Raw genomic sequence first — 86,961 nt, 5'->3', positions numbered from 1 at the left:
GGCTTCGGCGGCGGCGGGGCCTCGGGCGGCTGGTAATGACAATAACGATAAAAGAGCATCTATAACCATGGCACTACTGAGTGAACACGAACAACGCCAGGTCGCCGAAGCGATCGCCCGGGTCGAGCAGCAGACCGACGCCGAGCTGGTGACAGTCCTGGCCGCCCGTGCCGATGACTACGCGTACATCCCGTTGTTGTGGGCCAGCCTGATCGCCCTGGTGGTGCCGGGGGTGGTGCATTACCTGTCCGGCTACCTGACCATGTACACCTTGCTGCTGGCGCAGTGGGCGACGTTCATTGTGTTGTGCCTGGTGTTCCGCTTGCCCAAGGTGACGACCCGCCTGATCCCGCGTTCGGTGCGGCATTGGCGCGCATCGAACCTGGCGCGCCGGCAGTTTCTGGAGCAGAACCTGCACCACACTGTGGGCAGCACCGGCGTGCTGATTTTTGTCAGCGAGGCCGAGCGCTATGTGGAAATCCTGGTGGATGAGGGCATCTCCAAACGCCTGGACGACAGCAATTGGGACGCCATTGTCCAGGCCTTCACCCAGCAGGTGAAACAGGGCCAGACACTGGCCGGGTTCATTGCCTGCATCCAAGCCTGTGGCGAGTTGCTCAAGGTGCATGTGCCGCTGACCCAGGCGCGCAATGAACTGCCCAACCGCCTGGTGGTACTTGAGTAACCCGAATACCTCGATCAAACCGTGTGGGAGGGCTTGCTCCCTCCCACATTCAGCCCCGGTCTGTTCAAGCGCCGTACCGTTGATCAAATAACTCCGTGCCCTGAACCCTCATCCCCCCTAAAATGCCCGGCATTCCCTGCCCGAGGCGTTTTTGTTCATGTCCGTCACCGCTCAACCCGCCCGCCCTGCGCCGGATCATCACGCCCAGTTCATCGAACTGCTCGGCGAAAGCCTTGCGCACAGTGCCTTTATCAAGCTGGTGCTGGCCAAGTACGTCGGTGACGAAGCCGAGCTGCAACGGCTGATCATCAAGCCGGTGACCGTCAAGGAGCAGGCGTGCCTGTCCTTCGTGTACCGCTACAAAACCCGCGACATCACCAAGAACCTGCCCGTGGCCGAAGGCGTCGCGGCCATTGCCGCGCTGTTGCCGGCGTCGTTCAAGAACGCGCACTTGCTGGCGCTGACCGACGAAGCCCAGCTGGAATACAGCAAGAAGAACAAGAGCTCGCTGTTCAAGAGCAAGCCGCAGCAACTGCGTGAGGCGCCGTCGGCCGAGCACAACCGCGAAAAGCATCGTTTTCTCGACCTGAGCCGACCGTTCCTTGCCGACCTGGGCGTGACCGACGCCAAGCAGACGCTGATCCCGTCGATGTCGCGCAAGTGGAAACAGATCAACAAATTCATCGAGGTGTTCAGCCATGCGCTGACCTCGTCGCCGCTGAAACTGGACCAGCCGGTGCGGGTCGCCGATTTTGGTTCGGGCAAGGGCTACCTGACCTTCGCCATCCACGATTACCTGCGCAATACCCTCAACGCCGAAGCTGAAGTGACCGGCGTCGAGCTGCGTGAAGACATGGTGACCCTGTGCAACAGCGCCGCCGCGCGTCTGGATCACCCTGGGCTGGTATTCAAATGCGGCGACGTGCGCAGCGTGGCGCCCAGCGAACTGGATGTGATGATCGCGCTGCACGCCTGCGACATCGCCACCGACTATGCGATCCATACTGGCATCCGCTCCGGTGCGTCGATCATCATGTGCTCGCCGTGCTGCCACAAACAGATCCGCCTGCAGATCCAGAGCCCGGCGCTGCTCAAGCCGATGCTGCAATACGGCCTGCACCTGGGCCAGCAGGCGGAAATGGTCACCGACAGCCTGCGTGCGCTGTTCCTGGAAGCCTGCGGCTACGAGACCAAAGTGTTCGAGTTCATTTCACTGGAACACACCAACAAGAACAAAATGATCCTGGCCGTCAAGCGTGCCGAGCCGGTGGATAACGCGTCGTTGCTGGAGAAAATCCAGGCGCTGAAAGCGTATTACCACATCACTGAACACTGCCTGGAAACCCTGCTGCGCGCGGATTTATCCGTACACCTGCTCAGAAAAAACGCGTGACGCTGATCTTCGCATCGCGGCCCTTGGTGTAGGCCCGGTCGCCGCTCAGGGCCGGGCGATAGTTGTTGTTGAACATATTGTCGAGGGTGAAGTTGACCTCGGTGCCCTTCAGGTAAGCCTGCTGCGGCTTCCATTTGGCGAACAGGCCCTGGGTGTTGTAGCGCTTGTTGTTGTATTGGTCGTAAAAGGTGTCGCCGACGCTGCTGCCGGGGCCGCCGGAGTATTTGTCGCTGGGCAGGCGGTCGGTGGCGCCGATGAACTGGCCCATCCATCCCACTTGGGCGTCCCAGGCCGGAATATGAGTGCCGAGCACCAGCACCCACTTGGTCGGTGGAATGTCCCGCGCCGACACATCCGGGCCCCACGGGTTGGTGTACGCGCCTTCGTGCTGGCCGGTGGTATAGGCATACGACACCGAGCCGAACAGGTAGGTGGAGTTATAAAACGATTCCACCTCGAAGCCTTTGATGGTCACGCCGCCGATGTTGCGGTAGTTGGCCATCGGCCCCGGCGGGCAGGCCGTGGAAATCGTGCCGCCATTGATTGCCTGGTTCTGGCAGCCGACGCCGGTGGCCTTGAAGATTTCGTCTTCGACTTTGTTGTGAAACAGCGTCGTACGCACTTGCAGGCTGTCGTCCTGAGCAATCAGGTTGTCGAAGCTGGTGATGTTGCCCACGGTGATCGACGTGATGCGCTCCGGGTCGAGGTCGACGCTGGTGGCGGTGCGACTGCCCACGCCCTGCACTTCATATTGTTCGTCGATCACAGGCGCGCGCCAGGTCTGGCTCCAGTTGGCGAACAGCCCGACCTGCGGGGTGACGGTCCAGAACAGCGCCAGACGGGGCGACCATCCGGTGTAGGTGCGGTCGCTGTAATCATGGCCAACCGCCGGATCGGGATTGCTGTAGTACGGCGCATCGTTGGCCTCGCCACGGTTGCGCACGTGGTCGTAGCGCAGCGACGGAGTGACCGTTACGTCGCCCAGGGTGACCGCATCCTGAATGAAGACACTGTTGGTATCGACCTTGCCGTGGGGCATGAAGCCCGGCTGGAAATGCCCGTAGTTGTAGCGCGGCGTGTTGTAGGTGGCGCCGGGCATCCACATCTCGGTTTCCCGCGTATGCCTGCGGATCTGCGTGCCGACGGTGACCGCGTGCTGCAAAGGCCCGGTGTCGAACAGGCTGACGTTGCGGATATCGAGGTTTTTGTCGGTGTAGGCGGTGTCCATCCGGCGGCCGCCACTGGCCAGTTGGAAAAACGCCGTGTCGGTGCGCTCGTCGGTCTGCTCGGTGTTGGATTGCGAATATTTGACGGTCAGGTCCACCAGCGGGTTATCCAGCGGCTGGTATTCGTACTTGCCGGACCAAGTGGTGTCGACCGTATCGCGGTTGGCCAGGAAACGCTTCAATGCGCCTTCGTAGCCGTAGCGGTCGATATTGGCCTGGGTCGGTGGCGTGGGGTAGCTGGCGGCTGAAAACGGGGTCCAGCGGTCGCTGTGGGAACGCGAGTACGACAGGCCGACGCTGTGCTCATCGGTGAAGTGCGCATTGACCTTGAACAACTGGCCGTCGACGTTCTGGGCGGAGTTGGGCAGGCGCTGAGGGTTGATCGGGTACTGGTTGTTCTCGTTAGGCAACTTGGCGGCGACTTTCATGTCGTCGCCGTCGCGCTTGGTCAGGTAGGCCAGGGCGTCGAAACGGCCGTCGTCGGTGCGACCGAACACGGCACTGCTGTAGACCTGCTCATGGTCGTTGCTGGAGTAGCCATATTTGAGCATCGCGCCGCTGTTGCGGCCCTCTTGCAGCAGGTCGGGGGCGTCCTTGGTGGTCATATTGACCGTGCCGCCAAAGCCACCGTTGCCGGTGAAGGGCGAGTTAGGGCCTTTCTCCACCTCAATGCTCTTGATCAGTTCCGGTTCGATAAACACCGTGCCCTGCTGGTAGCGCTCGAAGCCGCTCTTGGTGGCGCCGTCAACGGTCAGCGGCACGTCTTCGGCATCGCCGAAACCGCGAATGTTAATGGTCTGGCCGCCGGGTTTGAGCGAGCCGCCCTGGCTGACCCCGGGCAGGGTCTGCAGCAGGCTGGGAATATTGTTGGCCTGATAGCGCTCGATGTCGGCCTGGCTCAGCGTGGAGCGGCCGACGGTGCTGGAGTCGACTTCATTGCCGGTGCCGATCACGCTCAGGGCCTCCAGCTGGATCGTGCTGCTGGAAGTGGTCCTGGCCGCTTCGGGTTTGACCACGTAAGTGCTGCCGACCTTGATCAGGATGAACTCGCCGTTGTTCAGCAAGTTGCGAATCGCCGTTTCCGCGCTGTAGTCGCCGTCGAGCGCCGGGGCCTGCAGGTTCTTGAGTTGGGCCTCGTCGAACAACAGCTGGATTTTGGTCTGCTGCGCCACTTGGCTCAGGGACGCGGCCAAAGGTTGGGCGGGCAGGTGCAGCGTGAACGACTCGGCCTGGGCACCCAGGCTGAAGGCCAGGCAGGTAAAGGCAAGGGTCGGTCGAAACATCGGCGAAGCGAGGCAAGGCGCGCGAAACATGAAATCCCCCAGGGTGGCTGAAAGGCCGAAAAGGTGTGCGTATCAAACGCAGACGGGAGGAAGACGGGGCTGGAAAAAAAATCCACACATGCGAATGCAAAATATTCTCATGTGTGGGGCCTGGGGTTATTGGTTCGGTTCGATCCTGATCGCACCGTCGGCCGCGCTTACGGTTTTCACCGGCAGTAACGCAGGCAGGGCGTTGAGCAGGGCGTCGGGGTCGTTCACATCCAGGTTGCCCGATACTTTCAACTGCGCCACGGCTTGACTGACCTGCAACGGTGCCTGAGGCCGGTACAGGCTCAACTCATCCACAAGGCTGGCCAGTTCGCGATTGCGAAAGGCCAAATGCCCGCTGCGCCAATCGGCGACCGCTTCGTCGGAGAGGGTCTGCTGGACCAGCGTGCCCTTGGCGTAGGTGTAACTGGCGCGCTGTTGGGCATGGAGCTGGAGAGTCGGGCCTTGGGGCGTAGGTGCGAACGCGACCTGGCCGTGGGCGACGCTGACTACCAGTTGCCGGGGACCACGACGTACATCAAACCCGGTGCCGACCACGCGCACACTGGCCTCACCGGCGCGCACGAAGAGCGGGCGTTCCTTGTCGGGCGCCACGTCGATATACAACTGGCCTTCCTCCAACTGCACGATGCGCTGCAGGGCGCTGAAATCCACGCGCAGACGAGTGTTGGCGTTCACGTAGAGCGTGCTGCCATCCGGCAGGCTGAGCGTGCGCGCGCCCTTGGCCTGGGCCGACACCTGGAGGTGATACAGCTCGCGGGGCGCGCCGAGTTGCGTGGCCATCAAGGCGCACAGGACCGCCGCCGCTACCGCCAGCGCCGGGCGCCATACCGATGCCTTGCGCGGCGGCAGCGCCACGGGTTTGTTCAGTTGCTGCAACTGCGCGAGATCGGCCCACAACTGCTCGAATTCGGCATAGGCGCGGGCATGGGCCGGTACGGCGTGCCAGGCGGCGAAAGCCTTGCGGTCGGCACGGCCGGTGTCTTCACGGTTGCGTGCAAACCAACTGGCGGCCTGGGCATCGATGGAATCGCTGGCTTCGATATCCAGAATGTCGGTGTCGCTCAGGCGGTTCATTCTGGCTGCTCCGTGCCGGGTTCGTGTTGAAGGCGTCGCTTGCAATGCAGCAAGGCAAAGGCGATGTGTTTTTCCACCATGCTGATCGAAATGCCCATGCGCGCGGCGATCTGCGCCTGGCTCAGGCCTTCGAAGCGGTGCAGCATAAGGGCTTCTCGCCTGCGGGGCGAGAGTTCGGCGAGGACTTCTTTCAATTGTTCCAGACGCTGCAGGCGCAGTGCGGCGGCCATGGGTTCGTTCTGCTCCTCGGTGACTGCTTCGGCGTCCTTGTCGACCTGCTCGCACTGCACGGTCTGGCGCACCTTTTGTTTGCGCCAATGGTCACGCAGCAGGTTGCGCGCTACCTGAAACAGAAACGCCCGAGGCTGCTCGACGTTGGCCCGGTCGCGGTAACCCAGCCATTGGGCGAACACATCCTGGGTCATGTCCGCCGCGTCGCTGACGTTATCCGTGCGCTTGCGCAGAAAATGCAGAATGTCCGCATAGAATCCGCGAAAAGCATCGGCCGACAACGGGTCGGGCTTGGGACGAGACATGGATATCCTTCCTGACGCAGAGGGGGTGTGAAAACGTCGCGGATGATATCGAGAATTATTGTCATTTGTCTCCAGGTAAAGCTGGTTTTCCTTATATCGTTAGGTCTCGACACATGTTCAGCGGAAATAACACCCGAGACCACAACCCGTGTGTGCGCCGCTCCGCCTTGGTGTCTGCCTTTAGATGGGTGTCGTGACCTATGGCTCCACAGGGACCGACAACGCCGGATTGCCCAGCGCATGGGTGCGTGCCGCAAAGAACCTCAGCGCCACTCCGGTGCCGTCGAACAACTGCGAATACCGGCGCTTCTGCTGACGAATGAAGCCATCACTGCGCCCTGAAACCGAGATCGCCAACAGGCTCGGCCTGGCGTGACGAATCGCGTCCACCAAATGACTGTCCTGCGTGCCCAGCTCATGGCCGAAGATGCACAGCGCGCCCTGGTGAGCGAGCAGTTGCGCGTAACAGAACGACAGGTAGTCCGAACCGCGGATGGTCTTGAGCTTCTCCTGCACCGTGCCTTCGCTGACGAACAGCGGCACATCGTCCAGGGTCTTGAGCGTGTTGTTGATCGCGAAGCTGCTGAGCAGCGTGCTGTCGGTGGTCGGCAGTTTGCGTGCGGTGCCGTCCAGGTTGCGCACCAGGTGCAGCCCGCCGTGCAGGTACAGAATGCGCGTGGCCTCGCTGCGGGTGTCGCGCAGGTCGAAGCGGGCGTCGGCGCCGCGGAACAGGTCATCGATGCCGGGGGTGTGCAGGATCGCCCAGTAGTTGAGCAGGTCGTAATTGCTGGTGAACACCGTGGGGTAGCGGGCCAGTTCCGCATTGATTGTCGCCAGCGTCGACGGCTGCACCAGGCGCCAGGGAATATGCACGGCGTGAATCGTATTGATCAGCGCCTCCTTGATCGCGTAGTAGCGATTGCGCGGCGCGGCCGAGCTGACCGCCAGCGCTTTGTTGACCCGGCTGGTGGTTTTCAATGCGCTCAGGGCTTGCTCGAAGCTGCGGGTCTGCAACGCATCGAACACACTCAGTTCGGAGGCGCTTAAGGGTTTTTCTTCAACGGTGCGGGCGTTTTCGAACAGCGAGTCGTAGGCAAAGTCTTCCCAGATCGCCCGGCTGGCGCCGTTGCCGATCAGTATCGCGCTGAAGTCGTGGGTGCTGCGCAGCGCGCTCCAGTCTTCAAGGTGGGCGTCAATATCCTGGAAATCCTTCATTGCGGCGGGTCTACTCGAAATCGGCTGGGCGGTGACTTTATCACGAGCCGGCGTTGATCCTGATCAAGGTGCGCCCTGCGGCTGAGGTTGATGCTGTACGTATAACGTCATCCGAGGATTCGCCATGAGCAGCACTTTCTTCATTCCAGCCGTCAACATCATGGGCACCGATTGCCTCGACGAAGCCATGAACGCCATTCGCAACTACGGCTTTCGCAAGGCCCTGATCGTCACCGACGCGGGGCTTGCCAAGGCCGGCGTGGCCGCGATGATTGCCGAGAAACTGGCGATGCAGGACATCGACTCGGTGATCTACGACGGCGCCAAGCCCAACCCCAATGTGGAAAACGTCGAAAAAGGTCTGGCGCTGTTGCAGCACAGCGCCTGCGACTTCGTGGTGTCCCTGGGCGGCGGCTCGCCCCATGACTGCGCCAAGGGCATCGCGCTGTGCGCCACCAACGGCGGGCATATCAGCGACTACGAAGGGGTCGATCAATCAACCAAGCCGCAGTTGCCGCTGGTGGCCATTAACACCACCGCCGGCACCGCCAGCGAAATGACTCGGTTCTGCATCATCACCGACGACACCCGCCACGTAAAAATGGCCATCGTCGACCGCAACGTCACGCCGCTGCTGTCGGTCAACGATCCGTCGCTGATGGTCGGCATGCCCAAGGGCCTCACCGCCGCCACCGGTATGGACGCGCTGACCCACGCCATCGAAGCCTACGTGTCCACCGCCGCCACGCCGATCACCGACGCCTGCGCGATCAAGGCCATCGAATTGATCAGCGCCAACCTGCGCCTGGCCGTGCGCGACGGCAGCGATAAAGCCGCGCGGGAAAACATGGCCTACGCGCAGTTCCTCGCCGGCATGGCCTTCAACAACGCGTCCCTGGGCTTCGTGCATGCCATGGCACATCAGTTGGGCGGTTTCTACGACCTGCCCCACGGCGTGTGCAACGCAGTCCTGTTGCCTCATGTACAAAGCTTCAACGCCAGCGTCAGCGCCAAACGCTTGAGCGACGTCGGCCGCGCCCTGGGCGCCGATACCCAAGGCATCAGCGATGAAGAGGGCGCCCAGGTCGCCATCGCCGCCATCCGCAGCCTGGCCCACGACGTGGAAATCCCCGCCGGCCTGCGTGAACTGGGCGCCAAGTTGCAGGACATCCCCCTGCTGGCCACCAACGCACTCAAAGACGCCTGCGGGCTGACCAACCCACGCCGGGCCGATCAGCGTCAGATCGAGGAGATCTTTCGCAGCGCGTTCTGACAGGGGCGGGCATCGGCCGCAAGCGGTAAGCTACAGGTTGCCAAAGTGTGGAACTTCCACTGCGATCAACTTGCGGCTTACCGCTTGCGGCTTAATGCTGAGGTCCCTTTTATGAGAGTCTTGTTATTCGGCGCCACTGGCATGGTCGGCCAGGGCGTGTTGCGCGAGTGTCTGCTGGCGGTGGATGTGCAGGAAGTCGTCGCCGTTGGCCGCACCCCGCTGCCGCAGGTGCATGGCAAGCTGCATCAGGTGTTGCACGCCGATATGCTGGATTTCCAGGCGTTGGAAAATCTGTTGCAGGGCTTCGATGCGTGTTTCTTCTGCCTGGGTGTTTCTTCGGCGGGCATGAATGAAGCGCGCTACACCCATCTGACTTACGACTTGACCCTGGTCGCTGCCAGCACCCTGGCGCGGCTCAATCCGCAGATGACGTTTATCTACGTGTCCGGCGCCGGCACCGACAGTACCGAGACGGGCAAGTCGATGTGGGCGCGGGTCAAGGGCAAGACCGAGAACGCTTTGCTGCGCTTGCCGTTCAAGGCGGTGTACCTGTTCCGCCCCGGGGTCATTCAACCGTTGCACGGTTTGCGCTCCAAGACGCCGCTGTATCAAGCGTTCTACAGCGTGTTCGGGCCGCTGCTGTCGCTGGTCCGTCGGGTAAAGCCTGAATGGGTGGTGAGCACCGAGTCGGTTGGTCGTGCGATGTTGGCGGCGGTGCGCCATGGCGCGCCGCAGGCGGTGGTGGAACAGGCCCAAATCCAGCGTCTGGCCGGCGAGCGTGTGTGATGTTGCACAAGAGTCTGGTACGGCGCCTGGACCTGATCACCCTGCAACTGTTCGTCGCGGTGTTCGAAGAAGGCACGCTGACCCGCGCCGCCACCCGTGAAGCCATTGCGGTGTCCGCTGCCAGCAAGCGCCTGATGGAACTGGAACAGGTGCTTGGTGTGAGCCTGTTTGTGCGCCGGGCCAAAGGCATGGAGCTGACTGCCGCCGGTGAGACCCTGCTGCACCATGCGCGCAGGATGCTGTTCAACGTCGAGAAAATGGGCCTTGAGCTGGGCGAGCACAGCCATGGCGTGCGCGGCTATGTGCGGATGCTGGCCAATCTGTCCGCGATCATTCAGTTCCTGCCCGAAGACCTGCGGGATTTTTCCGAGCTGCACCCCGAAGTCAAAACCGATCTGGAAGAGCGCCCCAGCAACGGCGTAGTGCAGGGCGTGCTGGACGGGGTGGCGGACCTGGGAATCTGTTCCTGCGACACCGACACCAAGGGCCTGCCCAGCGTGACCTATCGCCACGACAAACTGGTGGTGCTGATGCCGCCGGACCATCCTCTGGCGGGCCGGCCGAGCCTGGCGTTCGCCGACACCCTGGGCAGCGATCACATCGGCCTGCACGCCGCCAGCTCCATCAACATGCGCACCCATGCCGCCGCGCGCGAGGCGGGCCAGATGCTGCGCCTGCGCATTCATGTGCCGGGCTTCGATGCGATGTGCCGCATGGTTCAGGCCAAGATGGGCATCGGTATCTTGCCGCGCAAGGCCTATGAACTGTTCGGACGTCCCCTGGGCCTGCATGCCGTGGCGCTGACGGATGCCTGGTCGGACCGCAGTCTGATTCTCGTCGTACGGGATGAAGCACAATTGTCGCCGGTCAGCCGTTTATTGTTCGACTACCTGAGCCTCTCAATGCCTTCCCTGGAGCGGCCTGACAGCCTGGTCCTACGGAAAAATTCATGAGCGTTCGCGTTTAGCGAACGCTCCTTGCCCACTGACGGTTGGATTTCCCGCGCGGTGCTCCTCTAGCCTTGGTCACTATTCCAAGAATAAGAGGTGCACCCGATGACAGCTCCCCTGAGCGGAATCAAGGTGATCGAGATCGGCACGCTGATCGCAGCGCCGTTCGCCGCACGCCTGATGGCCGAGTTTGGCGCCGATGTGATCAAGATCGAATCCATGGGCCAGGGCGACCCGCTTCGCAAGTGGCGAAAGCTGCATGAAGGCACGTCGCTGTGGTGGTACCTGCAATCGCGCAACAAAAAGTCCCTGGCGCTGGACCTCAAGTCCCAAGAAGGCCTGGGGCTGATCAAGCAACTGCTCGGCGATGCCGACGTGCTTATTGAAAACCTGCGCCCCGGCGGCCTGGAAAAGCTCGGCCTGGGCTGGGAGGTGCTGCATGCCTTGAACCCCAGGCTCACCCTGGTACGCATCTCCGGCTACGGCCAGACCGGCCCTTATCGGGACCGTCCGGGTTTCGGTGCGATCGGCGAGGCCATGGGCGGCATTCGCTACACCACCGGCAACCCCGATTCGCCCCCGGCGCGGGTCGGAGTGAGCCTGGGCGATTCCCTGGCATCGCTGCATGGCGTGATCGGTGCGTTGATGTCGTTGCTGCGGGTCAAGACCGGCCAGGGCGACGGGCAGGTCGTCGATGTGTCCCTGGCCGAAAGCGTGTTTAACGTGATGGAGAGCCTGGTGCCGGAGTACGACATGCTCGGCCATGTGCGCGAGCGCAGCGGCGGGGCGTTGCCCGGCATTGCGCCGTCCAATACCTACCCGACCGCCGACGGTGCCTACGTGGTGATCGCCGGCAACAGCGACCCGATCTACAAACGGCTGATGCACGCCATCGGCCGCGCCGATCTGGCCGATGCGCCGCAGTTCGCCCACAACGACGGCCGCGCCGCCCAGAGTACTTTGCTGGATGCGGCCATTACGCACTGGACCGCCGGCCAGCCGATCGACCGCGTGCTCAGCGTCCTGGAGGCTGCCGAAGTCCCGGCCGGGCGCATCTATTCGGTGGCGGATATCGTCAATGACCCGCACTACCAGGCGCGCGACATGCTGCTCGATGCCCAGTTGCCCGGCGGTGTGTCGGTGAAGATGCCGGGCATCGTGCCCAAGCTCTCGCAAACCCCCGGCGGCGTGAAGTGGCAGGGCCCTGCGCTGGGCCAGCATACCGACGAAATCCTCGGCAACCTGGGCCTGAGTGGCGCCGATATCCAACGCCTGAAAAACGCGGGGGTGGTGCAATGATCCATAACTATGGCGACCCGCTGATCGTGCAGGAAGTCTCGCCGCGCGACGGCCTGCAGATCGAACCGACCTGGGTCGAGACCGCCGACAAAATTGCCTTGATCGACCAGTTGTCCCTGGCCGGTTTTTCCCGCATCGAAGCCGGCTCGTTCGTGTCGCCCAAAGCTATCCCGGCGCTGCGCGATGGCGAGCAGGTGTTCCAGGGCATCGAACGTCGGCCGGGGGTGATCTACGTGGCGCTGATCCCCAACCTCAAGGGCGCCCAGCGCGCGATCGAGGCCCGCGCCGATGAATTGAACCTGGTGATGTCCGCCAGCCAGACCCACAACCTGGCCAATATGCGCATGCGCTGCGAAGCCTCATTGGCGGCTTTCGCCGATATCGCGCGGTTTGCCGCCGAGCATCCGGTGCGCCTCAACGCCAGTGTCTCTACGGCGTTTGGCTGCCCGTTCGAAGGGCGCATCGACGAAGACCGTGTGCTGCAGATAGTCGAGGCGTACCAGGCCATGGGGATTGAAGGCATCAGCCTGGCCGACACGACCGGCATGGCCAACCCGCGTCAGGTGCAGCGTCTGGTCAAGCGCGTGCTGCAGCGGGTTTGCGCAAGTGACCTGACCCTGCATTTTCATAACACCCGTGGCTTGGGTTTGTGCAACGTGCTGGCGGCTTACGAAGCGGGCGCGCGTCGGTTCGATGCGGCCCTCGGCGGCCTGGGTGGCTGCCCGTTTGCACCGGGGGCGTCGGGCAATATCTGCACCGAAGACCTGGTCAACCTGTGTGACGAAGTGGGGATTCACACCGGCATCGACCTGCCGCACCTGTTGCACCTGTCCCGGCGCTTGCCGGTCTTGCTGGGCCATGAACTGCCAGGGCAGGTGGCCAAGGCCGGGCGTAATTGCGATCTGCATCCGCCACCGGCGCACACCGCCGCGCTGTAACGCCATACCAGACAACAAAAACAATCGGACGCCTTGGAGCGGTCCGCTGGGAGAAAAACAATGAGCACCAACACAGTAGAGACCGGCGCGCGCCCGGTCGGTGAAGTCGATCCGGTCAAGGCGGTGGTCCGCAAGGTTGCCTGGCGCCTGATGCCGTTGATCATGGTCTGCTACCTGTTCGCTTTTTTTGACCGCATCAACATCAGCTTCGCCAAGTTCCAGCTGCAGGCCGACCTGGGCCTGAGCAACACCGCCTACGGCCTGGGCGCGGGATTGTTCGTGATTGGCTATGTGATCTTTGAAGTGCCGAGCAACATGATGCTGTACAGGGTCGGCGCCCGCCGTTGGATCGCACGGATCATGGTGTCCTGGGGCCTGGCCACGGCGGCCATGGTGTTCGTCACGGCCGAATGGCAGTTCTATGCCCTGCGCTTTCTGATCGGGGCCATGGAGGCCGGGTTTGCGCCCGGTGTGCTGTATTACCTGACGTTGTGGTTTCCCCAGGACTTCCGTGGACGCATCACCTCGATGCTGTTCCTCGCCTCGGCGTTTTCCGGGCTGGTGGGCGCGCCGTTCTCCGGCCTGGTGCTGGAACACATGGACGGGGTGCTGCAGATGCGCGGCTGGCACTGGTTATTCCTGCTGGGCGGCCTGCCGTGCGTGGGGCTGGCGTGGATGGTGCTGACGCAATTCAAGGACCGCATCGAAGACGCGCCGTGGCTGAGCGCCGAGGAAAAAGCCCTGCTCGCCAGCCGCATTGCCGTGCACGAGGTGCACAAGAAAGGTTCGCTGCTCCAAGCCCTGCGCATCCCCGGTTTCCTGATGCTGGGATTGATCTACTTCCTGATCCAGGTAGCGTCTTACGGACTGAACTTCTGGGCGCCGCAATTGATCCGCAGCGCGGGCATCGAAAGCGCGGTGGTGATCGGTCTGTTGACCGCCATCCCGTATATCTGCGGCGCGATTACCATGGTCGTGGTAGGACGCTGGTCGGACGCCACCGGTGAGCGGCGTAAGTTCGTCAGTGGGTTGGTGGTCATGGGCGCTGTAGGGTTTTTCTGCGCGGGTATCTTCGATGACCAGCAGGTGTTTCTGATCATTGCCTTGGGCCTTTTGGGCGCCGGCATCATTGCTTCGATCCCGACGTTCTGGACCTTGCCGCCCAAACTGTTGGCGGGCGCCGGAGCAGGGGCGGCGGGCGGGATAGCGCTGATCAACACGCTGGGGCAATTGGGCGGGATCGTCAGCCCGGTGATGGTGGGGCGCATCAAGGACATTACCGGCAGCACCACGCCGGCGTTGTATGTGATTGCCGTGTGCGCCTTGATCGCCGCCGCACTGTTGATGTGGGGCCTGCCGCACAAAATGCGCACGTCCGACAAGCGCTGACGCGGGTTCACGCGGACGCCAGCGCTTTGCCTGGCGCGCCGCCGAACTGAATCAACGCCACGCCCCCCCTCAGCAACAACGCCCCGACCACCCGGGGCGTTGTCAGCTGACGCTCTGCAAGACCGAACAGGCCGACTTACCTGGCACGCCCCCACGTGCTGCTGGAAATGCGCGGCAGCGGCACCCCGGAAATCGAGCGGGCACTGAGGGCGATCCGCCAGCGCCGATATGTGGCGATCAGCGTGCCGCACTGGGGCGTGGCGCCACAGTTGATCCTGAGCACGGACCTGATCCTGACGATGTCCGCCCGTGGCGTGCAGAACGTTGATCATCGGCAATTGCTCACCCTGCCACCTACAAGCGGTGGTGGGTTGACGCCCGCTCGCTTCATAATCTGCGCTCGCACTGTTGGATCTTGCTCACGCTATTGCGCCGAGGAAATATCATGCTTTCTGGTTTCAACCACCTGACTCTGGCCGTCACCGACGTGCCGCGCAGCGTCAATTTCTACCATGATGTGCTGGGGCTTCAGCTCGACGCCACGTGGGATAATGGTGCGTATTTATCATTGCCGGGGTTGTGGTTGTGCCTGTCCCTCGATCGCTCATGCGGGTCGGAGCCGGCTGCGGACTACACGCATTACGCGTTCACGGCTGAGCCGCAGGGGTTCACCGCGCTGGTCGAACGTCTGCGTACCGCCGGTGTGCAGGAATGGCGCGATAACCGCAGCGAGGGCGCCTCGTTCTATTTTCTCGACCCCGACGGCCATAAGCTCGAAGTCCACGTCGGCGATCTGGCTTCGCGCCTGCGAGCCTGTCGCACCCGGCCTTATACCGGCATGACCTTTTACCCGTAACGCCGGAACGTGCAAAATCCTTGCACCGCTCACTTATCAGAGTCGCGCCATGACCCCTTCCTTGCTGCTCGCTGTGCTTGCTTCGGGTTTTATCTACGGGATTACCCCTGGCCCCGGTGTACTGGCCGTGTTCGGCATCGGTGCCGCTCGTGGTCGGCGGGCCGGAGCGGGGTTTTTGTGCGGGCATTTGCTGGGGGACGTGGTGTGGTGCAGCACTGCGTTGATTGCCATCGTCGGTGCGCGAGAGGTGGGCAGCAGCGCGTTCGATGTGCTGGGCGTGCTCAGCGGTGCGTATCTGTTCTGGCTCGGCTGGCGCGCGATTCGCACCCGGCGTCGCAGCAGCGATGCTCCCGAGGGCGCGGCGCGGCATCCGTTCTGGCACGGCATTCTGTTTGGCTTGACCAACCCCAAGGCCTACCCGGTGGCGGTGGCCACCTTTACTGCGTTGTTGTCCAGCCGTGCCGAGCTGCTGACCTGGTCGATGCTGCCGTGGTTGATCGTGTTGAGTTTTATCGGCGGGTTGCTGGCTTATGGGATTCTGATCGGCGTAGTCGGCGCTCATCGGGTGCGCACCCTGTACCAACGGCATGAAATTCTTATCACCCGTCTCTGTGGCCTGATGTTTATCGGTTTCGCCATCAACGCACTGGCCCATGCCTTGCCCGGCTTGTTTGGCAGCAAAGCGGCCTGACGAGCCGATGACCGTTCGTCGCACTGGTAAGTTTTTTCTAAACCTTTACTCCTGTGAAAATTCGAATTCAGGGCGGGGCCTGTGCCCCGCCCTAATTTTTGCTCTGGAGGAACCCATCATGAGCCGCATGGCTATCCGGTTACGCACCGCCAGTTTCGCGATGCTGCTGGGCCTCGGCACCAGCAGTGCTTTCGCCCAGTCGCCCGCTGAGTTCATCGAGCAGGCGTCGGCCAAGGGCATGGCCGATATCGAGACCAGCCGCATGGCCCACTCCAAAACCTCGTCCCAGGAAATCAAGGACTACACCATCGAGGTGATCAACGAGCGCACCCTGGCCAACCAGCATCTGGCGGCCATCGCCAAGAAGCTCGACCTGCCGGTGGCCCCGCGGGAAAAAATCGTCGATAAAGCCGAAACCCTGATGCCTGAACTCAAGGACGGCGACTCCTTCGATGCGGCCTATACAGCGCAGCAGGTCAAGGAAAACGAAGAGGCCATCGCACTGTTCAAAAAAGAAGGCGCCGCTTCCGATGTGCCGGAGATTAAAGCGCTGGTGGATGAAACCTTGCCGCGCTTGGAAGAACGTCTGCAAAAGGCGCGTGCGTTGGCATCGACCTATGGCAAAGGCCACCAAGGCGACGGTTGAACCGGTGGGTTGAATAACGAAACGGCGGTTGGATAAGCTCCAACCGCCGTTTTTTTCAGGCCTGGTTCAAGTCGGTTTTCGTCGGCGCCGCATCGTCGGCGGCATGCCCGCAACTGCTGTTGAGGTTGACCGTCCCGGCCTGGCCAATGCTGCGATATTCCTGACGCAGTTTTTCCAACTCCTTGCGGTCCAGGCCATCAAGGCTCAGGACGGCGTTCTGGGCGTCCTTGGACACGCGCAGCAGCTCATCGATCTTGATATGCAGGATGTCGTTGTCACGGTTCTGCGTGTTCTGGATCAGGAACACCATCAGGAACGTGATGATGGTGGTCGAGGTGTTGATGATCAGTTGCCAAGTGTCGTTGAAGTGAAAATAAGGCCCGCTCAGGCTCCACGCCAGAATCAGCGCCACCGCTGTGTAGAACGTCCGGGGGCTGCCTGCCCAACGGGACAGGGTTTGTGAAACAGCGGAGAATTTCATGACCGTTTTCCTCAAAGAAGTGGGTGATGAATAAACTGACCGCAGCTGAGCTTTGAAATTTCTTTTTACAAATACACAGGCGGACGAGATGAATGTTCAAGTCCGCCGATACCTTCGAAAAAACCAGCCATTAAAAAAGCAGCCCCGCCTGACCAGTGCCTTCCAGCGCCAGCAGATACTGTTTGGCTTGCAGCCCTCCGGCGAACCCGGTCAGCCCGCCGGACGCGCCGATGACGCGATGGCAGGGCGCGATGATTGAGATCGGGTTGCGCCCATTCGCCGCGCCCACGGCGCGCACGGCTTTCGGGTTGCCGATCTGCTGGGCGATCTCACTGTAACTACGGGTTTCGCCGAAGGGGATAGTCAGCAGCGCCTGCCACACCAGCTTCTGGAAATCGGTGCCGGTGAAGTCCAGTTCCAGCTCGAACCTGTTGCGCCTGCCGGCGAAGTACTCGGTCAGTTGACGTTCGGTCTCCAGCAGTACCGGGCTGTCATTGGCCTCATTCAACTGCCCCAGTCGGACGCGGTTGGCGCGCTCGGTTTCCCAGAGGATGGCAGCGAGTTTGTCATCGCGCGCCACCAGGGTGAGCACGCCAACGGGCGAGGGCATAAGCTTGTAGTGGCAGGGCATGAGCGGTGTCCTCGACTGGGTGGGGTTAAAAGCGACAGGCCCATTCTAGTGCCGCCCGTCTCAGTGAAAACTACGTTTCTTGCGGTGCAATTCCCAGCCGTTAGAAGTACCCATAAACCCAGCTGGCGTGGTACTCGTACCAGTAATACCAGGCGATCAGATACGGCACCTTGAGCAAGGATGCAGTCCCCAGCATGAACAACGAAAAGGCATTGAACACGGTGACGATCAGCGCGAACAGGGTCACGCGCCGGCTGGCATGGCGGCTGGCGAACCACACGCCATAGGCCGAGGCAGCGATGCTGCCCAGCCCCAGCAACAGCCCGAATGGGAATGGCAGCCGCAAAAACGACACCAGCAAGGGCAACACCAACACCCAGCCGATGACTTGACGCCGGATGTGGCGGGGAGTGGTTGGGGCGTATCCAGGCATTGCGTCATTCCGCTCTCGGGCTCAAGGGATGGTCATCATCACTATAGTGAACCCTTGCGCGCATTCGGATTTTACTGAGTATCCACCCGCTTCCCGCCGCTGCGTTTCTGGCCGCTCATCGCATTGATCGGCTGAAAGGCCCTCAAAACGTGGCGCCCAGCGAGAACGGCACGCGCAACGCTGCGATGGGCCCATCGCGGACCCCGCACATCTCGTCATGTGCGCACTGTTGCACCAGCACACAGGGGAAGGGCGTCACGCCCAGCAGCAGGTCTCGCAGGTGCGTGGTAGAGCGGATGCGCAGCGGCTGACCATCCTCTCCCAGCAGCGTCGCTTCCCCATGGTCAAAGCGGATGCGCGCCACATAGAAACCGCCTTCCAGCGACAGCAGTTGCAGCTCGCGGACTTCACCTTTTGCAGCCCGATCCGACAGCATTTGCTTATTCATCATTCACCCCAAGCCTGTTGACAGGCACGACAAGCGCTTTATTGGCGACGGAAAAACAACGTGACCTGGCCCCACTCGACACCGAACTTGGACATGCTCGAACGGTTGATCAGTGTGTCTTCGTCCATCAGGTACATCCAGTCGTCGAAGCTGACCTCATACACCGAACCGTCCACCGGCAGGTTGAGGCGGTAGCGCCAGCGCAGCGCATTCCCCGCCACTTCGCCGATGGCCTCGCCGACTACATCTCCGGCGCGCCCGCGCCAATGGCCCGGGCCATCCGGGGTCAGTGTCCACACCCGACGCTGGCGCGTGCCATCGCTGTACACAAAGCGCTCGTCGAGAATCAACTGCTCGCCTTCACGGCGGCTGTCGATCTGCACTTCAAAGCGCTTGACCACTTCCCCCGAACGCTTCTCAAAGATGCCCCAGGCCTTGACCGGTTTACTGAAGAATCGCTTCAGGTCCAGGGTGGGTTGCTGGTCGGCATAGTGATCGACCCCCACGCCGGTGCAACTGCACAGGCTTAGCACCAGCCACAGTGAAACCAACAGACGCGCCATGCTCTCACTCCATGAACGTGCGGGGAAAGAAACCCCGATAGGTCTTGATACTTGTACAGAAATATAAATTTGTACAGGTTTTTGCGGCAAGCAGCGGAGTGACCAAGCGCTGTGATGGCTGAATCGCATGCATAAAAAAACCGGCCACCAAGGACCGGTTTTTCAAGCGTTCCCGTCGGTAACTGCGTGACGGGAAGCACATTTGAGTGGAGCGGGTGAAGGGAATCGAACCCTCGTTATCAGCTTGGGAAGCTGGAGTAATGCCATTATACGACACCCGCTCAGAGCGGCTGACTTTGTACCAGATGTGCGCCGGGATTTGAAGTTTTTCTTTGGGAAATGTACGGGTTGCGCGCAGTGGCCGATCCGGCGAACGCACTCAATGCGCGTGCTGGCTTACGGTGGCGAGCCGGTTCGCTCGTCACCGTAAGCCAGCACTGAGCCTGTGTTTCACAGCGCGAAGGCGTGCTGGGTCTGGCCCTGGTCATAGCGCAAGCGGCTGGGGCGGCGTGTGTGTGTCAAGAAGCCCACCACGGCTTCACGGCTGTCCCTGCATGCCGCCTTGTGCTCCATGTCCAGGAAGTGCCCGGTGGCCTGGATGACGCTGAAGCTGCTGTGGGGCACGTAGTGCCCGAACTGCCTGGCGTCTTCGGCGCTGGTGTACTCGTCCCATTCGCCGTTGACGAACAGCACCGGTATATCGATTTGCCTGGCGGCCTTGAGGTAGCACAGTCGATCGCTGTTCAGTACCTGGCTGATGTGGAAATGCATTTGCCCGTATTCATGCTCGGCCAGGCTGCTCACGTGCTTGTAGTTGAAGCGCTTGAACAACGACGGCAGGTGTTTGCCGATGGTGGTATTGACCAGATGGCCGACGCGATCGCGGTCCAGGTTGCCCAGGTAGTCGACGCCGCGTTCGAGGTAGTCGCGCATGGGCGCGTTGATCACCGGTGAGAACGAGCTGATCACGGCCTTTTCCACCCGGCGCGGGCGCTGGGAGAGGGCCACCAGGGTGGCGGCGCCGCCCCAGGAAAACGACAGCACGTGTTCGGCGGCGAAATGGTCGATCAGCTCCAGCAGGATCTGGCCTTCAACGTCCTTCGTCAGCATATGCTCATGGTGGTTGTGGATCTTGGAGCGGCCGGCGTAGGGCTGGTCGTACAAAACCACATTGAACTGCGGGTGCAGGCTTTTCACGGTTTGGGCGAAGGATGCCGTGGTGGCCATCGAGCCGTTGACCAGGATGATGGTCTTTTCAGCAGCGTCCGCGCGATAGAACTCCGTGTAAACCCGATACTGACCCTGTATATCCAGCACAGCGATTTCTGGCCTCATGTCGTAAGACTCCTGGCAAGCGGGTAGGGCGCGCAGAACACTCTGCACGCGCTTTGTGACAGGCAGGCATACGCCTGGAAAAGGAGGGCCCATGTCGGTCCGATAACGGCTGGCCGGCGGGTGTTGTTATGGCGGGCGGTTTGCCTGGAAGGCCCGTGGATCAAGCGCGGGCGGGGCAAGGTAGGTCTTGGAGGTTATAGGCGACTCATCAGTCATAGTGCGGCTGACGTGGTGATTCAAGCAGCAGACCCGGGATGCCGCAAGGCGCTCGAACCGGTTTTTGCCTGCACCGGCTGAACGGTGGTCAGACCTGGCGGATTTCCGCGTCGGTCAATGCCCGATACTCGCCCGGCGCGAGGGTCGCATCCAGCTCCAGCGGCCCCATGCGCTCGCGGTGCAAATCGATCACTTTATTATCGAAATGCCCGAACATCCGTTTGACCTGATGGTAGCGGCCTTCGACGATGCTCAAGCGTGCAATCCTCGGTCCCAGCAACACCAGCTCGGCGGGCTGGGTGGTGAGGTCTTCGAAAGCAAAGTACAGGCCGGCGGCGAACGTCGCCGCGTACTCAGGGCCGATGTCCTGTTGGGTGTGGACCCGATACACCTTGGGCAACTTGGTCTGCGGTTGCGTCAGGCGGCGCGACCATTGGCCGTCGTTGGTGATCACCAGCAAACCGGTGGTATTGAAGTCCAGCCGCCCGGCGATATGCAGCTCGCCTTTATCCGGCTCGTCCAGCCAGTCGAGCACGGTCGGATGCCGGGCGTCCGCCGTCGCGCTCACGCAGCCCTTGGGCTTGTGCAGCATGAAATAACGCGCCGGTCTGCCCGCCTGCAGCACTTGCCCGTCCACGCACACCCGGCTGAATTCGCGCACGTCATGATGGGGATCGCTGACGGCCACGCCGTCGACGCTGATCCGGCGTTCCACCAGCAGCAGGCGCACTTGCTGGCGATTGAAGCGCGGCAGGTTGCTGAGGAAACGATCGACACGCATCAGGACGGGCCGGCGTCGCGCAGTTGCTGGTCGACCTGGGCGCAGCGCGGGCACAGGCAGGCCTGGTTGCGCAGTGCATCGGGCAAGGCTTGGAGCACTGCCGGATCGATGGTGACGCTGTAACACCAGCAGGGCTGGTCAACGCGGCGTGGGTCGGCCAGGGCGCAGTCGTTGCGGGCACCACAGGCGGGGCAGAGGGTGGGCGTGGTCATCGGTGGGTTCAGACGGTATCGGGCAAGGAGCCGGTCAATTCCGGCGTGCCTTGCACGATACAGGGCCGACCTTGCGTCGGCTACTCAGAGCTTGAACTTGCTCACCAGCACATTGAAGGAGGTGGCCAGGCGCGACAGGTCCTGGCTGGAGGCGTTGGTCTGGTGCGCACCGGCCGCGGTCTGGGTGGACAGGTCCTGGATATTGAGCAGGTTGCGATCCACTTCACGGGCCACCTGGGCCTGTTCCTCGGAGGCCGAAGCGATCACCAGGTTGCGCTCGTTGATCCTCGCCACGCTGGCGGTGATGCGCTGCAGCGCTTCACCGGCACTCTGCGCCAGGGTCTGGGTGTTATTGGCCCAGGTCAGGCTCTTGTTCATTGCCGCCACCGCGCCATCGGCACCGACCTGTACTTCGCCGATCATTTTTTCGATATCGACCGTGGACGTCTGGGTGCGATGGGCCAACGCGCGTACTTCGTCGGCAACCACGGCAAAACCACGGCCTTGCTCGCCAGCGCGCGCCGCTTCGATCGCCGCATTGAGGGCCAGCAGATTGGTCTGGTCGGCGATGCTGCGGATCACGTCGATCACCTTGCCGATTTCGCGCACCTGGTTGGCCAGGTCGGCGACCGATTGCGTCGAATCGTTGATCTCCAGCACCATCGACGACATGCCCGACACCGCCTGTTCCACTTGCTGGCGACCCTCCTCGGCTTCGGTGGTGGCCTGGTGCGAGGCTTGCGAGGTCGATACGGCGTTGCTCGCCACTTCGTCCACTGCGGCGGTCATCTGGTTTACGGCGGTGGCCGCCTGTTGGATCTCATCGTTCTGGCGGGTCAGGCCGCGGCTGCTTTCATCGGTGACCGCGCTCAACTCTTCGGCGGCCGAGGCCAGTTGATCAGCCGCATTGGCAATTTCCACCAGGGTGCTTTTCAGGCCGCCCTGCATGTCGGACAGCGCCATCAACAGTTGCCCGGCTTCGTCGGTGCGCTCGGTGAGAATGGCGTGGGTGAGGTCGCCGTCGGCAATGCGCTGGGCGCTCTGTACCGCCTGTGCGATGGGGCGCGTGATCAGACGGGTGATCAGCACGCCCACGCTGATGGCGATGATAAAGGCCAGGACGATGCCGCTGATCATCCACGTCAACGCGCTGTCGCGCAGTTGCTCGGCAGCGATGGCGCCTTCCTTGATCTGGCGGTTGTTGGAATCGATGATTATGCGGATCAGTTCGCGCGCCTGGCGGAACAGCTCGTTGTTGGTGGTGTTGAGCTCCACGCGGGCCTGGTCGATCTTGCCGCCGTCGAGCAGCGTCATGATGCGTTCGGCACTGCTGATGTAGGTTGGCCAGATCTGATCGAGCTTGTCACCGGCCGCCCGTTCGTCGTCTTCCAGCGGGGTTGCCCGGTAGGTGGCGTAAGCGCTCTGACTGCGCTTGAGTTCGTTGCCGATATCCTGGCGTACGCGGTCGCGGTCCTGCTGCGCCACATCGCCTCGGCTGGCGTCCATCAGGCGGTACAAACCTCGGTTGTGCGCCACCAGCCCATTAAGGGTGGCCGCCGTATTACTCACGGACACCAGGTTGTTGGAAAACGTCAGTTCCAACGCCGTGGCGAGCCGAACGACCCCCTTGATACCCAGCAGGCCGACCCCAAGGGTGACCAGCGCACACAGTAGAAATGAAAGCAGCAGCTTGGTTGAAATTTTCATGGCTCGAATCCGGGGATGTTAGCGAAGGATGCACGCTAGAGCCTCCCTGGCGTTGCGCGACATCATAATGACATCATCGTAAGCCGAAGAGTTTCGGTGTTTCAAAATTAACTGAAACGTTAAAGCTGAAGCCGCCGTGGGAGCCGCTGGCGACGTGGCTTCGGCGGCCTTGCCGCCGGTCGACATAGATGTATCAATGTGTTGCCGGAACGCACCAGATTCCGTTTTTGATGTCAGATATTTCGTCATTCGGTGAAAGCTGAATGCCGCCCTTCAGCGTCGCTGAAGGTGCTCCCTCGCGGTCCAGGAGGCCGCCATGTATCGACGAATGCTGCTCAGCGCTTTACTCGGTCTGACCCTTACCGCTTGCGTGCCTTATTACGATGGAGGCCAGAGCTATTACCGTTCCGAGGTCTACACCTCACCTGCACCGGCGTACTACTACGGTGGCGGTTCGGTGTATCAATACCGACGCGACTACTACCCGGCACCGCGTTATTACACGCCTGCGCCGCGCTATTACTCCGCCCCGCGTTACTACCAGCCGGCACCACGCTATTACCCTGCGGGCCCGCGCGCCGGCTACCGGCCTTATCCAAACCCCGGTTGGGGCGACCGTGGAGGGCATGGTGGCTATGACCGGGGCGACCGCGGCCATCGAGGTGATCATGGACAAGGCCGCGGCGGTCACCGCTGAAGGTCCTGAATGAGCAGCGGCGCATAGAGCGCCGCTTTTTTTGCAACCGTTTATCGGGACTGTCATTTATAACAGGTTTCTTTTTTGCCCAGGATGTCCTTCACTCACAGGATAGTGAGTGCCTTTTGGGGGCGTCCTTTGACCAGATCCATGTCCTGTCTACTTCTGCTGTTGAGCTGTGCGGTCATACAGACGAGCGCCGCGCAGGGGTGCCCGTACCCATCGACCGTTCGCTACGAAAAAAACCGGTTCCAGGCGCTTGATGGAAGGACCCTCTGGCGCAGCCCCAGCGTTCCGTACGACGGTTATGTCGAGCGTTTCGTAGGCGCTGTGTTTATTCCGAAGGAGGGGGACTCGCGCGACGAGGGGTATTTTGAACAGTGCATTTACAGCACTAACCGCGGCCAGTCGGTCGCATTACGCTACAGCGCGAAGAACGGCCCCTACAGCTTTTCGCTGACCGCGACATCGCACTGGCGTCTGGTCGAGGATCCCTTCGGCCGGGACGTGTACATCTGTGAAGACCGCCAGCCGGACAACTGCTCGTTTACCGTAAAGCAACTCCGAAGATAGCTGTCAGTAATCAGAAAGATCTGCCAGAGGATTCCTACCTTCCCACGCCTTGCTGAAATGCGCCTGCACCACGGCGTCGGGTACCGTGTTGATATCCGGCCAGTGCCAATGGGGCGTCTGATCCTTGTCGATCAACCGCGCCCGCACCCCTTCGGCGAACTCCGGGTGGCGGCAGCAATTGAGGCTTAGGGTGTATTCCATCTGGAACACCTGAGCCAGGGACAAATGACGCGCGCGCTGGATCTGTTCCCACACCAGATGCGCCGTCAGCGGGCATCCTTCGCTCAACGTCTTGCCGGTGCGGTTGAACAGCGGATCGGCATGCTCGCGCAGGGCACTCAGGGCCCGCCATGCACAGCGCACATCGCCCACGTCCAGCCAGGCGTCGATCTGTGCACGCCGCGGCAGCCACTGTGCTTCGGGCTGTTGGTCCTGCGCCTCCTGGGCCAGGGCCTTGAGCAGGCTGTTGAGTTGCATCGCGGTCTGTTCCTGCCAATTCAGTTGCAACAGGCCCTCGACCAACTGATCTTGTTGGTCATCGCGCAGAAAACGGTCGGCCAGCCCCAAGTCCAGGGCATCACGCCCATTGATATGCGCACCGGTCAGGCCCAGGAACACACCGAGTTTGCCCGGCAGGCGCGACAGGAACCAACTGGCGCCTACATCCGGGTACAGGCCGATGCTGATTTCCGGCATGGCCAGCCGGCTGCTCGGCGTGACGATACGCACCGCCGCGCTTTGCAGCAGGCCCATGCCGCCGCCCAGCACGTAGCCATGGCCCCAACAGATCAGCGGTTTGGGATAGGTGTGCAGGCGATAGTCGAGGCGATATTCAGCGGCGAAAAACTGCGCGCCCAGCGCGGGCACTTCACCGGGGTGCTCAAGGCACGCCTGGGCCAGGCTGCGTACTTCGCCACCGGCGCAGAACGCTTTGGGGCCATTGCCGCGCAGCAACACACAGACGATTTGCGGGTCTTTGGCCCAGGCTTCCAGGCGGTCGCCAAGGGCCAGAATCATCGGCAGGGAGAGGGCATTGAGCGTTTTTTCCGCGTCGAGGCTGGCGATGCCGATACGGGCGCCGCCGCTGCCGGTCAGTTCTTCAAAGTGCAGATTCATCGTGACCTCAATCGAGAAAGTGAAGGATCAGTATGATCCTTTGGTGGGAAAGTGCCGGTGGTGTGTCAGATCAATTGACAAGCGGAGTCGGCTTTCCTAGGGTTCGCCTCATTCTTTTTTTTACAAGACACTTCAACGATGACCGACGGCGACCGCATCAAACTCGAACCCAGCTGGAAAGACGCCCTGCGCGACGAGTTCGACAAGCCCTACATGGCCCAGTTGCGCGAATTCCTGCGCCAGGAGCATGCCGCCGGCAAAGAGATCTACCCGCCCGGCCCGCTGATATTCAATGCGCTCAATTCGACGCCCCTGGACAAGGTCAAGGTGGTGATACTCGGCCAGGACCCCTACCACGGACCTGGCCAGGCCCATGGGCTGTGCTTCTCGGTGCAACCGGGCGTGCCGGCGCCGCCGTCGTTGGTCAATATCTATAAAGAACTCAAGCGCGACCTGAACATCGACATCCCCAACCACGGTTATCTGCAGAGCTGGGCCGACCAAGGCGTGCTGATGCTCAACACCACCATGACCGTGGAGCGCGCCAACGCCAATGCCCATGCGGGTAAGGGCTGGCAGTTTTTTACCGATCGGATCATCGAGGTGGTCAGCGAGCACCAGCCGCACCTGGTATTCCTGTTGTGGGGCGCCCATGCGCAGAGCAAGCAGAAGCTGATCGACGCCACCAAGCACCTGGTGTTGACGTCGGTGCATCCGTCGCCGCTGTCGGCGTACCGGGGGTTTATCGGCTGCGGGCATTTCAGCCGCGCCAACAAGTTTCTCGAGCAGAACGGCGAGACGCCGATTGAGTGGCGCCTGCCGTTACTCTGAGCCGGGCGAAGATAGGCTACAAGCGGACTTGCGATACGGTGCCATTGCCGATATTGGCAACATAGGCGGTTCGGCCGTCGCGTGTCACGACGATACCCCGCGGTTTGTTGAAGCCCGCGAGCGTGCCGGTTACGGTTTGTGTACGGGTATCGAGTATGCTCACGCGGTCGCCATCGGTTTCCGTGATGTAGGCGAACTCGAGCATCGTATGAAATGCCACCTGATAGGGGCCTAGCAATCCGTCCAATATCTTACTGACCTGTGCGGTGGTGGTGTCGCCGATATATACCTCACCTCGATCCCTATAGGCGATATAGACCCGCGCACTGAAGCGAGCGTGAGCAATGGAGGTAGATTGACCGGCAACGGTATGGGTTTGGCTCACAACCCTGTTGGTCCCCAGGTTGACGCTGGTCCATCCGTCCAGATCCGAGGCGAGGTGTGAACGGGCGTTGCCTGGCGCTACCGTAATCTCTCGAGGGTAACGCACTTGGGTGGCGGCGATGCGCTGGTGGCTGGAGGTATTGATCACCACCACTTCTGAGGCGCCATGGTCAGCTACATACAAGCGTGCTCCAGTAGAATTCAACGTCATGCCATTGATGGTAGTAAACCCCTTGATCTGTTCGCTGACGGTATCGGTCAAGGTGTCTATCACTGTGATTGGCGTATCGCTGGCCTGACTGTTATCGCTGGCATAAAGACGTGGGGCAGTGGGGTGCATGGCCAGCCAAACGGGTGACCCCACATTGGTGATTGTCCTGAGGACGCTGAAGGTCGCTGTGTCTATGACACTAATGCCTTGGGGGAGTGTGGAGCTTGCGACATACAGGCGTGTTCCGTCCCCATTGAGTACCAGGTGATTGGGGGCCCCCTGGACGGCAACCGTATTGACGATCGCGGCGGGCTCTTCATTGTCGTCGTTTTCGAGCGTTATTTCGGTTGGGGTCGCCATGATTGCAATCCTCAGAGGGGAGTCGCTCCATAAAAGGCCCTAAAGGTAGGTTCGGCTAGCTGTGAAAATTGACAGTTCCGACAAATGGTCGTGGCCCTGGAGGGCCACTTTTGGCGGTCAGGGTTGGCGGTTCCAGCGCCTGAACAATGGTTCGGCCAAAAACAGCACAAATAGCAGACGCATCACTTGCATCGCCGTCACCAACGGCACCGATAATTGCAGTGTCTCCGCCGTCAGGCTCATCTCGGCAATGCCTCCGGGCATCATGCCCAGGGTCAGCGAGCGCAGGTCCAAGTGGGTGAGGGCGCTCAGGCCCACGGCGGCCAGCGTCGCCAGTACCATGGTCAGGGCGGTGCCGATCAAGGTGCGGGCCATGAACGATGGGGCGCGGCGGAAGAACTGGCGATTGAAATGGCAGCCCAGGCCGCTGCCGATCAGCCATTGGCCAATCTGGCTGCCGCCGTCGGGCAGGCCGATATGCAAATCCCAGACAACGCTGGCGGTCGCACTGACCAATAACGGGCCGAACAACCACGGGTTTGGCTGACGCAGGCGCTGCCAACCCCAGGCCACCAGAGCCCCGAGTGGAAACAGCAACGCCAGCCACGCCCAACTCACCGGTGCCGGATGAAACTGCGGCGCGCCGCCCCCCAGCAAATACTTGAAGATCGCCGGTACGCACAGCACCACCGCCAGCACGCGCAGACTCTGCCCCGCCGCGACACGGCTGAGCACCGCGCCATTGCGTGCGCCGAGGTTGACCATCTCACCGGACCCGCCCGGCATGCTGGAGAAAAACGCGGTGGCGCGGTCTTCACCGCTGCGGCGCATCAGCCACACGCCCACCACGCTCGACAGGCTGGTGACCAGCGCGCCGAAGAAGATCAGGCCGAAGTGGCTCATCACCTGCTCGATCACCACCGGGGTGAAGTGCAGGCCGATGCCGATCCCCACTACCCACTGGCCGCATTTGCGCCCGCCGGGAATCTCCGCCAACTGCCACGGCGTGAGGCAGCGCACCAGAATGATCGCCAGCAACGAGCCGACCATGTACGGCAACGGCCAGCCGATCAGGCTGGCCAGGTAACCGCCGGCCAGGCCGACCAGCGGTGTTCCCCACCACTGTTTAAAGGTGACCTCAGACATCGGCCACGGCGCGACGCTGCAGGGCGCGTTTGCGGTAGATGCGGATCAGCGGAAAGACCAGCATAAACGCCGTCAGCACCCAGACACCGAAGGTTATCGGGCTCGACCACAGAATCTCCAGCGCGCCGTTGGAGATCGACAGCGCGCGGCGCAGGTTCTGCTCCATCAGGCCACCGAGGATAAAGCCCAGCAGCACCGGCGACAGCGGGAAGTCCAGCTTGCGCAGGATATAGCCGAAGATGCCGATCCCGACCATCAGGAACAGGTCGAACGTGGTGGCATGCACCGCGTACACACCGATCGCGGTAATAATCGCAATCACCGGCACCAGCGCCCAGTTCGGCACGGCGAGGATGCGCGTGAAGAGACGGATCATTGGGATGTTGAGGATCACCAGCATGATGTTGGCGATAAACAACGAGGCGATCAGGCCCCAGACGATGTCCGGTTGCTGTTGGAACAACAGCGGGCCGGGGGTGATGTTGTACAGCGACAGTGCGCCGATCATCACCGCCGTGGTGCCCGAACCGGGCACGCCCAGCGTCAGCATCGGCACCAGAGCGCCGCAGGCGGAGGCACCGATTGCGGTTTCCGGGGCGGCGAGGCCGCGCATATCGCCCTGGCCGAACTTGCCGCTGGCGCCGGCCATGCGTTTCTCGGTCATGTAGGCCACGGCCGAGGCCAGGGTTGCGCCGGCACCCGGCAACACGCCCATGATGAAACCCAGCAGACCGCAGCGGATGTTCACCACGAACACCGACGCCGCTTCCTTGACGTTGAACATCATGCGTCCGGTGGCCTTGACCGCTTCCTGGCCACGGTGGGTTTTTTCCAGCAGCAACAGGATCTCACTGATGGAGAACAGGCCCAGCACCAACACGACGAACTGGATGCCGTCGGTGAGGTGAATGTTATCGCCGGTAAAACGGTACACGCCGCTGTTGGCGTCGATGCCCACCGCCGAGAGGAACAGCCCGATCAATGCCGCGACAAAGGTCTTCAACGGCTTGTCGCCGGCCATGCCGCCCAGGCACACAATCGCGAACACCATCAGGACGAAATATTCCGCCGGGCCGAAGGCAATCGCCCACTTGGCCAGCAACGGCGCAAACAGCACCATGCCACAGGTGGCGATAAACGCACCGATGAACGAACTCCACGCCGACAGCGACAGCGCCACACCGGCCAGGCCCTTACGGGCCATCGGGTAGCCATCGAGGGTGGTCATTACGGTGGAGGCCTCGCCCGGAATGTTGAGCAGGATCGAGCTGATCCGGCCGCCGTATTCGCAGCCCAGGTACACCGCCGCCAGCAGGATCAGCGCCGATTCCGGCGGCAGGCCCAGGGCGAAGGCGATGGGGATCAACAGCGCCACGCCGTTGATCGGGCCCAGGCCCGGCAGCAGGCCGACCACGGTACCGATCAAGGTGCCGCACAGGGCGGTCACCAGGTTGTAAGGAGACAGCGCCACGCCGAAGCCCTGGCCCAAGTAGCCGAAAGTATCCATATCAGTTCTCCAGAACGTCGAGCAGGCCGAGGGGCAGCGGCACATCCATGGCTTTATCGAACAGCAGGTACAGCCCGATGGCCATCAAGGTGACGATCACGATGCTGGGCACCCAGCGACCGCCGTACAGGCGCGCCATGGGGATGCCGATCAGCATGCTGCTGAGGATGAAGCCCAATGGTTCGAAGGTGGCGGCGAACACAATCAGCAGCGCCACGCAGAAACCGATCTTGACCAGGGTTTCGCGATCCAGCGCCGGTTCTTCTTCGGTGTGCTTGGTTGGTTGCGGGCGGAACAGCATGTAGATCAGCGCCAGGCTCATCAGCCCGAGCATCAGCAACGGGTAGGCGCGAGGCCCTACGGGTTCGTAGGAAAACGACGCCTGATACGGCCAGGCCATCAGCGCCAGGCCGGCGCAGGCCAGCAGCAGCGCGGCGGCGAATATGCGTTGTAAGAGCATGGTGAACTCCTGGGCCATGCCTGGGGTTTGCCAGGCATGGCCGCGCGACAGAGGGGCGTTTACTGAATCAGGCCGAACTCTTTGGCCAGCACTTTGTAGTCAGCCACCTGTTTCTTCACATAGGTGTCCAGCTCCGGGCCGGTCATGGCGAACGGGAACAGCTCGCGCTGGTCACGCAGCTTGGCGAACTCTTCGGACGCCAGCAGTTTGTCGAAGGCGTCTTTCCACCAGGCGTAATCGGCATCGCTGACTTTAGGCCCGAGGTAGAAGCCGCGCACCACTGGCCACACGATGTCGTAGCCTTGCTCCTTGGCGGTTGGGATGTCTTTCATTTCCGGCTCGTCCAGGCGCTGCTCGGAGAACACCGCCAGCAGGCGCATGTCGCCGCTGAGGATGTGGGGCATGGAGTCGGAGATGTCGGTACTGCCCACCTGAATGTGGCCACCGAGCAGCGCGGTGGCGATTTCACCGCCGCCTTCAAGGGCCACATAGCGCAGCTCGCGCGGGTTGATCCCGGCGGCCTTGGCGATCAGGGCGGTTTGCATCCAGTCCTGGCTGCCGACGGTGCCGCCGGAACCGATTACAACGCTGCCTGGATCTTTCTTCAGGGCTTGAACCAGGTCGTCGAGGGTCTTGTAGGGCGAATCGCTTTTCACTGCGATGGCCCCGTAGCTGGTGCCAACCGCGGCCAGCCAACGCACGGCGCTTTCGTCGAAACGCCCGAACTTGCCCTGGGCCAGGTTCAGCAGCGAGCCGCTGGACCAGGCCACCAGGGTGCCGGCATCCGCCGGGCGCTGGGCGACCACGGCGTTGTAGGCCACCGCGCCAACGCCGCCGGGCATGTAGGTCACGCGCATGGGTTTGGTCAGCAGTTTCTCGTTGACCAGTGCGCTTTGCGCCAGTTTGCAGGTCAGGTCGAAACCGCCGCCGGGGGAGGCGGGGGCGATACATTCCGGACGCTTGGGCTCGTCGGCGGCCAGCAGTTGGCCGGCGAACAGCATGCAGCCGGCGGCGAGGGCCAATTTACGCAATGAAAGAGTCATGGGTATCTCCGTCTTTTTGTTATGAGGTTCTACTACCAGGCACTGCTTATCAGCGTGCGGCGCCTTTGCGGTCCAGCAGGCGCACTTCATCCGCATCAGCGGCCGTGCCGCGGTCTTCGAGGACGACGGTTTGGCTGAACGACGAAATAACGCCGGCGAGGGCGGCGTGGTTCAAGCGAGGAAAGCGAACAGGCGGGCGGTTCTGGCGCTGTGTCGACAGCATGGTTGTGCACTCCGTTATTGTTCTTATTGTGACGAAAACGCATCGAGGCGTTTTGCGGGCGCTGCGGCTTGGGCAACTGGGTGGGCAAGGCTCACCATGAGCTGGATGCTAATGGGCGAAGCTTTCACTAACCTTTCAGCAGTCTTTCAATGTTTCCGGGCTTCACAGGGCATCGGGCGCCTGTAAACTCCCCGCCAAAGCGTGGCGTCGACCACCCCCTGAACGAGGCAGAAAACCATGCGTGTCCTTCTGGTTGAAGACCATTTGCAACTTGCCGACAGTGTGGCCCAGGCGCTCAAGAGCACGGGTCTGACGGTCGACGTGCTGCATGACGGCGTGGCCGCCGACCTGGCCTTGAGCAGCGAGGATTACGCGGTCGCGATCCTGGATGTGGGGCTGCCGCGCATGGATGGTTTCGAGGTGCTCGCACGCTTGCGGGCCCGTGGGAAAAACCTGCCGGTGTTGATGCTGACCGCGCGCAGCGACGTGAAGGACCGCGTGCATGGCCTCAACCTGGGCGCCGACGACTACTTGGCCAAACCCTTTGAGCTGACGGAGCTGGAGGCGCGGGTCAAGGCCCTGTTGCGCCGCAGCGTGCTGGGCGGCGAGCGTCAGCAGGCCTGCGGCGTACTGGTGTATGACCTGGATACCCGGCGCTTCACGCTGGGCGGCGAACTGCTGACGTTGACCTCCCGCGAGCAGGCGGTGCTCGAAGCGCTGATCGCGCGCCCGGGCCGGGTGATGAGCAAGGAGCAACTGGCTTCGCAGGTCTTTGGCCTGGACGAGGAGGCCAGCCCCGATGCAATCGAAATCTATGTGCATCGCCTGCGCAAGAAGCTCGATGGCCAACCCATCGCCATTGTGACTTTCCGCGGCCTCGGCTACCTCTTGGAAGCTCGCGATGCATAAGCCCAGCAGCCTGCGCTGGCGCCTGGTGTGGAACCTGGCCCTGTTGCTCGTGTTGTTGATGCTGGCCAGCGGCATGAGTGCCTACTGGAACGGCCGCGAAGCCGCCGATACCGCTTACGACCGCACGTTGCTCGCGTCGGCGCGCACCATCGCCGCAGGCCTGACCCAGGTGGACGGCACCCTCAGCGCCAATGTGCCCTATGTGGCCCTGGACACGTTCGCCTACGACAGTGCCGGGCGCATTTATTACCAGGTCAACGACATTGATCGCAAGCTGATCTCCGGCTACGAGAACCTGCCCGGTCCGCCTCCCGGCACGCCGCGCACCGATGATTACCCGGCGCTGGCGCGGTTCTACAACGCCAAGTATCAGGGTCAGGAAGTACGGGTGGTGAGCCTGCTCAAGGCGGTGTCCGAGCCGAACATGAACGGCATGGCGGAAATCCGTGTGGCCGAAACCGACGAAGCCCGCGTCAGCATGGCTCGCAGTTTGATGGCCGATACGCTGCTGCGCCTGGGCATGCTGGCGGTCGGCGCGTTGCTCCTGGTGTGGTTTGCCGTGAGCGCCGCGCTGCGCCCGCTGGAGCGTCTGCGCAAGGCCGTGGAAGAACGCCAGCCCGACGATCTGCGGCCGCTGCCATTGGTGGAAGTGCAGCACGAATTCGGCCCGCTGGTCAGTTCGCTCAACCACTTTACCGAGCGCCTGCGCGGGCAGTTCGAACGCCAGGCACAGTTTATCGCCGATGCGTCACACGAACTGCGCACCCCTTTGGCTGCGCTCAAGGCGCGCCTGGAGTTGGGCCTGCGCGCCGAAGACCCGGCCACCTGGCGCAGCACGTTGGAAACCGCTGCGCAGGGCACTGATCGCCTGACCCATCTGGCTAATCAATTGCTGTCTCTTGCGCGTATCGAGAACGGCGCACGGGCAATTGCAGAAGGCGGCGCGCAGTTGTTGGATCTGAGCCAGTTGGCCCGTGAGTTGGGGATGGCGATGGCGCCCCTGGCCCATGCGCGTGGCGTGGCGCTGGCATTGGAAGCCGATGAGCCGGTGTGGTTGCGCGGCGAGCCAACGCTGTTGAACGAACTGCTGAGCAACCTGGTGGACAACGCCCTGGCGCACACGCCGCCCGGTGGCAATGTAATCCTGCGGGTGACGGCACCGGCGGTACTGGAGGTGGAGGACGACGGCCCGGGGATCCCGCAGGATGAGCGGGAGCGGGTGTTCGAACGCTTCTACCGGCGCAGTCAGCAGGGCATGGGTTCGGGCCTGGGCTTGGCGATTGTCGGGGAAATCTGCCGGGCGCATCTGGCCCAGATCAGCCTGCACGATGGCAAGCGCGCGGGGCTGAAAGTAAGGGTGAGTTTTATCGCCGGTTGATCAGTAGAACATCGAGCGTGCTTCATCGAGCTCCGCGCGCAGGCGGTCGCTGTAGGGGTCGACCTTGAGCTTTTTCATCGCCGGCACTTCGGAAACCACCACGCTCGCCAGCGGGTGATCGGTGCCGCGATAGCAATACAGCACCGCCAACTGCACCAGGTCGATGTAGTCAAGGCGGCTGGAGTCGCGTTCAAGGTTCAGGTATTGGCCAGGCAGTTTCGCCAGCATCTCCGGAAAGTCCCAGCGGCCGAGCAATTTATCACCCAAGGCTGGATGGATAGTGTCGATCAGGTGGTTGAGGCTGACCGGGTCGGACAGCAACTCGTAGTGATCTTCGGCGTAGGTCAGGATCGGCAGCACGCCGATCTGGTGCACCAGACCGCCAAGCGCTGCCTGGTCCGGCTTGAGCTGGCTGTGGCTGCGACACAAGGCGTAACTCACGCCGGCCACTTCCAGGCTGCGGCGCCACACTTCACGCATTTTCTGATCGACCGTTTCAGAGCGGGCATGAAAAATCTGCTCCATCACCAGGCCGATCGCCAGGTTGCTGCTGTAGTTGGTGCCCAGCCGTGTGATGGCGGTGTGCAGGTCGGTGACTTCCTGGGTGGCGCGCAGCAGCGGACTGTTGACCACTTTGATCAAGCGTGCGGACAGGGCGGTATCGCGACCGATCACTTTGCTCAAGTGGCTGATGCTGATTTCCGGGTCCTCGGCGGCCTTGCGAATATTCAGGGCCACTTCCGGTAATGTCGGCAGAACCAGGTCATCGTTTTCGATGGCCGTGACCAAAGCCTGTTGGACTTTTTCCGCCAGCTTGTTCATTCATGTTCTCTAGGGTGTTGCAAGAAAGTACGGCGACTAACGCTGGATCTCTCGATCGCGGTCCAGCGTGTAGGGTAAGTCAAGCAGTTGCAGGCCGGGGCCTTCGAGCGTGCCTAAATGCACATCGCCACTATCGGCAGCTTCGGCTTGCAATACGGCCAGAAGTTCAATCACCGGACCCGCATTGGCCGCGATTACCACCTCACCGATCGAACTGTTATGGCTGGGCGAAAACAGCGGGGTGCCTGGCTCGGGCATTTGCGTCGATTCAAGGCTCAAGCGGTACAGGCGGCGCTTGAGTTTGCCCAGGTACTGCATGCGCGCGACGATTTCCTGGCCGGTGTAGCAGCCTTTCTTGAAACTCACGCCACCGACGGCTTGCAGGTTAAGCATCTGCGGGATGAACAACTCGCGGGTCTGGGGCATGACCTGGCCGATACCGGCACGGATCTGGCCCAGTAGCCACTCGTTCAGATCGGCTTCTTTCAATTGCGCACTCAACTGGCCATGTACCGCGTCGGCCTGTTCCGCCGGCACCCAGAGTTCGCTGCGATCAGGTGACACGCGAATCGCGATCAAGTGTTCGTTGCGGGCAACGCTGTCGGTGTCGGCCGGCAGTTCAAGCCCGAGGCTGGCCAGGGTTGAATCCGCGCTGTACAGGCCCAGGCGTGCCCACGCGGCGCTTTCGTCGGTGAGCTTGGATTTGGAGAACACCGCGTATTTCTTCAGATCGGCCAGTTGCGGTTCCAGCAGCTCGGTGGCCATCGCCAACAGCACACCGTCGCCTTGCAGCAGGATGCGAAAGCTGGACTGCATGCGCCCTTTTTGTGTGCAGCGCGCGCCCAGGCTGGCCTGGGTGTCGCTCAGATAGTTGAGGTTGCAGGTCAATTGGCCCTGCAGGAATTTGGCAGCGTCGGCACCGCGCACGGCAAGAACGCCTTCGTGGGACAGGGGGCAGAAAAAAGCAGAGTCGGCCATGGGTCATCGCAGGTCAAAAAGTCTTGGGTGCATCATAGAGGGGCGCCCGGCAAATGGATAGTTTCCGTGGGCGCACGACCAAAGCCGACTGTTGCGCTGCCGTCGGGCCTGTATACTTGCGCTCTATTTGAGGAGCGCTCCATGGTCGAAGATGTAGAACTCAATCGCCTCTATTGGCACAGCCGTCGCGGCATGCTTGAGCTGGACGTGTTGCTGGTGCCATTCGTCAAAGAGGTTTATTCCACGCTCAATGAGGTGGATCGCAAGGTGTATGTGCGACTGCTGGAATGCGAGGACCAGGATATGTTCGGCTGGTTCATGGAGCGCGCCGAGTCGGACGATCCGGAACTGCAGCGCATGGTTCGGATGATCCTGGACCGTGTCCAGCCCAAGTAACCGTTTCGAATGCCGCTGGCAGCCTTCGCGCAGGCTGCTGGTGGCGTATTTGCTTGCCCAGGTGTTCGCGCTGGGTGCCTTGTCGGCAGTGGATGTGCCATTTTCAAGCCTTTGCATGCTGCTGTGCCTTGCGCATGCGGGTTGGGTGCTGCCCAGACATATTCTGTTAACCCATCCTTCATCGGTCTGCGGCCTGCGCCGAGATGAAGAGGGTTGGCAGTTGTTCAGTGAACAGCGTGGCTGGCACGCCGTGCAGTTGCGCCCCGACAGCCTGGCACTGCCACCGATCGTGGTGCTGCGCTATCGCGTGCGCGGGCAATGGTGGTCGCGTTCGATCTGCGTGCCGAGGGATTCGCAGGCCACCGATACGCATCGGCGCCTGCGGGTACGCCTGAAGTTCAGCCGCCGTAGGTGGTTGGCACCAGGATAGTGTCGCGGGCCTCCGGCAGCATCTGCGGGTAGTCGAGGGTGTAATGCAGGCCTCGGCTTTCCTTTCGCTCCATGGCGCAGCGGATCATCAGCTCGGCGACCTGGGCCAGGTTGCGCAGCTCGATCAGGTCGCGGCTGACCTTATAGTTGCTGTAGAACTCGTCGATTTCATCGAGCAGCAAGCGCACTCGGTGCTGCGCGCGCTGCAGGCGCTTATTGGTGCGCACGATCCCCACATAGTCCCACATGAAACGCCGCAACTCGTCCCAGTTGTGGGCAATGATCACGTCTTCATCCGAGTCGGTGACCTGGCTGGCGTCCCAGCGGGGCAGGGCGGCCGGCACCGGGATTCGCGGCAATTGCTCGAGTATGTCCGCCGCCGCCGAACGCGCGTAGACGAAGCATTCAAGCAGCGAGTTGCTGGCCATGCGATTGGCGCCATGCAGGCCGGTGAAGCTGGTCTCGCCAATCGCATACAGGCCCGGCACGTCGGTGCGGCCATGCTGGTCGACCATTACGCCGCCGCAGGTGTAGTGCGCGGCAGGCACTACCGGGATCGGGCCTTGGGTGATGTCGATATTGAAGGTCAGGCAGCGTTCGTAGACGGTGGGGAAGTGGGTCTTGATGAATGCTTCAGGCTTGTGGCTGATGTCCAGATACACACAGTCGATGCCCAGGCGCTTCATTTCATGGTCGATGGCGCGTGCGACGATATCGCGCGGTGCCAGTTCGGCGCGCGGGTCGAAACGCTGCATGAAGCGTTCGCCGTTCGGCAGTTTCAAGTGTGCGCCTTCGCCACGCAGGGCTTCGGTGATCAGAAAGCTTTTGGCCTGCGGGTGATACAGGCAGGTGGGGTGAAACTGGTTGAATTCCAGGTTGGCCACCCGGCAGCCCGAGCGCCAGGCCATGGCGATGCCGTCGCCGCAGGCGCCGTCGGGGTTGCTGGTATAGAGGTAGACCTTGGCTGCGCCACCCGAGGCGAGGATGGTGAAGCGCGCGCCATAGGTGTCGACCTCGCCGCTGCCGCGGTTGAGCACGTAGGCGCCAAGGCAGCGTTCGCCGTCCAGGCCCAGGCGCTTTTCGGTGATCAGGTCGACCGCGACGCGCTGCTCCAGCAGTTCGATGTTCGGGCGCTGTCGAGCCTGGTCGAGCAGGGTCTTGAAAATGGCTGCGCCGGTTGCATCGGCGGCGTGGATGATGCGCCGGTGGCTATGGCCGCCTTCACGTGTCAGGTGGAACTCGAAGCCGCCGTCGTCGGCGCGTGCGTGCTCGTCACGGGTAAAGGGAACGCCCTGGTCGATCAGCCATTGGATCGCTTCGCGGCTGTGCTCGACGGTGAAGCGCACCGCGTCCTCGTCGCACAGGCCGCCGCCGGCGTTGAGGGTGTCTTCGACGTGGGACTGCACAGTGTCGGCGTCATCCAGAACCGCCGCCACGCCGCCTTGGGCCCAGAATGTCGAGCCGTTGGCCAGGTCGCCTTTGCTCAGCACCGCGATGCGCAGATGGCTGGGCAGGGTCAGGGCAAGGCTCAATCCGGCTGCGCCGCTGCCAATCACCAGAACATCGTGTTGAAACTGTTGGCTCATTTATAGGATTCCGCAAAAAGCGATCCGCAAGGGTGGCGCTGACAGAACGCCGGGATCGGCGAATCAAAGGGTCACACGGCCCACTAGTATATAGAGGGGGGGACCGGCACAATAGCCAGGCATGCGTGGCAATATGAGATTACGGTGCGTGGCTTGGGTATAATCAGCCGGTTATCGAATCGGGAACTTTTTGCATGGCTCCCGACTCAATAGCAGGTTGCCCGAAAGCTGGGAAAACGTTGAGTTTATTGGCCCGTCGGGAGCATTGGACGCGTCAGAAAACCGACGACAAGATTATTCGCGCAGCCGGCGTTACCCGCGCTGCGTTTTTCGTGTGTGCCAAATCAGTGCATGCCGGAAACTTGCTTGGAGGGGGAGAACTTTTGCGAAAAGACCGAGTCTATGTTTGCAAGCCTGATCGTTTAGTTATGCAAGCCTCCTTCAAGTACTACGAGGAGTGTTCATGCTAACCCAGGAAGAGGATCAGCAGCTGGTTGAGCGCGTACAACGCGGCGACAAGCGAGCATTTGATCTGCTAGTGCTGAAATACCAGCACAAAATTCTCGGGTTGATCGTGCGGTTTGTGCACGACACCCATGAAGCGCAGGACGTTGCACAGGAAGCTTTTATCAAGGCTTACCGTGCACTCGGCAATTTTCGCGGTGACAGTGCGTTTTATACGTGGCTGTACCGAATCGCCATTAACACGGCGAAAAACTATCTGGTGTCTCGCGGCCGCCGCCCACCGGATAGCGATGTAAGTTCAGAAGATGCTGAGTTTTATGATGGTGATCACGGCCTCAAAGATCTCGAGTCGCCGGAGCGTGCATTGCTGCGCGACGAGATCGAAGGAACCGTTCATCGCACAATTCAGCAACTGCCGGAAGATTTGCGTACCGCATTAACTTTACGTGAATTCGATGGTCTGAGTTACGAAGACATTGCGAGCGTCATGCAATGTCCGGTGGGGACTGTAAGGTCACGGATTTTCCGGGCCCGGGAAGCCATCGACAAAGCCTTGCAACCGTTGTTGCAGGAAAACTAAAGACAGCGGCGACAGCCAAGAGAGGAACCGCCATGAGTCGTGATGCCCTGCAGGAATCGCTGTCCGCAGTGATGGATAACGAAGCGGATGAACTGGAACTTCGTCGAGTGCTCAACGCATTTGATGATGCCGAAACCCGTGATACCTGGTCTCGTTACCAAGTCGCTCGGGCGGTGATGCACAAGGATCTTCTAATCCCTCGTCTGGATATTGCTGCGGCTGTTTCTGCCGCGCTGGCTGATGAAGCCGTTCCGGCTAAAGCTGCTCGTGGTCCTTGGCGTAGCCTGGGTCGCCTTGCAGTGGCAGCCTCGGTGACTGTTGCCGTGCTGGCGGGTGTTCGCCTGTACAACCAGGACGAAATTGCCGGTGCCGAATTGGCCCAGCAGACCCAGCAGCCGGTTATGGCTGGCCCGCAGGTCAAAGGTCCGGCCGTACTTGCCGGCTACAAGGAAAGCTCCGACACGACCGGCCCGATGGCTAACGGCGTGCTCCAGGGGCAATCCGGCTGGCAGGATCAGCGTCTTCCAGGTTACCTGCGCCAACACGCTCAGGAATCGGCCTTGAAAGGCACTGAAAGTGCTCTGCCATACGCTCGCGCTGCAAGCCTGGAAAACCGTTGAACCGATAAGGAGCTTTATGCGCGCCATACCGCTCCTTACGCTGTTGATCAGTGGTTGGTTTGTACTCCCCGCCCATGCCGATGAAGCGCAGGACTGGCTTAATCGACTTGGGCGTGCAGAGCAGACCCAAAGTTTTGAAGGTACGTTCGTCTATGAACGTAATGGCAGTTTTTCCACCCATGACATCTGGCATCGTGTCCAGAACGGTCAAGTCAGAGAGCGCCTTTTGCAGCTCGATGGCTCTGCCCAGGAAGTCGTGCGAGAGGATGGCCGTACCCAATGCGTAAGCGGCACTTTAGTGCCCGGGCTTGGGAATTCCCGCGATGCACCTTCGCGCGCGCTTGATCCGCAAAAACTCAATCAATTTTATGAACTGGCCGTCATCGGAAAATCCCGTGTGGCTGGTCGTAATGCCGTGATTGTGTCCGTTACGCCGCGTGATCAATACCGGTATGGGTTCGAGTTGCATCTGGATCGCGAAACCGCACTCGCGCTCAAATCCCTGCTGCTTAACGACCAAGGGCAACTGCTGGAGCGATTCCAGTTCACGCGCTTGAACACCTCGGTCCAGCCGGATGATCGCAACTTGCAGCCGAGTAAGGACTGCACGCCCATTGCCCTGGCTAATAGCAGTGCGCCTGAGGTGCAGCCCACCCACATATGGCGTTTGGATTGGTTGCCGCCGGGGTTTCAGCTCACCCGCACTAGTGCGCGAAAGGATGTCCACACCAAAGCCATCGTCGACAGCATGATGTATGACGACGGCCTGGCACGGTTCTCGGTGTTTCTGGAGCTGATCAGCGATGGCAGTGTCACGGAAGCTCGAACGCAGCTGGGCCCGACCGTCGCAGTGTCCCGGCGTCTGAATACCGTCGATGGCGAAATGATGGTGACGGTGGTAGGAGAAATCCCCATAGGCACTGCCGAACGCATCGCGTTATCGGTGCGCGGTGAAAAAAAGGCATCCGCCAAACCTGCACCGTGAGTTGTTAATCCTATGTTCATCTTGACCTTTCAACTTACGTCCATGCCCGCCTGGCTGCCGAGAGCATGAAATGTCTGGATCAGGATTTTCACTTGCAAAAACCTTCCATGTTTTTTATAGGTCAGGGCTTGTCGGCTCTGGCCTTGTTTTGTTCGCGGAACAAAGACGTCGGTCGCGGTTTTCCGGCGTTTATTGAACCCTGTCGCTCAACCCTGCTCGTCGTAACGGGAGCTGTATGTCGATACCACGTTTGAAATCCTATCTATCCATAATCGCCACGGTGTTGGTGCTGGGTCAGGCGGTGCCTGTGCAAGCGGCCGATCTGCCTGACTTCACCCAACTGGTTGAGCAGGCCTCGCCAGCCGTAGTGAACATCAGTACCACGCAGAAGCTGCCGGATCGCAAAGTGTCGAACCAGCAGATGCCGGATCTCGAAGGCCTGCCGCCCATGTTGCGTGAGTTTTTCGAGCGTGGCATGCCACAACCCCGGGCGCCACGGGGTGGCGGTGGTGGCGGTCAGCGTGAAGCGCAATCGCTGGGTTCGGGCTTCATCATTTCCCCGGATGGTTACATTCTCACCAATAATCACGTGATTGCCGATGCGGACGAGATCCTCGTGCGCCTGGCTGATCGCAGCGAACTCAAAGCCAAGTTGATAGGCACCGATCCGCGCTCCGATGTGGCGTTGTTAAAGATCGATGGCAAGGATCTGCCGGTGCTGAAACTGGGCAAGTCCCAAGACCTGAAAGCCGGTCAGTGGGTGGTCGCCATCGGTTCGCCTTTTGGCTTTGACCATACGGTAACGCAAGGTATCGTCAGCGCCATTGGTCGTAGCCTGCCCAATGAAAACTACGTGCCGTTCATCCAGACTGACGTCCCGATCAACCCGGGTAATTCCGGTGGGCCGCTGTTCAATCTGGCGGGTGAAGTCGTAGGGATCAACTCGCAGATCTATACCCGTTCCGGTGGCTTCATGGGCGTGTCGTTTGCCATTCCGATCGACGTGGCCATGGATGTTTCCAATCAGCTCAAAAGCGGTGGCAAGGTCAGTCGTGGCTGGTTGGGCGTGGTAATCCAGGAAGTGAACAAGGACCTGGCTGAATCCTTCGGGCTCGACAAACCGGCGGGCGCACTGGTTGCGCAGATTCAGGACAATGGTCCGGCCGCCAAGGGTGGCCTGCAGGTCGGTGACGTGATCCTGAGCATGAATGGCCAGCCGATCATCATGTCGGCCGACCTGCCGCATCTGGTCGGTGCATTGAAGGCGGGCAGTAAAGCCAAGCTCGAAGTGATCCGTGATGGAAAGCGTCAGAATGTGGAGCTGACCGTCGGCGCCATTCCTGAAGAAGGCGCCACCCTGGATGCGCTGGGTAATACCAAGCCGGGCGCCGAGCGCAGCAGCAATCGCCTGGGCATTGCGGTGGCCGAGCTGACTGACGAGCAGAAGAAGAGCTTCGACCTCAAGAGCGGTGTGGTAATCAAGGAAGTGCAGGATGGGCCTGCCGCGTTGATCGGTCTGCAACCGGGTGATGTGATTACGCACCTGAACAACCAGGCGATCGACACGACCAAGCAGTTCACTGACATTGCCAAAGCGCTGCCGAAGAATCGTTCTGTGTCGATGCGTGTACTGCGTCAAGGCCGTGCCAGCTTCATTACGTTCAAACTGGCCGAGTAACGCGCCAGCTCAATAAAAAGCCCCGCTTTCCTTTAGAGAGAGCGGGGCTTTTTTGTGGGCGATGGATTCAGCTCATCATCCCTTTGACCAGTCGTTCCTGTTCGATCAACTCACGCTGGCGCGCATCGATCCGCGACGACAGCGGGAAGTTGTTGCCGGCACGGCGCTTGGCAAAGTCCAATTGTTGGATAGCCTGCTGGAAGTCGCCTACCAGCGCGAAGTATTCGGCGCGGGCCTGGTGCAGGCCGATGATGTTGCCGGACAAACCGCGCGTCTCGGCGACCTGATACCACACGTCCGGATCATCCGGGCGGGATTTGAGCAGCGCATCCAGGGCCTTTTCCGCATCGGCGGTGCGATTCTGCTTGAGCAGCAGGTCGACCCGGACCTGATTCAGCGGGTAGTTACTGGGGTATTGGGTGAGCATCTTGTCGGTGCGTTGCTGGGCATCGGGCAGGCGGTTGTTGATGATGTCCAGCTCGATCTGCGCCAGGTTGTAGGTGATATCGTTGGGAGCCTTAGCCAGCAGCGGCGCCAGGTTTTCCCGTGCTTCCTTGAGTTTCGTGCCTTTGATCTGAGCAATGGCGAGGCCGTAGCGCGCCACATCGTTCTTTGGATTTTCGTCGAGCTGTGCCTGGAAGCGTTTCGCAGCCAGGCCTGGGGTGTCTTCGTATTTCAACTGCACCCGTGCGCGAATCAACTGGTAGCGCAGGCTGTCTTCCTTGCCGCCGGGCTTGGCTTGTTCGGCGCGGTTGCGGGTGTCGGCGATCCGGGACTCGGTTACCGGGTGAGTCAACAGGAATTCCGGTGGCTTGGCGTCGAAGCGGTATTGGCGCATCAAGCGCTCGAACATGGTTGGCATCGAGCGTGGGTCGTAACCGGCTTTTTCCAGATTGACGATGCCGATGCGGTCGGCCTCTTGTTCATTCTGCCGGGAAAAACGACGCTGCTCCTGGATCGCTGCGGCCTGAGTGCCGGCAATCGCTGCAATGCCAGCGTCGCCCGCGCCTGCTGCGGCAGCGATGATGCCGCCGAGCAGTGCGGCCATCATCGGTACCTGCATGCGCTGTTGTGCTTCAACGCCTCGTGCGAAGTGGCGCTGGGATAAGTGAGCCAGCTCGTGAGCCAGCACCGAGGCGTATTCGCCTTCGGTCTGGGCATTGAGGAACAGTCCGCCGTTGACCCCGACAATCCCGCCCGGTGCGGCAAAGGCGTTCAATTGCGGGCTGTTGATCAGGATGAATTCCAGGCGCCGGTCGTTGACCTGGCTGGTCTCCACCAGCTTGTAGACGCTGGTTTCAACATAATCCTTGAGTTGGGGGTCGTTGAGCTGCGAGACCTGGCCCCGCAGGTACGCCAGCCAGGCACGACCCAGTTGGTATTCCTGTTGCGGCGAGACAATGGCAGAACTGGCGTCGCCCAGCGACGGCAAGTCATCGGCGAAGCCGGGAGAGGCCAGCAGACAGGCCAGCGTCAGCAGGGAAGGGCGCAAAAAATTCATGCACGAGGCCTTTCGACAAAGAGCTTACTGTAGCCGGACACTGAGCTTCGGACCAGATATTCTAAGCGCCCCGAATGCTTGTCCCGGAGTAAGACATGACCGACCCCATCGCCTTCGACGCCGAGCTTGATGCCAGCGGCCTCAATTGCCCGTTGCCCTTGCTCAAGGCCAAGCTGGAGCTCAATCGATTGGCCAGCGGTGCGGTGCTCAAGGTGATCGCCACCGATGCAGGCTCGCAGCGCGACTTCCGTACCTTCGCCAAACTGGCCGGGCACACCTTGTTGCGCGAAGAAGATGCCTGCGGTGTGTACCGGTATTGGTTGCGCAAGGCCTGATCTGTCTGGCCCGCTGCCGCTGCAGGCGAGAGCAGGCCCTCGCCTGCCGATGCCGGTTCAGGCCTTGTTCAAGGCCTGGGCGGCGGCCAGCACCGCATCCACATGCCCCGGCACTTTCACGCCGCGCCATTCCTGGCGCAGCACACCGTCTTTATCGATCAGGAACGTGCTGCGGTCCACGCCCAGGTATTCCTTGCCATACAGCTTCTTCAACTTGATCACGTCAAACAGCTGGCAGACCGCTTCGTCCTTGTCGCTGAGCAGCTCAAAGGGGAATGCTTGCTTGGCTTTGAAGTTTTCGTGGGACTTCACGCTGTCGCGCGACACGCCGAACACTTCGGTGTCGGCAGCCTGGAACGCTGCGTGCTGGTCGCGGAAGCCCTGGCCCTGGGTGGTGCAGCCCGGCGTGCTGTCCTTGGGGTAAAAGTAGAGCACCACCTGCTTGCCCTTGAGGGCGGCCAGGCTGAACGTCCGGCCGCTGGTGGCCTGGGCTTCGAAGTCGGGTACGGGTTGGTCGATGACTACCGCCATGGGTACATCCTTACATTGGGTTCTGTGGTCGCCACGGTTCGATCAGGGCGTCGAGGTTCAGCGCATCGGCGAAATCCAGGAACTGGTCGCGCAGCCAACTGATCTGCACGCCGGCCGGCAACGTCACGGTGAATGTGGCGTTGAGCATGGTGCCGCCGGTCTGCGGCGCCTGGTAGGTGTCGCACGTCAGGTTCTCCAGCTCGACGTTATGGTCGATGAAGAACTGGCACAGCTCATTGACGATGTCCGAACGGTAGGCCGAGCTGACATAAGCTACGTAAGGCAGGGCCTGGGGACGGTTCTCCAGGGCCGCACTGCGTACCACGTTAACGGTGAAGTCATGCTTCTTGGCCAGGCCCGGCAGGCCGGTCTCCAGGCGCGCCAGGGCGTCCCAGGTCCCGGAAATCTGCAGCACCAGGGCGCTGCACTCGCCATGGCGGGTCAGGCGAGAGGTTACGACGGCGCAGCGGTTCTCATGGCTGGCGCGGCACAGGACGTTGGTCAGCTCCATGGGGTTGGCGCCGAGGGCACTGATAACAAGGAATTGTTCGCGAACTGTGGGGGTGGACATGCAGCCTTCCTAAAGCGATGAGCGGTCGATACCGAGAGGGCCGTATCGATCAAAGGATCAAGGGTAGCGAAAAGCGTCGCCAAGGGCTAGGAGGTGGCGATTTCATTGCGTCATCGGCCCGATTCCAGCGGTCCTCGAATCGCCCTTTGGCCCGATGATGGCATCGATCGCCGTTTAGTTGCGTCAGAACGCATCCTCACGCGGTACTTCGCTTGTGCAAGCATCTTGGCGCCAGTACCATTACGGCTCTCTTTTTCCGGCAGGAGCGGTTGCATGATTGCGGGCAGTATGGTGGCACTGGTCACACCCATGGATGCACAAGGTCATCTCGACTGGGACAGCCTGGGCAAACTGGTGGACTTCCACCTGCAAGAAGGCACCAATGCCATTGTTGCGGTCGGCACCACGGGTGAATCGGCCACACTCGATGTGGAAGAACATATCCAGGTCATCGAGTTCGTGGTCAAGCGCGTGGCCGGGCGTATCGCGGTCATCGCCGGCACGGGCGCCAATTCGACGCGTGAAGCGATCGAACTGACCAAAAACGCCAAGAAAGCCGGTGCAGATGCCTGCCTGCTGGTGACCCCGTACTACAACAAGCCGACCCAGGAAGGCCTTTACCAGCACTTCCGCACCATTGCCGAAGCCGTCGACATTCCGCAGATCCTCTATAACGTGCCGGGCCGTACCGCCTGCGACATGAAGGCCGAGACCGTAATCCGCCTGTCCACCGTGCCGAACATCGTCGGCATCAAGGAAGCCACCGGCGACCTGCAGCGCGCCAAGGACATCCTGGCCAGCGTGAGCGCCGACTTCCTGGTGTATTCCGGTGACGACGCCACTGCCGTCGAGCTGATCCTGCTGGGCGGCAAGGGCAATATCTCCGTGACCGCCAACGTGGCCCCCCGTGCCATGAGCGACATGTGCGCCGCCGCTCTCGCCGGCGATGCCGCCAAAGCCCGTGCGATCCACGAGAAGCTGATGCCGCTCAACAAGACACTGTTTATCGAATCCAACCCTATTCCCGTGAAATGGGCGCTGTTCGAGATGGGCATGATGCCGGACGGTATCCGTCTGCCGCTCACCCGTCTCAGCGAAGCCTGTCACGAACCGCTGCGACAGGCCCTGCGCCAGTCCGGCGTCCTGGTTTAATTGAGGAAGCACTACGCATGAAGCGATTGGCCGGACTTTCCGCACTTGCCTTGATTATCTCCAGCACCAGCGGCTGCGGTTGGATCTGGGGCCCGGAAGGCTACTTCCGTGACCGCGGCAGCGATTATCTGGAAGCACAAGCAACCAAACCGATGCAATTGCCGCCGGACGTCAATGTCGCCAAGCGCCTTGACCCATTGCTGCCGATTCCACGCAACGTCGCCGATGACACCACCAAGGGTGAGTACGTGGTGCCACGTCCACAGCCGATCGCGGCCGTGGCCGATGCCAGCGACTACAGCCTGCAGAAAAGCGGCGACTCGCGCTGGATCGTTGCTCAACGCCCACCTGCCGAAGTCTGGCCGGTGGCGGTGCAGTTCTTCCAGGACAACGGTTTCCGCATTGACGAACAACGTCCGCAGACCGGTGAATTCACCACTGCGTGGCAGCAGGGCAATGAATTGTCCGCCAGCATGGCCAAGCGCCTGCAAGCCGGTGGCGTCGCCGCCGATAGCGAAACGCGTGTGCGCGTGCGGATCGAACCCGGCGTACAGCGCAATACCAGTGAAGTCTATGTGGTGAGCGCCGAGCGCCCTGCCGGCAGCACGTCCAACGTCGAGTTCACCAATCGCTCGGTCAATACCGGTGTCGACTCTGCACTGGTCGATGAAATGCTGGCCAGCATGAGCCGGATCTCCGAGAAGGGCGGTTCGGTCTCGCTGCTCGCTGCCCGCGATTACGACACCCCAAGCCGCGTCAGCCTCACCGAGGACGGCAGCGGCAACGTGGTGCTGAACCTGGGTGAAGACCTGGATCGCGCCTGGGCCAGCGTCGGCCGTGCCTTGGAGCAAGGCCCATGGCGCGTTGAAGACATCAACCGCAGCCTGGGTCTTTACTACATCAACGTCGCCGAAAAGGCCGAGCGTAAGGATGACGAGCCTGGTTTCTTCGGCAAGTTGTTTGGCAGCACACCGACCAAGGAAGAAGTCGAGACCCGCGCCGAGCGTTATCAGGTCCGTTTGAGCAAGGTTGGCGAAACCGTGCAAGTCACGGTCGAGAAGAACATCAACACCGTAGCGCCGGCTGAAACAGCGCGCAAAGTGTTGGGCGTGATTCAGGACAACCTGGGCTGATCCGATGCGTTTTGCCGTTCTCGGCAGCGGTAGCCAAGGGAACGGCACGCTGGTCGCCCATGACGACACGTATGTGCTGGTCGATTGTGGTTTCTCGCTGCGGGAAACCGAGCGACGCCTGCTGCGCCTGGGGGTTCACCCCACGCAGCTGAGCGCGATTCTGGTGACCCACGAACATGCCGACCACGTGCATGGCGTGGGTTTGCTGTCTCGGCGCTACAATCTTCCGGTGTACTTGAGTCGCGGTACCTTGCGCGGGATGCGCAAACCCATTGAACCCGCAGGTTTCCTGGCCGGTGGCGAGACGTTGCAGGTCGGTGCCTTGAGCATCGACGTGATTGCCGTCGCGCACGACGCTCAGGAACCGACGCAGTATGTCTTCAGCGATGGGGAGCGGCGTTTCGGCGTGCTCACCGACCTGGGTTCCTACTGTGCCAAGGTGCTGGACGGTTACCGCAACCTCGATGCCTTGATGATCGAGTCCAACCACTGTCGAGACCTGCTGGCGCGTGGTCACTACCCGTATTTTCTCAAGCAGCGGGTGGGCGGCGAACGGGGGCATTTGAACAACCACCAGGCGGCGTACCTGGTGTATGAGTTGGGCTGGCAAGACCTGCAACATCTGGTCCTGGCCCACCTGAGCAGCAAGAACAACCTGCCGACGCTTGCCCGGCAATGTTTTGTCGACACCCTCGGGTGCGACCCGGACTGGCTGCAACTGGCCGATCAAGATTCAGGGCTCGACTGGCGACATATCGCCTAGCCCACCTCACTCAAAGCGGAGCCCATCATGGAAAAACGTGAAGAACTCTACCGCGGCAAAGCCAAGTCGGTGTACAAGACCGACGACGCCAACCGCCTGATCCTGCTGTTTCGCAACGACACCTCGGCGTTCGACGGCAAGCGCATCGAGCAACTTGATCGCAAGGGCATGGTGAACAACAAGTTCAATGCCTTCATCATGCAGAAGCTCGAAGCGGCCGGTATTCCGACCCAATTCGACAAGCTGCTGGGCGACAACGAATGCCTGGTGAAGAAACTGGACATGATCCCGGTCGAGTGCGTCGTGCGTAACTACGCCGCCGGCAGCCTGGTCAAGCGCCTGGGTGTGGAGGAGGGCCTCAAGCTAAACCCTTACACCTTCGAACTGTTCCTGAAAGACGATGCCAAGGGCGACCCGTTCATCAACGAGTCCCACGTTGTGGCTTTCGGCTGGGGCACCGCCGAGCAATTGGCGCGCATGAAGGAATTGTCCCTCAAGGTCAACGACGTGCTGAGCAAGCTGTTCGACGACGCCGGCCTGCTGTTGGTGGACTTCAAACTGGAATTCGGCGTATTCCATGACGGCTCCATCGTCCTGGGTGACGAGTTCAGCCCGGACGGCTGCCGCCTGTGGGACAAGGACACCAAGAAGAAGATGGACAAGGACCGCTTCCGTCAGGGCCTCGGTGATGTCATCGAAGCCTACGAAGAAGTCGCCAACCGTCTGGGCGTACCGCTTTAATCGACGCAAGCATCTGATAGCACGGAAAAAAATCTCGCAAGAGCTTTGCTTCCACGAAACAGGCTGTTATGATGCGCGCCGTTGGAGAGATGCCAGAGTGGCCGAATGGGACGGATTCGAAATCCGTTGTACCTTCACCGGTACCTAGGGTTCGAATCCCTATCTCTCCGCCATTATTGAACAAGACGAAGCCCCCGTAATCATTGAAGATTACGGGGGCTTTTTCGTTTCCGTTGTTCTTATTAGGGCATTTTTAGGGCAAAGTGCTCGCCTTTGAGGCTCTAATCAATCGCTCTAAGCCGTTCAGTGCCCTCACAGTGCTCTGGTGTCTCTTATTCAGCAATCGCCAGCTAGAGGCGTGCCACCTTCCCTTCAGGCACGTACGGTGAGCAATCCACAGATGATTGAGTATCCGATCTGAGCGTCGTCAAAAGGCGTCCGAGCTGAATAGCAGGCGTCGACTGGACAGAATGATGGCGAATCAGTAGCTTTCAGTAATATGGGTGCTATGGTCTTACAGCCATTTCTTAATCGGGTCCTGGCATTCTCAAAGGTGTCGTCATAGCGGCACGCTTGCTAGCGGTCGACCTTTTCAATATTGATGGAGCTCCACACTTGTCAGATCAGCTTAGGAGAGCAAATGTTACTGACACGGTTAAGATGAGCTTGCTTTGCGAAGTTCAAGGACTTTGCCCGCTCTGCAGGCGAGCGCTCATGGTTAAGAAAGGATCAAAACGTGTGCGGGTTTTCGACGTCGCACATATCTATCCGCTAAATGCCACCGAACATGAAAAACATATACTAATCGCTGAAGAAGTGCTTTCAGATGATATCGATTGTGAAGAAAATTTTATTGCGCTGTGTAAAGAGTGTCATAAAATTTATGATACTAAGAAGACAGTACAGGAATACAGGCAACTGGTTGAGATAAAAAAGACAATCAACAAGATTAAAGCGCTTTCACAAACTTGGGACAGACAAACTCTTCACAAGGATATAGCGGTTGTAGCCAGGGACTTGGAAGCCCTTAGTGAGTTGGATATTAAAAATACAACTCTGTCATTTGCTGCCTTAAAGCTATCTCAGAAGAAAGATGAAACCCTAGGCATCATGAATGAAATTAAGATTGGGCAGTATATCCTGAGTTTTTTTACTCCGATTAGGGAGTCCTTGAGAAAGCTAGAGTTAGAGGAAAAGGCTAAGTCTTTGTTCATCTGTTCTCAGGTTAAGAGTTATTACACGCTTTTGTTAATGCAGGGTTTTGATCAAAGTCAAATATTTGAAGAGATGTGTGTATGGTTTATGACTAATACTGGGATTAAGGAGCGATCGAAATCTGAGGTGTTAGTTTCTTATTTTATTCAGAACTGTGAGATTTTTTCTGATGATACTGCCTAATAAAGTAATATCATTAGAGGATAGTTGTCTCCCTAAGGCAGCTAAGTTGCTGGGGGTTTTGAAGGGTGTTGATACTGTTCAAGCGGTGTATCTGAATAATAAGGATATATTTTTCGATGTGTCGGAGTTTATAGATGCTCTCGACTTGCTGTTTGTTTTAAAAAAAATAAACGTAAATTTTACCTCTGGGGTCATTCAGCTTGCTTAAATCTATTACATGCGAGAAATTGATCCAGTCCTCTATTCATTTCAAGTTAGGGCTGAATGCAGTTGTGGGTGCGGATGATGCGCATAACTCAATCGGTAAGTCATCAATTTTGATGTTGATTGACTTTGCATTTGGTGGGAGCGACTTTCCGACAAAATGCGATGATGTAATTAAAAATGTTGGCCATTTAGAATTGGTAATGGAGTTTCAATTCGATAAAAGCTATCTATTTATTCGAAATACTGAGACGCCTGAATCAGTCTATTGCTTTGAGCAAGGGCGTATGCTCACTCTTCGAGAGTTTACTAGCTTCCTTAAAGATAACTATCTTACCAGTGCAAGCGAAATTTCATTCCGTGATTGTGTTAGCGGTTTCTTTCGGATTTATCAAAGAAATAACTACAACCACAAACGTCCCTTGGACCTAACCGTGCGGGAAAAATGGGAGGTTGTCAGAAAGCGTATTCTCAAAATGTTCAATATGTACTGGCTAATTTCTCAGCTGGAGCAGGAGCGTGCCGGAGCTCAGAAATCGCTAAAGGATATTAATGGTACATTTAACTCTGGTGCAGTAAAGAAAATCACAAAAGCGCAGGTAGCTAAAAACGATTCAGTAATTAGTCAGCTTTTCTCTGAGGTTGAGAAGATTAAGCAGACACTGAAGAGAAATGTTACGGATATACGTTCTATAATCAATGAGCAAAGTCTGGAGTTGAAGCTTCAAAAAGATGCCTTGGTAGAGTATAAGCTTGATCTTCTGACGCAGTTGAGCAGAGTGGAGTCAAACTTAGGTAATGCGAAGATTGTAAATAGTAAAGATTTTCAATCGGTACTGACTTTTTTTCCTGAAGTCGATTCTAAGAAGCTATTAGAGGTAGAATCCTTTCATTCAGGTATTACAAATATTCTGAAGGAGCAGCTGAAAGCAGAACAAACTGTTCTAATAGAAGCTTTGGGCGCTGCCCAAGCCGATATAGCCAAAGTTGATTCCTCACTCTTAAATCTCCTTGATTCCCGAGAGGATTCGGTTCATCTGTTAGAGCGCTTAATAGATCTTGATCGTCAGCAAAATTCTCTGATTCAGCAAAATCGATACTGGACAATGAGCGCCGAGGCAAAAAATGAAATCAAGAGATTGAAGGCTGATATTGACTCGGCGCTTGAGAGTTCAGTTGCAGAGATAGAACTCGGACTTAATGCGGGAATCGAAGAAGAAATAACTAAAATTTACAGCAATAAAGCTATTTCACCGGTGCTTACACTAGGTGAGAAAGATTATAAATTTGATCATGGCGATGATCGGGGAACCGGGAAAGGTTTTGCTAACATGATCGCTCTAGATCTGACGTTCCTCCGGTTAACTGTTCTTCCAGTAATTATTCATGATAGTCTGTTATTCAAAAATATGGATACACCTGCGATAGAGCATTTGGTGGAGATCTACAGCTCTTTTAGTAAGCAGGTTTTTATCTCGATTGATGAAGTTAGCAAGTATCAGGCGAGCGTGCAGAAAATAATTACTGAAGCAATGTTTCTTAAGCTTGATAAAGATCGTATGGCATTCAATGTTAAGTGGAAGAACGCGAAGTGATAGCCGCTCTTCATAATGTTTAACTGTCAATTTTTTGAGCTTAATCTTGGCGAAAACCCAACATTTTCGAGACTATGCCCGCCATACTTTTAGTGTCCCTCGGTATCCATCTACCGTAGTGTTTTCTCACCATTGTTGTGTCGGAGTGCCCAAGCTGCCTGGCCACCCATTCGACTGGCACATAGCTCGATAGCATCTGGCTAGCAAACGTGTGGCGACATTGATTGGCACCTCTGTGGCGGACTTCGGCCTTTTTAAGGTGGGCGGTAAACCAGTTGCTCAATGTTTTACCGCTCCAGAGTAAGCCGCTGGTGGAGCTGCGAAAAAGGAACCTCACTTTCATTTTTTTGGACGTGATGTTGTCGCGTTGGATAACGGTGATCTCTTCGGCTTGTGCGTCCTTTGCGGCGGCGACAATCTCCCTCATGAGTTCGAGGGCAGGGTCTATCAACTCAACGACTCGTACCCTTGAGCGTTCCTTGGGGACTTTGAATTCTCCTACGACCAATGCCCGCCGGACGTGTACCAGGCCGGTTTGAAGGTCGACGTCTTCAGCAGCCAGTCCGATAAGCTCGGACAGTGACAGCCCAGTCCAGCAGTTGAACTCGATCATTCGGGCATCAGCTCGTCGGCTAGGGTCCGCTTTACCAATCAACTCGATCTCGGTGCGGCTGAAGGGGTCAGCATGCTCGAGGTCTACGTCGGCCCCGACGTTACCTATCCTATCCAGAGCGTTAGCTTTTAGAATCCCATCACCGAAAGCGTCAGCCCAAACCCCTCGGACCACGGTAAAAATATCATTCACTGTCTTTGGGGCTAAGCCTTGCTTGAGCAACTGTGCCTGGAACAACTCGATATCGCTCTTGCTGATGTCGACGATTCGGCGTTTGCCGAACTTCTTTTCAACATGTCCAGCCTTGCTTACGTAGTTGATCACAGTGCTTGAAGCTTTGAGGGCTCGCTGGACTTCTAACCATCGGTCAATGCCTTCCTTCACGGTGCGCTTCAGTGAGGGGCCTCCTGTTCCCGTAAACATGGTAGCCCTGGGTGAGTTAGGGAAGTGGGCCGCATAATCGAAGCGACCCTCTTTGATCTCCGCGAGCACGGTGCGGCGCTTGTTGTCGGCATAGGCGATTGCAGCCTTGTTGACCTTTGCGATTCCCTCCAGTGGCTCACGGCACCGTTGGCCGTTGAAAATGAACCAGATGCGTAACTGTTTACCGTTCATCTCAACTCCGGTCGGCATCTTGTCGATCATGGCTTCCCTTCCATCCAGCGCTCTATGGCTGCACGGTTGTATACGATCACGTTGGCAGGGTCGTAACGCCAGTGCTTGCCCTCAAGCCAGAGCCCGCGCGTGCGGTATTTACGGACGGCTTCTGTGCTCAGGCCGAACACGGGGTAAAGCAGGCCTTGTCGAAACCAAGCACCGGGCGTGATGTGAAAGTCGAGTTTCTCGGCGGCGCTCATACGGCATTCTCCCGGCAAGGAAAGGGGGGCAGGCTCACTGCTTGATTAGTTAGGTTGATGTGCGCCTGCTGCAGCTCGGCAATTTGCTTTTGAGCGGCCTCCAGCAACAGCCAGACCTCAGTCTCACCAGCAAATTCGGCGACGTGCTTGGGGGACATGAGAGCCCATTCATCGGGGCGGACGTTAGTCAGGTCTGCAGGCCAGTAACGTCGGCCTGGTTTTGACTCTGGAGGGTAATCCGCCATTTTAGAAACGTGCGTATACCCCACGACAGGCTGCGCGAGCGTGAGTGTCTGAGCGTTTAGCGTTGCATCAGCAAGCGCTGTCCCGCGCAGCTTTTCGTGGGGTATAAGTGCCTCGGCAGTGGTGCTGGAAGGAGCAATAATGCCTGCTGCTTCGCAGCAGAGACTGTTTGTTTCTAGCGTGTTGGCGCTGCTGATAGTGCGGAGCAAAGCGGGCGGCGTAATGGTGTTGTCCTGTAGGTTTTTCATGCCGCTTTCCTCCGGTGTTCGATGGCTAGTTGGTTCATCAGGCGCTGGTGGTAGGTGTTGCGTGCTTCTGCGGCAGGCCATGGGCGAATGGTTTCAGCCATGGGCTCGATGCCGATCAAGCAATCCCAGATAGCCGGATCGGTTGGCATGAGATCGCGGCGCTCGGTGGCTAGCGCAATCAGGTCGGCCTGGTGTATGCATGCGGGTAGATCGAAGGCCAGGTCGAAGCGATCACAGATGCGCCCCCACACGACGTCCTCAAATCCTCGGTAGTCGGGCATCCACTGTTTAAGTGGCCGGGTCATATCGTCCAGGTACGCCTCGGTCGCATCGTGGAGCAGGGCCGCCAACTTGTGTTCTTCCGGCACCAGCTCGGCGACGATGCAGCTGTGTTGTGCCAGGCTGTAAAACTCGCGGGTGTGCGATGGCCGATCCGTTGCGTTACGCGTAACGGCAACTTGTTTCTGGCCTGCCATGTGCGGGCTTTTTTTTGGAAAAAATCCATGACCCCTATGTTTCGAATCGTGGCTGATGGTGCCGACGTGACGGCCAAAATCAATGATCGGTTGTTGTTGCTTCGCACCTCTGACAAGCCCGGGATGGAGTCCGACGAGTTTGAGTTGCGCATTGATGACCGGGACGGCCAGGTGGTGCTGCCTCGGCGTGGTAGCTCTATCGAGATCTACCTGGGCTATGCCGAAACGTCCTTAGTGCGCCTGGGGCGTTACGCGGTGGATACGGTCGAAGTGTCCGGGCCGCCGGACACGATAGTGATTAAGGGCAAGGCCAGCGACATGCGCGGCAGTGGCAAGACCATCCGTAGCGGAAGCTGGGAGGATGTGCCGCTGTCGAAGATCGTGGCCGATATCGCGGCTCGCAATGGCTGGCAAGCGGTGTGCCTGAGGAGGCGAAATTCGCCAACGGTGTTGTGGTAGATATGCCGTACCCCACTGACGACGTTCGTCTGCTAACCCAGGCGGCCATAGGCGCGCTCGAACGAATATTCCGGCCAGGCTTCAAGTACAGCAAGGCTGAGGTGATGTTGCTCAATCTGTGCCAGCACGGCGAGTACACCGATGACCTGTTCGCCACGTCGCAGCCGGTTCAGGCTACGCGGGTGATGACAGTGTTGGATCAGATCAACGGACGTTGGGGGAGGGGGGCTCTGCGTTCGGCCAGCGTGCCAGCGGATCCCGACTGGGGGATGCGGCGCGAGATGATGAGCCAGAGTTACACGACTAAGATTGATCAGCTATGGTCAGTAGTGTGTAAGTAGCTGATCTATCTGAGCTTTCTTAAAGATCCGATTTTGATTTGTGGTAGCCTGCATCTAAGCTAGTTCGGGTTTAAGTTTTAATAGTCTAGAAGTAAGCCTTGATGCTCTAGGTTATCTACATCAAATAGTAGTTCGGCGATGAACTGGGCTGGAATGTAATTGACTACGCCGCTTACTCCTGATCCAGCTATTACCATTCCGGAAAATTCCATTTGTCCATTTGCGTATCTGATCACAGGAGAGCCGCTATATCCCCGCAAACATCTATTTTCGTCCGTGCGGATACTTAGTGACTCTAATTTCGGTAGCTGAGGGGAGGTTTTTTTTCCAAAAAGTATACCTAGGGATGCAGAGAATTGTTTCTCAGTGTAATCATATGATCTGTGAGTATCCGGATAACCGAAAACAACATAATTTTTATCTTCATCGCTGATGTCGTCATCAATCGCGTAGCATATGTCTAGCCAGTTCAGTCCGTTAGCCCTTAATGATTCAATGTCATCAGGATAAACTCGCATTACCAGTAAGTCTTGGGAGGGTTCGTAGTCGTCTTTCATAATGGCTTCACGGTCAAATCTGATTTCAACGCCTGATGTACGTAAAAAAATCCTGATGTCTTTAGGTGTGGTTTTTTGGTTAACCCATATATGTTTTGCGGAAACTAGATAAATATTTTCCTGCCATGCCACGGTAAATGCAGTTCCCACACCCCAATAAGGAAAATTCTCATCTTCAGAATAGATTACGACAGGATGTATCATGCCAAGTAGCGCGTCAAACAGGCCTTCAGCCATGGAGAAATTTATTTTCACTGGGCGTGTCCTTGGTTTAAAAAGTTACGGGGTTTCATGTGGAATAATTAGAGATTTTAGTGAGTTAGCCATCTCTTCGAGAAGTTTTGGCATGTCTTCAGGATGAATGTCGACGGGGTCGATTCGCGGCATGGTAATCGGACTTCTCTCAGAGAATTTCCCCATCAGCGTGCAAGCTTTTTTCTGATAACTCAAGGCTTCAGTGGCTAGCGCTATATTCCTGCTTACTTGTGTAGATGTAAATTGCTCTGAAGGATTGCTAATAATGTCATTCTTGAAACCTACATAGAGTGACGCGTTTTTTCGGTTGTTGCGATGCTCTGTAAGTGCGCTGCTTGATTGAAGCAATTTGAAAGCCTCTTCAATAGATCCTAACGCTGCGATTGTTATCGAAGTTTGTACGTTTTCAGTATTAAGCTTTGCTTTGTGGTCTCTTAATCGAGATAATAGCTTTTTCTCGTCAACTGGATGTCCAGCGAGTATTTTTACTCCGGCAGAATGTAGCATCAGGCATTTGGAAAGCTCTTCGCGAGCGATATGAGATAGTGTAAATGCTCTTGAATAAGCGCAATGAATAAATAGAATATTTGACTCATCTATCAATGACTCGGCATTGGTTAGGAGTGCGTGAATATAATCATCAATTTGTTTGAGCGAAAAAGACATATGTCACCATGAGCAAAAACTAATTGGTTTTGCAAGACGGATAAATTACTCGCCAGTCTACGCCGTTTAACCCCCATGCGCGTATGTACGACCTGCCATATAACCACTAGCTTTCCCTCAATGTCCCACATTTAAACGCAATTGGGGCGCGCACAAAGGGAACGACTTATTCACGATCTATCCTCTCCCATTCCCGGTCATACTGCTCTTTTTCGTCAATGCATTTTTCGCATAGAAGACTGCCGTAGTAAGCTTGAGACCCCAGAGCAGCCGCCAGTTCATCACCTTGAAGATTTTCTTGGCACTCATTATGGTAACCGCCCGGATCAGTTACGCCATCGCAGGATTGATTCAGATACGGTTTCAGAACGATTTTTTGAAGCTCAGACAAATGATCGAAACCGTTGCCCACCGCCAGCTGGGCTATCCCACGGACTTTAGCATCTTCATTGTCTAGACTGCCGCTTTCTAGAAGCTTTTCCAATACCTTCACTTCACTCATGATTCCCTCCAAGGGTTGTGGCGCGTGTATAAACAACGATAGCACTACGCGGAGAAGGGTTAGGGGATAAATCTGGGGTGTGATAGTCCTTTTTTTGACAAGATGGCCAGATGGTGAGCCCAGGGCTGTCTGGGCTTTGAGTAAGCGCGCAGCGATGTCCTGTGGTGAAGATCGGCTAGGCGTCCACTACGGGTGTTGCAAAGTAGGAGGGCTGTCTCAATTATAGAATTAAAAGCATTGTTTGGGCTGGATTTTGATGAGTTTTCGTTATAGAAGCCCTTATGGCTTAGGAGATTTCCATTGGTAACAGTCAGGCAGCATTTCGTACCACAGGCATATCTGAAGGGATTCTCTGAGAGTACTGGCTCGCCATTTATTTGGGTTTACGATAAGCGAAGCGGATATCGGCCGAGCAGAAAATCTGTAAAATCGGTGGCCTACATTGATTGCTACTACTCGCAAGAGACGGAGTCTGGCGAGCAAGATATAGATTCATTAGAAAAAGCATTTGCTGAGACCGTGGATAATGAGCTGCCGCTCATAATCCAGAGTCTAGAAGTTGTACCAGGTCGTAGAGTCCTCCTGTCTGATGAGGATAAAGGGAAGATTGCCTACTTTATTGGGCTAAGCCTGACAAGGGTTCCGAACTTTCGAGATGGTATCAATCAACTCTATTCTTGGATTGCGAAGATGGCACTGTCTGAAGTAGCCAAGGATAATGATAAGATTTCGGATTTGATAGATAATCACGGTTTAACGGCTGAAGCAAAGGACTGGGTCTCCTTGCGTCCAATGCTCGAAATGGGTCAAATAATTAGCGAAAGTGTTTTGAGTAAGAATTGGCAGTTTTTTATACCAGCTGACAATATCAGTTTTATGACATCCGATAATCCAGTTGTAATTGGAGGGCGTGCAGGTATGGGGCCGGGGCATCCAATGGGAGAGTTGATGATTAGTCTGCGGAAAGATCTCGCACTGGTGTGTACTCCTCGTGGTAAAAAAACCATAGAGGTATTTAAGCAGAGTCCTAGTGAAACAAGAAGGTTTAATCGCGGAATTGTAAGGGCGGCCCGGAATAGAGTTTTCACAGATCATAATTCATCTACAATTGATCGTTTTGTTAAAAAATATGGCCATGAGCAGCAACAAATAATTATATGAGTTTGAGTTGGTATTTATGAGATTTTGTCTTACATGAAATAGCTTAAAAAGCGAGTGCTAAAACTGAATTCACAGATTGTCGGCCAGCCCACGCGGCTTAAAAAAACGTCCTACGCTTGCTAGATATTTACTGCAAGGGCGGCGTACCGAAGCCTTCAAATTAAGCAAAACGGTTTGCGCGGCGATTGATCTGTCTAATCTATCATTGGGTGGTGTGAGGGCGACTTCGGAGCCGCACGAGTGGGGCAAACCGTATTCCAATCCATACTATTCAATGCCTATTAGGCATTTGTGCACGGCTGTCCAAACAGTCGTTGAGGGGAGAAACCACGGGGCGTTCCCTCGATATCCCCTAGATACCCCTACACAATGGGGGGCGTTATTCAATTGACTTCACCTTGCTGACTCGCTGACTCTCGGCGCGCTGAAGATTTGCATTTTAAGAAGTGTTTGTCGTAATGTTGTGAAGGCACCCGGTAGGTGCCGGCCGTCCACAAAGGCAAAGCTCACGCTCTACCGTGACCGTAACAACTGCCCTGTATTGGGTTCTCGTAGTGGACACTAGGCCTGGCCCTGGAGGCTGACATGAAACACGCCCTTACTTACGCTGACGTCCGATGCGTCAAGCGTCTCGCCAAGCAGCTCAAAGCTACCGCCCCTGAACTATCACATGCTCAGCGCTTGGATAAAGCAGCAGTTGAGCTGTGCGGTGCTCGAAATTTTCACGAGCTGAATCGCTGGTTCGACCGACTTATCAATCAGCATGTCGCCACACCCGATGGCCCAAACAGTGTAAGTCACTGTTTATTCTGTGATTACCGTTTTGCTGCCGACTATAAGCCTGATCAAAAATCGCACCGTGATGTCCACGAGCGATTATTGGAGGCCGAGAATAAGCTAGGGTACCGACCTGGGACCTATACCGAGCGTGAGCGGATGAAGCAGGATGGATACGAGCAGATGCGCCGTGGGGAGAATGAGGCAGATCGAGTTGATGGTTTGCTTATGATCACTCGTAGCTGGTTCGACCGTTCGCTTCACAGCGCAGTCACGGACGGCTATTGGACCAAACATCCGACTTTTGAGTCGTATGTGGCCATGATGATTCCCCACCTGGAAACCATGGATTCGGTTATGGCTGCCACACTGGCAGCACGTTTTGGGCGAACACCGGGGATGATATCCAAGGGCCAAACCTACTGGTCCCCGCGCTGATTCTCGAATGCCGTAGGTCGATTCGAGATTTGATTGCATCGTAGCGGATGACGCAATGGCACTAAGGCATACAAAGCGGCTCGATAAGCTCTGTCTGCTTAGGGCAAATTTAGGGCATAACGTGGGCCGCTGTAGGCCGTTTCTGTCCTTGCAGCCTACTCAAAACCCAATATAATTGCGGCCTTGAGCGGGTTGTGAGGTGTGCTGGTCGGGTTCGAATCCCTATCTCTCCGTCATTATTTAAAAAGCCCTGTAATTCAATGAGTTACGGGGCTTTTTGTTTTCCGATTCTACCCAGTATTTCTACCCATCTCTTATCTCTGTTTACTCTGTGTAGAAGATCTTTGATGCAGTTGAATTTTGCATCAGATTGATGGAATGCGTGCAGTCTGAACGATTCACGTAGCTCTCACTGCTCCGAGCGATTTCCTCTCCATTCTTGGCGTAATAGATCCAGTACCACTGCCTAGAATTGTCTTTTTTCTGCCAGTAGCACGGATACGTAACCTCACCCAAAAAAGGAATACATCTACTGCGGTAGCCAAAAGTCGCTAGACGAATTCGGGGCCTTTGCTCAAGACGGGGATGAGGACGGCGCGAATAAGATGGTCAGTGACGGCAAGTGCCGCATCAGCTCCGGAATGAAGGTGCGGGTGTTCCAGGAAAACGAATACGCTGCAAGCTTCCTTTCACCCAGCGGGAAGGCGTTCTACACGTTTAAAGCATGGTTGAAGAAGTAGGAAAAAAGCTGCTGAATCAGCGAAGGCGGAAATGCGCTTAGTACGCGTATAGAAAACCGAATTTGCACCCTTTTTAAATCGGCAAATATTGGAGCTCTGGGGTGGCTCACTGGCTGCCCCTGAATCGCCCCGGATTCTTTAGACACCTTGCAAGCTCATTGCTCAACCCGCCAATGCGTTCAGCACATGTACTGGATCGTTGTGAATGGCCTTAAGCAGTGCTTTTGCTGGGCCAGTAGGCTCGCGCCGTCCCTGCTCCCAATTGCGTAAGGTTCCGAGTTGCACATCAATCAGTGCGGCAAACTTGGCTTGAGTCAGGCCCGTTGCTTTGCGAATCTCTTTGACCTGTAGCGCATCAACGTGGAATTCGCGCGAAGGCTGACGCTCACCTCGTAGGATTTCGTTCATTTCCTGCACGCTTCCCATCAGCTCGTCAAAAAATTTGCTCATGATTATCTCCAGTGTTCGATTGCAGCCTTCAACGCTTTGCGTTCGTCGCTGGTCAGGTCGTGCTGTTCATTCTTCGGGTAGATCATCAACAGAATAATCTGCGACATCGAGACGAAGTGGTAGTAGATCACCCGGGCTCCACCTTGTTTGCCATGGCCCTTCGCAGCAATTCGAGCTTTACGAATTCCACCGGTGCCTTCGATCACGTCACCTGCGGACGGGTTAAGCATCAATGCACGCTGAAAAACAGTGTAGGCATCGTCATCAATCAATTCTTTCACACGGCGCGTGAAGGTTGGGGTCTCAATGAAAATCATAGCTAATGTACGCCATTGGCTTAGTTTTCGGCAATGCTAAGCCCGTATACGTCAGCGTGCAGCCGATGAGTTGTAACTGGTTTTTTACGAGTCTTGATGTATCGGAGGACTGTCGATATGCCATCCAGTAAAGACCCCACCGCTTGGGCCGTTGCCCTCGCATGGCGGGCTCAACTGTGGCTGCACCACTCTGGCAATCCTCTCTGGGCTAAGCCTGCTAGAGCTCCCACAAGAGGCGGCAGCGTTCGTGGGGGCATGGTTGGGCTACCGGCGTCGACAAGGCGCGCAATCTGGCTGAACGCTTCGCCGGTGCCAAAATCCCCCCGACGCGACGAGGATGAATTAACACATCCCCCCAGCGCGGCTACGGCTACCGTTGGCAGCAGGCTCGCCTCGGCTGGTTAAGACATCACCCGCTGTGCGCCGAATGCGAGCGCCACGGCCGTATCACCCAAGCATCGGTCGTCGACCACATCCAACCCCATAACGACGCCCACAAACAACGCTTCGAAAAATCCGGCGTAATTCTCGGCTGCACAATCGACGGCCAACTCTGCTGCTGTCCTGGCAATCCTTCGTTGTCGATAGTCTATTTGGCTGGAAAGGCTCAGACGGTTTCCGCCGCTTCCGCACCGCCTACATCGACCGCCAAAGGCTCCGGCAAGTCGCCGCTGGCCGCCGGTATCGGCCTCTACGGTATGACCTCGGACGCCGAAGCCCGCGCCGAGATCTACGCAGCCGCGACCAAAAAAAACACCAAGCGATGATCCTGTTTCGCGACGCGGTTTCGATGGTCGACCAATCCGCATTGCAGGCCGAGCGCCTGGAGAAATCCGGTTGCGGCGAAAAGGTCTTGAGCCTGGCCCACTTCGCCTTTGGCAGTTTATTCCGCCCAATCAGCGCCGACGACGGCGCGTCCGCCTATCGCGTTGCTGGACGAAATCCACGAATACAAAACCCGTGTCGTGGTGGACATGATCCGCGCAGACACCAAAAGTCGTCGCCACACGCCTCGGCGAACCGGCCGCACGGTTCAACATCGTCGGCGTGGCGTTCGATCCCTATCTCTCCGCCATTATTGAATAACCAAAAGCCCCTGAAAGGTTTAACCCTTTCAGGGGCTTTTGCGTTTCAGATGGCTTCATCGTAGAGGTGGGTTGTGTCCGGTGCGGGTACCGGCGTCCTTCACTCAAACACTAACCCCTCACTCCCCAAAACCTCCACCATCTGCGCAAACTCCGGCAGTCGCGCCACATATTCCGTTTCGAACGCCAGATACCGATCCTGCGCCGCTACGTAACGAATCTGCGGTTTCACTCGCGGGATGTCTTTGGAGGACAGTTTCAGCACGTCATTGCTGCGCTGGTTCCAGAACCACGCCAGCGTGTGCGTGCCGAAGGTTTGCGTGTGGTAATTCCACACCCACCAATCGCCATGGCCGCGGGCGACGTGCAGTTGCCCATGAAAGGTGCGCAGGGTGATGACCTGCTTGGGTTGCGTGGTCAGCAGGCGCGTGTCCTGGCGCAGTTCGCTGCCGAAGCCGTCCAGGACTGCACGGGTGCTGGCGCCGGTGATGAAGTTGAAGCGCCACGCCAGCAGCACGGTTTCCTGATAGCCCGAGTGTTCGCGGTTGGGCCGTGTGCCTTCGCTGAACAACAGTACCTCGTCGCCTTCCAGGTACGCTGTGGCCGCGCGCAACTGATAACCCTCAGCCGGCAACGGTTTGGCGGCGATGACGGCGTGTTGCGCGGGGGCTTGGTTGCAGATCCAGCACTGCGGGCCGTTGTGCTGCATAAACAGCAAACGGTTGGGCCCGATAGGCAAGAGGGTCAGTTCATCCGGGTGTTCGAAAATGACCTCGCTGGTCTGCGCGGTGATGCGCCAGATCCGCGTCAACGGCTCGGGGTCGTAGAGGCGTTGACGCTCGTATATCTGCCCATCGACCACCACGCAGGGCTCTTCAAACGCCGGCCATTGGATCTGGGCAGGCCCGAAACCCTCCACAGCATCACCCTGGCGGATCTCGTACTGATAGCGGTCATCCGAACCGTACGCGCCGCGCGTCACCTGACGCTTCCACAGGCTGTGTTGAACGTTGGCATCGATAAGTTGCAGATCGGCGCCGTCCACGCCGTCATCGCGGGCTTCGAGCATGTCCTGCTCGGTGGGTGGCCAGGGGTTGTAATCAATCAGGAAGCACAGCCAGCGGTCTTCGTCCTGCTCGGTAATCGCGGCCCAGCCGTTGCGGTAGTTGTACGCGTGCACAGAGGTCGGGCCGGGGTAGTCGTGCACGTCCTGCAGCCACTTGAGCTTGCTGCGCCTGGGTGGGCGCGCGGGCGGTGTTTGCGCTTCGATCAGCGTCGGCGTGAAGCGTGGCGCTGCGTTGTGCTCGCGCCAATGCCGGGCAAACCGCTCGCGCTGATCGGTCGGGACAATCACCGGGCGGTAATCGTCGCCACCGGCGTCGAGGTTCCACAGGTCGAAGCCCTCGCGCGCCAATGCAGTGGCCAGCGCATCGAAGCACACCTCGGGCATTTCATTGCACAGCTCGTCCAGCAGCGCCTCGAATGCCGGGCCGCACAGCACAGGGATATGGGGGTAGGAAGGCGGCAACAGGGCCAGCCATTCGCCGCCGGGAGTTTTCCAATCGATATGCACCAACGGATCGAAACCAGCTGTCATGACGCCTGCCTGCCCTGGGATTGTGTACCACGCCTCTTAAAGCCCGAATCAAACCTCCAGGCCGTGGCGGATTTTTTCCAGCAATTGATCGATATGAAACGGCTTGGTGATCAGGTCCATGCGTTCGCCGAGAAAATCCTGGCGGTTCGCCGCATTCTCGGCGTAACCGGTCATGAACAGGATCGGTAATTCCTGGCGCAGATCCCGCGCATGATCGGCCAGCTCGCGGCCGGTCATGTACGGCAGCCCGAAATCGGTAAGCAGCAGATCGATCGTCGGATCGGCTCGCAGCATGGCGATGGCTTCGTCACCGTCCGCGGCCAGGCTGCAGCGATAACCAGCATCCACCAGCACTTCAGCCACGAAACCACGCACCGAAGGCATGTCTTCGACCACCAGAATGTGCTCGCCGTTGCTCACCCCTGGCACGGCCTCGACCTTCGTGGCCAGGGCGGCCGGGCCGTCGGCGGCGGGCAGCATGATGGTCACTTCGGTGCCTTGGCGGGTCACGCTGCGGATCTGCGCATCGCCGCCGGACTGGCGGGCGAACCCATAGATGGTCGACAGGCCCAGGCCGGTGCCCTGGCCCACCGGTTTAGTGGTGAAGAACGGGTCGAACACTTTGTCGATCACGCCGGGCTCGATACCCACGCCGTTGTCGCGTACCGACAACGCAATGTACGGGCCGTTTTCCAGCTTGGGGTTGCCGGTGGAATGCGCAGGGTACGTGGTTACCCAGATGACGCCACCCTGGGGCAGGGCGTCTCGGGCGTTGATCACCAGGTTGAGCACCGAGCTTTCCAGCTGGATCGGGTCGACCAGCGCCACGGCGGGGTGGGTGGTCAGCTCCAGATTCAGCACGATGTGTTCGCCGATGGTGCGCATCAGCAGCTCTTCCAGAGAGCGGATATGCGCATTGATATCGGTGGGGCGGGTGTCCAGCGGCTGCTGGCGTGCGAACGCGAGCAAGCGGTTGGTCAGGCCGGCGGCGCTCAGGGCGGAGTTCAGCGCGGCGTCGGCATAATTGAGCACCTTGTCGGTGCGCTGGCTCTGAATGCGTTTCTTGATCAGCTCCAGGCTGGTGATGATCCCGGTCAGCAGGTTGTTGAAGTCGTGGGCGATGCCGCCGGTAAGCTTGCCCAATGCATCCATTTTCTGCGCCTGCAGCAACTGCGCCTCGGTGCGGGCCAACTGGCTCGCGGCATTGGCCAGTTCGGCCTGTTGATGACGTTCGCGATGACGATGCTCGGTGACGTCCTCCACGAACACCAGGCTGAGGCCGGCGCTACGGTAAGGCGAAATCTGCCATTCGGTCTCGCGCAGCTGGTCGTCGACCTTCATCAATAACGTGCCTTTCCAGCGTTCACCGGCGGCCAGGCGCAGGCATAGCTCCTGGATCACGGCCAATTGATCGGTGGCGAAGCATTCCAGCAGGGCGTCGGGGTTGAGGTTGGCGTGGATCAGCTGCGCGAAGGCATGGTTGCATTCGTGGACTTTGAGGTGCGCGTCCATCACCGCGATGGGCGCGCTGATGTTGAAGAAAATCTCGCGAAAACGCGCTTCGCTTTCGCGCAAGGCGTATTCAGTGTCGCGTACGCGCAACAAGGTGCGCAGCGTAGCGAGCAGCACCTCCGGGTCCACCGGATGGATCAGGTACGCATCGGCGCCGGCGTCCAGGCCGGTGATGATATCGCCGGTCTCGATCGACGCCGCCGAGACATGCACCACCGGCAGCAACGCGGTGGCGGGGTCGGCGCGCAGGCCGCGCACGATATCGAAACCGCTCATGTCCGGCAGGTTGACGTCCAGGATCAGCGCATCGATGGTGCGACTGGCGATCAGGTCCAGACCGTCCTGGCCGGTGCCGGCTTCCAGTACCCGATAGTGATGGTTTTCCAGGCGCCGGCGCAGGGCGTAGCGCGTGGCAACGTTGTCGTCGACGATCAACACTTGGATGTCACGTTTCATCGACGATCTCGTTGGCGATGGAAAGAGGAATGACCACATAGAACAGCGAACCCACGCCGGGCTTGCTCTCCACGCCGACCCGGCCACCCAGCAATTGAGCGAAGCGCTTGCACAGTGACAGTCCCAGCCCGGTGCCGCGCAGGCGCTTCTGCAGCGGGGAGTCGATCTGGGAAAAGTCCTCGAACAGATTGCTGTGCAGTTCGACCGGGATACCCAGGCCGGTGTCCTGCACCGCGAAGCGGATCTCCCGCTCGTTCTCCATGCACGCCGACACGCGTACCTCACCCTGCAGCGTGAACTTCAGAGCGTTGGAGATAAAGTTGCGCAGGATCTGCGCGAGCTTCTTGTCATCGGTGTACAGCTTGGGCAGGCCGGCCGGCTCTTCGAAGATCAGGTCCACCGCCGAGGCATCGACAATCGGCCGGAACATGCCGCGCAGCGCCGAAAACAGGTCGAACATGTCGAACCAGGCCGGGGAGATACTGATGCGCCCGGCCTCGATCTTGGCCAGGTCCAGCAGGTCATCGACCATCTCGCGCAGTTCCCGCGCCGAGCTGCGGATAAAGCCCACCTGGGTGTGCTGCTCAGGGCTGAGCGGGCCGTCGAGTTCATCGTCCAGCAGGCTGGTGATGCTCAGGATCGAGCCCAACGGCGTGCGGAACTCATGGCTCATGTACGACAGGAAACGGCTCTTGAGGTCCGAAGCCTGGCGCAGTTGGTCGGCCTGGGTGTCCAGCTCGGCATACAGCGCCAGCACGCCCTGGTTGGTTTCATCCAGCTCGGCGCGCAAGGCGTCGGCTTCCTGGCGCAGGCGTTGCACCTCAGCGGCGAGCGAGGCAGTGGTGTCAGCCATCGATGGCCTCCAGGGCAATCACGAAAACGGTGACGTCATCCCGCCCGCGACAGAAGTCACGGTGCAGGATGGCGGCGATCAAAGCCGGGTGGCGGTGCGTCAGCCCAGGGTAGTCGGCCAGGTTCCAGCGTGACTGCAGGCCGTCGCTGTACAGGATCAGCAACTGGCCGCCGACCTCAGCGTAGTCGAACGGCTGCGCCTTGCGAAACTGCACGCCGACGATGCCCGGGTGGGACGCCAGGCCACGGGACTTGCCGGAGCCGATCAGGCTGGCGCCGATATTGCCCACGCCGGTGAAGCGCAGGCTGCCGGTCGCGGCGTTGTATTGCGCCACGGCCACCGCACCGCCACGGGTGCCGGTCATGCCGACATGCATGTCGGCCATCAGCCGCGTGGCTTCATCAAAGGCGCTGCGTGCAAATACCTGTTCGCCGTCCCGCGCGGCGCGTTCGGCTTCGCTGCCATGGCCCAGCCCATCGGCCACCATCACGCTGAAACGGCCTGGTTCGATTGCCAGGTGCCAGGCGTCGCCACAGGCCGGGTCGTCATGCAGCGAATGCTGGCTGACCCCGTAGCGAATGTCGCTGGCCGTGGAGGCCCGTGGATACAGACGCGCGAGCATCGCCGTGCCGCGAGGGTCGGCATACACATCGAACACCTGGGCCAGCCGTGAAATGGCGCCCATGCCGATGCCCTGGGTGCCGCCGGTGGAAAACCCGTCCACCAGACAGCTGTCCAGGTCAAAGCCCTGGCCGCGGTCCACGGCGATCATCTCCACACCGCCGTTGCCGGTGGCGCGCAGGTGCAATTGGCCGTGAGCCGCATGCTTGAGGATGTTGCTGCTCAGCTCGGTGGCCACCAACGCCACTCTGCCGGCGTCGGTTTCGTCGAAGCCCAGGTGTTCGGCGAGTTTCTGCGCGGTGCGTCGGGCGTGGCCAATCTGGCTTACATCCTCGATCAACAACACCTCGGTGAGGGCGCTGGGAATATTCAGGCCCATCGAGTGATCGTCACGCGGGTGCCCTGGCCGGGTGCGGTGTCCAGTTCGAATTCGTCCACCAGGCGCTTGGCGCCGGTCAGCCCCAGGCCGAGCCCGCCGCCGGAGGTCCAGCCGTCGGTCATCGCCAGCTTGAGGTCGGGAATGCCCGGGCCTTCGTCGCGAAACGTCAGGCGAACGCCGGGGCGCAGGTCCTTCTCGACTATTTCCCAATCCATATACCCGCCACCGCCGTAGACCACCGTGTTACGCGCCAGCTCGCTGACCGCCGTGACCAGTTTGGTCAGGTCGATCAGGCGCATGCCGCAGTCCTGGGCCAGTTTGCGGACCAATTGCCGAGCCAGCACGACGTCCTGTTCGATCAGCACCGGGTGCGTGCCATTGCTGGCCACGGTCATGAGTGGTCCACCCGTTCTCGCAACAGCTTCATGCCTCGTTCGACATTCAATGCGGTGGCGACGCCGGGCAGGGTCATGCCCAATTCCACCAGGGTAATGGCCACCGCCGGTTGCATGCCCACCAGCACGGTCTGCGCGTCCATGATCCGCGACAGGCCGGAGATGGTGCCGATCATGCGGCCGATAAAGGAGTCGACCATGTCCAGCGCCGAGATATCGATCAATACGCCACGCGCCGAGGTGCGATTGATGCGTTCGGACAGGTCGTCCTGCAGCGTCAACGCCAACTGGTCGTGCATGTCCACCTGGATGGTCACGAGTAGAAACTCGCCCATCTGCAAAATCGGGATGCGTTCCATAATCAGACGGCCTTGGTCACGGTCACGCCCAGGCGCTTGAGGGACAGGGCCAGGGCGTCGGCCAGATTGGCCTTGGTGACCACGCCTTGCAGGTCAAGGCCCAGGTGCACGATGGTCTGGGCGATCTGCGGGCGCACGCCGCTGATGATGCAGTCGGCACCCATCAGGCGAATGGCGGTCACGGTCTTGAGCAGGTGCTGGGCCACCAGGGTATCGACGGTCGGCACACCGGTGATGTCGATAATTGCGATTTCCGCGCCGGTGTCGACGATGCGTTGCAGCAGCGACTCCATCACCACCTGGGTGCGCTGGGAATCCAGGGTGCCGATCATCGGCAGGGCCAGTACGCCATCCCACAGTTTGACCACCGGCGTGGACAGTTCGAGCAGTTCTTCCTGCTGGCGCTTGATCACCAGTTCACGGGACTTCTGGAACGTGCGAATGGTGTGCATGCCGAGGGCATCGAGCAGCTCGGAAATTTCCCACAGCTGTTCGGCCAGTTGCGCCGGCTGTTCGACGTATTCGCGTTGCAGCAGGGCGAACAGCGGGCCTTTGAGCGCGAAGATGAAACTGGCGGTCTGTTGCGAGTCCTGGCCGACCAGCGCGCGGCTATGGGACAGCTTTTCCAGGAGCACGCGGGTTTCGGCCCAGTTCTCGTGGTTGACGTTCTGCGAACCGCCTTGTTCCAAGGCTGCAATCAGTGTGCTCAGGAAGTCGTTGGCCTGTTGTTTCAGCTCGGCTTCCTTGACGTTACGGGTGGCACCCGAGGCCTCGAGGCTTTCGATCCATGTGCTCAACAGGCTGAGTTTGTTGGTTTGCAGCGCCTGAACGGTGTTCGCGTGAAGTGTCGCCATGGGAAAGCTCCTGGATGCCTGATATATGCTGCGCGCAATCTATACCAAAATGTGTCGTTTGAAACTGTTTACACGGATTATTGCGGGGGATGTCTACAAACTGCGTCGCCCCACGTTCATGGGCCTCGGGTACTATAGATCGACCCTCTCAGTCGGCCAGTGCTTCCCGTGATTATCAATTTCGACCTCAACGACCTGCAGGCCTTTCGTGCCGTGGTGGACAAAGGCAGTTTTCGCGGCGCCGCCGAAGCGATCCGCATCTCGCAACCGGCCTTGAGCCGACGCATCGAAAAGCTCGAATCGGCGCTCGATGTGAAGCTGTTCGAGCGCACCACCCGACGTGTCAGCCTGACCATGGTGGGGCGCGCGTTTCTCCCGCAGGTCGAACGCATGCTCGACGACCTCGACCTCGCGCTGATGGGCATCAGCAATGTGGCGTCCACGCGCATGGGCAATGTCACCATCGCCTGCGTGCCCTCCACCGCGTACTACTTCATGCCTCATGTAATCTCCGAGTTCCACAAGCTCTACCCGAAGATTCGCCTGCGCGTGCTCGACGCCAGTGCCGGCGAGGTGTGCAGTGCGGTGGAAAGCGGCGAGGCGGATTTCGGCGTGAGTTTCAGCGGCAGCCTGGCCGATGAGGTGGAGTTTGAACTGTTGCTGCAGGAACGTTACGTGCTGGCGTGCCGGCGTGACCATCCACTGGCCGGGCGCGACAGCGTGACCTGGGCCGAAGCCTATGAGCATGACTACATCACCGTAGATAAAACCTCGGGCAACCGCTTCCTGCTCGACCAGGCCTTGCGCGGCGTGCGGGTAAAGAAGCCGAGTATCTGCGAAACCCACCACGTGACCACCATGATCGGGTTGGTAGAGGCGGGGCTGGGCGTGGCCATGGTGCCATCGATTGCAATGCCGGCGTGCGAACACCCGATTCTGGTGAGTGTGCCGCTGGTGGAGCCGCAGGTGATGCGCAATGTGGGCTTGATCAAACGCCGCGGGCGGACGTTGCCGCCGGCGGCGTTGGAGTTGGAACGGTTGGTGCGCGAGATGCCGTTTCGGTCAGTGTGATACCGAGTCCAGGCCGGTGGCGCGCACCGCCGGTTGTACCTCGGGAGAGGCGAGGTACTGCAGCAGCGCCTTGGCCTGCGCTGGGTGATCGGCGTTCACCGGGATACCCGCGGCGAAGCGCGTCACCGATTGCACGTCCTCGGGGATTTTGCCTACGTAGGTCACGCCCGGCACCGGTAACAGTTCTGCCACCTGCTGCAAGCCCACTTCGAAGTCGCCCTTGGCAACCTGCTCGGCCACCGGCAGGCGTTCGATCATAGTGCCCTTGGCCGGCATGCCGAGTTTCTTGAACAGCTCTTTCTCGACATACACGCCACTGGCGCTGTCCGAGTAAGCCACGGACTTGGCCTTGCTCAGTACGGCCTTGAGCTCGGCATCGGTGCCGATCGCCGGTTTCGGCTGGCCTTGCCTGACCACCAGGCCAATGCGCGAATCGGCCAATTCCACCCGCGAGGCCGGGTCGACCTTGCCTTGCTTGATCAACTCATCCAGGGCGTAGCCGACCATGATCACCACGTCGGCGTGTTCGCCACGGGCCAGGCGGTTGGGGATCGCTTCCGGCGCCTTGCCCATCGACGGGCCGAGAATGGTGTCGAGGGTGTCGCCGCTGCGCTGGGCATATTGCGGGCCCAGCACTTTATAGGCTGCCGTGAAGCCACCGGAGGTCATGACCTTGAGCTGCTCGGCCTGGGCCGTCAGCGCCAGGGCGCCGAGTGCGAGGGCGGTCAGCGTATTGAACAGCGGCTTCATCATGCGGCCCCCTGCATCACTTGGCCACGGGCGTTGGCGCGGCGGTACAGCGCCAGGGTCGAGCACAGTGCACACAGCGCGGCGAACATCATCCAATAGGCCGGCGAAGCTTTGTCTTCAGTGATGTGAATGAACCAGGTGGAGATCGCCGGGGTGAAGCCACCGAAGATCGCGGTCGCCAGGCTGTAGGCCAGGGAGAAACCCGCCACGCGCACTTCCACCGGCATGATTTCGGTCAGGGCCGGGATCATCGCACCGTTGTACATGCCGTACAGGAAGGAGAACCACAGCAGGGTTTCCAGCATATGTGCAAAGCTCGGCGCGTTAACCACGTAGGACAGGGCCGGATAGGCCGTAAGCACGGTCAATGCGGTCATGGCGATCAGCACCGGTTTGCGCCCGAAGCGGTCGCTGAGGGTGCCGCCGATGGGCAGCCATACGAAGTTGGAGATGGCCACCAGCAAGGTCACCAGCAGCGCGTCGGAGGTGCTCAATTGCAGGACGGTCTTGCCGAAGGTCGGTGCGTACACAGTGATCAGGTAGAACGCGGTGGTGGTCATGGCCACCATCAGCATGCCGCCGATCACCACGGTCCAGTTCTTCACCAGGGTTGCGAGCACTTCGCGCATGGTCGGGCGATGCTTGCGATTGGCGAACTCTTCGGTTTCCTGCAGGTTGCGACGCAGCACAAAGATAAACGGGATGATCACGCACCCTACGGCGAACGGAATGCGCCAGCCCCAGTCGGCGACCACCGACGGTTCCATCCACACGTTCAAACCGTAGCCCAGCGCGGCGGCGACCACGATGGAGATCTGCTGGCTGCCCGACTGCCAGCTGGTATAGAAGCCTTTGCGGCCCGGCGTGGCCATTTCGGCCAGGTACACCGACACCCCGCCCAGTTCCGCGCCGGCCGAGAAGCCTTGCAGCAGGCGGCCGAGCAGCACCAGCAACGGCGCCCATAGGCCAATGCTCTGGTATCCCGGCACCAGCACGATCAGCAGCGTACCGCTGGCCATGATCGACAGCGTCACGATCAGGCCTTTGCGCCGGCCGACGTCATCGATATACGCCCCCAGAATGATCGCGCCCAGGGGCCGCATCAGGAAGCCGGCGCCGAATACGGCGAAGGTCATCATTAATGATGCAAACTCATTAGCGGCGGGGAAGAACGCGGCAGCGATATAGGTGGCATAGAAGCCGAACAGGAAGAAGTCGAACTGTTCGAGGAAGTTACCCGATGTAACGCGCAATACCGCACCCACTTTGGAGCGGGCAGAGTCAGGCCGGGTTGAGCTAGTCATGGTTTTGTGTCTCCAGCGTTCTTTTTAAAGTGCTTGTTTCGCTTAAGACCTGGGATAGTGGCTGACACATTTAGAAATGATAAGTGAAAATTTTGGATTTATTGATGCGTCATGGCTATCAATCGGCGGGCACATCCGAAACCGTTGTCCTGTTCTATGCTGATCACGATGGCCAATGCTTACGCAAGGGAGGTGACAATGGGTAACGAACCGAAGCACCACGATGAGCCGGCGCAGGAGCAATCCCGGCGTCACGAAGAGGAAAAACCACAAACCTGGAAGCATCCGGACGATGGCACGGAGTTGTCCGAGCGCGATCAGGAAATGCCGCTCAAACCCTGAGCGCCAGGTCTGACAGGCACCGGTGGGCCATGGCCTGCCGGTGAATCCGGCGCTGTCGCGCGTAGACGCCGCTCGCGGCGCTTTCTACACTGCGGTTCGTCTTGGGGAAAGGGCAGGCGCCGATGAATCGCAACGAATTACGCAAGGCCGACATCAATCTGATGGTGGTCTTCGAAGCACTGATGCTCGAGCGCAACGTCACGCGGGTGGCGGAGAAACTGTTTCTGGGCCAGCCCACTATCAGTTCGGCGCTCAACCGTTTGCGTACCTTGTTCAACGACCCGCTGTTTATCCGCGTCGGCCACCGCATGGAGCCCACCGCGCGAGCCGAAGAGATAATCCAGCACCTGTCGCCGGCCCTTGATTCGCTGTCGTCGGCCTTGAGCCTGACCCACGATTTCGACCCGTCCATCAGCACCATGACCTTCCGCATCGGCCTGTCCGACGATGTGGAATTCGGCCTGTTGCCGCCTTTGCTGCGCGCCTTGCGCCAGGAAGCGCCGAAGGTGGTGTTTGTGGTGCAGCATGTCGATTACTGGCGCATCCCCGATCTGCTGGCATCCGGTGACATCACCGTCGGCATTACCCAGACCCGCGGCCTGCCGGCCAATGCCAAGCGCAAATTGCTGCGTCATATCCGTCCGCGCCTGTTGCGCGCCGATGCGTCGGACACGCCGTTGACCCTCGATGAATATTGCGCACGGCCCCATGTGCTGGTGTCTCACACCGCCAACGTGTCGGGGTTTGCCGATGAATGGCTGGCGGAAATCGGCCGCAAGCGGCAGGTGGTGTTGTCGGTGCCGCAATACAGCGCCTTGCCGGCGCTGTTGGCCGGCACCGACCTGATCGCCAGCCTGCCGGACTACACCGCAGAGGCCATGGCCGTGTCAGGCCAGCTGTTTTGCGAGCCGTTTCCGTTCGAGACGCCGACCCTGGATTTGTCCATGGTCTGGCTCAGCCACGTGGATACCGACCCGGCCGAGCGCTGGGTGCGTTCGCGGTTGGAAGCGTTTATGAGCGATCGCGGGCCGCTGAATCCTGCCTGACGGTTTTTTCCGTGATATATCTAAGAGTCTTCCTACAAATGACTCGGAGCGATCCATGCCGCACTTGCACCTGGAGTACACCGCGAACCTCACCGGCCTGGCCGTCGAGAAAGCCCTGTTGCGGCTCAACAATGTGCTGATGGCATCCGGGCAATTCGGCTCGGAGTTCGATATCAAAAGCCGCGCGGTGAAAGTCGAGAGTTTCCAGGTGGGCACGTCCTTCAACCCACGCGGTTTCATTGCGGTGAAATTGTCGCTGCTCAGCGGACGCTCGCCTCAAGTCAAGAAACAGCTGTCGGAAGGCCTGTTGGCGGCGTTGCACGATATGGGCGACTGGCCGGCGGACATGCAGGTGCAGCTCAGCGTGCAACTGCTCGATATGGATCGAGAGTCCTACAGCAAGGTTGTCATCGGCTGATCACCGCCCCGCAAAAAATCACTGCAGAGCCTGCGTCAGAGCAGCCCTTGTTCGGCGCAGACTTTCACCACCTGTTCCCTGAACCAGGTATTGGCGCGGTCCTGCTCGCTGCTTTCGTTCCACTGCATATCCAGAGTAAAACCCGGCAAGCCGTTCGGCGCTTCGCAGTGACCGAAGGTCGAGGCCGGTGCCAGTAGCTTTTGCACACGGCGGGGCAGGGTGACGACATAGTCGGTGCCCGTGATCATCTTTAATGCCGCGCTGTAGCTGTTGGCCCGCGCCACCACGTGGCGTTTATGCGCCAGGCGGCCCAGCCAACCGTCAATCATATTGGTATCGGACGTCCACGGTGTAGGAAACACATGGCGTCGCTCCACAAACGATTGCAGGCTGAACGCCGGTTCCTGTGGCGCGGCACGTTTGTCGAACACGCACACCAGGTCATCCTCCAGCAGCATCTGGGTTCTGAAGTCTTTGTGGGTGCGATGAAAGTGCGGGCCGAAGCAAATCACCAGGTCCAGGCGACCTTGGCGCAGGTCCTCGGCGGGGATATCGGCTTCCAGCTTGCGCACATTGACGATCACCGGCAGGTCGGCGAGGTCGAATTGCTTGAGCAGGCGCGGCAGGATCAGCTGTTCGAAGTATTCCGGGGCGCACACATTGAAGGTCACCGCCTGCTGGGTCGGGTCGAACGCCTGGCCACCGGCATGACACAGGTTGATGCTTTCGAGAATCTTCTGCACATGCCCGTACATGGTGGTGGCCTTGTACGTCGGCCGCATGCCCGCACGGGTGTTGATAAACAGTTCATCCTCGAAACTGGTACGCAGTTTCTTGAGGCTGTAGCTCACGGTGGACTGGCTGACGAACAGCGTTTCTGACACATCGGTAACGCTGCTCTGGTCATAAACGGCGATAAACACCATCAAGTCCTGCATATCGAGCTTTCTGAGCAAGTTACTGTTTAACATCGGTTTCGTCCGTAAACCCCATGTACCGAATTCAGTACAAGACAGCGCAAAAGATTAACGGAACGGGCGTCCCAATAGGAAGCTTCGTAGGCTGTTTCTATGTTGGGTGTGGGACAAAAACTGTTGGCGACACGACCTCAGCGAATTTGCTGCGCGTAGCGCTTGGGGTCGAAGCGCGTCACGATCAGCAGCATCACACCGATCACGGCAGTCAGCGCCCACCAGGCCCATTCGAAACTGCCCAGTTGGTCGCGGATCACGCCGGCGATCAGAGGCGACAGCCCCGCGATCAGGTAGCCGATGCCCTGCACAAAGGCCGTAAGACCACCGGCGCGGCGGGGGTTGTCCAGGTGGTCGAGGGACAGAATCAGGCTCATCGGAAACAGCCCGCCGATGCCCAGGCCGAGCAGGCAGGGCCATAGCAGGCTCAGGTGCTGTGGCGCGAGGATCAGGCCGCAGAACCCGAGGATGATCAGCACTAGCAACACCGCCACCACGCCGCGTTTATCCCGGCGACGGTTGGCGATGGCCGGCGTGACCAGCCCCGACACCACTTCCATCGCCGTGAGAAAGCCCAGCAGCAGTCCGGCGTTCTGTTCACTCCAGCCTTGCTCTACGTAGTACGGCGCCAGCCACGCGAGTACACAGGTGTAGGACGCCGTGCCAAGACCAAAGAAGATCGCCAGCAACCAGGCGCGTGCGTTACCGAAAAAGCTTTCCTGCGCGCCGGAGCCGGCCTGGGGCACCGTCGGCAGCGTCGCACGCTGGGCGCACCAGAACACCAGCGCCAGCACGGCGAGCGTTGCCCAGATCGCCAGGCCGATGCGCCAACTGCCGGTCCGTGCCTGCACGAACGGCGCGAATGACGCGGCCAACGCGGCACCGCCCATGATTGCGGTGACATACAGGCCCATGAACAACGACACATTCTGGTTGAAGCGGGTCTTGATCAGCGTCGGCATCACCGCCTGGATCAACGCGATCCCCACCCCGGCGGCGATGGCGCTGACGATCAGCTCCAGCGCCGAATCCAGCCACAACCGTGACAGCGTCGCCACGCCGATCACCCCCAGCGACAGCACGATGCTGCGGTGTTCGCCAAGCCGCTTGGCCAGGCCCATACCGAAAAACATCGCCAGCCCCATGGCCATCACCGGCAGCATGGTCAACAGTGCCGCGCTGCTGAAACTCAACGGCACATCGCCGCGAATCGACGATAACAACGGCCCGACTGCCGCCATCGACGGACGCAGGTTAAGGGCGACCAGCACAACACTGAGCATCAGCCAGACGGCCGTAGTGGGTTTTGCGTGAACGTTTTCCATGGGCAAGCCTTGAGTGAACAAGCGCGAATCAGGCCACGGTGGATGCAGGCGGAGCAAATGAGAAAGTCGCAGGGGTTATTGAAAAATTGCGCGGGGGTTGATGGGCTTGCAACAGACTGCTCGCTCAGCACAACCAGTGTGTACGCCGCTCCCCTGCGGTGACTGGGCTCACACCGCCACCTCCTTCATCCACAGCCCCTGGTCGATTTCAATCAGGGTCGGCCCCTGCCGTTGCGCGGCGGCATCCAACGCCCTACGCAGCTGCGTAACGCTGTGCGCACTGGCGGTGGCGCTGCCGAGGGCTTTGGCCACGCCGATAAAATCCGGCGTGTAGATGTCCACGCCCACCGGCTCGATGGCGCGGTTGAGCATATAGCGCTTGATCTCTTCATAGCCCTGGTTGTTCCACAGCAACACGATGGTCGGCGTACGAGCCTCCACCGCGCTCGCCAGTTCCGGCAGGGTGAATTGCAGGCCGCCGTCGCCGATCAGGCACACCACCGGCCGGCCGTCGCCGCGTCCAAGCCAGGCGCCGATGGCGGCGGGCAGGGCGTAGCCCAGGGTGCCGTAGCCGGTGGAGGCGTTGAACCAGCGGCGCGGTTGGTCGAGGTTCAGGGTCAGGTTGGCGCTGTACACCGGCTGGGTCGAGTCGCCCACCAGCACGGCGTCCGGCAAGGCGTGCAGAACCGTATTGAGGAACAGGCTCTGCGCGCGCGTGGCGGCGTCCCAGGTGGGCGTCAATTCAGCCCACAACCGCGCCACGCGTAGGCGCCCCCAGTGGGGTTCACGCGCAGGCAGTGGCCCGCGCAAAACGTCGGCCAGCAAGGCGTCGGCGGCGATCCGCGCGTCCGCCACCAACGCCACCTCGGGCCGGTAGTTGCGCACGGTCTGGTCCGGGTCGATATCGATGCGCAGCAAGACACCGGGGATTTCGAAGCCGCCGGCGAAGGTGGTGTCGTAGTCGGTTTCCGCAAGCTCCGTGCCGATGGCCAACACCACGTCGGCTTCGGCCACCAGGGCGCGGGTGGCGGGCAGGCTCTGGGTCGAGCCGATCAGCAGCGGATGCGCGGCCGGCAACAGGCCCTTGGCGTTGATGGTCAGCGCGACCGGTGCGCCGAGGGTGTCGGCCAGTTCGGTCAGCGCAGCGGCGGCGTCAATGGCACCGCCGCCGGCCAGGATCAGCGGGCGCTTGGCCGCGACGAGCAAACGGCTCATCTGTGCGATCGCCGCCGGTGCCGCGCCGGCGCGGGCCACGTTAACCGGTGCGCAGGGCAGCAGCGCATCGGCGTTTTCCACCAGCACGTCAAGGGGGATTTCGATATGCACCGGGCGCGGCCGCCCGGCCTGGAATAACGCAAACGCCCTGGCCAGCACGCCTGGCAGTTCCGCCGCCGACATCAGCGTGTGGGAAAATGCCGCCACCCCAGCCACCAGCGCGCTCTGGTTCGGCAGCTCATGCAATTTGCCGCGTCCACCGCCCAGCTGGCTGCGCGATTGCACGCTGGAAATCACCAGCATCGGGATCGAGTCGGCATACGCCTGGGCCATGGCCGTGGTGATATTGGTCATACCGGGGCCGGTGATGATGAAGCACACGCCCGGCTTGCCACGGGTGCGTGCGTAACCGTCGGCCATAAAGCCGGCGCCCTGTTCATGGCGCGGGGTGACGTGGCGGATACCGGAGCGGGCCAGGCCGCGATACAGCTCCACGGTGTGCACCCCGGGTATGCCGAACACATGGTCCACGCCGTAGCCTTCCAGGAGGTTGACCAACACTTCGCCGCAGGTCGCCATACAGGTCGCTCTTGTGAATGAGAGAAGGCGGTATTGGAACGGTTGGCCCATGGCGCCCACAATCGATAAAACGTCATACTCGCCATGTCCTCACGTCATGGCTCATCGCATGAAACGCCTTCCGCCGCTGCCTGCGCTGCACACGTTCTGGGTCACAGCCCAGTGCTGCAACTTCACCCGCGCCGCCGAGCGCTTGCACATCACCCAGGGTGCGGTGAGCCGGCAGATCGCCGGGCTGGAGCGCCACTTGGGCTACCCCTTGTTTGTGCGTCAGGCGCGCGGTTTGAGCCTTACCGAGCAAGGGCGTGAATGGCAGCAGTGCACGCAGCAGGTGTTTGGCCTGGTCGGTGCCGCGGTGGAACAGATCGGCCGTCGGCGTCAGGCCCTGCAACTCAAGGCTTCCACCTGCGTGATGCGCTGGTTGCTGCCGCGCCTGATGCAATGGCAACGGGAACGCCCTGATGTGCCGGTTGAGCTCACTACCACCGTGGCCAACACCGTGGACTTTCGTCGCGAGCCTTTCGATGCGGCCGTGATTTACGCGCCCATCGCCGAACAGCCCGCCGAGGCCGTGCATCTATTCGACGAACGACTCACCCCGGTCTGCGCGCCGGCCTTGCTCGCGACGCTGCGCGCGCCGGCAGACCTGCAACACCAGGTGCTGCTGCACCCCACGCGTGACGAACGGGACTGGACGCTCTGGCTGAATGCGGCGGATGTGCGCTTGAGCACCGTGAGCCAAGGCCATCACTTCGAAACCCTGGACCTGGCGATGACAGTGGCGTCCCAAGGCTCCGGCGTGGCGATCGGCGACTGTGCGCTGATTGGCGAGGATGTGAAGGCGGGGCGGCTGGTCATGCCGTTTGAACGGCGTGTGCCGACGGGGATGGGCTATTACCTGGTGTCTGCGCCGGGCGCGCGGCCCCTGCCGGAGCTTGAGGCATTGATGGCTTGGCTGCAGAGCCAGGCGCACTCTTCAGATCAGGGTGGGGGCAGCGGTACTTGAACTGACCGATCGATCGCCATCGGGGGCAAGCCCCCTCCCACAGTTTTGATCTGGTTTCGTCAGTGCATGTGGGAGGGGGCTTGCCCCCGATAGCGATGGATCAGTCACTCCACCAATCAGTAACCGACCGTAAAACGCTGGCGCGGGTGCTGATGCTTTTCCACTTCATCGATCAGCGCGATGGCGTAGTCGGCAAAGCTGATCCAACTGCGGCCTTCGGCGCTCACCAGCAAATGGTCGTGACCCAGGCGGAAGCGGCCGGTGCGTTCGGTCTCGACGAATTCCGCCGACGGTGACAGAAAGGTCCAGTCCAGTTCCTGTTCCTGGCGCAGGGCTTCGAGGAACTCAGCACCGGCACTGGCTTCGGCTTTGTATTCAGCCGGGAAGCCCGGACTGTCGATCACGCGGCTGCCGTCCGGCAGCAGCAGCGAACCCGCGCCGCCCACCACCAGCAGGCGCTTGACCCCGGCTTTTTTCACCGGGCCGATCACGGCGGCAGCGGGCAATGTGGCAAAGTGCGCCGCGCTGATCACCACGTCGCTGCCGCTGATGGCCTGTTGCAAAGCGTCGGCATTCAGGGCATCGACCTGTTCGACGGTGACGCCGTCGCGCGCCGCCAGGGTATCGGTATTGCGCGCGATGGCGACCACGCTATGCCCGCGACGCAGCGCTTCTTCCAGCAGTTGGCTGCCGGCACGGCCGGTGGCGCCAATGATTGCGATCTTGCTCATGATGTTCTCCAGTAAAAGTCAGGGTTTACAGCGGTTCACCACTTCATTTCGCCTTTGGCGACTTTGGCGCTCAGCTCCAGCGAGCTCTCGTCGGCGAGGGTCGGGTAGCGCTTTTTCATGGCTGCGATCAGCGCGGCGGCGTCCTTGGCCTTGGCGGTTTCCAGGTCAAAGGCCTTGATGTAGTCAGCCGTGAAGGCCACCGACGCCAGCGACGGCGTGCCCAGGTAATGGCCCGGAATCACGGTGCGCGGCTGCAGCTGTTGGATGCGTTGCAAGGTCGCCAGCCAGTCTTTGTGGGACTGTGCGCTTTGGGTGTCAGCCATCCATACATGAATGTTCTGGGCCACCACCACGCCACCGACGACCGCCTTGATCGACGGGATCCACACCACGCTGCGATCCGGCTGTGGGCCATCCAGGCCGACCACTTCCAGTGTCTGGCCCTCCAGGCTCAGGCTGTCGCCTTCAAGTACCTGCGGCACGATGGTTTTAGCCGGTTTGTCGGCGCCCATTTTCGGGCCCCAGAATGCCAGTTTGTCGGCCACGGTGGCCTTGATGTGCTCGACCACCGGTTGCGGCGCCAGCACCTTGGCGTCGGGGAAAGCCGCAGTCAGGGTGTCGAGGCCGAAGTAGTAGTCCGGGTCGCCATGGCTGATGTAGATGGTGGTCAGGTGCTTGCCGCTGGCGCGGATGTTCTGCACCAGTTGCTCGGCCTGGCTTTTGCCGAATTGCGCATCCACCAGGATCGCGTCCCTGGCGCCGCTGACCAGCACCGAGGTGACTGGGAAGATTGCCGCTTCGCCGGGGTTGTACACGTCGAGCTTCAGCTCGGCCGCGGCCGCATGGGCGGCGAAGGCCAGGGCGGCGGTGGCCAGGCTCAGGCGCTTGAAGGTTGAGAACATTGGGCAGCTCCAGCATCGATTCAAAGGATGCACAGAGCTTAGTTGCACCAAACCAGACTAAAAATGCGATGCTGGAACATAGTTTGTTTCTAAAAGCGGGCAGATCATGGATCGTCTTCAAGCAATGCGCGTGTTTGTCACCGTGGTCGACCTGGGCAGCCAATCCGCCGCCGCCGATCATCTGGACCTGTCACGCCCGGTGGTATCGCGCTATCTGGCCGAGCTGGAGGACTGGGTCGGCGCGCGCCTGCTGCACCGCACCACACGCAAGCTCAGCCTGACCGCAGCGGGCAGCGAAACCCTGCCCCGTTGCCGGCAAATGCTGGAATTGGGTGCCGACATGCAGGCCGCCGTGAGCGAACCGGACGACGCGCCTCGCGGCCTGTTGCGCCTGAGTGTGAGTACGTCGTTCGGCCAGGTGCAATTGGCCGAGGCCATCGCCGAATACGTCAAGCGCCACCCGTTGGTGACGGTGGATCTGCAACTGCTCGACCGCACGGTAAACCTGGTGGATGAGCGCATCGATCTGGCGATTCGCATGAGCAACGACCTGGACCCCAACCTGATCGCCCGGCGCCTCAGCGTTTGCCGCTCGGTAGTGTGCGCCACGCCTGAGTACCTGCGCGAGCATCCGGCGCCGCGCAAAGTCGAAGACCTGGCGCGCCACAATTGCCTCACCCACTCCTATTTCGGCAAGAGCCTGTGGCATTTCGACGAGCGGGGTGAGCATGTGTCGGTACCGGTGAGCGGCAATATCACCGCCAACGAGGCCAGCACCTTACTGCGCCTTACCCTGGCCGGCGCCGGGGTGGCCATGCTGCCCAGCTATCAGGCGGGCGACTATGTTCGTCGTGGCGAACTGGTACGCCTGCTGCCTGGCGCCGATCCCCGGCAGATGAACATCTACGCGGTCTACGCCTCGCGCAAACACATGCCCTCGGCGTTGCGCAGCCTGCTGGATTTCCTGGTCCTGCGCTTTCCCGAGGAGCCGGCGTGGGATGAGGGCTTATACGCGACATAAACGGGTTGAATGGCGGCCAATAATGGCAACCTGCCCTGACTGACCTATGCTTTAAACAGCACCGTGTAGAACCGTGCAGAGGTCAGTGCCATGAGCATCAAAACCCGCAAGTACCTGACGATTTTCGCCCTCAGCGTCTTGGCCAGCGCGCTTTACGCAACGGCCGCCTACCGCGTCGAGCAAACCCGTATGCAGCCGACCTTTGCGATCAGCTGCCATCAGGATCTGTGCGTTCCGCGCAGCGGCAGTTTCAGCGCGCTCAGGTAGGCTGCCTGGATTTAAGCTGCTCGCGAAAGGCCTTGGGCGAAAAGCCGACCCGGCGACGGAACAACCGCGAGAAATTGGTCGGGTCGGAAAAACCCAACACCTCAGACATCTCATTGATGGTCATGCTGGTGTACGTCAGCAAGCGCTTGGCTTCCAGCAACTGGCGGTCATGCATGATCTGCAGCGCGGGCTGGCCGCCCAATTCACGGCAAGTGCCGTTCAGGTGCGACACGGAGATCCCCAGTTTGTGGGCCAGGTCTTCGATCTTCGGATGCTCGCGGTAGTGCTGTTCAACCAGTTGGGTGAACCGCCGGAAATACTCACGCCCGCGTGGCGCCCGAGGGTGACGACGCTGGATTGCCTGACGACTGATCCACACCAGCAACACGCTGACCAGGGCATGCATCAGCATGTCCCGGGCCGGTTGCTCATCGGCGTATTCCTCCTGCAAGCGGGCGAACAGGCGGTTGAGGTACTCGCTGTCCTTGCCCGCCGGGTAACTGCCCGGCATCTGCAACGCGTCGGCCGTGGCGCCCAGTTGCGCCTGTAGATGGTCCACCAGCGGGGCCGCCAGCGTCAGCACGTAACCTTCGACATCCTCGGCAAAGTGGAAGCCATGCACGCACAGCGGTGGCAGCACCTGCAACGTGGCTTCATTGAGGGTGGTGCGCTGGCCTTCGATTTCCAATTGGGCCTGGCCTTTGTGCACATAAAGCAATTGGCACAGATCCGCGTGCCGGTGGGGCTGGATTTCCCACTGGTATTCCCGACTGCGCCGGGAAATGGTTTCGCAGTGCAACAAATCGGGCGTCGGCCACTGCTGGCTTTCCCCGTAAAGCTTGAAGACCGGAATCGCGGTTTTGGTCATGGTTTAAATCCGATACTCGGGATAGTTGTGCGGTAATCGCCCCGATTGGCAAAAAGCGCAGGCTTTGGCGCAGTTTTCACCTTCTTATGCTGGGCGCTCAAGTGAAAAATGTCAGCTACAAGACCAATGACAACTCTTTCACTCGATCCGTTCGGGTGGAACTTGCGGGCCATAAAAATAATGAAAACGCTGAACACCCAAGTCGCCATTATCGGCGCCGGTCCATCCGGACTGCTCCTCGGCCAGTTGCTGCACAACGCCGGCATCCAGACTTTGATCCTTGAGCGCCAGAGCGCCGATTACGTGCTCGGCCGCATTCGTGCCGGCGTGCTGGAGCAGGGCATGGTCGATCTGCTGCGCGAAGCCGGCGTGAGCCAGCGCATGGATCGCGACGGCCTGGTGCACGACGGCTTCGAACTGGCGCTCAACGATAGGCTCGCCCACATCGACCTCAAAGCGTTGACCGGCGGCAAATCCGTGATGGTCTACGGCCAGACCGAAGTCACCCGTGACCTGATGGCGGCGCGTGCCGATGCGGGTGCCATCACCCTGTATGAAGCACGCGACGTCCAGCCCCACGACCTCAAGAGCGATCGGCCCTGGCTGACCTTCGAACATCAGGGCCAGACGTTTCGCCTGGAGTGCGACTACATCGCCGGGTGCGACGGTTTTCACGGAGTCGCCCGCCAATCGATCCCGGCCGATGCCTTGAACATTTTCGAACGGGTCTACCCGTTCGGCTGGCTGGGCATCCTCGCCGACACACCACCGGTGCACGCGGAACTGGTGTACGCCAAGCACCCTCGTGGCTTTGCCCTTTGCAGCATGCGCTCGCCCACCCGCAGTCGCTATTACCTGCAGGTGCCGGCGGATGAAGCACTGGAGCAATGGTCGGATGCGCGGTTCTGGGAAGAGCTCAAACAGCGTCTGCCCGCCGCATTGGCCGAGCAGTTGGTGACCGGGCCGTCGATCGAAAAAAGCATCGCGCCGCTGCGCAGCTTCGTGGTGGAGCCGATGCAGTACGGGCGCCTGTTTCTGCTGGGTGACGCCGCGCACATCGTGCCCCCTACCGGCGCCAAGGGCCTTAACCTGGCGGCCAGTGATGTCAGTACCTTGTTCAGGATTCTGCTCAAGGTGTATCGCCAGGGCCGGGTGGATTTGCTGCAACAGTACTCGGCGATCTGCCTGCGCCGGGTGTGGAAGGCCGAGCGGTTTTCCTGGTGGATGACTTCCATGCTGCACACGTTTGATGAAGCCGACGGGTTCAGCCAGCGCATCGCCCAGAGTGAGCTGGACTACTTCATCGACTCCGAAGCCGGGCGCCGGACGATCGCGGAAAATTACGTCGGACTTCCTTACGAGGCTATCGAATAGCCTGCTATCGTATTCGCCATTGTCGTGGGGCGCCTTTCCCACGACCTTGTTCGAAGGTTCCTGCGTGACTCAGCTTAATCATCCCACCCCGCCGTTACCCGCCGTGCGCAGTATCCTGGTCGCGCTGATGATGGCCATCTTCCTTGGCGCCCTTGACCAGACCATCGTCGCGGTGTCCATGCCGGCCATCTCGGCGCGTTTTCACGACGTCAATCTGCTGGCCTGGGTGATTTCCGGCTACATGGTGGCCATGACGGTGGCGGTGCCGATCTACGGCAAGCTCGGCGACCTGTATGGGCGTCGGCCGATGATGCTGATCGGCATGGGCGTGTTCACCGTGGCGTCGCTGTTCTGTGGCATGGCGCACAGCATGGAGCAACTGGTGCTGGCGCGGGTGCTGCAAGGGATCGGCGCCGGGGGCATGGTTTCGGTGAGCCAGGCGATCATCGGCGACATCATCGCGCCTCGCGAACGCGGGCGTTACCAGGGCTATTTCAGCAGCATGTACGCGGTGGCCAGTGTGGCCGGGCCAGTGCTGGGCGGTTACATGACCGAGTACCTGTCCTGGCGTTGGGTGTTTCTGATCAACCTGCCTCTGGGCGCCGCTGCGTGGTACGTGGCCCACCGCACCCTGGTGGGGCTGCCGGTGCCTCAGCGCAAGCCGATCATCGATTACCTCGGCACTGTGCTGATGATCTTCGGTTTGACCGCCCTGTTGCTGGGCGTCACTGAAATCGGCCAGGGCCATTCCTGGCGTGACTCGCAGGTGCTGGGCCTGCTGGCCGGCGCGCTGGTGGTGCTGACGCTGTTCGTGTGGCATGAACGCCGCGCGCGCGAACCGCTGCTGCCGATGCATCTGTTTGCCAATGCCAGTGCGGTGTTGTGCTGGTGCACGATTTTTTTCACCAGTTTCCAGGCGATTTCCCTGACCGTGCTGATGCCGTTGCGCTTTCAGACCGTGACCGGCGCCGGTGCCGACAGCGCCGCCCTGCACCTGCTGCCGCTGGCGATGGGCCTGCCAATCGGTGCCTACTGCGCCGGGCGTCGGACCTCGGTGACCGGGCGCTATAAACCGATGATCCTCAGCGGTGCATTGTTGAGCCCGCTGGCCATCTTCGGCATGGCTTACAGCGCGCCCCAGGATGTGTTGCTCACCGCCATGTTCATGCTGCTCTGCGGGATCGCCGCCGGCATGCAGTTCCCGACCTCCCTGGTGGGTGCGCAGAATTCGGTGGCGCAGCCGGATATCGGCGTGGCCACCAGCACCACCAACCTGTTCCGTTCGCTGGGCGGTGCGGTGGGCGTGGCCTGCATGTCGGCGTTGCTGCTGGCGCTGCTGCAGGACTCCAGCTTCGCCCACCTGTCCAGCGGCGCGCTGGTGGCCGAGGGCAGTTCGGGCAACGTGCTGCTCGACGGCCTCAAGGCCGCCCCCGGCCCTGCGCAGGATGCCCTGCGCGCCGAACTGGCAGTGACATTCCGACACTTGCTGCTGGTGAGTGCGGCGGTGTCGCTGCTGGGGCTGGCGGCGGCCGTGGTCATGCCCAACCGCCTACTGCGCGGGCGCGAGGACAAGGCGAAATAACCGGCACCATGAAGACTAAAACTGGGGCGGGGGCAAGTCTGCCCCGTACGCCTGCCGGGGTCCGCACCGCGTGACAACCGTTCGTCGCTACTGTCAATGTTGACAGCTATTCAGCCCAACCCGCCGGGTGTCTGATTTCCTTGTCCCGCGCCCCCTTGGCGCTATTACCGCAAGGAGTTTCAGCCATGTCTGATGAGCCAGCTGTCATTGAGCCTTCCCCCGCCGGGGGCACTATTCCATTTGACCACGCCCTGGTGGTTTACCCGTCCAACAGCAACCGCGCCGTGGACCTGGAGCCCCCTCCTTATGTGGCCGACCCGGTTCTTTCTGTGGTCGGCGCCGATCGAGGACTGGGCATCCGCCACATCGAGAACCGCCTGATCGTGACCTTCGAGCGCTGGTTTCGTTTAAACGTGGGCGATGTGTTCGAGTTTTACATGGGCGGTTCCCCATTCGAGCTGGCCTGGGCTGAAGTGCGCCCAGGCGAAGAAAACCGGCCACGGTATCAATTGGCGATCCCCCGCGAGCTGGTGCCTCTGGGCTTTGTTTCGTCCTGCTATGGGCGGGTGGTGCGTGTGG

The 86,961-nt window shown here is 59.8% G+C and carries 95 protein-coding genes, 2 tRNA genes and 5 pseudogenes; 48 read left to right on the top strand and 54 right to left on the bottom strand.

The features are described 5' to 3' along the window. Window positions 1-67 precede the first annotated feature (67 nt). Window positions 68-685 carry a TPM domain-containing protein gene (locus G7025_RS21735; RefSeq protein ID WP_181081144.1) on the top strand — a complete coding sequence of 206 codons (618 nt, stop codon included), beginning with the start codon at window positions 68-70 and terminating at the stop codon, window positions 683-685. 157 nt (window positions 686-842) lie between these two features. After that, window positions 843-2,078, top strand: a complete 1,236-nt coding sequence (locus tag G7025_RS21730; protein ID WP_181081143.1) for a class I SAM-dependent methyltransferase — start codon at window positions 843-845, stop codon at window positions 2,076-2,078. Here G7025_RS21730 and G7025_RS21725 read toward each other — a convergent pair. The 4 genes from G7025_RS21725 to G7025_RS21710 form a co-directional block, all read right to left on the bottom strand. Further along, entirely contained in the window at window positions 2,062-4,617 is a 2,556-nt protein-coding gene (locus G7025_RS21725; RefSeq protein ID WP_181081142.1) for a TonB-dependent receptor, read from the bottom strand. The genes G7025_RS21730 and G7025_RS21725 overlap by 17 nt on opposite strands. A 126-nt stretch (window positions 4,618-4,743) precedes the next feature. Then, the gene (locus G7025_RS21720; protein ID WP_181081141.1) at window positions 4,744-5,712 is read right to left on the bottom strand and encodes a FecR family protein; all 969 of its coding nucleotides are present in this window, start codon (window positions 5,710-5,712) and stop codon (window positions 4,744-4,746) included. After that, window positions 5,709-6,248, bottom strand: a complete 540-nt coding sequence (locus tag G7025_RS21715; protein ID WP_181081140.1) for an RNA polymerase sigma factor — start codon at window positions 6,246-6,248, stop codon at window positions 5,709-5,711. Before G7025_RS21715 ends, G7025_RS21720 begins: the two co-directional genes overlap by 4 nt. Before the next feature lie 198 nt (window positions 6,249-6,446). Continuing rightward, window positions 6,447-7,463 carry a DUF4917 family protein gene (locus tag G7025_RS21710; RefSeq protein ID WP_181081139.1) on the bottom strand — a complete coding sequence of 339 codons (1,017 nt, stop codon included), beginning with the start codon at window positions 7,461-7,463 and terminating at the stop codon, window positions 6,447-6,449. 124 nt (window positions 7,464-7,587) lie between these two features. Between G7025_RS21710 and yiaY the strand changes: the two genes are divergently transcribed. From yiaY to G7025_RS21680, 6 genes are all read left to right on the top strand, one after another. Continuing rightward, window positions 7,588-8,736, top strand: coding sequence for an L-threonine dehydrogenase (yiaY, locus tag G7025_RS21705; protein ID WP_181081138.1), 1,149 nt, complete (start codon window positions 7,588-7,590; stop codon window positions 8,734-8,736). Between the two features lie 111 nt (window positions 8,737-8,847). Continuing rightward, window positions 8,848-9,522 carry an NAD(P)H-binding protein gene (locus G7025_RS21700; protein WP_181081137.1) on the top strand — a complete coding sequence of 225 codons (675 nt, stop codon included), beginning with the start codon at window positions 8,848-8,850 and terminating at the stop codon, window positions 9,520-9,522. Further along, entirely contained in the window at window positions 9,522-10,475 is a 954-nt protein-coding gene (locus G7025_RS21695; protein ID WP_181081136.1) for a LysR family transcriptional regulator, read from the top strand. The genes G7025_RS21700 and G7025_RS21695 overlap by 1 nt, the downstream gene beginning before the upstream one ends. Window positions 10,476-10,577: 102 nt before the next feature. Then, window positions 10,578-11,771 (top strand): CaiB/BaiF CoA transferase family protein, encoded by a 1,194-nt coding sequence (locus tag G7025_RS21690; RefSeq protein ID WP_181081135.1) that lies wholly within the window; start codon window positions 10,578-10,580, stop codon window positions 11,769-11,771. Further along, the gene (locus G7025_RS21685; RefSeq protein ID WP_181081134.1) at window positions 11,768-12,709 is read left to right on the top strand and encodes a hydroxymethylglutaryl-CoA lyase; all 942 of its coding nucleotides are present in this window, start codon (window positions 11,768-11,770) and stop codon (window positions 12,707-12,709) included. Before G7025_RS21690 ends, G7025_RS21685 begins: the two co-directional genes overlap by 4 nt. A gap of 60 nt (window positions 12,710-12,769) precedes the next feature. Then, window positions 12,770-14,098, top strand: a complete 1,329-nt coding sequence (locus tag G7025_RS21680; protein ID WP_181081133.1) for an MFS transporter — start codon at window positions 12,770-12,772, stop codon at window positions 14,096-14,098. Window positions 14,099-14,105: 7 nt separating this feature from the next. Here the strand turns inward: G7025_RS21680 and G7025_RS26870 are convergent. Continuing rightward, window positions 14,106-14,231: pseudogene (locus tag G7025_RS26870) on the bottom strand (DMT family transporter); the annotation flags it as partial. Between G7025_RS26870 and G7025_RS26865 the strand changes: the two are divergent. The 4 genes and pseudogenes from G7025_RS26865 to G7025_RS21660 form a co-directional block, all read left to right on the top strand. Beyond that, a pseudogene (locus tag G7025_RS26865) lies at window positions 14,230-14,454 on the top strand (LysR family transcriptional regulator); the annotation flags it as partial. The pseudogenes G7025_RS26870 and G7025_RS26865 sit on opposite strands and share 2 nt — an antisense overlap. Window positions 14,455-14,543: 89 nt before the next feature. Beyond that, window positions 14,544-14,954, top strand: a complete 411-nt coding sequence (gene fos, locus G7025_RS21670; protein ID WP_181081131.1) for a fosfomycin resistance glutathione transferase — start codon at window positions 14,544-14,546, stop codon at window positions 14,952-14,954. Window positions 14,955-15,003: 49 nt separating this feature from the next. Beyond that, window positions 15,004-15,645: a LysE family translocator gene (locus G7025_RS21665; protein ID WP_181081130.1), complete on the top strand. Its 642-nt coding sequence runs from the start codon at window positions 15,004-15,006 to the stop codon at window positions 15,643-15,645. A gap of 118 nt (window positions 15,646-15,763) precedes the next feature. Then, window positions 15,764-16,291: a DUF4142 domain-containing protein gene (locus G7025_RS21660; RefSeq protein ID WP_181081129.1), complete on the top strand. Its 528-nt coding sequence runs from the start codon at window positions 15,764-15,766 to the stop codon at window positions 16,289-16,291. Window positions 16,292-16,346: 55 nt separating this feature from the next. On the opposite strand, the gene G7025_RS21655 is transcribed toward G7025_RS21660, so the two are convergent. The 11 genes and pseudogenes from G7025_RS21655 to G7025_RS27275 form a co-directional block, all read right to left on the bottom strand. Then, complete coding sequence (locus tag G7025_RS21655; RefSeq protein WP_181081128.1) at window positions 16,347-16,772, bottom strand: low affinity iron permease family protein; 426 nt, start codon at window positions 16,770-16,772, stop codon at window positions 16,347-16,349. A 130-nt stretch (window positions 16,773-16,902) separates the two neighbouring features. Then, on the bottom strand, window positions 16,903-17,403 hold the full coding sequence (locus G7025_RS21650; protein ID WP_181081127.1) for a methylated-DNA--[protein]-cysteine S-methyltransferase: 501 nt from the start codon (window positions 17,401-17,403) through the stop codon (window positions 16,903-16,905). A gap of 100 nt (window positions 17,404-17,503) precedes the next feature. After that, window positions 17,504-17,836, bottom strand: coding sequence for a hypothetical protein (locus G7025_RS21645; RefSeq protein WP_181081126.1), 333 nt, complete (start codon window positions 17,834-17,836; stop codon window positions 17,504-17,506). 142 nt (window positions 17,837-17,978) lie between these two features. Continuing rightward, window positions 17,979-18,284 carry a DUF6482 family protein gene (locus tag G7025_RS21640; RefSeq protein ID WP_181081125.1) on the bottom strand — a complete coding sequence of 102 codons (306 nt, stop codon included), beginning with the start codon at window positions 18,282-18,284 and terminating at the stop codon, window positions 17,979-17,981. A gap of 38 nt (window positions 18,285-18,322) precedes the next feature. Continuing rightward, entirely contained in the window at window positions 18,323-18,847 is a 525-nt protein-coding gene (locus tag G7025_RS21635; protein WP_181081124.1) for a DUF3833 domain-containing protein, read from the bottom strand. Window positions 18,848-19,054: 207 nt separating this feature from the next. Beyond that, window positions 19,055-19,128: transfer RNA gene (locus G7025_RS21630), tRNA-Gly, on the bottom strand. Window positions 19,129-19,297: 169 nt separating this feature from the next. Beyond that, the gene (locus tag G7025_RS21625) at window positions 19,298-20,182 is read right to left on the bottom strand and encodes an alpha/beta fold hydrolase (RefSeq protein ID WP_181081123.1); all 885 of its coding nucleotides are present in this window, start codon (window positions 20,180-20,182) and stop codon (window positions 19,298-19,300) included. Between the two features lie 304 nt (window positions 20,183-20,486). After that, window positions 20,487-21,179, bottom strand: a complete 693-nt coding sequence (locus G7025_RS21620; protein ID WP_181081122.1) for a pseudouridine synthase — start codon at window positions 21,177-21,179, stop codon at window positions 20,487-20,489. Continuing rightward, entirely contained in the window at window positions 21,179-21,391 is a 213-nt protein-coding gene (locus G7025_RS21615; protein WP_181081121.1) for a cysteine-rich CWC family protein, read from the bottom strand. Before G7025_RS21615 ends, G7025_RS21620 begins: the two co-directional genes overlap by 1 nt. Before the next feature lie 84 nt (window positions 21,392-21,475). After that, window positions 21,476-22,339 carry a methyl-accepting chemotaxis protein gene (locus G7025_RS27280; RefSeq protein WP_409523076.1) on the bottom strand — a complete coding sequence of 288 codons (864 nt, stop codon included), beginning with the start codon at window positions 22,337-22,339 and terminating at the stop codon, window positions 21,476-21,478. Beyond that, window positions 22,334-23,098, bottom strand: a pseudogene (locus G7025_RS27275) (MCP four helix bundle domain-containing protein); the annotation flags it as partial. The pseudogene G7025_RS27275 and the gene G7025_RS27280, both read right to left, overlap by 6 nt. A gap of 316 nt (window positions 23,099-23,414) precedes the next feature. Here G7025_RS27275 and G7025_RS21605 point away from each other — a divergent pair. Beyond that, window positions 23,415-23,795: a hypothetical protein gene (locus G7025_RS21605; protein ID WP_181081119.1), complete on the top strand. Its 381-nt coding sequence runs from the start codon at window positions 23,415-23,417 to the stop codon at window positions 23,793-23,795. Window positions 23,796-23,945: 150 nt separating this feature from the next. Next, window positions 23,946-24,368, top strand: a complete 423-nt coding sequence (locus tag G7025_RS21600; RefSeq protein WP_181081118.1) for a DUF3757 domain-containing protein — start codon at window positions 23,946-23,948, stop codon at window positions 24,366-24,368. A gap of 3 nt (window positions 24,369-24,371) precedes the next feature. Here G7025_RS21600 and G7025_RS21595 read toward each other — a convergent pair whose 3' ends face one another. Beyond that, window positions 24,372-25,484, bottom strand: coding sequence for an enoyl-CoA hydratase/isomerase family protein (locus tag G7025_RS21595; protein WP_181081117.1), 1,113 nt, complete (start codon window positions 25,482-25,484; stop codon window positions 24,372-24,374). 138 nt (window positions 25,485-25,622) lie between these two features. On the opposite strand from G7025_RS21595, the gene ung reads away from it, so the two are divergent. Beyond that, window positions 25,623-26,315 (top strand): uracil-DNA glycosylase, encoded by a 693-nt coding sequence (gene ung, locus G7025_RS21590; RefSeq protein WP_181081116.1) that lies wholly within the window; start codon window positions 25,623-25,625, stop codon window positions 26,313-26,315. A 16-nt stretch (window positions 26,316-26,331) separates the two neighbouring features. Here ung and G7025_RS21585 read toward each other — a convergent pair whose 3' ends face one another. The 6 genes from G7025_RS21585 to G7025_RS21560 all read right to left on the bottom strand — a co-directional run bounded on the left by G7025_RS21585 (window position 26,332) and on the right by G7025_RS21560 (window position 31,649). Further along, window positions 26,332-27,270, bottom strand: coding sequence for a YncE family protein (locus tag G7025_RS21585; RefSeq protein ID WP_181081115.1), 939 nt, complete (start codon window positions 27,268-27,270; stop codon window positions 26,332-26,334). 117 nt (window positions 27,271-27,387) lie between these two features. Next, a complete protein-coding gene (locus tag G7025_RS21580; RefSeq protein WP_181081114.1) occupies window positions 27,388-28,416 on the bottom strand; it encodes an AbrB family transcriptional regulator in 1,029 nt (342 codons plus the stop codon). Continuing rightward, entirely contained in the window at window positions 28,409-29,923 is a 1,515-nt protein-coding gene (locus G7025_RS21575) for a tripartite tricarboxylate transporter permease (RefSeq protein WP_181081113.1), read from the bottom strand. The genes G7025_RS21580 and G7025_RS21575 overlap by 8 nt, the downstream gene beginning before the upstream one ends. A gap of 1 nt (window position 29,924) precedes the next feature. Then, a complete protein-coding gene (locus tag G7025_RS21570) occupies window positions 29,925-30,383 on the bottom strand; it encodes a tripartite tricarboxylate transporter TctB family protein (protein WP_181081112.1) in 459 nt (152 codons plus the stop codon). A gap of 59 nt (window positions 30,384-30,442) precedes the next feature. Further along, window positions 30,443-31,432 (bottom strand): Bug family tripartite tricarboxylate transporter substrate binding protein, encoded by a 990-nt coding sequence (locus G7025_RS21565; RefSeq protein WP_181081147.1) that lies wholly within the window; start codon window positions 31,430-31,432, stop codon window positions 30,443-30,445. Window positions 31,433-31,475: 43 nt separating this feature from the next. Next, window positions 31,476-31,649, bottom strand: coding sequence for a hypothetical protein (locus G7025_RS21560; RefSeq protein ID WP_181081111.1), 174 nt, complete (start codon window positions 31,647-31,649; stop codon window positions 31,476-31,478). Window positions 31,650-31,886: 237 nt separating this feature from the next. Here G7025_RS21560 and G7025_RS21555 point away from each other — a divergent pair, with 237 nt between their 5' ends. Together G7025_RS21555 and G7025_RS21550 are read left to right on the top strand one after the other, a co-directional pair. Next, window positions 31,887-32,558: a response regulator gene (locus G7025_RS21555; protein WP_181081110.1), complete on the top strand. Its 672-nt coding sequence runs from the start codon at window positions 31,887-31,889 to the stop codon at window positions 32,556-32,558. Continuing rightward, on the top strand, window positions 32,551-33,936 hold the full coding sequence (locus tag G7025_RS21550) for a sensor histidine kinase (protein WP_181081109.1): 1,386 nt from the start codon (window positions 32,551-32,553) through the stop codon (window positions 33,934-33,936). The genes G7025_RS21555 and G7025_RS21550 overlap by 8 nt, the downstream gene beginning before the upstream one ends. Here G7025_RS21550 and G7025_RS21545 read toward each other — a convergent pair whose 3' ends face one another. Next, window positions 33,937-34,758, bottom strand: a complete 822-nt coding sequence (locus G7025_RS21545; RefSeq protein ID WP_181081108.1) for an HDOD domain-containing protein — start codon at window positions 34,756-34,758, stop codon at window positions 33,937-33,939. A gap of 36 nt (window positions 34,759-34,794) precedes the next feature. Next, the gene (gene ygfZ, locus G7025_RS21540) at window positions 34,795-35,736 is read right to left on the bottom strand and encodes a CAF17-like 4Fe-4S cluster assembly/insertion protein YgfZ (RefSeq protein ID WP_181081107.1); all 942 of its coding nucleotides are present in this window, start codon (window positions 35,734-35,736) and stop codon (window positions 34,795-34,797) included. 141 nt (window positions 35,737-35,877) lie between these two features. On the opposite strand from ygfZ, the gene G7025_RS21535 reads away from it, so the two are divergent. Beyond that, a complete protein-coding gene (locus tag G7025_RS21535) occupies window positions 35,878-36,132 on the top strand; it encodes an FAD assembly factor SdhE (protein WP_034096390.1) in 255 nt (84 codons plus the stop codon). Then, complete coding sequence (locus G7025_RS21530; protein WP_181081106.1) at window positions 36,116-36,562, top strand: protein YgfX; 447 nt, start codon at window positions 36,116-36,118, stop codon at window positions 36,560-36,562. The genes G7025_RS21535 and G7025_RS21530 overlap by 17 nt, the downstream gene beginning before the upstream one ends. Here G7025_RS21530 and nadB read toward each other — a convergent pair. After that, the gene (gene nadB / locus G7025_RS21525; protein ID WP_181081105.1) at window positions 36,531-38,147 is read right to left on the bottom strand and encodes an L-aspartate oxidase; all 1,617 of its coding nucleotides are present in this window, start codon (window positions 38,145-38,147) and stop codon (window positions 36,531-36,533) included. The two genes, G7025_RS21530 and nadB, sit on opposite strands and share 32 nt — an antisense overlap. 463 nt (window positions 38,148-38,610) lie before the next feature. Here nadB and rpoE point away from each other — a divergent pair, with 463 nt between their 5' ends. The 4 genes from rpoE to G7025_RS21505 all read left to right on the top strand — a co-directional run bounded on the left by rpoE (window position 38,611) and on the right by G7025_RS21505 (window position 42,475). Continuing rightward, on the top strand, window positions 38,611-39,192 hold the full coding sequence (rpoE, locus tag G7025_RS21520; protein ID WP_003172477.1) for an RNA polymerase sigma factor RpoE: 582 nt from the start codon (window positions 38,611-38,613) through the stop codon (window positions 39,190-39,192). A gap of 32 nt (window positions 39,193-39,224) precedes the next feature. After that, window positions 39,225-39,812: a sigma-E factor negative regulatory protein gene (locus G7025_RS21515; RefSeq protein WP_003172479.1), complete on the top strand. Its 588-nt coding sequence runs from the start codon at window positions 39,225-39,227 to the stop codon at window positions 39,810-39,812. Between the two features lie 16 nt (window positions 39,813-39,828). Next, window positions 39,829-40,797 carry a MucB/RseB C-terminal domain-containing protein gene (locus G7025_RS21510; RefSeq protein ID WP_181081104.1) on the top strand — a complete coding sequence of 323 codons (969 nt, stop codon included), beginning with the start codon at window positions 39,829-39,831 and terminating at the stop codon, window positions 40,795-40,797. Window positions 40,798-41,032: 235 nt separating this feature from the next. Beyond that, window positions 41,033-42,475 (top strand): DegQ family serine endoprotease, encoded by a 1,443-nt coding sequence (locus G7025_RS21505; RefSeq protein WP_181081103.1) that lies wholly within the window; start codon window positions 41,033-41,035, stop codon window positions 42,473-42,475. 67 nt (window positions 42,476-42,542) lie between these two features. Here the strand turns inward: G7025_RS21505 and G7025_RS21500 are convergent, their stop codons facing one another. After that, complete coding sequence (locus tag G7025_RS21500) at window positions 42,543-43,976, bottom strand: M48 family metalloprotease (RefSeq protein WP_181081102.1); 1,434 nt, start codon at window positions 43,974-43,976, stop codon at window positions 42,543-42,545. Between the two features lie 95 nt (window positions 43,977-44,071). Here G7025_RS21500 and G7025_RS21495 point away from each other — a divergent pair, with 95 nt between their 5' ends. After that, window positions 44,072-44,311 (top strand): sulfurtransferase TusA family protein, encoded by a 240-nt coding sequence (locus G7025_RS21495; RefSeq protein WP_181081101.1) that lies wholly within the window; start codon window positions 44,072-44,074, stop codon window positions 44,309-44,311. Between the two features lie 57 nt (window positions 44,312-44,368). On the opposite strand, the gene G7025_RS21490 is transcribed toward G7025_RS21495, so the two are convergent. Together G7025_RS21490 and G7025_RS21485 are read right to left on the bottom strand one after the other, a co-directional pair. Then, window positions 44,369-44,842, bottom strand: a complete 474-nt coding sequence (locus G7025_RS21490) for a peroxiredoxin (protein ID WP_181081100.1) — start codon at window positions 44,840-44,842, stop codon at window positions 44,369-44,371. A gap of 10 nt (window positions 44,843-44,852) precedes the next feature. Then, complete coding sequence (locus G7025_RS21485) at window positions 44,853-45,413, bottom strand: glycine cleavage system protein R (RefSeq protein WP_003172487.1); 561 nt, start codon at window positions 45,411-45,413, stop codon at window positions 44,853-44,855. Between the two features lie 273 nt (window positions 45,414-45,686). On the opposite strand from G7025_RS21485, the gene dapA reads away from it, so the two are divergent. The 8 genes from dapA (at window position 45,687) to G7025_RS21450 (ending at window position 52,399) form a co-directional block, all read left to right on the top strand. Next, the gene (gene dapA / locus G7025_RS21480; RefSeq protein WP_181081099.1) at window positions 45,687-46,565 is read left to right on the top strand and encodes a 4-hydroxy-tetrahydrodipicolinate synthase; all 879 of its coding nucleotides are present in this window, start codon (window positions 45,687-45,689) and stop codon (window positions 46,563-46,565) included. Between the two features lie 17 nt (window positions 46,566-46,582). Next, window positions 46,583-47,698 (top strand): outer membrane protein assembly factor BamC, encoded by a 1,116-nt coding sequence (bamC, locus tag G7025_RS21475; RefSeq protein WP_181081098.1) that lies wholly within the window; start codon window positions 46,583-46,585, stop codon window positions 47,696-47,698. A gap of 4 nt (window positions 47,699-47,702) precedes the next feature. Beyond that, a complete protein-coding gene (locus G7025_RS21470) occupies window positions 47,703-48,461 on the top strand; it encodes an MBL fold metallo-hydrolase (RefSeq protein ID WP_181081097.1) in 759 nt (252 codons plus the stop codon). 27 nt (window positions 48,462-48,488) lie between these two features. Next, the gene (gene purC, locus G7025_RS21465; protein WP_010212191.1) at window positions 48,489-49,202 is read left to right on the top strand and encodes a phosphoribosylaminoimidazolesuccinocarboxamide synthase; all 714 of its coding nucleotides are present in this window, start codon (window positions 48,489-48,491) and stop codon (window positions 49,200-49,202) included. An 83-nt stretch (window positions 49,203-49,285) separates the two neighbouring features. Then, window positions 49,286-49,375 (top strand) — tRNA-Ser (locus G7025_RS21460). Window positions 49,376-49,817: 442 nt separating this feature from the next. After that, window positions 49,818-50,600, top strand: a complete 783-nt coding sequence (locus G7025_RS21455) for an ABC-three component system protein (protein ID WP_181081096.1) — start codon at window positions 49,818-49,820, stop codon at window positions 50,598-50,600. Continuing rightward, window positions 50,587-50,808 carry an ABC-three component system middle component 7 gene (locus tag G7025_RS27190; protein WP_375139346.1) on the top strand — a complete coding sequence of 74 codons (222 nt, stop codon included), beginning with the start codon at window positions 50,587-50,589 and terminating at the stop codon, window positions 50,806-50,808. Before G7025_RS21455 ends, G7025_RS27190 begins: the two co-directional genes overlap by 14 nt. Further along, window positions 50,801-52,399, top strand: coding sequence for a DUF2326 domain-containing protein (locus tag G7025_RS21450; protein WP_181081095.1), 1,599 nt, complete (start codon window positions 50,801-50,803; stop codon window positions 52,397-52,399). Before G7025_RS27190 ends, G7025_RS21450 begins: the two co-directional genes overlap by 8 nt. 40 nt (window positions 52,400-52,439) lie before the next feature. Here the strand turns inward: G7025_RS21450 and G7025_RS21445 are convergent, their stop codons facing one another. Genes G7025_RS21445 through G7025_RS21430 form a run of 4 tightly spaced genes read right to left on the bottom strand, consistent with a single transcriptional unit; the run spans window position 52,440 to window position 54,836 of the window. Then, window positions 52,440-53,657 (bottom strand): Arm DNA-binding domain-containing protein, encoded by a 1,218-nt coding sequence (locus G7025_RS21445; protein ID WP_181081094.1) that lies wholly within the window; start codon window positions 53,655-53,657, stop codon window positions 52,440-52,442. Next, window positions 53,654-53,869 (bottom strand): excisionase family protein, encoded by a 216-nt coding sequence (xisR, locus tag G7025_RS21440; protein WP_181081093.1) that lies wholly within the window; start codon window positions 53,867-53,869, stop codon window positions 53,654-53,656. The genes G7025_RS21445 and xisR overlap by 4 nt, the downstream gene beginning before the upstream one ends. Further along, the gene (locus tag G7025_RS26860) at window positions 53,866-54,360 is read right to left on the bottom strand and encodes a hypothetical protein (RefSeq protein WP_258197720.1); all 495 of its coding nucleotides are present in this window, start codon (window positions 54,358-54,360) and stop codon (window positions 53,866-53,868) included. Before G7025_RS26860 ends, xisR begins: the two co-directional genes overlap by 4 nt. Continuing rightward, window positions 54,357-54,836 (bottom strand): phosphohydrolase, encoded by a 480-nt coding sequence (locus G7025_RS21430; RefSeq protein ID WP_258197719.1) that lies wholly within the window; start codon window positions 54,834-54,836, stop codon window positions 54,357-54,359. The genes G7025_RS26860 and G7025_RS21430 overlap by 4 nt, the downstream gene beginning before the upstream one ends. Window positions 54,837-54,863: 27 nt before the next feature. Here G7025_RS21430 and G7025_RS21425 point away from each other — a divergent pair. Both G7025_RS21425 and G7025_RS21420 read left to right on the top strand, forming a co-directional pair. Next, window positions 54,864-55,259 (top strand): annotated as a pseudogene (locus tag G7025_RS21425) (phage late control D family protein); the annotation flags it as partial. Further along, window positions 55,259-55,636 (top strand): annotated as a pseudogene (locus G7025_RS21420) (DUF4113 domain-containing protein); the annotation flags it as partial. The pseudogenes G7025_RS21425 and G7025_RS21420, both read left to right, overlap by 1 nt. 77 nt (window positions 55,637-55,713) lie before the next feature. Here the strand turns inward: G7025_RS21420 and G7025_RS21415 are convergent. From G7025_RS21415 to G7025_RS21405, 3 genes are all read right to left on the bottom strand, one after another. Beyond that, window positions 55,714-56,448, bottom strand: coding sequence for a hypothetical protein (locus tag G7025_RS21415; protein WP_181081091.1), 735 nt, complete (start codon window positions 56,446-56,448; stop codon window positions 55,714-55,716). Between the two features lie 24 nt (window positions 56,449-56,472). Continuing rightward, window positions 56,473-57,114, bottom strand: coding sequence for an AbiV family abortive infection protein (locus tag G7025_RS21410; RefSeq protein ID WP_181081090.1), 642 nt, complete (start codon window positions 57,112-57,114; stop codon window positions 56,473-56,475). Between the two features lie 166 nt (window positions 57,115-57,280). Further along, the gene (locus G7025_RS21405) at window positions 57,281-57,616 is read right to left on the bottom strand and encodes a hypothetical protein (RefSeq protein ID WP_181081089.1); all 336 of its coding nucleotides are present in this window, start codon (window positions 57,614-57,616) and stop codon (window positions 57,281-57,283) included. Window positions 57,617-57,916: 300 nt separating this feature from the next. Between G7025_RS21405 and G7025_RS21400 the strand changes: the two genes are divergently transcribed. Both G7025_RS21400 and G7025_RS21395 read left to right on the top strand, forming a co-directional pair. Next, window positions 57,917-58,777, top strand: a complete 861-nt coding sequence (locus G7025_RS21400; RefSeq protein WP_181081088.1) for a DUF4238 domain-containing protein — start codon at window positions 57,917-57,919, stop codon at window positions 58,775-58,777. Window positions 58,778-59,362: 585 nt separating this feature from the next. Then, window positions 59,363-59,992, top strand: a complete 630-nt coding sequence (locus G7025_RS21395) for a hypothetical protein (protein ID WP_181081087.1) — start codon at window positions 59,363-59,365, stop codon at window positions 59,990-59,992. A 324-nt stretch (window positions 59,993-60,316) separates the two neighbouring features. On the opposite strand, the gene G7025_RS27185 is transcribed toward G7025_RS21395, so the two are convergent. From G7025_RS27185 to G7025_RS21380, 3 genes are all read right to left on the bottom strand, one after another. Continuing rightward, complete coding sequence (locus tag G7025_RS27185) at window positions 60,317-60,508, bottom strand: DUF1508 domain-containing protein (protein WP_181081086.1); 192 nt, start codon at window positions 60,506-60,508, stop codon at window positions 60,317-60,319. 386 nt (window positions 60,509-60,894) lie between these two features. Beyond that, complete coding sequence (gene nadS / locus G7025_RS21385) at window positions 60,895-61,182, bottom strand: NadS family protein (protein ID WP_181081085.1); 288 nt, start codon at window positions 61,180-61,182, stop codon at window positions 60,895-60,897. A 2-nt stretch (window positions 61,183-61,184) separates the two neighbouring features. Continuing rightward, a complete protein-coding gene (locus G7025_RS21380) occupies window positions 61,185-61,499 on the bottom strand; it encodes a type II toxin-antitoxin system RelE/ParE family toxin (protein ID WP_181081084.1) in 315 nt (104 codons plus the stop codon). A gap of 593 nt (window positions 61,500-62,092) precedes the next feature. On the opposite strand from G7025_RS21380, the gene G7025_RS21375 reads away from it, so the two are divergent. Further along, a complete protein-coding gene (locus G7025_RS21375) occupies window positions 62,093-62,266 on the top strand; it encodes a hypothetical protein (protein WP_181081083.1) in 174 nt (57 codons plus the stop codon). Continuing rightward, window positions 62,263-62,649, top strand: a complete 387-nt coding sequence (locus G7025_RS21370) for a hypothetical protein (RefSeq protein WP_181081082.1) — start codon at window positions 62,263-62,265, stop codon at window positions 62,647-62,649. Before G7025_RS21375 ends, G7025_RS21370 begins: the two co-directional genes overlap by 4 nt. A gap of 35 nt (window positions 62,650-62,684) precedes the next feature. Here G7025_RS21370 and G7025_RS21365 read toward each other — a convergent pair whose 3' ends face one another. From G7025_RS21365 to G7025_RS21335, 7 genes are read right to left on the bottom strand one after another with little or no spacing between them, the layout of a single operon-like run. Then, a complete protein-coding gene (locus G7025_RS21365) occupies window positions 62,685-64,181 on the bottom strand; it encodes a hypothetical protein (protein ID WP_181081081.1) in 1,497 nt (498 codons plus the stop codon). Between the two features lie 48 nt (window positions 64,182-64,229). Next, complete coding sequence (locus G7025_RS21360) at window positions 64,230-66,149, bottom strand: response regulator (RefSeq protein WP_181081080.1); 1,920 nt, start codon at window positions 66,147-66,149, stop codon at window positions 64,230-64,232. After that, the gene (locus tag G7025_RS21355) at window positions 66,139-67,002 is read right to left on the bottom strand and encodes a sensor histidine kinase (RefSeq protein WP_181081079.1); all 864 of its coding nucleotides are present in this window, start codon (window positions 67,000-67,002) and stop codon (window positions 66,139-66,141) included. The genes G7025_RS21360 and G7025_RS21355 overlap by 11 nt, the downstream gene beginning before the upstream one ends. After that, window positions 66,995-68,002, bottom strand: coding sequence for an ATP-binding protein (locus tag G7025_RS21350; RefSeq protein WP_181081078.1), 1,008 nt, complete (start codon window positions 68,000-68,002; stop codon window positions 66,995-66,997). Before G7025_RS21350 ends, G7025_RS21355 begins: the two co-directional genes overlap by 8 nt. After that, entirely contained in the window at window positions 67,993-68,397 is a 405-nt protein-coding gene (locus G7025_RS21345; RefSeq protein WP_181081077.1) for an anti-sigma regulatory factor, read from the bottom strand. Before G7025_RS21345 ends, G7025_RS21350 begins: the two co-directional genes overlap by 10 nt. Continuing rightward, window positions 68,394-68,756, bottom strand: coding sequence for an STAS domain-containing protein (locus tag G7025_RS21340; RefSeq protein ID WP_181081076.1), 363 nt, complete (start codon window positions 68,754-68,756; stop codon window positions 68,394-68,396). The genes G7025_RS21345 and G7025_RS21340 overlap by 4 nt, the downstream gene beginning before the upstream one ends. A 2-nt stretch (window positions 68,757-68,758) precedes the next feature. After that, the gene (locus G7025_RS21335) at window positions 68,759-69,610 is read right to left on the bottom strand and encodes an STAS domain-containing protein (protein WP_181081075.1); all 852 of its coding nucleotides are present in this window, start codon (window positions 69,608-69,610) and stop codon (window positions 68,759-68,761) included. 168 nt (window positions 69,611-69,778) lie between these two features. Between G7025_RS21335 and G7025_RS21330 the strand changes: the two genes are divergently transcribed. Then, window positions 69,779-70,681, top strand: a complete 903-nt coding sequence (locus G7025_RS21330; protein WP_181081074.1) for a LysR family transcriptional regulator — start codon at window positions 69,779-69,781, stop codon at window positions 70,679-70,681. On the opposite strand, the gene G7025_RS21325 is transcribed toward G7025_RS21330, so the two are convergent. Both G7025_RS21325 and G7025_RS21320 read right to left on the bottom strand, forming a co-directional pair. Next, window positions 70,673-71,431: a substrate-binding domain-containing protein gene (locus G7025_RS21325; protein ID WP_181081146.1), complete on the bottom strand. Its 759-nt coding sequence runs from the start codon at window positions 71,429-71,431 to the stop codon at window positions 70,673-70,675. The genes G7025_RS21330 and G7025_RS21325 overlap by 9 nt on opposite strands. Continuing rightward, window positions 71,431-72,735, bottom strand: coding sequence for an MFS transporter (locus tag G7025_RS21320; RefSeq protein WP_181081073.1), 1,305 nt, complete (start codon window positions 72,733-72,735; stop codon window positions 71,431-71,433). The genes G7025_RS21325 and G7025_RS21320 overlap by 1 nt, the downstream gene beginning before the upstream one ends. 198 nt (window positions 72,736-72,933) lie before the next feature. Between G7025_RS21320 and G7025_RS21315 the strand changes: the two genes are divergently transcribed. The 3 genes from G7025_RS21315 to G7025_RS21305 all read left to right on the top strand — a co-directional run bounded on the left by G7025_RS21315 (window position 72,934) and on the right by G7025_RS21305 (window position 74,541). Beyond that, window positions 72,934-73,077: a hypothetical protein gene (locus tag G7025_RS21315; RefSeq protein WP_181081072.1), complete on the top strand. Its 144-nt coding sequence runs from the start codon at window positions 72,934-72,936 to the stop codon at window positions 73,075-73,077. A 122-nt stretch (window positions 73,078-73,199) separates the two neighbouring features. Continuing rightward, the gene (locus G7025_RS21310; RefSeq protein ID WP_181081071.1) at window positions 73,200-74,123 is read left to right on the top strand and encodes a LysR substrate-binding domain-containing protein; all 924 of its coding nucleotides are present in this window, start codon (window positions 73,200-73,202) and stop codon (window positions 74,121-74,123) included. Between the two features lie 55 nt (window positions 74,124-74,178). Further along, window positions 74,179-74,541 (top strand): 5-carboxymethyl-2-hydroxymuconate Delta-isomerase, encoded by a 363-nt coding sequence (locus G7025_RS21305; RefSeq protein ID WP_181081070.1) that lies wholly within the window; start codon window positions 74,179-74,181, stop codon window positions 74,539-74,541. Window positions 74,542-74,576: 35 nt separating this feature from the next. On the opposite strand, the gene G7025_RS21300 is transcribed toward G7025_RS21305, so the two are convergent. The 3 genes from G7025_RS21300 to G7025_RS21290 form a co-directional block, all read right to left on the bottom strand. After that, window positions 74,577-75,512: a LysR family transcriptional regulator gene (locus G7025_RS21300; protein WP_181081069.1), complete on the bottom strand. Its 936-nt coding sequence runs from the start codon at window positions 75,510-75,512 to the stop codon at window positions 74,577-74,579. A gap of 137 nt (window positions 75,513-75,649) precedes the next feature. Continuing rightward, window positions 75,650-76,837, bottom strand: coding sequence for a cyanate transporter (locus tag G7025_RS21295; RefSeq protein WP_181081068.1), 1,188 nt, complete (start codon window positions 76,835-76,837; stop codon window positions 75,650-75,652). 168 nt (window positions 76,838-77,005) lie between these two features. Continuing rightward, window positions 77,006-78,631: a 5-guanidino-2-oxopentanoate decarboxylase gene (locus G7025_RS21290; RefSeq protein WP_181081067.1), complete on the bottom strand. Its 1,626-nt coding sequence runs from the start codon at window positions 78,629-78,631 to the stop codon at window positions 77,006-77,008. A 109-nt stretch (window positions 78,632-78,740) separates the two neighbouring features. On the opposite strand from G7025_RS21290, the gene G7025_RS21285 reads away from it, so the two are divergent. After that, on the top strand, window positions 78,741-79,637 hold the full coding sequence (locus G7025_RS21285; RefSeq protein ID WP_181081066.1) for a LysR substrate-binding domain-containing protein: 897 nt from the start codon (window positions 78,741-78,743) through the stop codon (window positions 79,635-79,637). 116 nt (window positions 79,638-79,753) lie between these two features. Here G7025_RS21285 and G7025_RS21280 read toward each other — a convergent pair whose 3' ends face one another. Next, entirely contained in the window at window positions 79,754-80,368 is a 615-nt protein-coding gene (locus G7025_RS21280) for an NAD(P)-dependent oxidoreductase (RefSeq protein WP_181081065.1), read from the bottom strand. 35 nt (window positions 80,369-80,403) lie between these two features. Continuing rightward, a complete protein-coding gene (locus G7025_RS21275; RefSeq protein WP_181081064.1) occupies window positions 80,404-81,270 on the bottom strand; it encodes an MBL fold metallo-hydrolase in 867 nt (288 codons plus the stop codon). 106 nt (window positions 81,271-81,376) lie between these two features. On the opposite strand from G7025_RS21275, the gene G7025_RS21270 reads away from it, so the two are divergent. Together G7025_RS21270 and G7025_RS21265 are read left to right on the top strand one after the other, a co-directional pair. Then, entirely contained in the window at window positions 81,377-82,291 is a 915-nt protein-coding gene (locus tag G7025_RS21270; protein ID WP_181081063.1) for a LysR family transcriptional regulator, read from the top strand. 90 nt (window positions 82,292-82,381) lie between these two features. Next, a complete protein-coding gene (locus tag G7025_RS21265; protein ID WP_181081062.1) occupies window positions 82,382-82,558 on the top strand; it encodes a hypothetical protein in 177 nt (58 codons plus the stop codon). On the opposite strand, the gene G7025_RS21260 is transcribed toward G7025_RS21265, so the two are convergent. Next, window positions 82,551-83,426 (bottom strand): helix-turn-helix domain-containing protein, encoded by an 876-nt coding sequence (locus G7025_RS21260; protein ID WP_181081061.1) that lies wholly within the window; start codon window positions 83,424-83,426, stop codon window positions 82,551-82,553. The two genes, G7025_RS21265 and G7025_RS21260, sit on opposite strands and share 8 nt — an antisense overlap. 180 nt (window positions 83,427-83,606) lie before the next feature. On the opposite strand from G7025_RS21260, the gene pobA reads away from it, so the two are divergent. From pobA to G7025_RS21245, 3 genes are all read left to right on the top strand, one after another. Next, complete coding sequence (gene pobA, locus G7025_RS21255) at window positions 83,607-84,800, top strand: 4-hydroxybenzoate 3-monooxygenase (protein WP_181081060.1); 1,194 nt, start codon at window positions 83,607-83,609, stop codon at window positions 84,798-84,800. A gap of 64 nt (window positions 84,801-84,864) precedes the next feature. Next, window positions 84,865-86,382 carry an MDR family MFS transporter gene (locus G7025_RS21250; protein ID WP_308811980.1) on the top strand — a complete coding sequence of 506 codons (1,518 nt, stop codon included), beginning with the start codon at window positions 84,865-84,867 and terminating at the stop codon, window positions 86,380-86,382. A 185-nt stretch (window positions 86,383-86,567) separates the two neighbouring features. Beyond that, window positions 86,568-86,961 (top strand): hypothetical protein (locus tag G7025_RS21245; RefSeq protein ID WP_181081059.1); only part of this gene is annotated, 394 nt, incomplete at its 3' end.

It is taken from the genome of Pseudomonas lurida (assembly GCF_013522705.1).
GTDB lineage: Bacteria > Pseudomonadota > Gammaproteobacteria > Pseudomonadales > Pseudomonadaceae > Aquipseudomonas > Aquipseudomonas quebecensis.
Note: the sequence above shows the minus strand (reverse complement) of the source record. Positions and strands in the feature narration are given on the sequence as shown.

Coding starts and splice junctions, on each gene's coding strand:
- G7025_RS21485 (WP_003172487.1), bottom strand. CDS start 45,413: ATGTCCACCCCCACAGTTCGCGAACAATTCCTTGTTATCAGTGCCCTC.
- G7025_RS21320 (WP_181081073.1), bottom strand. CDS start 72,735: ATGACTAGCTCAACCCGGCCTGACTCTGCCCGCTCCAAAGTGGGTGCG.
- G7025_RS21500 (WP_181081102.1), bottom strand. CDS start 43,976: ATGAATTTTTTGCGCCCTTCCCTGCTGACGCTGGCCTGTCTGCTGGCC.
- G7025_RS21560 (WP_181081111.1), bottom strand. CDS start 31,649: ATGCTGTCGACACAGCGCCAGAACCGCCCGCCTGTTCGCTTTCCTCGC.
- xisR (WP_181081093.1), bottom strand. CDS start 53,869: ATGAGCGCCGCCGAGAAACTCGACTTTCACATCACGCCCGGTGCTTGG.
- nadS (WP_181081085.1), bottom strand. CDS start 61,182: ATGAGCAAATTTTTTGACGAGCTGATGGGAAGCGTGCAGGAAATGAAC.
- G7025_RS21370 (WP_181081082.1), top strand. CDS start 62,263: ATGATCCTGTTTCGCGACGCGGTTTCGATGGTCGACCAATCCGCATTG.
- G7025_RS21555 (WP_181081110.1), top strand. CDS start 31,887: ATGCGTGTCCTTCTGGTTGAAGACCATTTGCAACTTGCCGACAGTGTG.
- G7025_RS21685 (WP_181081134.1), top strand. CDS start 11,768: ATGATCCATAACTATGGCGACCCGCTGATCGTGCAGGAAGTCTCGCCG.
- G7025_RS21395 (WP_181081087.1), top strand. CDS start 59,363: ATGAAACACGCCCTTACTTACGCTGACGTCCGATGCGTCAAGCGTCTC.
- G7025_RS21695 (WP_181081136.1), top strand. CDS start 9,522: ATGTTGCACAAGAGTCTGGTACGGCGCCTGGACCTGATCACCCTGCAA.
- G7025_RS21640 (WP_181081125.1), bottom strand. CDS start 18,284: ATGAATAAGCAAATGCTGTCGGATCGGGCTGCAAAAGGTGAAGTCCGC.
- G7025_RS27190 (WP_375139346.1), top strand. CDS start 50,587: ATGATACTGCCTAATAAAGTAATATCATTAGAGGATAGTTGTCTCCCT.
- G7025_RS21735 (WP_181081144.1), top strand. CDS start 68: ATGGCACTACTGAGTGAACACGAACAACGCCAGGTCGCCGAAGCGATC.
- G7025_RS21265 (WP_181081062.1), top strand. CDS start 82,382: ATGAGCATCAAAACCCGCAAGTACCTGACGATTTTCGCCCTCAGCGTC.
- G7025_RS21550 (WP_181081109.1), top strand. CDS start 32,551: ATGCATAAGCCCAGCAGCCTGCGCTGGCGCCTGGTGTGGAACCTGGCC.
- G7025_RS21710 (WP_181081139.1), bottom strand. CDS start 7,463: ATGAAGGATTTCCAGGATATTGACGCCCACCTTGAAGACTGGAGCGCG.
- G7025_RS21725 (WP_181081142.1), bottom strand. CDS start 4,617: ATGTTTCGCGCGCCTTGCCTCGCTTCGCCGATGTTTCGACCGACCCTT.
- bamC (WP_181081098.1), top strand. CDS start 46,583: ATGAAGCGATTGGCCGGACTTTCCGCACTTGCCTTGATTATCTCCAGC.
- purC (WP_010212191.1), top strand. CDS start 48,489: ATGGAAAAACGTGAAGAACTCTACCGCGGCAAAGCCAAGTCGGTGTAC.
- G7025_RS21310 (WP_181081071.1), top strand. CDS start 73,200: ATGAATCGCAACGAATTACGCAAGGCCGACATCAATCTGATGGTGGTC.
- G7025_RS21260 (WP_181081061.1), bottom strand. CDS start 83,426: ATGACCAAAACCGCGATTCCGGTCTTCAAGCTTTACGGGGAAAGCCAG.
- pobA (WP_181081060.1), top strand. CDS start 83,607: ATGAAAACGCTGAACACCCAAGTCGCCATTATCGGCGCCGGTCCATCC.
- G7025_RS21340 (WP_181081076.1), bottom strand. CDS start 68,756: ATGGAACGCATCCCGATTTTGCAGATGGGCGAGTTTCTACTCGTGACC.
- G7025_RS21730 (WP_181081143.1), top strand. CDS start 843: ATGTCCGTCACCGCTCAACCCGCCCGCCCTGCGCCGGATCATCACGCC.
- G7025_RS21325 (WP_181081146.1), bottom strand. CDS start 71,431: ATGAAGCCGCTGTTCAATACGCTGACCGCCCTCGCACTCGGCGCCCTG.
- G7025_RS21575 (WP_181081113.1), bottom strand. CDS start 29,923: ATGGATACTTTCGGCTACTTGGGCCAGGGCTTCGGCGTGGCGCTGTCT.
- ygfZ (WP_181081107.1), bottom strand. CDS start 35,736: ATGGCCGACTCTGCTTTTTTCTGCCCCCTGTCCCACGAAGGCGTTCTT.
- G7025_RS21510 (WP_181081104.1), top strand. CDS start 39,829: ATGCGCGCCATACCGCTCCTTACGCTGTTGATCAGTGGTTGGTTTGTA.
- G7025_RS21280 (WP_181081065.1), bottom strand. CDS start 80,368: ATGAGCAAGATCGCAATCATTGGCGCCACCGGCCGTGCCGGCAGCCAA.
- G7025_RS21720 (WP_181081141.1), bottom strand. CDS start 5,712: ATGAACCGCCTGAGCGACACCGACATTCTGGATATCGAAGCCAGCGAT.
- fos (WP_181081131.1), top strand. CDS start 14,544: ATGCTTTCTGGTTTCAACCACCTGACTCTGGCCGTCACCGACGTGCCG.
- G7025_RS21505 (WP_181081103.1), top strand. CDS start 41,033: ATGTCGATACCACGTTTGAAATCCTATCTATCCATAATCGCCACGGTG.
- G7025_RS21665 (WP_181081130.1), top strand. CDS start 15,004: ATGACCCCTTCCTTGCTGCTCGCTGTGCTTGCTTCGGGTTTTATCTAC.
- G7025_RS21430 (WP_258197719.1), bottom strand. CDS start 54,836: ATGGCAGGCCAGAAACAAGTTGCCGTTACGCGTAACGCAACGGATCGG.
- G7025_RS21405 (WP_181081089.1), bottom strand. CDS start 57,616: ATGAGTGAAGTGAAGGTATTGGAAAAGCTTCTAGAAAGCGGCAGTCTA.
- G7025_RS21270 (WP_181081063.1), top strand. CDS start 81,377: ATGGATCGTCTTCAAGCAATGCGCGTGTTTGTCACCGTGGTCGACCTG.
- G7025_RS21620 (WP_181081122.1), bottom strand. CDS start 21,179: ATGCGTGTCGATCGTTTCCTCAGCAACCTGCCGCGCTTCAATCGCCAG.
- G7025_RS21345 (WP_181081077.1), bottom strand. CDS start 68,397: ATGACCGTGGCCAGCAATGGCACGCACCCGGTGCTGATCGAACAGGAC.
- G7025_RS21470 (WP_181081097.1), top strand. CDS start 47,703: ATGCGTTTTGCCGTTCTCGGCAGCGGTAGCCAAGGGAACGGCACGCTG.
- G7025_RS21700 (WP_181081137.1), top strand. CDS start 8,848: ATGAGAGTCTTGTTATTCGGCGCCACTGGCATGGTCGGCCAGGGCGTG.
- G7025_RS21715 (WP_181081140.1), bottom strand. CDS start 6,248: ATGTCTCGTCCCAAGCCCGACCCGTTGTCGGCCGATGCTTTTCGCGGA.
- G7025_RS21585 (WP_181081115.1), bottom strand. CDS start 27,270: ATGGCGACCCCAACCGAAATAACGCTCGAAAACGACGACAATGAAGAG.
- G7025_RS21445 (WP_181081094.1), bottom strand. CDS start 53,657: ATGATCGACAAGATGCCGACCGGAGTTGAGATGAACGGTAAACAGTTA.
- G7025_RS21490 (WP_181081100.1), bottom strand. CDS start 44,842: ATGGCGGTAGTCATCGACCAACCCGTACCCGACTTCGAAGCCCAGGCC.
- G7025_RS21570 (WP_181081112.1), bottom strand. CDS start 30,383: ATGCTCTTACAACGCATATTCGCCGCCGCGCTGCTGCTGGCCTGCGCC.
- G7025_RS21380 (WP_181081084.1), bottom strand. CDS start 61,499: ATGATTTTCATTGAGACCCCAACCTTCACGCGCCGTGTGAAAGAATTG.
- G7025_RS21410 (WP_181081090.1), bottom strand. CDS start 57,114: ATGTCTTTTTCGCTCAAACAAATTGATGATTATATTCACGCACTCCTA.
- G7025_RS21335 (WP_181081075.1), bottom strand. CDS start 69,610: ATGGCGACACTTCACGCGAACACCGTTCAGGCGCTGCAAACCAACAAA.
- G7025_RS21305 (WP_181081070.1), top strand. CDS start 74,179: ATGCCGCACTTGCACCTGGAGTACACCGCGAACCTCACCGGCCTGGCC.
- G7025_RS21580 (WP_181081114.1), bottom strand. CDS start 28,416: ATGTCTGAGGTCACCTTTAAACAGTGGTGGGGAACACCGCTGGTCGGC.
- G7025_RS21545 (WP_181081108.1), bottom strand. CDS start 34,758: ATGAACAAGCTGGCGGAAAAAGTCCAACAGGCTTTGGTCACGGCCATC.
- yiaY (WP_181081138.1), top strand. CDS start 7,588: ATGAGCAGCACTTTCTTCATTCCAGCCGTCAACATCATGGGCACCGAT.
- G7025_RS21605 (WP_181081119.1), top strand. CDS start 23,415: ATGTATCGACGAATGCTGCTCAGCGCTTTACTCGGTCTGACCCTTACC.
- G7025_RS21660 (WP_181081129.1), top strand. CDS start 15,764: ATGAGCCGCATGGCTATCCGGTTACGCACCGCCAGTTTCGCGATGCTG.
- G7025_RS21365 (WP_181081081.1), bottom strand. CDS start 64,181: ATGACAGCTGGTTTCGATCCGTTGGTGCATATCGATTGGAAAACTCCC.
- G7025_RS21275 (WP_181081064.1), bottom strand. CDS start 81,270: ATGTTCTCAACCTTCAAGCGCCTGAGCCTGGCCACCGCCGCCCTGGCC.
- G7025_RS21645 (WP_181081126.1), bottom strand. CDS start 17,836: ATGCCTGGATACGCCCCAACCACTCCCCGCCACATCCGGCGTCAAGTC.
- G7025_RS21690 (WP_181081135.1), top strand. CDS start 10,578: ATGACAGCTCCCCTGAGCGGAATCAAGGTGATCGAGATCGGCACGCTG.
- G7025_RS21350 (WP_181081078.1), bottom strand. CDS start 68,002: ATGGGCCTGAATATTCCCAGCGCCCTCACCGAGGTGTTGTTGATCGAG.
- G7025_RS21355 (WP_181081079.1), bottom strand. CDS start 67,002: ATGGCTGACACCACTGCCTCGCTCGCCGCTGAGGTGCAACGCCTGCGC.
- G7025_RS21655 (WP_181081128.1), bottom strand. CDS start 16,772: ATGAAATTCTCCGCTGTTTCACAAACCCTGTCCCGTTGGGCAGGCAGC.
- G7025_RS21515 (WP_003172479.1), top strand. CDS start 39,225: ATGAGTCGTGATGCCCTGCAGGAATCGCTGTCCGCAGTGATGGATAAC.
- nadB (WP_181081105.1), bottom strand. CDS start 38,147: ATGAGCCAACAGTTTCAACACGATGTTCTGGTGATTGGCAGCGGCGCA.
- G7025_RS21315 (WP_181081072.1), top strand. CDS start 72,934: ATGGGTAACGAACCGAAGCACCACGATGAGCCGGCGCAGGAGCAATCC.
- G7025_RS21295 (WP_181081068.1), bottom strand. CDS start 76,837: ATGGAAAACGTTCACGCAAAACCCACTACGGCCGTCTGGCTGATGCTC.
- rpoE (WP_003172477.1), top strand. CDS start 38,611: ATGCTAACCCAGGAAGAGGATCAGCAGCTGGTTGAGCGCGTACAACGC.
- G7025_RS21360 (WP_181081080.1), bottom strand. CDS start 66,149: ATGAAACGTGACATCCAAGTGTTGATCGTCGACGACAACGTTGCCACG.
- G7025_RS21625 (WP_181081123.1), bottom strand. CDS start 20,182: ATGAGGCCAGAAATCGCTGTGCTGGATATACAGGGTCAGTATCGGGTT.
- G7025_RS21300 (WP_181081069.1), bottom strand. CDS start 75,512: ATGTTAAACAGTAACTTGCTCAGAAAGCTCGATATGCAGGACTTGATG.
- G7025_RS27280 (WP_409523076.1), bottom strand. CDS start 22,339: ATGCAGGGCGGCCTGAAAAGCACCCTGGTGGAAATTGCCAATGCGGCT.
- G7025_RS21600 (WP_181081118.1), top strand. CDS start 23,946: ATGTCCTGTCTACTTCTGCTGTTGAGCTGTGCGGTCATACAGACGAGC.
- G7025_RS21495 (WP_181081101.1), top strand. CDS start 44,072: ATGACCGACCCCATCGCCTTCGACGCCGAGCTTGATGCCAGCGGCCTC.
- G7025_RS21285 (WP_181081066.1), top strand. CDS start 78,741: ATGAAACGCCTTCCGCCGCTGCCTGCGCTGCACACGTTCTGGGTCACA.
- G7025_RS21290 (WP_181081067.1), bottom strand. CDS start 78,631: ATGGCGACCTGCGGCGAAGTGTTGGTCAACCTCCTGGAAGGCTACGGC.
- G7025_RS21595 (WP_181081117.1), bottom strand. CDS start 25,484: ATGAATCTGCACTTTGAAGAACTGACCGGCAGCGGCGGCGCCCGTATC.
- G7025_RS21615 (WP_181081121.1), bottom strand. CDS start 21,391: ATGACCACGCCCACCCTCTGCCCCGCCTGTGGTGCCCGCAACGACTGC.
- G7025_RS21635 (WP_181081124.1), bottom strand. CDS start 18,847: ATGGCGCGTCTGTTGGTTTCACTGTGGCTGGTGCTAAGCCTGTGCAGT.
- dapA (WP_181081099.1), top strand. CDS start 45,687: ATGATTGCGGGCAGTATGGTGGCACTGGTCACACCCATGGATGCACAA.
- G7025_RS21680 (WP_181081133.1), top strand. CDS start 12,770: ATGAGCACCAACACAGTAGAGACCGGCGCGCGCCCGGTCGGTGAAGTC.
- G7025_RS21650 (WP_181081127.1), bottom strand. CDS start 17,403: ATGCCCTGCCACTACAAGCTTATGCCCTCGCCCGTTGGCGTGCTCACC.
- ung (WP_181081116.1), top strand. CDS start 25,623: ATGACCGACGGCGACCGCATCAAACTCGAACCCAGCTGGAAAGACGCC.
- G7025_RS21535 (WP_034096390.1), top strand. CDS start 35,878: ATGGTCGAAGATGTAGAACTCAATCGCCTCTATTGGCACAGCCGTCGC.
- G7025_RS26860 (WP_258197720.1), bottom strand. CDS start 54,360: ATGAAAAACCTACAGGACAACACCATTACGCCGCCCGCTTTGCTCCGC.